The 115343-nt window shown below is 70.8% G+C and carries 93 protein-coding genes, 1 tRNA gene and 1 other RNA gene (2 of these 95 cut by a window edge); 32 read left to right on the forward strand and 63 right to left on the reverse strand.

Annotated elements, in window-relative coordinates:
* Positions 1-1752: the 5' portion of an immune inhibitor A domain-containing protein gene (locus ACFVXC_RS24200; RefSeq protein WP_389908370.1), read on the reverse strand. It extends 663 nt beyond the left edge of the window; only the first 1752 of its 2415 coding nucleotides appear in the window; it begins with the start codon at positions 1750-1752; its stop codon lies beyond the left edge, outside the window.
* A 476-nt stretch (positions 1753-2228) separates the two neighbouring features.
* Between ACFVXC_RS24200 and ACFVXC_RS24205 the strand changes: the two genes are divergently transcribed.
* A complete protein-coding gene (locus ACFVXC_RS24205; RefSeq protein ID WP_389908699.1) occupies positions 2229-2522 on the forward strand; it encodes a hypothetical protein in 294 nt (97 codons plus the stop codon).
* A 95-nt stretch (positions 2523-2617) separates the two neighbouring features.
* Here the strand turns inward: ACFVXC_RS24205 and ACFVXC_RS24210 are convergent, their stop codons facing one another.
* Together ACFVXC_RS24210 and ACFVXC_RS24215 are read right to left on the reverse strand one after the other, a co-directional pair.
* On the reverse strand, positions 2618-3310 hold the full coding sequence (locus tag ACFVXC_RS24210; RefSeq protein WP_389908373.1) for an RDD family protein: 693 nt from the start codon (positions 3308-3310) through the stop codon (positions 2618-2620).
* A gap of 181 nt (positions 3311-3491) precedes the next feature.
* Positions 3492-4973 carry an RDD family protein gene (locus ACFVXC_RS24215; protein ID WP_389908376.1) on the reverse strand — a complete coding sequence of 494 codons (1482 nt, stop codon included), beginning with the start codon at positions 4971-4973 and terminating at the stop codon, positions 3492-3494.
* A 221-nt stretch (positions 4974-5194) separates the two neighbouring features.
* Here ACFVXC_RS24215 and ACFVXC_RS24220 point away from each other — a divergent pair, with 221 nt between their 5' ends.
* The gene (locus ACFVXC_RS24220; protein ID WP_389908380.1) at positions 5195-5674 is read left to right on the forward strand and encodes an SsgA family sporulation/cell division regulator; all 480 of its coding nucleotides are present in this window, start codon (positions 5195-5197) and stop codon (positions 5672-5674) included.
* Between the two features lie 21 nt (positions 5675-5695).
* On the opposite strand, the gene ACFVXC_RS24225 is transcribed toward ACFVXC_RS24220, so the two are convergent.
* Entirely contained in the window at positions 5696-7084 is a 1389-nt protein-coding gene (locus ACFVXC_RS24225; protein WP_389908382.1) for an FAD-binding oxidoreductase, read from the reverse strand.
* Positions 7085-7182: 98 nt separating this feature from the next.
* Here ACFVXC_RS24225 and ACFVXC_RS24230 point away from each other — a divergent pair, with 98 nt between their 5' ends.
* Entirely contained in the window at positions 7183-8760 is a 1578-nt protein-coding gene (locus ACFVXC_RS24230; RefSeq protein WP_389908385.1) for a tetratricopeptide repeat protein, read from the forward strand.
* Between the two features lie 143 nt (positions 8761-8903).
* Here the strand turns inward: ACFVXC_RS24230 and ACFVXC_RS24235 are convergent, their stop codons facing one another.
* From ACFVXC_RS24235 to hppD, 4 genes are read right to left on the reverse strand one after another with little or no spacing between them, the layout of a single operon-like run.
* Positions 8904-9491: a nitrile hydratase subunit alpha gene (locus ACFVXC_RS24235; protein WP_389908388.1), complete on the reverse strand. Its 588-nt coding sequence runs from the start codon at positions 9489-9491 to the stop codon at positions 8904-8906.
* Complete coding sequence (locus ACFVXC_RS24240) at positions 9491-9790, reverse strand: SH3-like domain-containing protein (protein ID WP_389908391.1); 300 nt, start codon at positions 9788-9790, stop codon at positions 9491-9493. Before ACFVXC_RS24240 ends, ACFVXC_RS24235 begins: the two co-directional genes overlap by 1 nt.
* Positions 9783-10064, reverse strand: a complete 282-nt coding sequence (locus tag ACFVXC_RS24245; RefSeq protein ID WP_389908394.1) for a hypothetical protein — start codon at positions 10062-10064, stop codon at positions 9783-9785. The genes ACFVXC_RS24240 and ACFVXC_RS24245 overlap by 8 nt, the downstream gene beginning before the upstream one ends.
* Positions 10065-10106: 42 nt before the next feature.
* Positions 10107-11267: a 4-hydroxyphenylpyruvate dioxygenase gene (hppD, locus tag ACFVXC_RS24250; RefSeq protein ID WP_389908397.1), complete on the reverse strand. Its 1161-nt coding sequence runs from the start codon at positions 11265-11267 to the stop codon at positions 10107-10109.
* 133 nt (positions 11268-11400) lie between these two features.
* Here hppD and ACFVXC_RS24255 point away from each other — a divergent pair, with 133 nt between their 5' ends.
* The 5 genes from ACFVXC_RS24255 to ACFVXC_RS24275 all read left to right on the forward strand — a co-directional run bounded on the left by ACFVXC_RS24255 (position 11401) and on the right by ACFVXC_RS24275 (position 15847).
* A complete protein-coding gene (locus ACFVXC_RS24255) occupies positions 11401-11871 on the forward strand; it encodes an Lrp/AsnC family transcriptional regulator (RefSeq protein WP_389908400.1) in 471 nt (156 codons plus the stop codon).
* Between the two features lie 161 nt (positions 11872-12032).
* The gene (locus ACFVXC_RS24260) at positions 12033-12680 is read left to right on the forward strand and encodes an ABC transporter permease (protein WP_389908702.1); all 648 of its coding nucleotides are present in this window, start codon (positions 12033-12035) and stop codon (positions 12678-12680) included.
* Between the two features lie 76 nt (positions 12681-12756).
* Positions 12757-13965, forward strand: a complete 1209-nt coding sequence (locus ACFVXC_RS24265; RefSeq protein WP_389908704.1) for a betaine/proline/choline family ABC transporter ATP-binding protein — start codon at positions 12757-12759, stop codon at positions 13963-13965.
* Positions 13962-14876 carry an ABC transporter permease gene (locus ACFVXC_RS24270; protein ID WP_389908403.1) on the forward strand — a complete coding sequence of 305 codons (915 nt, stop codon included), beginning with the start codon at positions 13962-13964 and terminating at the stop codon, positions 14874-14876. The genes ACFVXC_RS24265 and ACFVXC_RS24270 overlap by 4 nt, the downstream gene beginning before the upstream one ends.
* Before the next feature lie 2 nt (positions 14877-14878).
* A complete protein-coding gene (locus ACFVXC_RS24275) occupies positions 14879-15847 on the forward strand; it encodes a glycine betaine ABC transporter substrate-binding protein (RefSeq protein ID WP_389908406.1) in 969 nt (322 codons plus the stop codon).
* 42 nt (positions 15848-15889) lie between these two features.
* Here the strand turns inward: ACFVXC_RS24275 and ACFVXC_RS24280 are convergent, their stop codons facing one another.
* The 8 genes from ACFVXC_RS24280 to ACFVXC_RS24315 all read right to left on the reverse strand — a co-directional run bounded on the left by ACFVXC_RS24280 (position 15890) and on the right by ACFVXC_RS24315 (position 23129).
* Entirely contained in the window at positions 15890-16696 is an 807-nt protein-coding gene (locus ACFVXC_RS24280) for a S16 family serine protease (RefSeq protein ID WP_389908409.1), read from the reverse strand.
* A 101-nt stretch (positions 16697-16797) separates the two neighbouring features.
* A complete protein-coding gene (locus ACFVXC_RS24285; protein ID WP_389908412.1) occupies positions 16798-17439 on the reverse strand; it encodes an IclR family transcriptional regulator in 642 nt (213 codons plus the stop codon).
* Positions 17440-17754: 315 nt separating this feature from the next.
* Positions 17755-19554, reverse strand: coding sequence for a DEAD/DEAH box helicase (locus ACFVXC_RS24290; RefSeq protein WP_389908415.1), 1800 nt, complete (start codon positions 19552-19554; stop codon positions 17755-17757).
* 182 nt (positions 19555-19736) lie between these two features.
* A complete protein-coding gene (locus ACFVXC_RS24295; protein ID WP_389908417.1) occupies positions 19737-20105 on the reverse strand; it encodes a type II toxin-antitoxin system death-on-curing family toxin in 369 nt (122 codons plus the stop codon).
* Positions 20105-20302, reverse strand: a complete 198-nt coding sequence (locus ACFVXC_RS24300) for a hypothetical protein (protein ID WP_389908420.1) — start codon at positions 20300-20302, stop codon at positions 20105-20107. Before ACFVXC_RS24300 ends, ACFVXC_RS24295 begins: the two co-directional genes overlap by 1 nt.
* Before the next feature lie 32 nt (positions 20303-20334).
* Positions 20335-21789: an MFS transporter gene (locus ACFVXC_RS24305; protein WP_389908423.1), complete on the reverse strand. Its 1455-nt coding sequence runs from the start codon at positions 21787-21789 to the stop codon at positions 20335-20337.
* Between the two features lie 198 nt (positions 21790-21987).
* Positions 21988-22260 carry a DUF397 domain-containing protein gene (locus ACFVXC_RS24310; protein ID WP_389908425.1) on the reverse strand — a complete coding sequence of 91 codons (273 nt, stop codon included), beginning with the start codon at positions 22258-22260 and terminating at the stop codon, positions 21988-21990.
* A complete protein-coding gene (locus ACFVXC_RS24315) occupies positions 22257-23129 on the reverse strand; it encodes a helix-turn-helix transcriptional regulator (protein WP_389908428.1) in 873 nt (290 codons plus the stop codon). The genes ACFVXC_RS24310 and ACFVXC_RS24315 overlap by 4 nt, the downstream gene beginning before the upstream one ends.
* A 155-nt stretch (positions 23130-23284) precedes the next feature.
* On the opposite strand from ACFVXC_RS24315, the gene ACFVXC_RS24320 reads away from it, so the two are divergent.
* Positions 23285-23716 (forward strand): ATP-binding protein, encoded by a 432-nt coding sequence (locus ACFVXC_RS24320; RefSeq protein WP_389908431.1) that lies wholly within the window; start codon positions 23285-23287, stop codon positions 23714-23716.
* A gap of 721 nt (positions 23717-24437) precedes the next feature.
* A tRNA-Cys gene (locus ACFVXC_RS24325) sits at positions 24438-24512 on the forward strand.
* Between the two features lie 31 nt (positions 24513-24543).
* Here ACFVXC_RS24325 and ACFVXC_RS24330 read toward each other — a convergent pair.
* From ACFVXC_RS24330 to ACFVXC_RS24390, 13 genes are all read right to left on the reverse strand, one after another.
* Positions 24544-25038: an AAA family ATPase gene (locus ACFVXC_RS24330; protein ID WP_389908706.1), complete on the reverse strand. Its 495-nt coding sequence runs from the start codon at positions 25036-25038 to the stop codon at positions 24544-24546.
* Positions 25039-25076: 38 nt separating this feature from the next.
* Positions 25077-27389 (reverse strand): xanthine dehydrogenase family protein molybdopterin-binding subunit, encoded by a 2313-nt coding sequence (locus ACFVXC_RS24335; RefSeq protein ID WP_389908434.1) that lies wholly within the window; start codon positions 27387-27389, stop codon positions 25077-25079.
* Positions 27386-29029, reverse strand: a complete 1644-nt coding sequence (locus tag ACFVXC_RS24340) for a 2Fe-2S iron-sulfur cluster-binding protein (RefSeq protein ID WP_389908437.1) — start codon at positions 29027-29029, stop codon at positions 27386-27388. Before ACFVXC_RS24340 ends, ACFVXC_RS24335 begins: the two co-directional genes overlap by 4 nt.
* Positions 29026-29928: an FAD binding domain-containing protein gene (locus ACFVXC_RS24345; RefSeq protein WP_389908440.1), complete on the reverse strand. Its 903-nt coding sequence runs from the start codon at positions 29926-29928 to the stop codon at positions 29026-29028. Before ACFVXC_RS24345 ends, ACFVXC_RS24340 begins: the two co-directional genes overlap by 4 nt.
* Positions 29929-30225: 297 nt before the next feature.
* Positions 30226-31848, reverse strand: a complete 1623-nt coding sequence (locus ACFVXC_RS24350; protein ID WP_389908443.1) for a beta-N-acetylhexosaminidase — start codon at positions 31846-31848, stop codon at positions 30226-30228.
* Positions 31849-31967: 119 nt separating this feature from the next.
* On the reverse strand, positions 31968-32276 hold the full coding sequence (locus tag ACFVXC_RS24355) for a DUF3039 domain-containing protein (protein WP_383275550.1): 309 nt from the start codon (positions 32274-32276) through the stop codon (positions 31968-31970).
* Between the two features lie 150 nt (positions 32277-32426).
* Positions 32427-32588: a hypothetical protein gene (locus ACFVXC_RS24360; protein WP_389908446.1), complete on the reverse strand. Its 162-nt coding sequence runs from the start codon at positions 32586-32588 to the stop codon at positions 32427-32429.
* Positions 32589-32591: 3 nt separating this feature from the next.
* Positions 32592-33140 (reverse strand): hypothetical protein, encoded by a 549-nt coding sequence (locus tag ACFVXC_RS24365; RefSeq protein ID WP_389908448.1) that lies wholly within the window; start codon positions 33138-33140, stop codon positions 32592-32594.
* A complete protein-coding gene (locus ACFVXC_RS24370) occupies positions 33137-33853 on the reverse strand; it encodes a hypothetical protein (RefSeq protein ID WP_389908450.1) in 717 nt (238 codons plus the stop codon). Before ACFVXC_RS24370 ends, ACFVXC_RS24365 begins: the two co-directional genes overlap by 4 nt.
* The gene (locus ACFVXC_RS24375; protein ID WP_389908452.1) at positions 33850-34431 is read right to left on the reverse strand and encodes a hypothetical protein; all 582 of its coding nucleotides are present in this window, start codon (positions 34429-34431) and stop codon (positions 33850-33852) included. The genes ACFVXC_RS24370 and ACFVXC_RS24375 overlap by 4 nt, the downstream gene beginning before the upstream one ends.
* Positions 34432-34443: 12 nt before the next feature.
* Complete coding sequence (locus ACFVXC_RS24380) at positions 34444-35757, reverse strand: putative T7SS-secreted protein (RefSeq protein ID WP_389908455.1); 1314 nt, start codon at positions 35755-35757, stop codon at positions 34444-34446.
* A complete protein-coding gene (locus ACFVXC_RS24385; protein WP_389908457.1) occupies positions 35754-36068 on the reverse strand; it encodes a hypothetical protein in 315 nt (104 codons plus the stop codon). Before ACFVXC_RS24385 ends, ACFVXC_RS24380 begins: the two co-directional genes overlap by 4 nt.
* 167 nt (positions 36069-36235) lie before the next feature.
* Complete coding sequence (locus ACFVXC_RS24390) at positions 36236-36844, reverse strand: YqgE/AlgH family protein (RefSeq protein ID WP_389908460.1); 609 nt, start codon at positions 36842-36844, stop codon at positions 36236-36238.
* Positions 36845-37089: 245 nt separating this feature from the next.
* Here ACFVXC_RS24390 and murA point away from each other — a divergent pair, with 245 nt between their 5' ends.
* Positions 37090-38433 (forward strand): UDP-N-acetylglucosamine 1-carboxyvinyltransferase, encoded by a 1344-nt coding sequence (gene murA, locus ACFVXC_RS24395; RefSeq protein WP_389908462.1) that lies wholly within the window; start codon positions 37090-37092, stop codon positions 38431-38433.
* A gap of 69 nt (positions 38434-38502) precedes the next feature.
* On the opposite strand, the gene ACFVXC_RS24400 is transcribed toward murA, so the two are convergent.
* The 6 genes from ACFVXC_RS24400 to ACFVXC_RS24425 form a co-directional block, all read right to left on the reverse strand.
* Positions 38503-38784, reverse strand: coding sequence for an HU family DNA-binding protein (locus ACFVXC_RS24400; RefSeq protein WP_016645140.1), 282 nt, complete (start codon positions 38782-38784; stop codon positions 38503-38505).
* Positions 38785-39081: 297 nt separating this feature from the next.
* Positions 39082-40515, reverse strand: a complete 1434-nt coding sequence (locus tag ACFVXC_RS24405; RefSeq protein ID WP_389908465.1) for an NAD-dependent malic enzyme — start codon at positions 40513-40515, stop codon at positions 39082-39084.
* Positions 40516-40875: 360 nt separating this feature from the next.
* Positions 40876-43242, reverse strand: coding sequence for a HelD family protein (locus ACFVXC_RS24410; protein WP_389908468.1), 2367 nt, complete (start codon positions 43240-43242; stop codon positions 40876-40878).
* Between the two features lie 82 nt (positions 43243-43324).
* On the reverse strand, positions 43325-44125 hold the full coding sequence (locus ACFVXC_RS24415; protein WP_389908471.1) for a zf-HC2 domain-containing protein: 801 nt from the start codon (positions 44123-44125) through the stop codon (positions 43325-43327).
* Positions 44122-44706: a sigma-70 family RNA polymerase sigma factor gene (locus tag ACFVXC_RS24420; RefSeq protein ID WP_190080178.1), complete on the reverse strand. Its 585-nt coding sequence runs from the start codon at positions 44704-44706 to the stop codon at positions 44122-44124. The genes ACFVXC_RS24415 and ACFVXC_RS24420 overlap by 4 nt, the downstream gene beginning before the upstream one ends.
* A gap of 278 nt (positions 44707-44984) precedes the next feature.
* Complete coding sequence (locus ACFVXC_RS24425) at positions 44985-45572, reverse strand: CGNR zinc finger domain-containing protein (protein ID WP_389908474.1); 588 nt, start codon at positions 45570-45572, stop codon at positions 44985-44987.
* A gap of 166 nt (positions 45573-45738) precedes the next feature.
* Here ACFVXC_RS24425 and ACFVXC_RS24430 point away from each other — a divergent pair, with 166 nt between their 5' ends.
* Positions 45739-46425, forward strand: coding sequence for a DUF1772 domain-containing protein (locus ACFVXC_RS24430; protein ID WP_389908477.1), 687 nt, complete (start codon positions 45739-45741; stop codon positions 46423-46425).
* Here the strand turns inward: ACFVXC_RS24430 and ACFVXC_RS24435 are convergent.
* The 3 genes from ACFVXC_RS24435 to ACFVXC_RS24445 all read right to left on the reverse strand — a co-directional run bounded on the left by ACFVXC_RS24435 (position 46377) and on the right by ACFVXC_RS24445 (position 50290).
* Positions 46377-47612 (reverse strand): uroporphyrinogen-III synthase, encoded by a 1236-nt coding sequence (locus ACFVXC_RS24435; protein WP_389908479.1) that lies wholly within the window; start codon positions 47610-47612, stop codon positions 46377-46379. The two genes, ACFVXC_RS24430 and ACFVXC_RS24435, sit on opposite strands and share 49 nt — an antisense overlap.
* 131 nt (positions 47613-47743) lie before the next feature.
* A complete protein-coding gene (locus ACFVXC_RS24440) occupies positions 47744-49141 on the reverse strand; it encodes a nitrate/nitrite transporter (RefSeq protein WP_389908483.1) in 1398 nt (465 codons plus the stop codon).
* 225 nt (positions 49142-49366) lie between these two features.
* Positions 49367-50290 carry a hypothetical protein gene (locus ACFVXC_RS24445; protein WP_389908486.1) on the reverse strand — a complete coding sequence of 308 codons (924 nt, stop codon included), beginning with the start codon at positions 50288-50290 and terminating at the stop codon, positions 49367-49369.
* Between the two features lie 284 nt (positions 50291-50574).
* Here ACFVXC_RS24445 and ACFVXC_RS24450 point away from each other — a divergent pair, with 284 nt between their 5' ends.
* The gene (locus tag ACFVXC_RS24450; RefSeq protein WP_389908488.1) at positions 50575-51105 is read left to right on the forward strand and encodes a MarR family winged helix-turn-helix transcriptional regulator; all 531 of its coding nucleotides are present in this window, start codon (positions 50575-50577) and stop codon (positions 51103-51105) included.
* A gap of 145 nt (positions 51106-51250) precedes the next feature.
* On the opposite strand, the gene ACFVXC_RS24455 is transcribed toward ACFVXC_RS24450, so the two are convergent.
* The 3 genes from ACFVXC_RS24455 to ACFVXC_RS24465 all read right to left on the reverse strand — a co-directional run bounded on the left by ACFVXC_RS24455 (position 51251) and on the right by ACFVXC_RS24465 (position 53756).
* Positions 51251-52279 carry a hypothetical protein gene (locus ACFVXC_RS24455; protein ID WP_389908491.1) on the reverse strand — a complete coding sequence of 343 codons (1029 nt, stop codon included), beginning with the start codon at positions 52277-52279 and terminating at the stop codon, positions 51251-51253.
* On the reverse strand, positions 52276-52941 hold the full coding sequence (locus ACFVXC_RS24460) for a hypothetical protein (protein WP_389908493.1): 666 nt from the start codon (positions 52939-52941) through the stop codon (positions 52276-52278). Before ACFVXC_RS24460 ends, ACFVXC_RS24455 begins: the two co-directional genes overlap by 4 nt.
* Before the next feature lie 272 nt (positions 52942-53213).
* Entirely contained in the window at positions 53214-53756 is a 543-nt protein-coding gene (locus ACFVXC_RS24465; protein ID WP_389908496.1) for a MarR family winged helix-turn-helix transcriptional regulator, read from the reverse strand.
* A gap of 162 nt (positions 53757-53918) precedes the next feature.
* On the opposite strand from ACFVXC_RS24465, the gene ACFVXC_RS24470 reads away from it, so the two are divergent.
* The 3 genes from ACFVXC_RS24470 to ACFVXC_RS24480 all read left to right on the forward strand — a co-directional run bounded on the left by ACFVXC_RS24470 (position 53919) and on the right by ACFVXC_RS24480 (position 57380).
* Positions 53919-54980: an EamA family transporter gene (locus tag ACFVXC_RS24470; RefSeq protein WP_389908499.1), complete on the forward strand. Its 1062-nt coding sequence runs from the start codon at positions 53919-53921 to the stop codon at positions 54978-54980.
* Between the two features lie 162 nt (positions 54981-55142).
* Positions 55143-55805 (forward strand): hypothetical protein, encoded by a 663-nt coding sequence (locus tag ACFVXC_RS24475; RefSeq protein WP_389908502.1) that lies wholly within the window; start codon positions 55143-55145, stop codon positions 55803-55805.
* A 54-nt stretch (positions 55806-55859) separates the two neighbouring features.
* Positions 55860-57380 carry a helix-turn-helix domain-containing protein gene (locus tag ACFVXC_RS24480; RefSeq protein WP_389908504.1) on the forward strand — a complete coding sequence of 507 codons (1521 nt, stop codon included), beginning with the start codon at positions 55860-55862 and terminating at the stop codon, positions 57378-57380.
* A gap of 48 nt (positions 57381-57428) precedes the next feature.
* Here ACFVXC_RS24480 and ACFVXC_RS24485 read toward each other — a convergent pair whose 3' ends face one another.
* The 4 genes from ACFVXC_RS24485 to ACFVXC_RS24500 form a co-directional block, all read right to left on the reverse strand.
* Positions 57429-58820 carry an acyltransferase gene (locus ACFVXC_RS24485; protein ID WP_389908507.1) on the reverse strand — a complete coding sequence of 464 codons (1392 nt, stop codon included), beginning with the start codon at positions 58818-58820 and terminating at the stop codon, positions 57429-57431.
* Complete coding sequence (locus ACFVXC_RS24490; RefSeq protein WP_389908510.1) at positions 58817-61123, reverse strand: glycosyltransferase; 2307 nt, start codon at positions 61121-61123, stop codon at positions 58817-58819. Before ACFVXC_RS24490 ends, ACFVXC_RS24485 begins: the two co-directional genes overlap by 4 nt.
* Positions 61120-61842 carry a hypothetical protein gene (locus ACFVXC_RS24495; RefSeq protein ID WP_389908513.1) on the reverse strand — a complete coding sequence of 241 codons (723 nt, stop codon included), beginning with the start codon at positions 61840-61842 and terminating at the stop codon, positions 61120-61122. The genes ACFVXC_RS24490 and ACFVXC_RS24495 overlap by 4 nt, the downstream gene beginning before the upstream one ends.
* Before the next feature lie 232 nt (positions 61843-62074).
* Positions 62075-63058 carry a LysR family transcriptional regulator gene (locus ACFVXC_RS24500; RefSeq protein WP_389908516.1) on the reverse strand — a complete coding sequence of 328 codons (984 nt, stop codon included), beginning with the start codon at positions 63056-63058 and terminating at the stop codon, positions 62075-62077.
* Between the two features lie 120 nt (positions 63059-63178).
* On the opposite strand from ACFVXC_RS24500, the gene ACFVXC_RS24505 reads away from it, so the two are divergent.
* A complete protein-coding gene (locus tag ACFVXC_RS24505) occupies positions 63179-64441 on the forward strand; it encodes an MFS transporter (RefSeq protein ID WP_389908519.1) in 1263 nt (420 codons plus the stop codon).
* Here the strand turns inward: ACFVXC_RS24505 and dacB are convergent.
* From dacB to ftsE, 6 genes are all read right to left on the reverse strand, one after another.
* Entirely contained in the window at positions 64365-65957 is a 1593-nt protein-coding gene (dacB, locus tag ACFVXC_RS24510) for a D-alanyl-D-alanine carboxypeptidase/D-alanyl-D-alanine-endopeptidase (RefSeq protein WP_389908522.1), read from the reverse strand. The genes ACFVXC_RS24505 and dacB overlap by 77 nt on opposite strands.
* 166 nt (positions 65958-66123) lie before the next feature.
* Positions 66124-66512, reverse strand: a transfer-messenger RNA (tmRNA) gene (ssrA, locus tag ACFVXC_RS24515).
* Positions 66513-66650: 138 nt separating this feature from the next.
* Positions 66651-67172, reverse strand: a complete 522-nt coding sequence (smpB, locus tag ACFVXC_RS24520) for an SsrA-binding protein SmpB (RefSeq protein WP_389908525.1) — start codon at positions 67170-67172, stop codon at positions 66651-66653.
* An 18-nt stretch (positions 67173-67190) separates the two neighbouring features.
* Positions 67191-68378, reverse strand: a complete 1188-nt coding sequence (locus ACFVXC_RS24525; RefSeq protein ID WP_389908528.1) for a S41 family peptidase — start codon at positions 68376-68378, stop codon at positions 67191-67193.
* Positions 68379-68456: 78 nt separating this feature from the next.
* The gene (gene ftsX / locus ACFVXC_RS24530) at positions 68457-69374 is read right to left on the reverse strand and encodes a permease-like cell division protein FtsX (protein WP_389908531.1); all 918 of its coding nucleotides are present in this window, start codon (positions 69372-69374) and stop codon (positions 68457-68459) included.
* 43 nt (positions 69375-69417) lie between these two features.
* Positions 69418-70107, reverse strand: coding sequence for a cell division ATP-binding protein FtsE (ftsE, locus tag ACFVXC_RS24535; protein ID WP_030788113.1), 690 nt, complete (start codon positions 70105-70107; stop codon positions 69418-69420).
* 239 nt (positions 70108-70346) lie between these two features.
* Between ftsE and ACFVXC_RS24540 the strand changes: the two genes are divergently transcribed.
* Positions 70347-70538 carry a hypothetical protein gene (locus ACFVXC_RS24540; protein ID WP_389908534.1) on the forward strand — a complete coding sequence of 64 codons (192 nt, stop codon included), beginning with the start codon at positions 70347-70349 and terminating at the stop codon, positions 70536-70538.
* A gap of 108 nt (positions 70539-70646) precedes the next feature.
* On the opposite strand, the gene ACFVXC_RS24545 is transcribed toward ACFVXC_RS24540, so the two are convergent.
* From ACFVXC_RS24545 to ACFVXC_RS24560, 4 genes are all read right to left on the reverse strand, one after another.
* Positions 70647-71324, reverse strand: a complete 678-nt coding sequence (locus ACFVXC_RS24545; RefSeq protein WP_389908537.1) for a hypothetical protein — start codon at positions 71322-71324, stop codon at positions 70647-70649.
* Between the two features lie 271 nt (positions 71325-71595).
* Entirely contained in the window at positions 71596-72702 is a 1107-nt protein-coding gene (gene prfB / locus ACFVXC_RS24550) for a peptide chain release factor 2 (RefSeq protein ID WP_249589604.1), read from the reverse strand.
* A gap of 432 nt (positions 72703-73134) precedes the next feature.
* Positions 73135-74370 carry a serine/threonine-protein kinase gene (locus ACFVXC_RS24555; protein ID WP_389908539.1) on the reverse strand — a complete coding sequence of 412 codons (1236 nt, stop codon included), beginning with the start codon at positions 74368-74370 and terminating at the stop codon, positions 73135-73137.
* Between the two features lie 205 nt (positions 74371-74575).
* Entirely contained in the window at positions 74576-76240 is a 1665-nt protein-coding gene (locus ACFVXC_RS24560; protein ID WP_389908542.1) for a protein kinase, read from the reverse strand.
* Positions 76241-76700: 460 nt separating this feature from the next.
* Here ACFVXC_RS24560 and ACFVXC_RS24565 point away from each other — a divergent pair, with 460 nt between their 5' ends.
* The 6 genes from ACFVXC_RS24565 (at position 76701) to ACFVXC_RS24590 (ending at position 87210) form a co-directional block, all read left to right on the forward strand.
* Positions 76701-79922 carry an FHA domain-containing protein gene (locus ACFVXC_RS24565; protein WP_389908545.1) on the forward strand — a complete coding sequence of 1074 codons (3222 nt, stop codon included), beginning with the start codon at positions 76701-76703 and terminating at the stop codon, positions 79920-79922.
* Positions 79923-80167: 245 nt separating this feature from the next.
* Entirely contained in the window at positions 80168-81565 is a 1398-nt protein-coding gene (locus ACFVXC_RS24570) for an ABC transporter substrate-binding protein (RefSeq protein WP_389908548.1), read from the forward strand.
* A gap of 4 nt (positions 81566-81569) precedes the next feature.
* Positions 81570-82919, forward strand: coding sequence for a carbohydrate ABC transporter permease (locus ACFVXC_RS24575; protein WP_389908551.1), 1350 nt, complete (start codon positions 81570-81572; stop codon positions 82917-82919).
* Positions 82916-83797, forward strand: coding sequence for a carbohydrate ABC transporter permease (locus ACFVXC_RS24580; RefSeq protein WP_389908553.1), 882 nt, complete (start codon positions 82916-82918; stop codon positions 83795-83797). Before ACFVXC_RS24575 ends, ACFVXC_RS24580 begins: the two co-directional genes overlap by 4 nt.
* Before the next feature lie 185 nt (positions 83798-83982).
* Positions 83983-86232, forward strand: coding sequence for a CDP-glycerol glycerophosphotransferase family protein (locus ACFVXC_RS24585; RefSeq protein WP_389908556.1), 2250 nt, complete (start codon positions 83983-83985; stop codon positions 86230-86232).
* A gap of 72 nt (positions 86233-86304) precedes the next feature.
* Positions 86305-87210, forward strand: a complete 906-nt coding sequence (locus ACFVXC_RS24590; protein WP_389908559.1) for a class I SAM-dependent methyltransferase — start codon at positions 86305-86307, stop codon at positions 87208-87210.
* A 58-nt stretch (positions 87211-87268) separates the two neighbouring features.
* Here ACFVXC_RS24590 and ACFVXC_RS24595 read toward each other — a convergent pair whose 3' ends face one another.
* The 7 genes from ACFVXC_RS24595 to ACFVXC_RS24625 all read right to left on the reverse strand — a co-directional run bounded on the left by ACFVXC_RS24595 (position 87269) and on the right by ACFVXC_RS24625 (position 99477).
* The gene (locus tag ACFVXC_RS24595) at positions 87269-88444 is read right to left on the reverse strand and encodes a glycosyltransferase (RefSeq protein ID WP_389908561.1); all 1176 of its coding nucleotides are present in this window, start codon (positions 88442-88444) and stop codon (positions 87269-87271) included.
* Positions 88441-91308, reverse strand: coding sequence for a CDP-glycerol glycerophosphotransferase family protein (locus ACFVXC_RS24600; RefSeq protein ID WP_389908563.1), 2868 nt, complete (start codon positions 91306-91308; stop codon positions 88441-88443). The genes ACFVXC_RS24595 and ACFVXC_RS24600 overlap by 4 nt, the downstream gene beginning before the upstream one ends.
* Positions 91305-94799 (reverse strand): CDP-glycerol glycerophosphotransferase family protein, encoded by a 3495-nt coding sequence (locus tag ACFVXC_RS24605; RefSeq protein ID WP_389908565.1) that lies wholly within the window; start codon positions 94797-94799, stop codon positions 91305-91307. Before ACFVXC_RS24605 ends, ACFVXC_RS24600 begins: the two co-directional genes overlap by 4 nt.
* A 206-nt stretch (positions 94800-95005) precedes the next feature.
* The gene (locus ACFVXC_RS24610) at positions 95006-95830 is read right to left on the reverse strand and encodes a TylF/MycF/NovP-related O-methyltransferase (protein WP_389908568.1); all 825 of its coding nucleotides are present in this window, start codon (positions 95828-95830) and stop codon (positions 95006-95008) included.
* A gap of 55 nt (positions 95831-95885) precedes the next feature.
* A complete protein-coding gene (locus tag ACFVXC_RS24615; RefSeq protein WP_389908570.1) occupies positions 95886-96656 on the reverse strand; it encodes a class I SAM-dependent methyltransferase in 771 nt (256 codons plus the stop codon).
* 50 nt (positions 96657-96706) lie between these two features.
* The gene (locus ACFVXC_RS24620) at positions 96707-97870 is read right to left on the reverse strand and encodes an acyltransferase family protein (RefSeq protein ID WP_389908573.1); all 1164 of its coding nucleotides are present in this window, start codon (positions 97868-97870) and stop codon (positions 96707-96709) included.
* Positions 97867-99477: a hypothetical protein gene (locus tag ACFVXC_RS24625; protein WP_389908576.1), complete on the reverse strand. Its 1611-nt coding sequence runs from the start codon at positions 99475-99477 to the stop codon at positions 97867-97869. The genes ACFVXC_RS24620 and ACFVXC_RS24625 overlap by 4 nt, the downstream gene beginning before the upstream one ends.
* Before the next feature lie 295 nt (positions 99478-99772).
* Between ACFVXC_RS24625 and ACFVXC_RS24630 the strand changes: the two genes are divergently transcribed.
* The gene (locus tag ACFVXC_RS24630; protein WP_389908578.1) at positions 99773-100780 is read left to right on the forward strand and encodes a hypothetical protein; all 1008 of its coding nucleotides are present in this window, start codon (positions 99773-99775) and stop codon (positions 100778-100780) included.
* Positions 100777-103629: a stealth conserved region 3 domain-containing protein gene (locus ACFVXC_RS24635; protein WP_389908581.1), complete on the forward strand. Its 2853-nt coding sequence runs from the start codon at positions 100777-100779 to the stop codon at positions 103627-103629. Before ACFVXC_RS24630 ends, ACFVXC_RS24635 begins: the two co-directional genes overlap by 4 nt.
* Before the next feature lie 21 nt (positions 103630-103650).
* Here ACFVXC_RS24635 and ACFVXC_RS24640 read toward each other — a convergent pair whose 3' ends face one another.
* Complete coding sequence (locus tag ACFVXC_RS24640) at positions 103651-105747, reverse strand: CDP-glycerol glycerophosphotransferase family protein (protein ID WP_389908584.1); 2097 nt, start codon at positions 105745-105747, stop codon at positions 103651-103653.
* 197 nt (positions 105748-105944) lie between these two features.
* Here ACFVXC_RS24640 and ACFVXC_RS24645 point away from each other — a divergent pair, with 197 nt between their 5' ends.
* The 6 genes from ACFVXC_RS24645 to ACFVXC_RS24670 form a co-directional block, all read left to right on the forward strand.
* On the forward strand, positions 105945-109619 hold the full coding sequence (locus ACFVXC_RS24645) for a CDP-glycerol glycerophosphotransferase family protein (RefSeq protein WP_389908587.1): 3675 nt from the start codon (positions 105945-105947) through the stop codon (positions 109617-109619).
* Complete coding sequence (locus ACFVXC_RS24650; RefSeq protein WP_389908590.1) at positions 109616-111199, forward strand: hypothetical protein; 1584 nt, start codon at positions 109616-109618, stop codon at positions 111197-111199. Before ACFVXC_RS24645 ends, ACFVXC_RS24650 begins: the two co-directional genes overlap by 4 nt.
* A 108-nt stretch (positions 111200-111307) precedes the next feature.
* Positions 111308-112948 (forward strand): glycosyltransferase family 2 protein, encoded by a 1641-nt coding sequence (locus ACFVXC_RS24655; protein WP_389908593.1) that lies wholly within the window; start codon positions 111308-111310, stop codon positions 112946-112948.
* Between the two features lie 93 nt (positions 112949-113041).
* Positions 113042-114001: a UDP-glucose 4-epimerase GalE gene (galE, locus tag ACFVXC_RS24660; RefSeq protein WP_389908595.1), complete on the forward strand. Its 960-nt coding sequence runs from the start codon at positions 113042-113044 to the stop codon at positions 113999-114001.
* A 180-nt stretch (positions 114002-114181) separates the two neighbouring features.
* On the forward strand, positions 114182-114964 hold the full coding sequence (locus ACFVXC_RS24665) for an ABC transporter ATP-binding protein (protein WP_389908597.1): 783 nt from the start codon (positions 114182-114184) through the stop codon (positions 114962-114964).
* Positions 114964-115343 carry the start of an FtsX-like permease family protein gene (locus tag ACFVXC_RS24670; protein ID WP_389908600.1) on the forward strand. 2173 nt of this gene lie beyond the right edge of the window, so the window shows 380 of its 2553 coding nt (coding positions 1-380); its start codon is at positions 114964-114966; its stop codon lies off the right edge, out of view. Before ACFVXC_RS24665 ends, ACFVXC_RS24670 begins: the two co-directional genes overlap by 1 nt.

Here is a 115343-nt window from a genome sequence, read left to right on the forward strand (position 1 = left end):
GCCGTCCGTCGAGTAACGGAAGCGGACGTCGATCTTCTTGCCGGCGTAAGCGTCGAGCGGGAACGCGAGCTTCTTGAACGCGCCCGAGGCACCGGTCAACGCGGGCTTGTCACCGGCGTCGCGCGGGATGGGCTTGCCGTCCGCGGTTCCGTCCACCGGCGTCCAGTTGGCGCCGCCGTCCGTCGAGACCTCGGTGTAGAGGTAGTCGTAGTTGGCCTCGATGTCCCACCAACCGTCCAGCGAGAGCTCGGCCTTGGACTTGCCGGTCAGGTCGACCGAGCGCGTCAGGGTGTTCTTGAGGTCGTCGCCCTGGTCGCTCCACCACTGCTTGGAGCCTTCGGTCGGCTTGGTCACCGTGGTGGTGACGGCCTTCTTCGGCAGGTCGACGACGAGCGCCTGGCGGTGGCGGGTGTTGTACTCCGAGACGCCCAGCTTGTGTTCGGAGGTCGTCGCGGCCTTCGCCTTGGCGTAGTCGAGCCAGCCCAGCTGGAACTTGTCCCAGGCGGTCATGTCGCCGGGCAGGTCACCGATGGCGTTCTTGCCGGTGCCGAGCCAGGATCCTGCCGACATCAGCGACCAGAAGCCGACCGAGTTCTCGCCCTTGCCCGTGGTGTCGTACAGGTCGGGCAGGCCCAGGTCGTGGCCGTACTCGTGGGCGAAGACGCCGAGTCCGCCGTTCTCCGGCTGCATCGTGTAGTCGCCGACCCAGATGCCCGAGTCGCCGATCTGCGTGCCGCCCGCCTTGTTGTCGCCAGGCCCAGTGTTGCCCGCGTCGTTGCCGTACGCGTACCAGCGGTGCGCCCAGAGGGCGTTGGTGCCCTCGGCGCCGCCGCCTGCCGACTCGTCCTCGCCCGCGTGCACGAGCTGGAAGTGGTCGATGTACCCGTCGGGCTCGTTGAAGTCGCCGTCGCCGTCGAAGTCGTAACGGTCCCAGAGGTCGTACTTGGCGAGGTCCGCCTTGATCTGGGCGTCCGTGCGGCCCTGGGCCTTCTGGTCCTTGGTCCAGGCGGTGACGCCGTCCTTCACCGCGTCCCAGACGTTGGGGCAGTTGGTGTCGCCGCAGTAGTTGGAGCCGTACCGCGCCTCGTTGTAGTCGACCTTGACCCAGTCGGAGACCTCGCCGTCGACCGAGTAACGGCCGGAGGAGGTCTTCTCGTAGTAAGTCTTCAGGGACTCCTTGGTCTTGCCCTTGGAGTCCTTGCCCTTCCCGAAGTACAGGTCCTGGAAGTGCTTCTGGTTGTAGTCCTTCTGCCAGGCCGTGCTGTTGTCCTTCGCACGGTCCGGCTCGGCTATCTTGTTGTGCGCCGGTCCCGCCTTGCCGCCGTACTTCTTGACCGGCGCCTCGGGTCCGTCCGGCCCGTCGGGGTCGTACATGGTGGTGTCGTCCACCTTGTCCCCGAACTCCACCAGGATCGTGAAGATCTTGTCGGTCTTCTCCCGGCCCAGCTCGACGTACTTCTTGTCGTCGAGCTTCACGACCTGGGAGCCGCCGCGCTTCTGCACCGTGGCGTCGCCCGCGACGACCTGCTGAAGCGCCGCCTTGCGCTGCTGCGCCTGCTGCTTACTGAAGGGCCCGTCGAGGTCGTGGTCGACCTGCGCCTTGGCCCTGCTCGGGTCCTGCCGGTCGATGGCGGGAGCCCCGGTGGACCCCGCGTCGTCGGCCGACGCGGTGGCTGCCGAGAACGTGGCGGCTGCCGCGGCCATCGCCACGGCAGCCGCGGTGGCTCTGAACGTCCGTCTTCTGACTGTCACTTGATGCTGTCCTCCCCCGCGTCCGCGCGAAGGCGGGCCGAGAGCCCCGGTCGGAGGAGGTCCGCGCGCGATACGCGTCACAAGTGACGACATTCGACCGGAGATACGGGAGAAAAGACAGACCTTGACTTGAACAGGCCAAGTGCACTATGCAGGCCTGGAGGTCCGCTATCCGAACGTGTGCGCCCGCCCGCAGGCTTGGTCAACAGGCGCGCCCCACCGTCCACTTGGTGGACGTCATGAACCCGTGCGCCCCCCGTGCTGCCGCACCGTGGGTTAGGTCACGCTTACTGCCCGTTCCCGTCGGGCATGCAGCGGATTAGAGTCATTCGTCGGTGCGCCACAGTGCGAGGCGGCACATATCAAGCCGCCGCAGCCGAGCACCCTTTGATTCGCGTTACAGCTTCATATTGGGCTCGACCACCCCCGCATCCGCTTCCCCGAGGACGGATTACGCCATGCCTCGTCCCATGTCGCTGCCTCGCCCGACCCCTGCTCAGGTCACCTATGGCACGCTGACCGTCATCTTCTCCACCCTCGCCATGCTGTTGCTCTCCCAGACGAGTTCGGGCGTCGGTGTCGCGGTGATAGCCGTCGCCGCGCTCGGCCTCGGATTGCTCGTTGCCATGACGGTTCCCCAACCGAAACCCGCCGCCTCACCGGCCGCGCAGGCCGCCCCCGCCCCGCTGGCCGCCGAGGGCCGCGTTCCGGTCCAGCGCTCCGCCACTTCCGTGCTCGCCGAGCCCGTACACGAGCCGGCGGGCCCGTGAGGATCACGAGCCCGCCGCTTCTGCCGCTTGTACCGCTTGTGCTGCCGCACCTGTTGCCGCACCTGTTGCCGCCGCGGTAGCCGTGCCCTCCGCCGTCAGCCGGTGCTGACCGCCACCGTCTTGGCCGCCTTGTCGTGCAGGCCCTGCTTGTAGGGCTTGTCGAAGAAACTCCAGCCGCCGCAGATCGCTGTCCAGATGCAGGCACAGCAGAAGGCGAACGGCAGCCAGAGCACGGCCGCGCGGACGAGCGCGGTCTGCAGGGTCGGGGTCGCTCCGTCATTGAGGTTCGCGACCCTCAGACCCAGCCATTTCTTGCCCAGGGTCTGGCCCGTCTTGGAGATCATGAAGGTGTCGTACGCGATGTAGAGCACGGCGGCGAGCAGCGACTGCCCGAAGCTCTTCCCGTACTGGACCTTGTCCGGGTCGACGTCGAGCTCGCTCGTGCCGAAGGCCCAGGAGAGCAACCAGACGATCACGCCGATGATGATCATGTCGAGGATGCGGGCGAGTACGCGCTTGCCGCTCGGCGCCAGGGGCGGCATACCGGCGAGGGGGTCACCGGCGCCGCCGTAGGGATCCCCGCCTCCGCTCCCGCCGTACGGCGGGGGTGGCGGGGGCGTGCCGTACGGGGAGCCGCCGCCGTCCTGCGGGGGCGTGCCGTACGGGGAGCCGCCGCCGTCCTGCGGGGGCGTGCCGTAAGGAGAGCCGCCGCCGTCCTGCGGGGGCTGCTTCCTGAAGGGGTCGTTGTCGTCGGGGGGCGGCGGGTATTGCGGCGGTTCGGTACTCATGGTGCGAGTCGACCGCGAGTGGGCCGGGGGCGCATCCGGCGAGCGGCTGTCCGGGTTAAAGGCGACTCTCTCCCCGACGCCGAGCCGAGGCCGACGCCGACGCCGCCCCGCCCCCGTCCTTCCGGCCGAGGCCCGACTCGGCGGAGCCGGTGATGGACGGCGCCCCGGGGCCCGGGGCGGGCTACCCCGCCACAAACGTTCCCGCGGCCTTGTCGTGCCAGCACTGGCGCCACGGCCTGTCGAACACGCACCACAGGACCCCGACGATCCCGATGACCAGGACCCCCGGCACCACATAGACGAGCCACCGCTTCAACGCGGCCCCGAACGACGGCGTCTCGTGCTCCTCCATGTCCCTCACCTGGAGGCCGAGGACCTTCTTCCCCAGCGTCCGACCCCACTTGGCCGTGGGCAGCACCTCATAGAGGACGCCGAAGAGGAGCAGCACGGCCAGGACCATCCCGAGGCACACCGCCGTGGTGCCGTCTAGCAGCCATACGGTGACCTTCTCGCCGGACATCTTCGCCGCGTCGATCTTGCTGTCGACGTGGTCGGCGGCCTTCGTGCCGAGCGGCAGCGCCGCGGCCCCGGTCACGGCCACGAGGAGGACCGTGTCGATGAGCCGCGCGGCGAACCGCTTGCCGAGCCCCGCGGGCCGCCCCGCCGCCTGGTTCCGCGCCATGGCGAGGAACGGGTCGTCGGCCACCGGCTTCCACGGCACGACGGGCTGCTGCTGCCCGTCCCCCTCGGCGAGCTGGTGCACCTGCTGCGCCCACGAGGGCGAGCCGCCGCCGGGCCCCGAGGTCATGGGCGAGACCGAGCCGGCCGGCGCACCGCCCTGCTGAGGAACGGACGGGTGAGCGGGGGCGGGTGCGGGTGCGGGGGCGGGTGCGGGCGTCGGCGCGGGCGCCGCGGCCTGGGGAGGTACGGAGGTCTGCGGCGGCGCGGGAGTCCGCTCCGCCGCACCGGACGGCTTCGGGCGCAGTGCCCGGATCGCCATGGTGCCTTCGGTGGCGGGTGAGGCCGCGGCGGGGCGCACCGGCCCGGCGGGCCTGCGGAACGTCACCGTGCCCTCCGCCGACGGCTGCTCCTGCTGGGGCGGCGTACCCGACCCGCCCGGCTTGATCGCGCGGATCTGCACGGTGCCGGGGCCGTTGGTCTCCGGGGAAGGAGAGGGAGAGGAGTTGGCGGAGGGGGTGTCCGCCGGGGTCGACGCACCCGGCACCCGAGGATCGCGCGGATCCCGCGGCTCCCCCGCCCCCGGAGCACTCGGCTGCTCGGGCCCGCCCCACGAGATCCGCTGTTCCTGCTCGCCGCCGAGCCCCGCCTGCCGGGCCGAGTCCGCCTGCCACGCGGAGGCGGGTTCGGGCCTGGCACCGTGCTGCGAGGCGTCGGCATCGGCAGCGCGGCCCGCCGCCAGGGGCTCTTCGTCGAAGAAGTGCGGACCGGTCTCCTCCGCGGGCATGGACGCGGGCGCGGGCATGGACGCGGGCGCCGATCCCGGAGGCGCGGGGAGCGACTCTCCGTCCGTCGGAGCGGGACGGCTTGTCCCGGGCACCCAGGCCGCGCCGTTCCAGTACCGGACATATCCGGGAATGGACGGATCGGGGTAGTAGCCTTCGCGGGGCCTGTCGTCGCCTGGGGCCGGAGTTGGGGCGCTCATGTCCGTCGTCCCGTATCTGCTCGGGGGTCTTTTTGAGGCTCCACATCTATCAGACCTGTGCGTCCCCCTGTGCGAGTCCTGCCCCACAGACCACTTTCCGGGCACAGTTCGACCTCGTACGGAGAAAGTTTCCGAAACCCGCGTAACGCTCCGCCCCCGCCGCGCTCTCTCCTTGCACGGACCCGCTCCAGGGCCCTGGACAAGGAAGGAACAGCACCGACATGCACACCGTGGTGGAACGCGAGCTTGAGCTCAAACTCGTCCTCTCGCCGGAACGCGCCATCCCCGTTCCGGCCCGCCTCACCTACCGCACCGAAGATCCCTACGCCGTCCACATCGCCTTCCACATCGGCTCCGATCATCCCGTGAACTGGACGTTCGCCCGCGAACTCCTGGTCGAGGGAGTCTTCAGGCCCTGCGGGCACGGCGACGTCCGGGTCTGGCCCACCAAGGTCGACGGGCGCAGTGTCGTTCTGATGGCGCTGAGTTCACCCGACGGTGACGCCCTCCTGGAGGCACCGGCCCCCGCCGTGTCCGCCTGGCTCGAGCGCACGCTGCGGGTGGTCCCTCCGGGCTCTGAGGCGGAGCGGCTCGGCATCGACGACGGCCTCGCCGAGCTGCTCACACCGACCACGGGCCGTGTCGACGAGCTGTGGCTGCGCGACCCCTGGCCCTCGGACGAGTCCACGGACGGTGAGTGAGCTGACGCGTGAGGACCGGGATCAGAACAGCTTGCCGGGGTTGAGGAGACAGAGCGGGTCGAAGGCGGCCTTGATGGAGCGCTGCACCTCCACGCCCACCGGGCCGATCTCGCGGGCGAGCCACTCCTTCTTGAGGACGCCCACGCCGTGCTCGCCGGTGATCGTGCCGCCGAGTTCCAGGCCCAGGGCCATGATCTCGTCGAAGGACTCGCGGGCGCGGCGGCCCTCGTCGAGGTCGGCCGCGTCGAAGCAGACGGTGGGGTGGGTGTTGCCGTCGCCCGCGTGCGCGCAGACCCCGATCGTGAGGCCGTACTTATCGGCGATGCGGTCGACGCCTTCGAGCATGTCGGCGAGCTTCGAGCGCGGCACGCACACGTCGTCGATCATCGTCGTGCCCTTGACGGCTTCGAGCGCGGTGAGCGACAACCGCCGCGCCTGGAGCAGTAGTTCGGACTCGGCCGCGTCCTCGGCAGGGACCACCTGAGTGGCACCCGCGGCCTCGCAGAGGGCGCCGACGGCCGCGAGGTCGGCGGCCGGGTCCGGGGTGTCGAAGGCGGCGAGCAGCAGCGCTTCGGTGGTCTCCGGGAGTCCCATGTTGGCCAGCGCGTTCACGGCCCTGATGGTCGTACGGTCCATCAGTTCAAGGAGTGAGGGGACGTGCCCCCCTTCCATGATCTTGCATACGGCGTCGCACGCGGCCTTGGCCGAACCGAACTCGGCGGCGAGCACGAGCTGTTGGGGCGGTTGCGGCTTCAGGGCGAGGGTCGCGCGGACGACGATGCCCAGGCTGCCCTCGGAGCCGACGAAGAGGCGTGTGAGGTCGTAACCGGCGACGCCCTTGGCCGTGCGCCGTCCGGTGCTCATGAGCCGCCCGTCGGCGAGAACGACGTCGAGCCCAAGGACGTACTCCGCCGTCACCCCGTACTTCACGCAGCACAGGCCGCCGGAGGCGGTGCCGATGTTCCCGCCGATGGTGCAGGTCTCCCAACTGGACGGGTCCGGCGGGTAGTAGAGACCGTGTTCGTTCACCGCGCGGGAGAGCGTGGCGTTGACGACGCCGGGTTCGACGACCGCGATCCGGTCGACGGGGCTGATCTCCAGGATGCGGTCCATCTTGACCAGGGACAGCACGATGCAGCCCTCGCTGGCGTTCGCGCCGCCCGAGAGGCCCGTGCGGGCGCCCTGCGGCACCACCGGGATCCGCAGCTCGGTCGCCGTGCGCATGACGTGCTGGACCTGCTCGACGGTGCGCGGCAGGACGACGACGGCCGGGGTGCCCGCGTCGCAGAAGCTCGCCATGTCGTTCGCGTAGGAGGACGTGATGTCGGGGTCCGTGAGGACGGCCTCGGCGGGAAGGCCGTCCTGGCCCTCGTGGCCCTCGATGAGGAGTTCGATGAGTGTGCGGCTCATGATCACAGCCTCGCACCCGGGGCCATCGGTGTGAACCCGTGTGCGACGCCGGTCCGCATGCCGGGATGTGCTCTTCGTATTGACGCACAGTGAGCGCCATGGAGATCGAGAGCCGGTCCGAGCCCGTGACCGAGAGGGACGGGAAGGACGAGAAGGACGAGAAGGATCAGCGGCCGTCACCCGCGTCCACGCCCGCCGTCCGGAGCGAGTCGCCACGCGGCTCGCGCCGCTCCCCTCTCGTGCGGCGGGCGCTGATCGGCTCCGTCGCCGGGTGCGTGGTGCTCGGCGGCGTACTGGTGCTGCGGCCCGACGGGGGCGGGGAGGCGGCGCCGCCCGCTCTCGGTCCGGCCGGGCGGGCGATGGCGGCGGCGGGTGCCGGGGCTCCGGCGGCGCTGCCCGACCTCACGGTCCTGATCGGGGAGCGCGAGGCGCACCTGCGCAAGAATCCCGGTGACGACGAGTCGTGGGCGGTGCTCGGGGCCGCCTACGTCGAGCGGGGTCAGCGGACCGCGGACTCCGCGTACTACCCCAGGGCCGAGCAGGCGTTGCGTACGTCCCTGAAGACGCGGCCGCAGGGGAACGCGCGGGCGCTGACGGGCATGGCGGTGCTCGCGAACGCGCGGCACGACTTCCGCGGGGCGAAGAAGTGGGCCCGGAGCGCGGTCGCCCTCGCGCCGAAGAGCTGGTCGGCGTATCCCTCGCTGATCGACGCGTACAGCGGCCTTGGCGACGCGAAGGGCGCGGACAAGGCCCTGGAATCACTTCAGGAGCTGAACTCGGACGCCACCTCCGTGATGGCGCGCTCCGGGCAGGTCTACCGGGACCGCGGCTGGCGCGAGAACGCGGCCGTGGCGCTGATGGACGCGGCGGCGCTGGCGGAGGGGCCCGCGCAGAAGGCGGCCTGCCTGTACCTGGAGGGCGAGCTCGCCTGGGAGCGGGGCGAGCCGTCGGAGGCCCTGCGCTACTACGACGCGGCACTGGCCTCGGACCCGGACCACCACCCCTCCCTCGCCGGGAAGGGCCGGGCGCTCGCGGCTCTCGGCCGTACGTCGGAGGCACTGCGTTCCTATCAGAACGCGCTGGCCAGGCAGCCCGCACCGGAGTACGCCCTGGCCCTTGGCGAGTTGTACGAGTCGCTGCGCCTGACGCCGGCCGCACGGGCGCAGTACGACGTGTTGCGGGCCCGGGTGAAGCAGGAGGGGGTCAACGGCGTCAACGACGAACGGATCCTCGGCCTCTTCGAGGCGGACCACGGGGACGCGGACGAGGCGGTGGACCGGCTGCGGGCGGAGTTCAAGCGCCATGGGAGTCCGGAGGTGGCGGACGCGTTGGGCTGGGCGCTGCACCGGGCCGGTGAGGACGAGGAGGCCCTGAAACTGGCGACGCGGGCCACGGACAAGGGGCCGCGGAGTGCGGTGTTCGCGTATCACCGGGGTGAGATCGAGCGGGAGCTGGGCAGGTACGGGGCCGCGCGGCGGCACATCGGTGAGGCGCTGCGCCTGAACCCCCACTTCTCCCCTCTCCTCGCCCCGGAGGCCAGGGACGCCATGGAGTCCCTGGGCGACCCTCCGGACGGCGGCCCGGACCAGATGTACGCCCCCGCACCCCCTCCGGCGGCAGCACCCCCGAGGCCCGCTGCCTCTGCCCCTACCCCTAGGCCAACCCAGCAGAGCTGACCCCACCTCTTCACCCAGGGGCCTGTCCCGGCGCTGCGCGCCGGATGCCTCCCACCCACCCACCCGATCACCCCGCATCACAGGGCTACGGGGACAGGAAACAGCCGCCCACCAACCGCAGACGGACGACACGCACACGTCCGCTACAGGCGCGCCGTGCCGATCAACGCGTTGCGGGTGATCAGGCCGGTGAGGGCAGGCTCCGTGAGGGAGTCAGCGGACGCAGGCCGCAGAGGCAGGACCATGTAGCGGGTCTCCGCGCTGGAGTCCCAGACCGTGATCCCCGTTTCGGGGGGCAGCACGAGGCCGAACTCCGCCAACACCGCCCTCGGTTCCCGCACCACCCGCGACCGATACGCCTCGCTCTTGTACCAGCTGGGAGAAGGCCCGAGCAGCCGCACCGGATAGCAGGAGCAGAGCGTGCAGACGACCACGTTGTGGGTGTGGTCGGTGTTCTCCACCACCCGCAGGCGCTGTGGCTGGACGCCGCCCGCCGCGTAACCCAGCTCCGCCACCGCGGACGTGCCGTCCGCGAGCAGGCGCTCCTTGAACTCCGGGTCCGTCCAGGCCCGTGCCACGATCCGCGCCCCGTTCAACGGGGACGACCCGGCGAGGAACGCGTCGAGGGCCTCGTCCAGAGCGGCCCCGGCAACGATCCCCCGCTCCTCCAACAGGGCTTCCAACTCCCGCACTTGGCGGGAGATCGTCGCATCCGAGTGCGTACCGGACATCAGTTGGCCCCCGATTCCAGTGCCGACTCCGGTTCCAAGTAGCTCTCCCACAGGTCAAGGACCACCCCGTGGTCCCCCTCGCCCCACAGCTCCCGCGCGGCGAACCGCACCGCGTACACCTGCTCCACCGGCGCGTCCCCCCGCCCCCGCGAGCTGACGTCCGCCAGCGCGTGCCGCCCCTCGGGTTCGAGCACCACGCCCCGCTTGCCCCGGGCATAGCGCGGCAGGCGGGTGTGGTGGGTCGGGTCGTGGTGGACGGTGCGGACGCGGGCGCCCGGAGCGAACCGGTCGTCAGACATCCAGCTCCCCCTCCGCCACCACGCCCTTGCGCACCAGCAGCACCCGGATCGCGTGGAACCACCGCTCGTAGTACGACGCCGCCAGGTACTCCCCCGGCGGCATCGTCTCCACCGCGTCCCTGAACTCGTCGAGGTTGTAGACGCCTTCACGCACCAGGGCGCTGTTGAGCGCGAACACCCGCGCCTCCCAGTCCGCGTGGAAGGGCTCCGTGTCGTCGGTGGTGTCGACGGGCCCGAAGCCCGTCATCCCGCCGACGTCATTGATCCTGGCCATGCCCGCACTCTAGCCAGCGACGGGCGCCGGGGTCCCAGGGTCCTAGAGGTTGCCCCGCTTCTCCTGCTCCCGCTCGATCGCCTGGAACAGGGCCTTGAAGTTGCCCTTGCCGAAGCCCATCGAGCCGTGCCGCTCGATCATCTCGAAGAAGACCGTCGGGCGGTCCTGGACCGGCTTGGTGAAGATCTGGAGCAGGTAGCCGTCCTCGTCGCGGTCGACCAGGATCTTCAGCTCGCGCAGGATGTCGACGGGGACGCGCGTCTCGCCCGCCCACTCCCCCAGCGTGTCGTAGTACGAGTCCGGCGTGTCGAGGAACTGGACGCCGGCCGCGCGCATGGTGCGTACGGACTCCACGATGTCGTTCGTGGCGAGCGCGATGTGCTGGACGCCCGCGCCGCCGTAGAACTCCAGGTACTCGTCGATCTGGGACTTCTTCTTGGCGATGGCCGGCTCGTTGATGGGGAACTTCACCTTGAGGGTGCCGTCCGCGACCACCTTCGACATCAGCGCGCTGTACTCCGTGGCGATGTCGTCGCCCACGAACTCCTTCATGTTCGTGAAGCCCATGACCTTGTTGTAGAAGGCGACCCACTCGTTCATCTTGCCGAGCTCGACGTTGCCGACGCAGTGGTCGATCGCCTGGAAGGTGCGCTTGGCGGGCGGCTCGACGATCGGGGACGCGGCGGAGTAGCCGGGCAGGTAGGGGCCTTCGTAGCCGGTGCGGTCGACGAGCGTGTGGCGGGTCTTGCCGTACGTCGCGATGGCGGCGAGGACGACCGTGCCGTTGTCGTCCTTGACCTCGTAGGGCTCGGTGATCCCGCGGGCACCGTGTTCGACGGCGTACTCGTACGCGGCGCGCGCGTCCGGCACCTCGATCGCGAGGTCGACGACGCCGTCGCCGTGCTCGGCGACATGGCCCTCGATGAAGTGGCCCCAGTCCGTCGAGGCCTTGATGACGGAGGTCAGGACGAAGCGGGCGCCGCCGTTCGTGAGCACGTACGACGCGGTCTCGCGGCTGCCCGTCTCCGGGCCCGAGTACGCCACGAGTTTCATGCCGAAGGCCGTGGAGTAGTAGTGCGCCGCCTGCTTGGCGTTGCCCACGGCGAAGACGACCGCGTCCATTCCCTTGACCGGGAAGGGATCGGCCTCGCGCGCGGTGTGGGGGGTGGTGGCCGTGTGCTGGGTGTTCGCGGTAGTCGCCATGTCCGCAGGCTCCCGCCGTATCGCAAGGTGCGCAATAGTTGGCGTATTCAGTGGGCAATCTGCCCAGTGGTGGGCCATCATCAGCGGGCTATCTGTACATGATGACCACCCGATGAGCGGAGAAGAACGCGCCATGACGATCGATCATCTGGACGGCAGGCTCATCGTGCTGCTCGCCCGCGAACCCCGCATCGGCGTCCTGGAGGCGTCGCGCCGGCTCGGCGTCGCGCGCGGGACCGTGCAGGCCCGGATGGACCGTCTTCAGTCGAACGGAGTCATCCGCGGCTTCGGCCCCGAGGTCGACCCCGCCGCCCTGGGCTACCCCGTCACCGCCTTCGCCACGCTGGAGATCAAACAGGGCCAGGGCGCCGACGTACGGGCGCATTTGGCCACCGTCGCCGAGGTCCTCGAACTGCACACCATCACCGGCCACGGAGACATGCTCTGCCGTCTGGTCGCCCGTTCGAACGCGGATCTCCAACGTGTGATCGACCGGGTCCTGGGTTTTGATGGCATCGTCCGGGCTTCCACGGCGATCGTCATGGAGAACCCTGTTCCGCTGCGGATCATCCCGCTGGTCGAACAGGCGTCAGAAGACACCTGACGCGGGTAGACAAGAGAACGAACGGCCGGGCAACAGCCGAAGAGAGACAGCGAACAGCCGAACGGACACAGCGCGGTACGCCCCCACGACGTACGCGGCACGCGGGCACCGGGAGATTCCCGGCGCCGTCTGAACCGCGCCTGGGCGAGGTGAGCAGTTCAGTGAACTTCTGGGACTACCTCGGCAACCGCCACCAGCAGTTGCTGACGGACGCGTACCAGCACGCCAGTGCGGTATTCCAGTGCATGGTCGTGGCGACCGTCATCGGCGTACTGATCGGCGTCCTCACGTACCGCAGCGACTGGGCGGGCAACCTGGCCACGACCGCGACCTCCACCATCCTGACCATCCCGTCGCTCGCCATGATCGGTCTGCTGATCCCCGTCGTCGGCCTCGGCGTCGCCCCGACGGTCATCGCACTGACCCTCTACGGCCTGCTCCCCATCGTGCGCAACGCCATCGTCGGCCTGCGCGGCGTCGACCCCTCCCTGGTCGACGCGGCGAAGGGCATCGGCATGTCGCGTGCCGCCCGCCTCGTCAGGGTCGAGCTGCCGCTCGCCTGGCCGCCGATCCTGACCGGCATCCGCGTCTCCACGCAGATGCTGATGGGCATCGCGGCCATCGCCGCGTACGCGTCGGGCCCCGGCCTCGGCAACGAGATCTTCCGCGGCATCGGCTCGCTCGGCAGCAAGAACGCGCTCAACCAGGTGCTCGCGGGCACGCTCGGCATCATCATCCTGGCGCTGCTCTTCGACGCCGCGTACGTACTGATCGGCCGCCTGACCATTTCGAGGGGTATCCGTGTCTGAGACCACCGCGACCAACACCGACGACGGGGCGACGGCCGCGGGTGCGGCGGCCCCGAACGACACCACGGGCGCGACGATCGAGCTCGAGAACCTCACCAAGCGGTACGCGGGCACCAGCGACCCCGCGGTGGACAGCGTCAGCATGGAGATCAAGGCGGGCGAGATCGTCATCCTCGTCGGCCCGTCGGGCTGCGGTAAGTCGACCACGCTGAAGATGATCAACCGGCTCATCGAGCCGACCAGCGGCCGCATCCGCATCGGCGGCGAGGACGTCACCGACATGGACCCGGTCAAGCTGCGCCGCAAGATCGGGTACGCGATCCAGTCGTCCGGGCTTTTCCCGCACATGACGGTCGCCCAGAACATCGCCCTCGTGCCGAAGATGATCGGCTGGGGGAAGTCGAAGATCAAGAATCGGGTCGAGGAGATGCTCGACCTCGTCGGGCTCGACCCGGCCGAGTTCCACGGCCGCTATCCGCGCCAGCTCTCCGGCGGTCAGCAGCAGCGCGTGGGGGTCGCGAGGGCGTTGGCCGCCGATCCGCCCGTCCTCCTGATGGACGAACCGTTCGGCGCGGTGGACCCGATCACCCGCGACCACCTCCAGGACGAACTGATCCGGCTCCAGCACGAGCTGCACAAGACGATCGTCTTCGTCACGCACGACTTCGACGAGGCCATCAAGCTCGGCGACCGCATCGCCGTGCTCAGGGAGCGCTCGCACATCGCGCAGTTCGACACCCCGGAAGCCATCCTCACCAACCCCGCCGACGACTTCGTCTCCGGTTTCGTGGGCGCGGGCGCGGCCCTCAAGCGGCTCAACCTCACTCGCGTACGCGATGTGGAGATCGCCGACTTCGCGACGGTGACCGTCGACGACCCGCTCCAGGACATCTTCGACAAGCTGCGCGACAGCGGCACGAACGAACTGCTGCTGCTCGACAAGCGCCGCCGCCCCTACAAGTGGCTGCGGCGCGGCGATCTGATGCGCGCCGAGGGTTCGCTGGCCCGCGCGGGCACCCTCGTCCACGACACGGTCACCCGCGACGCCACCCTGCGCGACGCCCTCGAAGCGGTCCTCACGGACAACGCGGGGCGGGTCGCGGTCACCGGGCGGCGCGGCGAGTTCACCGGGGTTGTGGACATGCAGACCCTTATGAACTCCGTCCACGAGATGCTGGAGGCCGACCGGCTCGACGCCGTGGAGCACCAGCACGAACTGCAGGAACAGCGTTCCCTGGTGACCCACCACGAGCAGGAGGGCGACGGAGGGGCGGCGCAGGCATGAGCGGCGCCCCCGGGAGCGACCCCCGGATCCCCGAGCACACGCCGTCGCCCGGCGGCGGGCCCGACCCGCGGCCCGACGGCGAGCACGAGGTCAAGGGCCACCCCTTCCGCGACACGGGCGAGGCTGCCGAGCAGGAGGCCCCGCCGCCGCCCTCGGCGTCGGCCACGGGCCGGGCGCGGCGGCGGATCGGGTGGCAGAAGCTGGCCGTCCTGCCCGCGTTCCTGATCGTGCTCCTGCTGCTCACCTGGTGGTGGTTCAGGCAGGCCGACCTGGACTCGATCTCCACGAACGCCCTGGCGGACGGCAACGTCTGGCTCAGGCTCCGCCAGCACATCCAGCTGACGGTGATCTCCACCTTCTTCGTGCTGATCATCGCGATCCCGCTCGGCATCCTGCTGACCCGCAAGAAGCTCCGCAAGGGGGCGCCCTTCGCGATGGCCCTGGCCAACATCGGCCAGGCGACACCGGCGATCGGCCTCCTCGCCCTCCTGGTGATCTGGATCGGCATCGGCGAGAAGGCGGCCCTGATCGGCATCATCATCTACGCCGTCCTGCCGGTCCTCTCCAACACGATCGCGGGCCTGAACGCCAACGACCCGACCCTGCTCGAAGCCGCGCGCGGCATCGGCATGTCGGCATGGGGAGTCCTCGGCAAGGTCGAACTCCCGCTGGCCGTACCGCTGATCCTGGCGGGTGTGCGCACCGCGCTCGTCCTGAACGTCGGCACGGCGACGCTCGCCACGTTCGGCGGTGGCGGCGGGCTCGGCGACCTCATCACCACCGGGATCACCAACCAGCGGATGCCGGTGCTCATGCTCGGCTCGATCCTGACGATCGCGCTCGCGCTGCTCGTGGACTGGCTGGCCTCGCTGGCCGAGCTGGTCCTGCGTCCGCGCGGACTGGAAGGATGAGGATGAGGATGACGTTGCGTACGGCGGCCGTCGGTGCCGTGGGCGGGGCCCTCCTGGTGAGCTGCGGCCTCACCAGCGGCAGCCCGATGGTGGACGACGTCAAGCCGGGCACGGTCGGCAAGGGGCTGCCCCTGAAGGGCGTCGACCTCACCGTCGCGTCCAAGGAGTTCACCGAGCAGCTGGTCCTCGGCGCGATCATGGGCATCGCCTTCGAGGCGGCCGGCGCGGATGTCCTCGACCGGACGGGCATCCAGGGTTCGATCGGCGCCCGCGAGGCCGTCAAGGGCGGTGACGCGGACGCCATGTACGAGTACACGGGCACCGCCTGGATCACGTACCTCGGCAACTCCGAGCCCATCGACGACCCCCGCAAGCAGTGGGAGGCGGTGCGCGAGGCGGACGCGAAGAACGGCGTCACCTGGCTGCCGCCCGCCGAGCTCAACAACACCTACGCGCTTGCCGTCAACAAGAAGAACGAGGCCAAGTACAAGCCGAAGACGCTCTCCGACGTGGCGTCCCTGTCGAAGTCGGACCCGAAGGCGGTCACGCTGTGCGTGGAGAGCGAGTTCTCCTCGCGGGAGGACGGGCTGCCCGGCATGCAGAAGGCGTACGGGATGAAGATCCCCAACTCCGGCATCACCAAGATGGACACCGGGATCATCTACACCCAGGTCTCCAAGGGGTCGTGCGTGTTCGGCGAGGTCTTCACCACAGACGGCCGCATCAAGGCGATGGACCTGTCGGTGATGGAGGACGACAAGCACTTCTTCCCCAACTACAACGCCGCCCCGGAGATCAACAGCAAGGCCCTGAAGGAGCATCCGGAGATCGAGAAGGTCCTGGACCCCATCACGAAGAAGCTGGACAACACGGTGGCCCAGGAGCTGAACTCCAAGGTGGATGTGGACGGCCAGGACCCGCATGAGGTGGCCAAGGAGTGGCTGGTGAAGGAGGGGTTCGTCAAGGAGTGACTCAACTGGGCTGGACCCTGGCCGGGTTGGGGCTTCGCCTGGTCAGCAGCTCGGAACCTTTCCGCCCCGCTCCAGGGAACGCAGCGCGTCAACCGTGCCCTTCAGTGTCGTGATCGGAATCAGCCGCAGCCCCTTCGGCAGCTCCGCCTTGGCGTCCGAGCACTCGTCCTCGGGGACCAGGAAGACCGTCGCCCCGTCCCGCTTCGCGGCCTGGGTCTTCATCGAGACACCGCCGACCGGGCCGACCTCGCCGTCGTCGGCGATCGTGCCGGTGCCCGCGATCTTCCGGCCGCCCGTCAGGTCCCCGCCGCTGCCGTTGCCGTCGATCAGGTCGATGATGCCGAGCGAGAGGAAGAGGCCCGCGCTCGGGCCTCCGACCTTGCCGAGGTCGACCTTCACCTTCACCTTGCCGGTGCCGTCCACGCCGTTCGCGTCGAGGTAGGAGAGCGCGGCCTTCGTGGCCGTGTCCTGCGACTTCTTCATGTCGCCGAGGTTGTGCTTCTCGACTTCCTTCACGTTGTTGCCCGTGGGGTACACCGAGTCCTTGGGCATCACGGCACGGTCCGTACGGAACCAGCCGTCCACCACGTCGCTCAGGCTCACGTCCATATCGGGCCCCGTGGCCACGATCGTCGTCATCCGCAGCTGCCCGCTCGTCTCGCGGGTGGGCGCGCCGGTGATCGAGATGACCCGCTTGCCCTCGCTCGTGCCGAGCACGTTCGCCGTCGACCCCGGCTGGGCCACGGCGAACGGCAGCGGCGCCAGGGCCGCGACCGCGAACAGGGCGACCACGGGGACGGCACAGACGGCGATGACCTTGGGGCGCGTGAGACGAGAGAGGGAGAACACGGGATCAATCTAACGTGCGGTCGGACGGACGAGCCCGTCCGGCGTCCGAGGACGAACTCGGCGGAGCCGGTGATCGACGGTATGCCACAGGGGCCTCCGCCTCACCTCAACGCGTCGGCCACTTCCCGTGCCGCGTCCACCACCCGCGGCCCCACCCGCTCCGGCACGGAGTCCGCCAGCATGACGACGCCGACGCTCCCCTCCACGCCGGTCACGCCGACCAGCGGCGCCGCGGCTCCGCTCGCGCCCGCCTCCAGTTCCCCGTGCGTGAGCGCGTACCCCGGATCGGTGGCGAGCCCCTGCCGTGCGGCGAGGATCGCCCGGCCCGCGGCGCCCCGGTCCAGGGGGTGCCGGAAGCCGGTGCGGTAGGCCACGTGGTAATCCGTCCAGGTGGGCTCGACGACGGCGACGGCGAGTGCCTCGGTGCCGTCGACGAGGGTCAGGTGCGCGGTCGCCCCTATGTCCTCGGCGAGGGAGCGCAGCGCGGGCAGCGCGGCCTCCCGCACCAGCGGATGCACCTGGCGGCCGAGCCGCAGCACCCCGAGTCCGACGCGGGCACGGCCGCCCAGGTCACGGCGGACCAGCGCGTGCTGCTCCAGCGTGGCCAGGAGGCGGTACACCACGGTGCGGTTCACACCGAGCTTGTTCGAAAGCTCGGTGACGGTGAGCCCGTGATCGGTGTCGGCCAACAGTTTGAGGACGCGCAGTCCTCGGTCGAGCGTCTGGGAAGTCTCCGCGGTCACGACGCCCACTCCTTAGGTGAGGGTCGACGGCCCCTTTACGCGGCGGTTGCGTCGCCGGTCCCGTGGGCGACGCGCGTCAGAGGCCGCCGGTCGGAACTCCGGCTGCGCTCCGCGGCGGCGCTGCCACGGGGCGTGTACGTTTCGGGGACATTAGCGAGGCCGTCCCGCTCAGCGGAAGACTCCGTCCAGAATCCGGTCACGAGAGGCGCTGTTAGGGGCGCAATGCCCCTATACGCGGTGCACGCCAGGCGGACGCATGCACGATTCCCGCACACGGAACGCACCCGTCCGCTCCAGGGAGTGGACCGGCCCGCCCTACTTCATGCGGGTGGCCCACTCCCCGACCTTCGCGATCCGCTGCCGCAACTGCCCGGCGGTGGCCTCCGCGCTGGGCGGGCCGCCGCACGTGCGGCGCAGCTCGGTGTGGATCACGCCGTGCGGCTTCCCGCTCTGGTGGGAGTACGCGCCGACCATCGTGTTGAGCTGCTTGCGCAGTTCGAGCATCTCCTTGTGGGAGACCACGGGCCGCCGCTCGGCGGGCAGTTCGAGCAGGTCGGCCTCGTCGTCGGGCCGCTTCTTGCTGTGCGCGATCTGCCGGGCCTGCCGCTTCTGCAGCAGCATCTGCACCTGGTCGGGTTCCAGGAGCCCGGGGATGCCCAGATAGTCCTGCTCCTCCTCGCTCCCGGGGTGCGCCTGCATCCCGAACTCGGCGCCGTCGAAGAGAACCCGGTCGAAGACGGCATCGGACTCAAGCGCCTCGAAGGAGAACTGCTCCTGCTCGCCGGTGTCCTCGTCCTCCTCCTTGTTCGCCTCGTCCATCTCCTTCTCGGACTCGGCGTAGGGGTCCTCTTCCCCCTCCTTCTTCGGCTTGTCGAGCACATGATCGCGCTCGACCTCCATCTCGTTGGCGTGGCCGAGGAGGTCGGGGACGGTGGGCAGGAAGACCGACGCGGTCTCGCCGCGCCGCCGGGAACGTACGAAACGGCCCACGGCCTGGGCGAAGAAGAGCGGCGTCGAGATGGTGGTCGCGTACACACCCACCGCGAGGCGGGGCACGTCGACGCCCTCGGAGACCATCCGGACCGCGACCATCCACCGGTCGTTGCTCGCGGTGAAGTCGTCGATCCGCTTCGAGGCGCCCGTGTCGTCGGAGAGGACGACGGTGGCCTTCTCCCCGGTGAGCTCGCGGATCAGCTTGGCGTAGGAGCGCGCGGAGTCCTGGTCGGAGGCGATGACGAGGCCACCGGCGTCCGGAATCGCCTTCCTGACCTCGGTCAGCCGCTGGTCGGCGGCCTTGAGGACGTTCGGCATCCACTCGCCGCGCGCGTCCAGGGCCGTCCGCCAGGCCTGCGAGATGGCGTCCTTGGTCATCGGCTCGCCGAGCCGCGCCGCGATCTCGTCACCGGCCTTCGTCCGCCACCGCATGTTGCCGGAGTAGGAGAGGAAGATGACGGGACGGACGACGCCGTCGCCGAGCGCGCTCCCGTATCCGTACGTGTAGTCGGCGGCGGACCGCCGGATGCCGTCGTTCCCCTCCTCGTACGCGACGAAGGGGATCGGGTTGGTGTCGGACCGGAAGGGCGTGCCGGTGAGCGCGAGGCGCCGGGTGGCGGGCTCGAAGGCTTCGAGGCAGGCCTCGCCCCACGACTTCGAGTCACCGGCGTGGTGGATCTCGTCGAGGATCACCAGGGTCTTGCGCTGCTCGACGCGGTTGCGGTGCAGCATGGGCCGCACGCCGACACCGGCGTACGTGATGGCGACGCCCTGGTACTCCTTGCTGAGCGGCCCCGCGCTGTACTCGGGATCCAGCTTGATCCCTATCTTGGCCGCGGCCTCCGCCCACTGCTTCTTCAGATGCTCGGTCGGCGCGACCACCGTCACCTGCTGCACGACGTGGTGGTGCAGCAGCCAGGAGGCGAGCGTCAGCGCGAACGTCGTCTTGCCTGCGCCGGGTGTCGCGACGGCGAGGAAGTCACGCGGCTGCTCCTGGAGATACCGCTCCATCGCCCCTTGCTGCCAGGCGCGCAGCTTGTTGGCGGTACCCCAGGGGGCGCGGCCGGGGAAGGCGGGAGAGAGGTGGTGGGAGGAGGCGGAGTTGGCGGCGGTGGTAGTCACGGTCTCCGGTTTGAAGAGGTAGGGGCCGCGCGCAGCGCGTCGAGCAGGGTGGCGGTGGGTGACGGGCGGGCAGCTCGGGTACGTACGACAACCGGGCCACCCTACCGGTGGCACGTCGGCGTCAACCCGTGGACGACGCCGGGGCACCCATGGGTGGGACTCAGGTCACAGGGCAGACCGAGTCAGCGTGCGAAGCGCGGCAACTGGGCAGCGATCTTCGGGACGTCCAGGGCGCCCTGGCAGACGTCAAGCACGAACCTCTCGGCCTCGTCCACGTCGAAGTCCGCGTCAAGGGGGTGCCCATTCATGTGCAGGAAGACCCAGGTCGCGTACCAGGCGATGCGCTTGTTGCCGTCGACAAGGGCACGGTTGCGGGCCAGCGACTCCATCAACGCCCCGGCCTTCTCCCATACGTCCGGGTAGGCGTCCTGCCCAAATACGCTCGACTGGGGGCGCGCCAGGGTCGAGTCAAGGAGACCGTAGTCGCGCACCTCGTCCGCCCCGAGCCGCTTAGCGAGGTTCAGCAACTCGGGCAGCGTGAGGTAGTGCATCAGGCGAGCCTGCGGTTCAGTTCCGTGCTCGCCTTCAGCACGTGGTCGGCGGCCTCGTTGAAGAGCCGCGCGTGTTCGTTTATGGCGGCGATCACCGCGTCGTGCGCGAACGCCTGCATGCTGCTCCCCTCTGCCGCCGCGCGCTCTCGCAGGGCGTCGAGCTCCTCGTCCGTAAATCGCAGGTTCAGTGCAGCCATACGTCAACGGTACCGCGCGGTACCACGTGGTGTCACCGCGATTCCGCCCGCAGCCGCGTCCCCACCCAAGCCCCCACCAGCGCGACCGCCGCCATCGGCAGGAACACGGCGACGAAGGCCCCGGGATGCGAGCCGCCCGCCCCGGTGGAGCCGTGCGCGTCCACCATGCCGCCGCCGAGTGCGGCGAAGGCGGCGCCGCCGGCGGCCAGGAGCAGGGCGTTGGACAGGCCGTCCGAAATCTGGAGGGCGGCGGAGTTGGCCCCCGCGTCCTTCGGCGGCGAGAGGCGAAGGAGCAGGACGCTGGTGGACCCGATGACCGTGCCCATGCCGAGGCAGCCGAAAGCCCAGGCCACCGCCACGATCCACACCGGGACGGCGTCGATCAGGACCGTGGGCGCGGTAGCGATGGCGGCGGCGACCAGGAGCATCCCGACGACCATGAGCCGGGTCCGGTACGGCTCCATGCCCGGCCGCGACTGTACGAACGACCCGAACGCCCAGGTCGCACCGCCCACGGCGAGCGAGAGCCCCGCCATGGTCGGCGAGAGCCCGCGCTGGGTGACGAGCATCAGCGGCACGAAGGACTCGGCGGCGATGAACGATCCGGCGGCGATGCCGCGAAGCAGCACCACGGAGGGCAGGCCGTGGGCGGCCCGGTACGTGCCGCGCGGCAGCAGACCGAGGACGGCCGGCACGAGGACGGCGGCGCCGAGGACAGCGGGCAGCAGCGAGAGCCAGCGCAGGTCCTGACCCGCGTACTGGAGGAGCCCGGCGCCCAGCGAGATCCCGAGCGCGAGCCGGATGCGGCGGCGGTCGAAGGGCCCGGCGGACGCGTCGGAGTCGACGGGCCCGGCGGCCCGGCGCCGGATCTGCGGCAGGGCGAGCGCGAGCGGCGCCGCGACGAGCACCGGGATCCCGAGGAAGACCCAGCGCCAGCCGAGCTGCTCGGTGACCGTCCCGGAGACAAGCGGCCCGACCACGGACGGCACCACCCAGCTGGCCGCGAACGCCGCCAGGATGGACGGACGCAGGTGCTCCGGGTAGGCCCGGCTGACGACGACGTACAGCGCGACGATGACGAGACCGCCGCCGAGACCCTGCACGGCACGGCCGAGGATGAACATCCACATGGTCTGGGCGGTTCCGGACAGGACCAGGCCCGCCGCGAAGCCGCCGATGCCGGTGGCCAGCGGGCCAAGCGGCCCGCGCCGGTCGGCCCACTGCCCGGAGAGCACCATGCCGAAGAGGCTCGTCGTGAAGTACGCGGAGAAACCGAAGGCGTAGAGCGAGACGCCGTTCAGCTCACGGGCGGCCACCGGCATCGCGGTACCGACGGCGGTCGCCTCGAAGGCGATGAGCAGGACCACGGAGACGATGCCGAGACTGAGCGCGCGGTAGGGGGCGCGCAGGATTCCGCCCTGGAGCTCGGACGGCGGGACTATGGGGGCGGCGGCGACTTCGGCGTCGCGTGGTTCCAGGGCGCTCATGCTGGCCAGCGTAAGGGGCGTGGGGGGCTTTGACCCCTGTCTGGGGTCGGTGGCCCTCTGGTCCCTTGGTCGTACGTCCCTGGCTCGCTCCGGGTCGGTCCGGGTCGGTCCGGGTCGGTCCGGGTCGCTCCGGGTCGGTCCGGGGCGCTCCGGGGCGCTCCGGGTCGGTCCGGCTCGCCCCGGGTCGCCCCGGGTCGGTCAGCTCCCGGACGCGTACGTCACGAAGTCGCCCCATGCGGCGGGGGCGAAGGCCAGTTGGGGGCCTTGGGGGTTCTTGGAGTCGCGGAGGTGGATGGTGGCGGGGGCAGTGGCTACCTCAACGCAGCTGTCACCCTCATTGCCGCTGCTGTAACTGCTCTTGTGCCACTCAAGGGCGATCTCGACGCAATCGTTGGGGTCACTACTGCTGCTGTAGCTGCTCTTGAACCAATTCAGCTCGGAAGTGTCCCCAGCCGAGGCCTTGCGGATCATGTCTCTCCCAGCACTTGCTCGATGAAGGCCAGCGACTCCCGTGGCGAGAGAGCCTCGGCCCGGATAATTCCATACCGCAGTTCGAGGATACGGAGCTGCTTTGGCTCCGTGACCGGGCGACTGTTGAACGCGCCCTCGGAACGCCCGACCGCCGTCCCGTCTCCGAACTTGAGTACCTCGATCAGACCGGCCGTTCCAGGGTGGCCCTCGTGGTCGGTCGGCATCACCTGGATCTCAATGTTTCGCAACTGACCTAGCTCCAAAAGCCGTTCGAGCTGCCGATGCAACACCATCCTCCCTCCGATCGGGCGTCGGAGCGTCACCTCTTCCTGCACGAAGCTGAGGTCCGGGGCCGGAGACCGGTCGAAGATGGACCGTCGAGCCATACGCGCCGCCAACGCCCGCTCCAACTCGCTTTCAGAGAGCGAAGGCCGCCACGTACCGAGGAGTGCCCGCGCGTACTCCTCCGCCTGCAAGAGCCCGTGGATGTTGTGATTGCTGTAGAGCGCAACCTCGACCGCCCTCTCCTCCAACTTCGCCAGCTCCCGCACCTTCTTCGGATAGCGGGCCTCCCGCATCTCCTTCTTCATCGCGGAGACAAGCCCACCCGCGTCAAGGACCTCGTCCACCTTGTCCAGATACTCGGGACGAGGAATCCGCGCCCCGCGTTCGATCTTCCGGATCAGGTCCTCCCCGTACCCGATGGCCTCCCCGAACTCGGCCACGCGAAGGCCCGCCGCTTCCCTCCGCAACTTGAGCTGGTGGCCCGTCATCTCGACCACCGCACTGATCTCGTCCTCCGGATCGACGTCCCAACCGGGCTCGTCCGCCCCGTCATTACGCCCCTCGCCGCCACGTTCCGTGTCCACCGCGCCACCTCCGACGTACCGTCCAAGCCCAACGCGCACTCGTACCCGGACGTCACCGGTACAGCCGGGACAAGCCAGGACAAACGCGGGACAAACGCGGTACGCACAGCCCGCGCCGCTGTTCACGGTACGCACGCACGGCCACGCTGAGTGACGTGAATCACGAAACCACCCGCACCCCGATCCCCGTACACCAGTTCACGATCCTGCTGTCCGCCACCCGCAGAGGTGCTCGCCTGGCCCGACTGCTCGCGGGCGAGCAACTCCGCGCCTGGGCACTGCCGTTCGAGGCAGCGGAGCAGATCGTCGCCGAACTGGCGAGCAACGCCGCGCTGCACGGTCATGTACCCGGCAGAAGCTTCCGTCTGGCGCTCACACTCACCGAGGCGGCCACGCTCCGTATCGAGGTGACGGACGCGAGGGCGGACCGCCGACCACCGGGAGCAGCCCAGCTTCCGCCTGTCTACGCCGAGTCAGGCCGAGGCCTGCTCCTGGTCGCCGCCCTGTCCGACCGCTGGGGCACGGAATCGGGCTCGACCTCCTGCAAAACAGTCTGGGCGGAAATCGACATGTCCACCCCTATTTGACCCCATCGGGGTTTCCTCGCCTTGGCGGCCCCGCACACGGTGGGGCGCGACATCAAGAACGTAAGAAACGAGGGAGAGAACCCCCAGCATCGCGATCTGGCCTCACGGCGATCGGCCCCGAGACCGGGCCACTGCCACGACTGTGCCGTGCGCTCCACTACGGCGGCGGCATAGGACGAACAGCAGGGTCAGAAGGGAGCCGCAAGTTCCACGCGGCGAAGGTCTTGATTAGCGTGGTTTCTCTGAGTGGGTGGCTGAGCGAGCCTCCATCCCGTGTGAGCCCGCTCGGGTCGGTGGGGGCTGACTTTCGTCGCCTAATGTTCGGACGTGGCCACGGGTTGGAAACCGGGGTTTACACGACGTGGCGGCGCCGGCCCCGAGGCCGGTGCGCATGGCCACCCCGAGGCTCAGCGGCCAACAACCAAAGGCGCAGCAACAGCAACGGCGGAGGTGACGGAGGGTTGCGGCCGTCCCTCGACATCGGCGTCCGTCTCCCGAGGTCGATAAGCGTTCGTTGCTAGAAAATCTCACTCGCATGGGCAGTGAGCTGGGGTTCCGCAGCGAGATGGTGGAACTTTTTTGCATTACCCGACCTCTGCCACCCACGGCCCGTGGTGTCGCGCCGTTCGTGAACGCGGTATGGCAGTCCCGTTGCGGCACCCGGAGATCCCTTGAGTTAACCCGCCGGTCACAGCTAGCTTCAAGGGGTCGAGTTCATCTCGGCCGTGTGCCCGAGTGGCTTAGGGGCTGGACTGCAAATCCAGTAACGCGGGTTCGATTCCCGCCACGGCCTCCATGGAACCACCTGAAAGAACCGCCCGAGGGGTTCAGACCCGTGCCTCGTCGAGCCCCGCGAGAATCGCGTCAACCGTCTCGTCGACCGTCAGGTCACTGCTGTCCAGCCAGAGCCCGAGCCGTGGCGTCGTCTCCCGCATCCCCGAGTCCAGGGCCTCCACGGTCCATGCCCCGTAACCGGTCTTGCCGCGACCGGCCTCCCGGGCGGCGACCGCGTCCGGGCGCGGGGCTAGGACGACCACGTGCACGGGGCGCGTACGCAGCAGATCCACGTACGTCTTCAACTCCTCGCCCAGGATGACGTCCTGGACCACCGCGACGAAGCCCGCGGCGGCGTACGCGTCCGCCGTCGACGCCGACAGGCCGTAGCGCAGACGGAGTTGCGCCGCGGCCTCGTCCGATGCGCCCGGCTCGTACTCCTGGCCGCCCGACACGATCATCCGGCGGAAGACATCGCCCCGCACGTGCGCCGCGCGCGGCAGCCGCTCGGCTAGGGCCTGCGCCACCGTGGACTTGCCTGCGGCCATGATGCCGGTGATGACGACGACCCCGGCCAGGGGCGCCGTCACGTCGCGACCGCCGCCTGGGGGCGGATCGGGAGGCGGTTCACGGGGCGGCCGGTGGCGGCCCGTACCGCCGACGCCACCGCCGCCGGGGTCGTCACCACCGGCACCGCGCTCGCCGCCTTCGCGCCGAAGGGCGCGACCACGTCCCGCTCCTCCACCAGCTTCACGATGCGGATGTCGGGGGTGTCCAGGGCGGTCGGGAGCGCGTACCCCGTCAGGTCGGGGTGGCGGACCAGGCCGCGCGGCGTACGGAGGTTCTCCGTCAGAGCCGCGCCGACCCCCTGGGTGACGCCCGCCTCGATACGTACCCTCAGCTGGGTCGGGTTCAGGATGCGGCCCACGTCCTGGGCGACCGCGAGCTCCACGACCCGTACCGAACCGATCTCCACGTCCACGTCCACGACCGCGCGGATCGCGCAGAAGGCCATCCCGACGAACGCGTCGCCCTGGCCCGCTTCGTCGAGGGGCTCGGTGGGGTGCGGGCGGCACTGGGCCGTCGCCCACAGTTCCTTGCCGTCCATCGCCTCCGTGACGGTCGTGCTGAGCACCCCGTCGTACGACGTGATCTTGCCGTCGGTGATCTGGAGCAGCTCCGTCGACATCCCGAACTTGTGGGCCAGGGGCTGGAGAAGCTGCGTGCGGACCATCTTCGCCGCGCGTTCCACCGCGCCGCCCGACACCCAGGTGTGGCGGCCGTGGCAGCTGGGGCCTGCGGGGGGCTGGTCCGTGTCGACCGGGGCCACGCGGACCTCGTCGATGCCGAGCGTCTCCTGGACGATCTGCCGGGCGAGCGTCGAGAAGCCCTGGCCCGTCTCGACCGCCGCGCAGATGACGGTCGCGATGCCGTCGTGGACCTTCACCGTGGCGGTGGAGACCTCGTCCGTGCCTTCGGCGCCCAGGAGCTGGACCATGCCGAGGCCGTAGCCGACGCCCCGGCGCACGGCCGCGGGCTCGCCCGCGCCCTCGGGTCCTCCTGGCAGCAGCCACTCGTCCTCGGGGGTGTCCTTGGGCAATTCGGGGAGGGGGAAGTCCCTTACGGCGGCAAGGAGTTCGGCCACCGGGGCCGGACACGTCACCGTCTGGCCGGTGGGCAGGATGTCGCCGGTGGCCATCGCGTTGCGCAGCCGCAGCTCCGCCGGGTCGATGCCCAACTTCTTGGCGATCTTGTCCATTTGGGCTTCGTACGCCGTGCACACCTGCATGGCGCCCTCGCCCCGGACATGCCCGGACGGCGGGTTGTTCGTGCGCACCGCCCAGCCCTCGATGAAGGCGTTCGGGACCACGTACGGACCGCAGGCGAAGGAGACGGCCGCGGCGAGCGCGTCCGACGACGTGTCCGCGTACGCGCCCGCGTCCAGCAGGACCTGCGCCTCCACCTTCACCAACCTGCCCTCGGCGTCCGCGTGATGGCGGTAGCGCAGCAGTGTCGGGTGGCGGTGGGCGTGGCCCAGGAAGGACTCCTCGCGGGTCGCCGTCAGCTTCACCGGGCAGCCCGTCGTGAGCGCGAGCAGGCCGAGCGGCAGGTGGAAGCTGGCATCCTCGCGGTCGGCGGTCGCGCCCGGGACGCCGGTCACGACGACCTTCACGATGTCCGGATCGATGCCGAAGCAGGACGCGGCCATGTCGCGGTCGGTGTGCGGGTCGGTGGAGGCGATGTACAGCTCCACGCCCCCGTCGGGACGGGGTACGGCCAGACCCGCCTCCGCGCCGATCGGCGCCGGGTCCTGGCGGCCGATGCGGTAGAGGCCCTCGACGACGAGTTCGCCCGCCGCCTCCGGGTCGCCGTGCCGCAGCGGGATGTGCCGGATCAAGTTGCCGTCGGGGTGCAGCGGTTCGGCCGCGAACGCCTTCTCCGGGTCGGTGACCGGATCCATGACTTCGTACTCGACGAAGATGGCGGCGGCGGCCATCCGCGCCGTGTCGGGGTGGTCGGCGGCCACGGCGGCGATGGGCTCGCCGTGGTGGCGTACGACATCGGATGCGAAGACCGGACGGTCCGCCGTCTTGCGGCCGTGCAGTGCCTCGCCCGGCACGTCCTCGTGGGTGACGACGGAGCGCACGCCCGGCATTTCGCGCGCCTGGGACGTGTCGATCGAGACGATGCGCGCGTGCGCGTGCGGCGAGCGCAGGACGGCCGCCCAGAGGAGCCCCTCCGCCCACAGGTCGGACGCGTAGGGGAACGTGCCCTCCGTCTTGGCGCGGGACTCGGCGGACGGCAGCGAGGCGCCGATGCCGTGCGGCAGCGGCTCGGGGCCCGGCTGCGTCTCCGCCGCGGTCGCGGTGTGCGCCGTCTCCGCGGCTTCGTTGCTCACGCCTGGCCTCCGTCCTGGCCGTAGGGTCCTTCGTACGTTCCGTCCTGCGCCGCCGGGTTGACCCCTCCGGCGCCGGGTCCCGCCTGGTGCGGAATGCGCGCCTCGCCCGGCTGGTCGCCCTGCCCGGACGGTTCGGCGGCGGACGCGGACGCCTCGCGCTCGGCGACCACTTCCTGCACGGCGTCGAGCACGCCGCGGTAGCCGGAGCAGCGGCACAGGTTGCCGCACAGGGCGCGGCGGGTCTCCAGGTCGGACGGGGCGGGGTTGCCTTCGAGCAGGTCGTGCACGGTCATCGCCATGCCCGGTACGCAGAAGCCGCACTGGACGGCACCGCAGGCGGCGAGCGCCCGCTGCACGTCGGAGGGTCTGCCGTCGACGGCGAGGCCCTCGACGGTACGCACCTCGCTTCCGGCGGCGGTGGCGGCGGGCACCAGGCAGGAGGCGACGAGACGGCCGTCCACCTGGACGTTGCAGGCCCCGCACTCGCCCTGCGAGCAGCCGTCCTTGGCGCCCGCGAGGCCGAGGCGCTCGCGCAGGACGTAGAGCAGGGACTCGCCGATCCAGGCGCCGGTGACGGGGCGGTCGGCGCCGTTGACGCGCAGGACGTAGGAGCAGAGGGGGTGTTCGTCGGCGGGGGCGGTGACGGGGGCCGCCGCTTCGGGGTCGGTCTCGGGGTCGGTCCCGAGATCGGTCTCGGGGTCGGCTCCGGGGTCGGCTCCGGGGTCGGCTTCTGCTTCGACCGCGGTCCCGGCTCCGGGCCCGACTTCGACGTCGGCTTCCGCCTCGGGCTCGGCTTCGACCGCGACCTCGGCTTCCGGCTCCGGGGCGGGCTCGGGCTCCGGCTCCGCGGGGACGTCGGGCACCTCGGGCGGCGCCTCGGGCACCGCCACATGCATCTCGGGAGCGACCGGCGCTTCGGGGACGAACGCCTCCGGGGGCACTACGGGCTCATGGGCCACGGCCACGGGCTCGTGATGCCGCGGCTCGACGTGTTGTGGGTGCTGGTGCTGCGGCTCGACGTGCGGGTACGGATGCGGCTCGGCATGCGGGTGCCGCACCGGCTCCGACCACGGCGCACCCACACCCGCGCCACCCGTCGCCCACGGCGCCGCCGCGCCACCCGGCAGCGTCGCGGGCGGCGTACCTCCCCACTGTGTAGCGAGCGAGGATGCGGTGAACTCGCCGGATTCGTCCGGAAGGTCACCATTGGCGACGGGAATCGACCACTGCCCCGTGACGTCGGCGGGCGCGGGGGCGGCGGGCGCGTGCCCCTCCGCCTCCTGGAAGCTCCACTGGCCTGTGGCCCGGGGGTCGTACGCGTGCTCCTGCGCCTGCACGTCGTGACCGGACGGCGCGGGCTCGGGCGCCCCGCCCGCGGCGGGCCACTGCACGTTCTGTACGCCGGTCACCTCGGGCGGCATGGCCCAGACGCCCGTGGCGGCCGGGTCCGTCGCGTCGGCCGTCGTCGGGGTGACCGTTATCTGCGGCGGCACGTAGCCGTGTCCTGGCGCGGCGAGCGGCGAGTGGTCGAAGGCGTCGAGGGCGCCTTCGGGCAGTTGCACGAAGGCCGTGGCGTCCGAGTCGTACTCGCCCTGCGGATGCGGCTGCCAGCCGCCATTGCCGTTCTGGTCGTCGCTCACGACAGCGCCCTCCCCAGTGCTCGTCGGGCCAGCGCGGCGACGGTGCGCCGCAGGTGCAGTACGGCGGCGGGCAGCGGCTGCGGTGAGCCGTCCTCCGCCGGAGGCTGGTCGGGGATACAGGCGGCGGCGACGTACTCACCGAAGGCGGTGAGCGCCTCCGGCACGATCGTCCGCTCGCCGTCCCAGTCGATCAGCGAGGCGACCCACTGCTCGGCCTCCAGGGGCCGCAGCGGCATCGGGGCGACGGCGCCGACCGCGCAGCGCACGCCGCGCCGCGCGGGGTCCAGGACGAGCGCGACGGACGCGGTGGCGCGGCCGGGCCCGGTGCGCCCTGTCGCCTTCAGGAAGACCTGCGGGGCGTGCAGGAGCGGCAGTCGTACGAAACCGATGAGTTCACCGGGGCGGAGCATGTCCATCCCCGCGAGGAGGTGCGACACGGGAACCTCGCGGCGCGCGCCGCCGGGGCCCGCGATGATGAGGACGGCTTCGAGGGCGGCGAGTACGGGCAGGGTGTCGCCGGTCGGGCCCGCCGTGGCGATGTTGCCGCCCAGGGTGCCCGCGTTGCGGATCTGCGGGGGTCCCGCGGCGCGCGCGGCGGCGGCGAGCGCCGGGATCAGGGCGGCGAAGTCGGGCCGCCCGACGCGTGCGTGCGTGAGTCCCGCGCCGAGCAGCGCGTGACCGTCCTGGTACTGCCAGCCGCGGATCTCCCTGATGCGGCCGAGGCCGACGAGCGCGGCGGGGCGCAGGAGGCCCGCGTTGACGGAGGCCATGAGGTCGGTGCCGCCGGCCACGGGCACGGCGGCGGGCATCGCGGCGAGTGCCTCCACGGCCTCGTCCAGCGTTCCAGGCAGCTTCGCCGTCTGCGCGGTCTGCGCCGCCTGCGGTGCGTGCGTGGTCAAAACCGGCTGCCCCTTCCCGATGTCCGGCGGCTTTCCCGCCGTTCCCACCGTTACGCCTGTTCCGCCGTACGGTACGTGTTCACAGCCCGGACGTGGCAACTCTGGCACATCTTCCCCGGCCCCCGGCGCGGGGGTCCGCTAGGAGTCATTCGTCCGCAGACCAGGAGGTTGTGCCGATTTCACACGCCCTCGCCGGTCGGCGGGAATTGCCACTCTTCGGTGATCCTTGTACGGCTTTCGTCCGGCTGCCCACGCTCCCAGCGCGGGCAGCCCGACACACCGGCTACGAGTTCCTCCTCACACGTTCGGGGGCGTCCCGTCGATCGGGCGTCCGAGCACACCCGGGCGCTGCTGCCACGGCAACGGGCCGCCCGGCGGGCGGTAGTCGACGCCGAGTGCGTCAAGTCGCGCGTAGTGCGGGACCATTCGCCGCTCGAAGTCCGCGAAGTCGCGCTCGGCGGATGTCGGCAGGTCGCTCCAGGCGACCTCGGCGAAGGCGGCGAGACGCGGGAACACCTGGTAGTCCACGCGTGCGTGGTACTCCATCACCTCGGTCCAGACGTTGGCCTGGGTGCCGAGCACGTGCCGGGCCTCTTCGGCGGTGAGCTGCGGCGGCAGCGGCTCGAAGCGGTAGACGTCCTCCAGGGTGCGGACGAAGCCGATGGGCGCGGGCTCGTCGGGGCCGCCGTCCTGCCGGTGGTCGAGGTACACCTGCTGCTCGGGGCACATGACGACGTCGTGCCCGGCCTTGGCCGCCGCGATGCCGCCCCCGTACCCGCGCCAGGAGGAGACGGTGGCGCCGTCCGCGAGGCCGCCTTCGAGGATTTCGTCCCAGCCGATGAGACGGCGCCCGCGCGCGGTCAGCCAGGTGTCGAAGTGCCGGATGAACCAGCTCTGCAGCCCGTCCTCGTCAGCGACCCCCAGCTCCTTGATGCGGGCCTGCGCGGTCGGCGAGGCCTTCCACTGGTCCTTGGGACACTCGTCTCCCCCGACATGGATGAAGGTGGAGGGGAAGAGTTCGAGCAGTTCCTCGAACACCCCCTCGTAGAAGCGGAGGGTGTTCTCGGTCGGGGCGAGAACGTTGGGGGTGACGCCCCAGGTGTCCCAGACGCCGAGTGACGCGGTGTCGACGACGTCGGTGTTGCCGAGCTCCGGGTAGGCGGCGATGGCGGCCTGCGAGTGCCCGGGAATGTCGATCTCGGGTACGACGGCGATGTGCCGCTCATGGGCGTACGCGACGATCTCGCGGATGTCGTCCTGCGTGTAGTAGCCGCCGTGCGGGGTGTCGTTCCACAACTCCGATGCGCGGTGCCCCCACTTCGAGCGCGGCCGCCACGACGCGACCTCCGTCAGCTTCGGGTGGCGCTTGATCTCGACGCGCCAGCCCTGGTCGTCGGAGAGGTGGAAGTGGAAGACGTTCAGCTTGTGGGCGGCGAGCAGGTCCAGATAGCGCAGGACGCCGTCCTTGGGCATGAAGTGCCTGGCCACGTCGAGCATCATGCCGCGCCACCGGAAGCGGGGGCTGTCCTCGATGAGGCACCCGGGGACGGTGTGCGGAACCCCGGCCCGCAGGGGGGCGCGACGGAAGGCGTCCGCCCCGATGAGCTGACGCAGGGTCTGCGCACCCCAGAAGACGCCGGGGGCCGCACCGCCGACGATCTCGATGCCGCCGGCCCCCACGGTGAGCCGGTACGCCTCGGGCGCGAGGGAGCCGTCGATCTCCAGCGAGACGCCACCGCCCTCACCCGGCGCCAGGGGCAGGCCGAGCGCGGCGCCGAGGGTGGAGCGCAGCCAGCGCTCGGTGGACTCGGTGCCGGGTGCCGCGCGGAGCACGGTGGAGGGGTCGAGGAGAAAGCCTTCGGTGTGCGGTCCTTCGGCGTGCGAGGGCGCCGGGATCAGTTCCTCAAAGGTCAAGGTCATGGGGCGAGGCTGCCATGCCGTTGCACATCGCAAAAGGGGCGTTGCGGTACACGCAACGCCCCGTCGCGAGGAGGGTCGTGGACCGGCGGGAAGGCGCCGGGCCGGGAAACTCCGGGAGGCTACTTCTTGCCGCCGCCCTTGCCGTCGTTACCGCCCTTGTCCTTGTCGCCACCGGCGCTCATGGACTCGTAGATCTCCTTGCACATGGGACAGACGGGGTACTTCTTCGGGTCACGACCCGGCACCCACACCTTGCCGCAGAGCGCGACGACGGGCGTACCGTCGAGCGCGCTCGCCATGATCTTGTCCTTCTGGACATAGTGCGCGAAGCGCTCGTGGTCGCCGTCACCGCTCGACACCTGCGGCGTCGGCTCAACGAGGGTCCCCGTACCTGCCCCGCGCTCGGGCTCGGGCTCAAGAGTGCTCATGGCATCCAAGGGTACCTACGCCGACCGCGTCCGGGCATCGCCCGGACGTGCGGGCGACGGAACTCTCACGCGGCCCGCCGCACCGGCCTGCGTCCCCTGGCCGAGCGATATCTCCTCGACGCGGGCGAAAACCATCTGGAACCCCGGACATCAGCCGACGAACTTGTACACCAGCGCGCCGAGGAAGACGAGGATCGCGGCCCCTTCCAGCCAGTCGGTGAAGGCGAATCCCTCACGCGTCGCCTCGTCGTTGCCCTTGCCCTCTTCCTTGCGCTCTTCCTTGCGCTCTTCCTTGCGCTCTTCCTCAGCCATGCCTCACACCCATCTCAACGAGTACGCGATCGCGTCGCACAGGTCACCCATGGGACCTTCCGTGCCGCTCAACGGCAAGGAGAACGCGAGGATCAAATAGCCCACGCCGCCGGGCATCCGCACATGGAAGTCCAGCGTCGCGTCCGTGACGGCGCGGACCGTGTCCCCCGCCGGGAGTTCGATGGTCGTGATCTGCGACCCCGATCCCCTGCGCCGGGTCAGCGTGCCCGCCAGGTCGGCGGCGTCCGGCGCGAGCCCGGGAGGTGTGGGCAGCAGAGAGACCAACAGCGAGGCGGGGTAGGCCGAGTCCTGGGGCGACTCGGTCTTGAGGAAGAACTCCAGGGCGCCCTGCGCGACCCCGGCCTCGGCGGTGTTGCGCAGGGTTGTCCAGATGCCGCGCCGGGTCTCGGCGGAGGCACCGCTGTCCGCCGCTTCACGGTCGACGAACGTCTTCAGCTGACCGCGCCACCGCTCCTGGGTCAGGTCGACGCGGAACCAGTCGCGGGGTACGAGTATCCGGTAGTCCTCCGGCGGCGCCACGGTCTCACTCACGCGTCCGCGTCCCGGTCCGGGATGATCAGCGGCTCGCCGTCCGCCTCGAACAGGCGGATGCTGCTCACGATGTTCCCGAACATCGTCGCGAACGGGTCCCATCCCGCCGGTGTCGGCGTGCTCATCTCCATCACCAGCGTGGTGTCGTTCGGCAACGGGACATAGACACGGATGAATGACGTCGGGAGGGTGAGGCCCTGCGGGTCCTCCGTCAGCTCGCCGGTCACCTTGTCATCGCGCGTGCCGACGCACGACACCGCGGGCCCGCACGGAAGCTGGATCTCGGTGACCTCACCCGCGTCCTCCCGGCGCAGACTGGATGCGATCGCCGCGATCGGGTCCCGGTCGTCGCCTTCCGGGCTGTCGGTCAGCGCGGCGTAAACGGTGGCGCTGCACGGGGCCTCGCCGACCGCGCTCACGCAGAGGCCGGCATATTCGGCACCGGATGCCAGCAGGTCGTCCATACCGAGCGCGACGACGACCGCGAGTTTGAGCCAGTCCTCGACCTCGGCACCGGGCAGCGCCTTCTGCGCGAGCTCCTCGAGCAGCCGGACCGCCTCGTCCTCGTCCTCCGTGTGGAGGGGGATGTCGTGGAAGATCTCCGGCATCACCCAGCGGACGTGGATGTCGTCGGCTTGGAAGCCTTGGGCATCAGGTGACACGGCCTGGGTCGGAATGAATTCCAGTCGGGACGGCACGGTGGGGGCGGTCACTTGGGTCCATCGCCTTCCAGAAGGGGCGGAACAGGGCTCTCGGGTGCGTCGGGGAAGAACTTCCGGGATGTGGCGTACATGCCGTAGTACGGGTACATGCTCGGGATGTCGGCGCCGCCTCGGCGGGCGATGACGACGATCTTGCGATAGAGACGGGCTCGGCAGCGCATATTGCGCAGCGTCGGACTCACGACGTCTGGGCGGCGCAGGCGGTAGGCCGCCACGATCGAGGCGAGGACGATCAGCGCGTCGATGCAGATGAAAGCGATCTGGAACGGCCTGGGCTTCTGCGACGCGACAAGATCCCAGAACGGCCAAGCACCGAACCCGAATACGAAGATCGGGAGAGCGAGGAGGCACCCGAGGGCGCTGCCCTTCTCCGCGTCCTGACGTCGCTGGAACAGCAGCCAATGCACAGCTCTGTCATCGAGGAAATCGAAGCGCACCGCCCGCCCGTACTGCTCGGCCGCCTCTCTTGCCGCAGGAACTGCGGCGATGACGGACGAGGGGACCATGTCATGGGCGGTCCCGGTGTCGTCGACAAACTTCCCGTATTCCAGAGCATGGTAGTCACTCATTACACGGTCTCCTTAGCCCGCGGGCGCCAGCGCGCCATGGAACGGCGCGGATGTCGGACTCGGGCTCGGGCTTGGCCTCGGCGAGGGCGACGGTGTGCTGGGCTCCGACGGCGAGTTCGGGGTCGGTTTCGGATGTGCGCCAGGTCCGTGATCCGGGGTGAGGGGCTTGGGCTCGCCACCGCCGTCGGGCTGGATCCGCGCCAACTTGAGGATTGAGTGCACCCCCAGGTTCGTCAGGGCGGCGCCCTTGATGAATCGCGTTACGTTTTCCGGATTCCAGCCCCCAGCGGGGATCTTAGACGCGAGGGCGCTTCCGCCGGGGATCTTCGAACCCCACTTCCCCAGCAGCTTGGACGCAAGGCCGGCTCCCTGGTTGATGCGCTTCACGGCGAAGCCGTTGGTGAACATGCCCCATGCACCCTTCCCCGCGGTGGCAAGCCGTGCGCCCTTGGCCGCCGCGGTGACCCCCTTCAACGCGCCGAGGCCCGGAATGACCCCCAGCACATCGATAGTGATCTTCATCGCGTCGAACTTTCCACCCCTGGCAAAGACGTCGTACAGCCGACCTGCCAGAGCCGTGGCGCTGAGCGAGGATGCCAGTACCACCAAGAACGCAGCGGCGAAGGGGCCCGTAAGGACGACCGCAGCGACCAACGCCACCACCGCCAGAACCGTCGCCGCAGCCGTGAACCAGTCCGCGTGATCCGCGATCCAGTTCATGAACCCACCGGGATCCCGGACGCCGTCATGGTGGATGACGTTCTTGATCTTCTTGGCCGCCGCGCTCGCGGCGTCGTCACGGATCTCCACCGCGTTCATGATCTTCTGCCGGTGCTGGGCCATCACCGTGGCGGCGTCGTCCCGCTTCTTCTGCTGCTTCGTGCGGTCGACACTGTCTTCCCGCGACGAGGGCACCGTCCCCTTGGTCTTCTCCAGCTCCTTCATGGCGGACTTCTGCTCCGTCTCCGCCGTACGGAACTCCTCAAGCGCCTTGTCCGCCATGCGCTGCGCGCGGTGCAGCTCGCTGGCGTACTCCTTCGACTCGCCCTCCCCGACCTTCGTGCCCAGGGCGATGGAAGCCTCGTCATAGCGGTCGTACGCCTTCTTCAGGCGCCCCGCCGTGTCGCCCGCGACCTCGTGGAAGGCGCGCCCGGCGTCACTGTCCCAACTCTCGACCGACGCAAGGGCCTTGATGTTCCGCGCCTGCTTGTCGATCTCCTCGGCCATTCCGCGCAGCTTCTTGCCCAGGCGTGCGACCTCGTACGGGTCGCCGGGTACGGGATCGGAGTCGTAGAGAGGAGTCCAGTCACTCGGCCGCCCGCTCACTTCTTTCCCTTCTTGTCACTCTTCTTGGCGTCCCGGAGCGCGTCGGCGAGCTCGTGGTCGATGTCCTCGTACGCCTTGGCCGCATCTGCCGTGATCTTGGCGAGGTTCTCGATGTCCTTGTTCAGCTTCTTGCGCGTCTTCTTCCAGGTGCTGGAGAAGTCGTCGAAGATGTCGCGCAGCTTGTCGCTGCCCAAGTCCTTCTCGTAGCCGTCGGAGGGGTCGCCGTTCTCCTTGAACTCACGGTGGATGCGGTAGAGCGACTCCGAGCATTCCTTGATGAGGTCGAGGTCGTATCTGGTTCTGTCCGACACGGAATCAGACCCCCCACGCGTGCGAACCCGCCGCGAAGGCAGGCAGCTTGGGCGGATTCTGGCGCTTCACGGTCAACCCCCGTATGCAGAACGACAAGTACGCGTCAGAACGCTATCCGCGTGACTCGTGGTTCCGCCACCGAGAGCCGTTCTGAGGCGCTGACCTGTCAGTTAAGCGATGGATCATCCGGATACGTCGCCACCATCGCCAACTCGCTGCGCTGCCGGCGAAGGACCGCGCGCCACAGTCGCTCGGGGTCCGGCGACGAGACGTCACCGGGCTCGGACTCGACCACATACCAGGCGCCCTCGGTGAGCTCGTCCTCCAGCTGGCCCGGGCCCCAGCCCGCGTACCCGGCGAAGATCCGCAGCGAGCCGAGCGCGGGGGCCAGGAGTTCGGGGGGTGTGTCCAGGTCGACCAGGCCGATCGCGCCGTGCACGCGGCGCCAGCCGATCGGCTCGCCTCTGGACGGGCGTGGCCGGGGCCTGGGGGACGCGCCCTCCTCGCCGGGGATCACCGCGACGCCCAGCGCCGAGTCGAGCGAGACGGGGCCGCCCTGGAAGACGACTCCCGGCGCCACGGCCAGATCGCCCCAGCCCTCCAGGATGTCCGCGACGTCCACCGGCGTGGGCCGGTTGAGGACCACGCCGAGCGAGCCCTCCTCGTCGTGGTCGAGGAGAAGCACCACCGCGCGGTCGAAGTTCGGGTCCGTCAGGGCAGGCGTGGCCACGAGCAGCCGCCCTGTGAGCGAGGACACCTCGGTCATGAACGACATGATCCCGCATCTTTGCCCCGCGGGGGGAGGCAATGCGCGTACGGGAGTGAATGCAGCTCAGGGGCGCACTGAAGCGGCCGGAGCGCACACTTTCGGCGGTGACCCGGAGTGTCCGGTTCCGAACGTTTCGTGTTGTCGCGAACTCCTGACGTGTTCCGGACGTCCTTGGCCTTACGGAAGGGGGGTACTCGCCCATTACGCTTGCCCTTTGGTCCCCCCGTCCATCCAATCGGAACGCGAGATTCATGACCGTCACCGACGATGTACTGCTTGTCCACGGCGGAACCCCGCTGGAGGGCGAGATCCGTGTCCGCGGCGCGAAGAACCTCGTGCCCAAGGCCATGGTCGCCGCGCTGCTCGGCAGCGCTCCGAGCAGGCTGCGCAATGTCCCCGACATCCGCGACGTCCGCGTCGTACGCGGACTCCTGCAGCTGCATGGCGTCACGGTCCGCCCCGGTGAGGAGCCGGGCGAGCTGGTCATGGACCCCTCGCACGTGGAGAGCGCCAACGTCGCGGACATCGACGCACACGCGGGCTCCTCGCGGATCCCGATCCTGTTCTGCGGGCCGCTCCTGCACCGCCTCGGTCACGCCTTCATTCCCGGCCTCGGCGGCTGCGACATCGGCGGCCGGCCCATCGACTTCCACTTCGAGGTGCTCCGCCAGTTCGGCGCCACCATCGAGAAGCGTGAGGGCGGCCAGTACCTGGAGGCCCCGCAGCGGCTCCGCGGCACGAAGATCCAGCTGCCGTACCCGTCCGTCGGCGCCACCGAGCAGGTGCTGCTCACGGCCGTGCTCGCCGAGGGCGTCACCGAGCTCTCCAACGCCGCCGTCGAACCCGAGATCGAAGACCTCATCTGCGTTCTGCAGAAAATGGGCGCGATCATCGCGATGGACACCGACAGGACCATAAGGGTCACCGGTGTCGACAGCCTGGGCGGCTACAACCACCACGCCCTCTCGGACCGCCTGGAGGCCGCCTCCTGGGCTTCCGCGGCCCTGGCGACCGAAGGCAACGTCTACGTCCGCGGCGCCCAGCAGCGCTCGATGATGACGTTTTTGAACACCTACCGGAAGGTGGGCGGTGCCTTCGAGATCGACGACGAGGGCATCCGCTTCTGGCACCCGGGCGGCTCGCTCAACGCGATCGCCCTGGAGACGGACGTACACCCCGGCTTCCAGACGGACTGGCAGCAGCCCCTGGTCGTGGCCCTGACGCAGGCCGCGGGCCTCTCCATCGTCCACGAGACGGTCTACGAGTCCCGTCTCGGCTTCACCTCCGCGCTCAACCAGATGGGCGCACACATCCAGCTCTACCGGGAGTGCCTGGGCGGCTCCGACTGCCGCTTCGGCCAGCGCAACTTCCTCCACTCGGCGGTCGTCAGCGGCCCCACGAAGCTCCAGGGCGCCGATCTGGTCATTCCCGACCTGCGCGGCGGCTTCTCGTATCTGATCGCGGCCCTGGCGGCGCAGGGCACGTCCCGTGTCCACGGCATCGACCTGATCAACCGCGGCTACGAGAACTTCATGGACAAGCTCGTGGAGCTCGGCGCGAAGGTGGAGCTGCCGGGCCGGGCGACGCTCGCCTGACGGCTCCTCACGCACGCAGAAGGGGCGGCCACCCAACCGGGTGGCCGCCCCTTCAATTGCTGCCTGAGGCTACTTGCCCTTGGCGGCTTCCTTGAGCTTGGAGCCCGCCGAAACCTTGACGCTGTAGCCGGCCGGGATGTTGATCGGCTCGCCGGTCTGCGGGTTCCGGGCGGTGCGAGCGGCACGGTGGGTGCGCTCGAAGGTCAGGAAGCCGGGGATGGTGACCTTCTCGTCGCCCTTGGCAACGATCTCGCCGACGGTCTCGGCGAACGCGGCCAGCACGGCGTCGGCGTCCTTGCGGGTCACCTCGGCACGGTCGGCCAGCGCGGCCACCAGCTCACTGCGGTTCATGTTTGTACTCCCGTGTTCTTCTTGCCGTTGAGGCGTGCCACGCGGCGGAGCCGCATGATGGGCACAGCGAAGCCGATGCTGCCAGGGTCCTCGGTCAGGCCCCGGACCCGGGTCCGTGTTCCGGACCCTCGCGCCCAGAAAGGCATCCTGCCCCCACCTGCGGCGGGAAAGCCAATCCGGCGCCCTTGGGGGGTCACACGAACAGCTTCACCGCCCCCTGGAAGGTGGCAGTCGGGGGCGCGCTTCCACGCCACCCTAGAGGGCCTTTGCGGGCCCCGGGTTCCGCGACGCGCCGTACTACTGGCCCGTGGCACCTGTCACAGTCACCCCGGCGGCCTTCGCCGCGCTGCGCACCGCATCGGCTACGGCGCCCGCGACCTTGTCGTTGAAGACGCTGGGGATGATGTAGTTCGGGTTGAGCTCGTCCTCGGCGACGACGTCCGCGAGGGCGCCCGCCGCCGCCAGCATCATCTCCGTGTTGACCGTGCGCGACTGGGCGTCGAGCAGGCCGCGGAAGACGCCGGGGAAGACCAGGACGTTGTTGATCTGGTTCGGGAAGTCCGAACGGCCGGTGGCCACGACTGCCGCCGTCTGGCGGGCGATCGCGGGGTCGACCTCGGGGTCCGGGTTCGCGAGCGCGAACACGATGGCGCCGTCGGCCATGGCCGCGACGTCGTCCCCGCCCAGGACGTTCGGAGCCGACACGCCGATGAAGACGTCGGCTCCGACGACCGCTTCCTTGAGGGTGCCGCGGGCGCCCTCGGGGTTGGTGTTGTCGGCGATCCAGCGCAGCGGCGAGTCCGGCGCGGCGTCCACGAGGTCCTCGCGGTCCGCGTGCACGACGCCGTGGATGTCGGCCACGACGGCGTGCTTGACGCCCGCCGCGATGAGCAGCTTGAGGATGGCCGTACCGGCGGCGCCGGCACCGGACATGACGACGCGTACGTCGCCGACGCCCTTGCCCACCACGCGAAGTGCGTTGGTCAGGGCGGCGAGCACGACGATCGCCGTGCCGTGCTGGTCGTCGTGGAAGACGGGGATGTCCAGGGCCTCGCGCAGGCGGGCCTCGATCTCGAAGCAGCGCGGCGCCGAGATGTCCTCGAGGTTGATGCCCGCGAAGCCGGGGGCGATCGCCTTCACGATCTCGACGATCGCGTCCGTGTCCTGGGTGTCCAGGCAGAGCGGCCACGCGTCGATGCCGGCGAAGCGCTTGAAGAGGGCCGCCTTGCCCTCCATGACCGGCAGCGCGGCCTTCGGGCCGATGTTGCCGAGCCCGAGAACGGCCGAACCGTCCGTTACGACCGCAACGGAGTTTCGCTTGATCGTGAGGCGGCGTGCGTCCTCGGGGTTCTCGGCGATCGCCATGCACACGCGGGCCACGCCCGGGGTGTAGATCATGGAGAGGTCGTCACGGTTGCGGATGGGGTGCTTGGACGCCATCTCGATCTTGCCGCCGAGGTGCATCAGGAACGTACGGTCGGAGACCTTGCCGACGGTGACGCCCTCGATGGTGCGCAGCTGGGCGACGATCTCGTCGCCGTGCGTCGTGGAGGTCGCCGCGATCGTGACGTCGATCCGGAGTGCCTCATGACCGGAAGCCGTGACGTCGAGGCCGGTCACCGAGCCTCCGTGGGACTCGACGGCCGTGGTGATCTGGGAGACCGCGGTGCCGCTCGCGGGCACCTCCAACCGGACCGTGTTCGAGTAGGAGACGCTGGGCGCCGTTGCCATGGCCGACTTCCTCTGCTTTCACCGTGTTGCTCTTGCCGTCCGATCGTCGCACCTACCACTGAGTACGTGGTAGCCGCCTCGGATTGCGAACTTTTCGTTCACCAGCTTTTCGGAAACTAGTTTCCACCATACGAGAAGTTGCGCGCGGTCGGTAGGGGGATCGGCAGGAGAAACGGAAAGAGGCCCTCGTCACGTCGTGACGAGGGCCTCTCCCTACGCTAATGACACCGACCCGCCATGCTCGCCTCGCGGCAAGTGGTCGCTCGAAGCGACGAAGGTTGGGCCCGGGGGCTTGGATCGGGCCGGTGCCACATCAACGGTAACAAACGATCCCCGCAAGGCAATTCCCGTACCGCAAAGTCATTCGCGGAGCAGGTCCGGCACCCCGTCCGCGTCCGGCTCGTCGCGCTCCCCGGAGAGGACCGTCAGCTGCTGAGTGGCCCTGGTCAGGGCCACGTAGAGGACGCGCAGGCCGGCCGGGGACTCGTCCGCGATCTCCGCCGGAGAGACGACGACCGTGGCGTCGTACTCCAGTCCCTTGGCCTCCAGGCTGCCCAGCGCCACCACCCGGCCGCCGAGCCCGGCGAGCCAGCGGGCCGCCTGCTCACGGCGGTTCATCGCCACGACGACACCGACCGTGCCGTCCACCTGTTCGAGCAGCCGCGCCGCCTCGTCGCGGACCGACGCGCCGAGGTCCTTGTCGCGTACGACGGCGAAACGGGGCTTCACCCCGGTGGACCGAACGGCTGACGGCGACTCGGCGCCCGGCATCGCGAGCGCGAGCACCTTGGCGGCCAGATCCGCGATCTCGGCGGGGTTGCGGTAGTTGACGGTGAGGGTGAAGCGGCGGCGCGGGCGGCTGCCCAGGGCCTCGTCACGGGCCGCGGCTGCCTCGTCCGGGTCGGACCAGGACGACTGGGCGGGGTCGCCGACGATCGTCCACGTGGCGTGCCGCCCTCTGCGGCCGACCATGCGCCACTGCATGGGCGTCAGGTCCTGGGCCTCGTCGACGATGACGTGGGCGTACTCGGTGCGCTCCGCCGCGAGCCGCTCGGCGCGCTCGCGCTGGGACTCCTCGCGCTGCGGCATCAGTTCGTCGAGCCCGGTGAGCAGGTCGAGGGGGTCGAGATCCTTCTTCTTACGGGGCCTGGGCGGCGTACCGAGGATCGAATGGAGCTCGTCGACGAGCGCCACGTCGTGCACGGACAGGGCGTCGCGCTTGAGGGAGCGTGCGACCTTGCGGACCTCGCCCGGGTTCAGGACGCGCCGCGACCAGCGGCCAAGACGCCGCTCGTCGCCCATCGCGGACAGGACGGCGCGCGGGGTGAGTTCGGGCCACCAGGCGTCGAGGAAGCGGATGAAGTCGTCCTCGGACGTGATGTCCTCGTCGAAGGAGGAGCGCAGCTCGGCGGCCAGCTCCGGGTCGCTGTGCCGGCCCGCGGAGCCGGACTGCGACCACAGGGCGTCGAGCAGGAGCTTGCGGGCGCGCGGGCGCAGCAGGTTGACGGGCGCCGTGCCGCTGAGCGCGTTGCGGCGGATGCGGCCCAGGGCGTCGGCCTCCAGCTCCAGACGGCGGCCGAAGGCGACCACACGCAGGCGCGTGGGGGTCTCAAGGGGGGTCTGGGGGCTCTCGTCGTCGTCATCGTCGCCGAACTCCCCGAAGGAGAGCTGGCCGCTCTGCGAGGCCGTCTTCGCGGCGGCACCCACGCCACTCTCCAGAGCACCCCGCGCGGCCTTCCGCAGCACGTGCAGCATCCGGTACGAGCCCTTGACGCGGGCCACCGCGGGCGAGTCGTAGACCGTGGCCTCCACCGTGCCCGTCGCGTCGTCGGCCAGCGCGCCGACCGCGCGGATCGCGACCTGCCCCTCCTCGCCGAGCGAGGGCAGCACGCCCTCCGTGTAGGCCACGAGGAGCGGGGTCGGGGAGACGATCAGGATGCCGCCCGCGTACCGGCGGCGGTCCTGGTAGAGGAGGTAGGCCGCGCGGTGCAGGGCCACGGCGGTCTTGCCGGTGCCCGGGCCGCCCTCGACGTACGTCACCGAGGCGGCGGCGGCACGGATCACCATGTCCTGCTCGGCCTGGATCGACGCCACGATGTCCCGCATCGTGTGACTGCGGGCCTGGCCGAGCGCCGCCATCAGGGCGCCGTCGCCGATGACGGGCAGCGTCCCGCCGTTCAGGGTGGCCGTCAGCTCGGGGCGCATCAGGTCGTCCTCGACGCCGAGGACCTTGCGGCCCTTGGAGCGGATGACCCGGCGGCGTACGACACGGCCGGGATCGACCGGCGTCGAGCGGTAGAAGGGCGCCGCGGCCGGGGCCCGCCAGTCGATGACGAGCGGGGAGTAGTCCGCATCCAGGACGCCGATGCGCCCGATGTGCAGGGTCTCGGCGATCTCGGCGGTGTTGTTCTCGCTCACCGCGTCCTCGGCGGGCTCGACCGACGTGTACGCGCCGTCCGGGCCCTTCTTGCCGTCCTTGCCAAGGAGCAGGTCGATCCGCCCGAAGAGGAAGTCCTCGAACTCGCTGTTGAGGCGGTTGAGATGCACCCCCGCGCGGAACACCTGGGCGTCCCGCTCGGCGAGCGCGCCCGGCGTGCCGACCTGGGAACGCTTGGCCGCGTCGGTCATGAGGAACTCGGCCTCGTGGATCTTCTCCTCGAGACGCCGGTAGACCTGGTCGAGATGTTCTTGTTCGACGCTGATCTCACGGTCGCGTACGTCGGCCACCGAGGCCCCTTTCCGGACGTGCAGCTGCTCTATTGAGCAGCCGTCTACCGTACGCGAAAGGGGGCCCCTATGTGCACTTCTCCTACGCGTCCACCTCCACCAGGCGATCACCGTCGAAGGTGGTCACCTCGAAGTGGTCGATCTCGTTGCGGTCCATGGCGGCGCCCCCGTGGACGTACAGGGGACCGCGCGACCACTTGTTCGGGCTGTCCTTGATGCCGTAACCCCACCTCGGGACGGACCAGGTGGTCACCGTCTCCTTCTCGCCGTCCTTGCCGACCGCGATCAGGGAGCACTTGAGCGGGCCCTTCACGTTCTTCAGCTCCAGGACCGCGTGCGTGCCCCAGGGCTTCTCCTCCGTGCCGACCGTGGCACTGACCTTGGTCTTCGGGTCCGTGGCCTTGATCTTGTCGGTCATGTGGTTGAAGAAGGCGTCCTCGGCGGGGCTCGTGGGGTGCGGCTCTCCCGCCACGTCGTGCGAACCGCCGTCGTCGCTCACCGCGAGGACCGTGAGCGGCCCGCCGATGATCAGCGCGGCGGCGGCGGCCACCAGATACATGCCGCGCCTGCGCTTCTGGGCGCGCTTCACGGAGACCTCGTCCACGAGCCGGTCCGCGAGGTGCGGGCTCGGCCTCGCGGCGAGCTGTTCACCGATCGCCGGTGCGCCCCGCGCCCCCGGGAAGTCGGCGAGCGCGGCCAGCATCGGCTCCATGCCGGAGAACTCCTCCAGCTGGTGCGCGCAAGTGGCGCAGCCCGCCAGATGCGCTTCGAAGGCCGTCGCCTCCGCGTCGTCCAGGATGCCGAGGGCGTAGGCGCCGACGGTCTCGTGCACGTCGCCCGCCCCCGCATGGCCCCGCGCGTCATGTCCGTAGGACTCGTTCATGCCGTCACCCCCCGCTCCTCGAGCGCCAGCTTCATCGAGCGAAGCGCGTAGAAGACCCGCGAACGCACCGTCCCACTGGGTATACCCAGCGTCTCGGCCGCCTCATTGACCGTACGCCCTTTGAAGTAGGTCTCGACAAGTACCTCCCGGTGTGCGGGAGTCAGGTCCTCAAGTGCGTCCGAGAGAGTCATCAGCCACAGCGCCTTATCGATCTCGTCCTCCGCGGGGATGACCTCCAGCGGCGACGGGTCGACCTCCTGCGGCCGGGCCTGCCGACTGCGGTGGCCGTCGATGACGATGCGCCGGGCGACCGTCACCAGCCAGGGGCGTACCGAACCGGTCGCACGATTGAGCTGACCGGCGTTCTTCCAGGCACGGATGAGCGTTTCCTGTACGACATCTTCGGCGCGCTGCCGGTCCCCCGCCACCAGGCGGAGCACATAGGCCAGAAGTGGACCCGCGTGCTCGCGGTACAGGGCACGCATCAACTCCTCGTCGGGTCCGTTGCGTCGGGGAACCAGGCGATGTCGGTGCGGGCGTTCCTGCGGGCGCTCATCGGCCACGGCGGAATCCTTGCGCACGTCTGCCTCCGGTGTCCGCTCTTCGCCGGGCTTCGCCCTGTCGGCTTTTCACCCTGGACTTACGTAGGCGGCAGGGGTTGCGTTCAACGGAGATCACACGAGTTTCCGGCGGCGTACGGCTGAGTGTGTGTCAGGCCCGCGCGGGCGCCGCCCTTCAGGCCCGCCCGCGCGGGCGGCACGTTTCAGGTCCGGGCGGGCGGCACGTTTCAGGTCCGGGCGAGCGCCACACTTCAGGCCCGCGCGAGCGCCACGCTTCAGGCCCAGGCGGGATCCACGCTTCAGGCCCGTGCGAGCGCCGCCCGGCGCCGGTGTCTGGCCACCCTCTCCCGGTTGCCGCACACCTCGCTGGAGCACCAGCGGCGGCGGCGCCCGCGTGACGTATCGAGGTACACGATGGGGCAGTTGTCGCCCTCGCACTGGCGCAGCAGGGCGCGCGCCGCGGGGTCGGTGAGCAGGTCGACGGCGTCACGGGCAACGGCGGCGAGCAGGGCGGCGCAGCCGGGGTCGCCGTCCAGGGCGCGGACCAGGCTGCCGTCGGGGCGCCGGACGGCGCGCGGGGCGGGCGGCGCGGCGGCGGCGAGGGCGTTGACACCGGCCAACGCGGCTTCCTCGTAACGCCCTTCGATTTCGGCGAGCATCAACTGCCCGATGTATCCCCGCAGTTCGCGGAAGGCGACAAGCCACACCGGGCCCGCACCCGGCACGGCCGTGCGATCCGGGATGAGCCCGGCGCCCGCGAGCCAGGCGAGCAGCCGGTCCACGGAGTCGAGCCGTTCCACGGGATGGTTCGTCGCCACGAGGTCCAGACAACTCCGCCCGGAGTCGAATCGCATCTCGTACGTGGCCGGGTCCATGCCCAGTGCCATGCGCCTGTCACCGCCTTGTGGGGTTACCGGTGAGTGCTCCCCCTACAGTGCCTCGCCTTGGGCGGGCGCGGAACCCCTGCCACCGCGCCCGGGGCGAGACGCCCGCTTATGGGGGTGCGCGGCACGGCCATGGTCCGGGGCGCGCGAGGCCGGTTGACTCTGCCCCATGACAGACAAACGCGTGGCGAACATCCGGGGACGGGAGCGGGGACGGGGACGGGGGCAGGAGCGGGGACGGGAGCGGGGGCAGGAGCGGGGACGGGAGCGGGGGCAGGAGCGGGGGCGGGCGCGTGGGCAGGGTGCCGCCGGGGTCGTGCTGGGGGCGGCGACCGTCGCGACGGGCCTGATCTCCGGGGCCTTCTACATCTTCGCCTGCGCCATCATGCCCGCCCTCGCGCGAAGCGGTGACCGCGTCTACATCGAGGTCATGCGGAACATCAACGACGTGATCCAGAACCCGGCCTTCTTCGCGAGTTTCCTCGGCTCGCTGGTCCTTCCCGCCCTCTGCGCCTGGCAGTTGCGCGGAACGCCTCCGGCCCGGTGGGTCATCGCGGCACTCGTCGTCTACGCCGTGGCCTTCGCCCTGACATCGGGCGTGAACGTGCCGCTGAACAACGACCTCGCCGACGCGGGCGACCCGGCGAGGATCGCCGATCCGGCCGCCGTGCGCGAGAGGTTCGAGGACACATGGGTGGCCTGGAACCTCGTACGGGCCGTGCTCTGCACCCTCGCGTTCGCGCTGCTCGCACGGGCGTTGGTCCTGCTGGGGCGGGTGCGGGGACGGGGCCGGGGCAGCGGGGCGCGTCAGTCCGCGTACTTGGACCCGGCGACCGGATCGAGCGCGAGCCGGTAACCGCGCTTGACCACCGTCTGGACGAGCTTCGGCGCGCCGAGTGCCGTACGCAGCCGGGCCATCGCGGTCTCCACGGCGTGCTCGTCGCTCCCCGCGCCCGGCAGCGCGCGAAGGAGTTCGGCGCGGGAGACCACCCACCCCGGTCGCCGCGCGAGCGCCCGAAGGAGCGACATGCCCGCGGGCGGAACGGGCCGCAGCTCGTCGTCGACCAGGACGGCGTGCCCGCGGATCTCGACGCGGCGCCCCGCGACGGGCAACGTACGGGCGCGGGCGGGCAGTTCCTTGCACAGGGTCTGGACGAGGGGGCCGAGCCGGAAGCGTTCGGGCTGCACCGTGTCGACGCCGCGTGCCTGGAGCGGCAGCGCGGTGACCGGGCCGACGCAGGCGCAGAGCACGTCGTGCTGGAGGGCGGCGAAGAGCTCGGTGGACATGCCACGGTCCTCGGCGCGGGCCAGGAAGGACGCGGCGGCGGGCGCGCTGGTGAAACTCAGCGCGTCGACGGCGCGCGCGACGGTGGCGTCGAGGAGCCGGTCGACGGGGGCGAGGTCCTCGGGCGGCATCCACCGGTAGACGGGCACGCCGACGACCTCCGCTCCCCCGGCACGCAGCGACTCGACGAAGCCGGGCAGCGGTTCGCCGTGCAGCTGGAGCGCGATGCGCCGCCCCTCGACGCCCTCCTCAAGCAGCCGGTCGAGCACCTCCGCCATGGACTCGGACGAGGGAGACCACTGCTCCGTGAGCCCGGCGGCACGGATGGCGCCCTTGACCTTGGGCCCGCGGGCGAGCAGCTCGGAGCCCTTCAGACACTGCAGAAGCGCTTCGCCGAAGCCCCACCCGTCGGCGGCCTCGACCCACCCCCGGAACCCGATCGCGGTGGTGGCGATCACCACGTCGGGCGCGTGGTCGATCAGCTTCTTGGTCGAGGAGAGGAGTTCGCTGTCGTCGGCGAGCGGGACGATGCGCAGTGCGGGCGCGTGCAGGACGGTGGCGCCCCGCCGCTGGAGCAGCGTGCCGAGCTCTTCGGCGCGCCGGGCGGCGGTGACGCCGACGGTGAACCCGGCGAGGGGCCCGTTGTCCCGTCCGTCGCGTCCGTCGCGTCCATCGCGTCCATCGCGTCCATCGCGTCCGTCGCGTCCGTCGCGTCCATCGGGACCGTTCTGGTGACCGTTCTGAGGGGTCGCGTGCATGGCAGCTGCTCTCGTCCCGCTAGTACCGCGTGGTGGGTGGCCCGGGGTTGAACGAGCCTGCCAACAGCCCGTGACAACCCCGGATCATCACGATGTCGTACGTGTTACACCAGGCTACGACCGCCCCCGCCTCACACTCGCGCGTACCTGAGCTGGGGCTCTGCGTCGGCCTCGGTGTCCGTGTCCGTGTCCGCGTCCGCCTCCGTGTCCGATGCCCGCCCGGAGTCCGCGGCGGCCGTCGGGCGGCGAAGGTATACGGCCCAGGTGAGGCAGAAGCAGGCGGCGTAGAAGACGAGGAAGGCGACGAAAGCGCCGGTGCCGGACCCCACGGTCTGGAAGGACTGCCGGAAGGCGAGATTGATGCCGAGCCCGCCGAGCGCCCCGACGGCGCCGATGAGCCCCATGGAGGCCCCGGAGAGCCGCCGCCCGTAAGCAGCGGCGGCTTCACCGTGGAGCCCCTTCTGCAGGGCCTTGGCGTGGAAGATGCCGGGGATCATCTTGTACGTCGACCCGTTGCCGAGGCCCGTGAGCACGAAGAGCACGACGAAGGCGGCGACGAAGAGGGCGAGCGACTCCCGCATGGAGGCGATGACGACGACGGCGGTGGCCGCGCCCATCCCGACGAAGTTCCACAGCGTGATGCGGGCCCCACCGAACCGGTCGGCGAGCCGCCCGCCCACGGGCCGGATCAGCGAGCCGAGCAGCGGCCCGATGAAGGTGACGGCGGCGGCCTGCAACGGCGTACGCCCGAACTGGGTCTGCAGGACGAGCCCGAAGGCGAAGCTGTACCCGATGAATGACCCGAAGGTCCCGACGTAAAGGAAGGCCATGATCCAGGTATGGGCGTCCCGGACGGCCCCCTTGGCCGCGCCGGTGTCGTTCTTCACGGTGGCGAGGTTGTCCATGAAGAGGGCGGCGCAGACGGCGGAGACGAGGATGCAGGGGATGTAGATCCCGAGAAGAACACGGGGTCCGCCACCGGCCCCGATGACCGCGAGCCCGGCGAGCTGCACGACGGGCACGCCGATGTTGCCGCCCCCCGCGTTGAGCCCGAGCGCCCATCCCTTCTTCTTCAAGGGGAAGAAGGAATTGATATTGGTCATGCTGGAGGCGAAGTTGCCGCCGCCGACGCCGGTGAGCAGAGCACACACCATGAAGGTGGTGTACGAGGTGCCCGGCTCCATGACGACGAAGGCCGCGACGGTCGGTACGAGGAGCGCGCCGGCCGCGATGACCGTCCAGTTGCGCCCGCCGAAGCGGGCGACGGCGAAGGTGTAGGGGACGCGGGCGATGGCGCCGACCAGGGTGGCCATGGACACCAGGAAGAACTTTCCGGCGGGGTCGATCCCGTACTCGGGCCCCATGAAGAGCACCATCACGGACCACAGGGTCCAGATGGAGAACCCGATGTGCTCCGAGAGGATCGAGAACACCAGATTCCGCCGGGCGACGCGCTCTCCGCCCTCCTCCTTCCAGAAGCTCTCGTCCTCCGGGTCCCACCGCTGGATCCACATGCCAGACCTCCGCATCTCCACAGCCGACGGCTGATGGCCCGAAGGTAGGGAGGGCGGGTTTCAGTCCTGTGGCACGCGGTGACCGGCGGGGAACTTCGCTCTCACCTGGGGGCGGGGCTGGCGGTGAGGGGCTCTCGCCCGGGGGTGGGGCGGGCGGTGAGCGGCTCTCGCTCGGGGGCGGGCGTGCAGGTCAGCCGGCTGACGGCAGACGGTAGACGGCAGACGGTAGACGGCAGACGGTCATCCCGCACCCACCCACGGGAGTACTTCGCTGCCGCCACCCTTGTCCCACTTCAGGGTCACTTCGTCATTGGCCTGGGTGAGGTCGGCCGAGATGTACTTCTTGTCGTCGCCGGTGCCGCACTTGAGGGCGATACGGAACCCGTCGCCGCCCTGCTCCTGCCCGAGCCCCATGCAGAGGCCGTCACCACCGGCGTCGATGTACGACACCGAGTGCTTGCCCTTGCCCTGCCCCGAGGTGAGCTTGTCGCCGATGGTGAGGGTCTTGGCGTCGGCGTTCTGCCACTGGCCTTGGTAGCCGGTGTCACCGGCGGGCCTGGTGTCGCCGGTCGGCTCGTCGAGGGGGTCCTCGGTGGTGGGGTCTTCGGAGGGCGGCTCTTCCGAGGCGGTGTCGGAGGCGGAGGCAGAGGCAGAGGGACTGGCCGAGGCACTCTTGTCGGCCTTGGGCTTCTGGTCGTCGTCGCTGTCGCCCCCGCGGGTGGCGAGGAAGATCCCGCCGCCGACGAGGGCGGCGACCACGACGACGGAGCCGACGATGAGGCCGAGCTTCTTCTTGGCGGGGGCGCCTGGACCGCCGGGCGGAGGGGGTGGCGGGTAGCCGGCGTATTGAGGGTCGGGCTGCCCGAAGGGTTGCTGGGGTTGCTGACCGTAGGGGCCGGGCTGGCCATAGGGCTGCTGCCCGTACGGACCCGGCTGAGGCTGACCGTACGGCGGCTGACCGTACGGCGGCTGCTGCGGGGGCGGCGACCCTGCGTACGGGTTCTGCCCGTCGGGCTGCTGAGGCTGGGGCGGCGGGCCGCCGTAAGGACCGGCGGGCGGTCCCGGCACGGGCGGCTGAGGCTCCTGCGGGGGACCGAATCCGCCCTGCGGCGGCGGGTCCTGCGGCGGCGGGTCCTGCGGCGGCGGGCCGGGAGGCTGGGTCATGTGGTTCGGATCCCCTCGCTGTCCGACTGACTCCTCGCAGAGCCCGGCGAAGACCCCCTGCCCCCGCCCACCCCAACATCCACTAAGCGGCACCGGAGGCACAACCCCCGTCTTCCCTCACCTCGAACCACAGCAACTTCCCCCCGGTACCGAGGAGCTGGACCCCGAGCGGCCACCCGCCCCACGCGTCCGCGCACTCCCGTACGAGAAAGGGCCCACGCCCGCTGTCGGACTCCGTCGGCACGGGCGGCGCGCCGAACGGGCCGGGCGGATAGCGTCGGATCATGAAACCGCCGACAGATACTGCCACCGACCAGGCCCCGGCCGATCCTGCCGCAACCGACGACATGCTGGCCACCCAGCCCGTCGGGTACTGGAGCGGCCTCGCCCATGAGGTCGTCACCCGGCATCTGCGTGATGCCATGGCCAGGACCGACGTCACACAGCCGCAGTACTGGGTGTTGAACCGTGTGAACGGCGGGCCCCTGGCGCCGAGCCGCGAGGAGATAGTCATCCAGCTGACGCCCCTCGCGGACGGGCCACATGAGATTGGGCGCGTCGTCGATCAGCTGATCCACCGTGGCTGGCTGCGAAGCGACGCCGAGCACCGTCTGCACCTCACCGATGCCGGGGAGGCCGCCAGGGTGCGGCTGCGCGAGCTGGTGACCGAACTGCGCGCCGTGGTCCACGAAGGCATCAGCGACGAGGAGTACGTAGCCGCACTCACGGTCCTGCGCAGGATGGTGGCCAACGTCGAGGACGCCGGAGCCTCCTCCTCGGCCGACGGCAGAAAAGTCCCAATGACACGCCGCTGAATGCCGCACTCACCGGGACTTTCCTGCAACCGCCCACACGGTCACCCCCGTCGGCAACAACAACTTGCCCTTGGGTGCCGCCCCCGGAGCAGGCGGGGCCGCACACGGCGTTCTGCTCGACCGCGCGGTAGCGCCCCGCGTGCATTCAGCGGTTGATGGACTGGATCTCCTCCACCGCGACTTGCTGATCCCCGCCGAACTCGCCGTCAGGTAGATCGCCGCCCTCGCCGGTCGTGCTCGTCCAGCTGATCTTCCAGGTGAGGGTGGCCTGGAGGTCGTACGTGTCGTCGCCGGAGGACCGCAGGTACTGCACGCCGCACGGCGGCAACGTGTCGGCGGGGGTGCCCTTGGCCCGGGGCTTGCCGATCTTGCCGTCCACGATGGGGCACTGTCCCGAAGCGGGGTAGGTCTCGGCGTCCTTGGTCCCTGGGGCGATCGAGAGGGACACGGGTTCAGCGGTCGTCGTCGCGGAGAGCCCCGAACCCGGGATGCTCGCGGTGACGGAGACCTTCTTGAACTTGGCCTTGTCCAGCCAGACCCAGGTGGGGAGATTGACCTTGGTCGTACCCTCGGGTGCCATCGCGATCTCGGTGCTGGGTACGGGCAGTTCGTCGTAGGCGTACTCGGCGAGGATCTTGGGCGAGACTGCGAGCGGTTCCTTGGGAGTGTCACCCGTGGGCACCCAGAAAGGCATCCTCTTGCAGGAGTTGGCCTCCGGGTCATCCTTGCGCTTTTCGTTGATGGCCGCCGCCCAGAACTGCCCGTCGCCCTGCTTGTCGAGGTTGTAGTTCTTGTAGGGGTTGCCTTCCTTGAAGTACGAGTCGAATGCACCGCCCACGAAGTCGCCGAGCCCAAACACCTTCACCTGCCGGAACGCCTTGACCGTGGCCTGGATCTGCTTCGGCGAGTACGCGGGCTCGTACCAGCAGGCCGGTGGATCCCAGTTGCTGTTGGCGGGTGTGAGCGAGCCCGTCTTGGCGGTCTCCTGAGCACCGTTGACCGTCGTCTGAATCTTCGTCTCGACGCTTAGGTTCTGGTCCTGGCGTCCGCCCTTGGCCTGCGGAGCAGCTGCTTCTCCCTGGTTACCACCACCGGCATAGGCGACGCTCGGCGCCATGGCGACGGCCAACGCGAGAAGAGGTACGTACCGACGGCTCAGCCTGCGCTGGTTCACGGCATGCAACGCTTCGCCGCCGCCGTGGTCAACACGGTTGCCGTCTGCCAGACACCATCCTCGTTCTTCTCCAGGCGGGTGTTGTAGAAGGAGTAATCCTGGTCGGACGCCGGGATCGACCTGTCGACCTTGCCGGTCTTGCGATCCTTGGGGTACGTCTTGGTGCCGTCCATGCAGTACGTCACCGCGGCAGCGCCACCCTTGAGGAACGTGACCTCGCGGTCGTAGTACCGGGTGGTCCCGACGAAGCTCTTGCCCTTCTTGTAGTAATCCTGGGCATAGTTGGCTGCCGACAGCAGCGCATCACCGGACGAATAGAACTTCAGCGCCGGGTGCTCCTTCGCGTCGACGGTGACCGCCTCAGTCAAAGAACTGATCCGCCGCGCATTGTCCGCGAGGATCGCGTCCTTCTTCGCGTCGCCGGTCTTACTGCCCTCAAAGACGTCCTTCACGTCCTTAGGCAGCTTGATCTCCGGACGCTCGATCCCGTCGTCGGACGCTGTCGGAGAGGGCGACTCTCTCTTCTCGTCCCCGGACCCCGCACCCGCGATCTTGTCGCTGTCCTTGGAGCCACCTTCATCGCTCCCTCCGCAGGCGGAGAGCGAAAGGACCGCGGCAACAGTCAGGACGGCCGTTGCGAGCAGGGTGGGTCGGCGGTTCACAGTCAGCTCCTGGTGGGGCGAGGGTTCTCTGGAGTGAACCAAGCTATCCATGAGCCGAAGGCGATGCCACGTGGACGTTCGTCACTGGTGAGACATACGCGGGCATAGCGACCGCGTGCCGCCCCCTGTGCCGCAAATCGATCGCAATGCGCAGCGAATTGATCACTTGCGGCAGTCCACGGCACCCAGGCCGCAGTCTTCACGTCCGCGAAACCCCGCTGCGCGCAACGCGCAACGCGCAACGCGCAACGCTCAGCGCTCAGCCCGCACCGCTACCCCAGATGCGTATCCCCCAGCGACACCAGCAACCTCCGCAACGCCCCATCCAGCGCCCGTCGGTCATCAGCCGACAGGGACTCCAGCATCCGCTCCTCGTTCGCCACGTGGTCGACCACCACGCGGTCGACCAGTTCGAGGCCCGCCCGCGTCAGACGTACCCGGATCGCCCGGCGGTCGGACGGGTCGGGGTGGCGTTCGATGAAGCCCTTGCGTTCCAGCTTGTCGAGGCGGTTGGTGATCGCGCCTGATGTGACCATCGCGGTCTTGATGAGGCCGCCCGCCGTCAGTTCGTGCGGGGCGCCCACCCGGCGCAGTGTGGCGAGCACGTCGAACTCCGGGAACTCCAGGCCGTGTTCGGCGAAGATCGGCTTCATTCCTTTGCTCAGCAGGTGGTTCGCCCGCGTGATGCGGCCCACCAGGGCCATCGCGTCGAGGCTCGCCGCCGCCATGTCCGGGCGTTCCCGGTGCCACTGAGCGCGCAGCTCGTCGATGGCGTCGGCCTCCGCACCGGCCTCCGCGTCAGTCTTCACGGTCACCGTCGACGCCTCAGGTTCAGCCACTGTCGTGCCCCTCTCTCAGCAGGCCGGAACCAGACAGGTCTCTCAATGTTGAGATACTTGACGTTCGCGGATCCCGGGTTCATATTTATCTCAACGTTGAGAATAACAGCGTTGAACGGAATCCGAGGGGGAGCAACCATGTCCGTCCGTGGACAGCGATCACAGCAGGCAGGCACCCAGGGCCGGCCCGCTCCAGCACCGAGGGCACACGCCCTCGCCACCGCAGGCCTCGCCACCGCAGGCCTCGCCCCCGCAGGCCTCGCCGCCATCGGTCCCGCCACCTGGGGCACCACCTACGTCACCACCACCGAACTCCTGCCCCCGGACCGACCCCTGCTCGCCGCGGCCCTGCGCGCGCTGCCCGCCGGGCTCATCCTGCTCGCCCTCACCCGGCGGCTGCCCAGCGGTGACTGGTGGTGGAAGGCCGCCGTCCTTGGGCTGCTCAACTTCGGGGCCTTCTTCCCTCTCCTGTTCTTCGGCGCGTACCACCTTCCCGGCGGCGTCGCCTCGACCATCAGCGCCGTCATGCCGCTGCTCGTCGCCGGCTTCGGAGTCGGTGTTCTGAAGGTGCGGCCCACCCGTCGTACGTTGGCCGCCGGGCTCGTCGGTCTCGTCGGCGTCGCGCTGCTCGTCCTGCGCGGCAGCGCCTCCTTCGACCTCGCGGGGATCGTGGCCATGCTGGCCGCCACCACGCTGATGGCCCTCGCCGTAGTACTGAGCAAGCGCTGGGGACGACCCGAGGGCGTCTCGCTGCTCGCCCTCACCGGGTGGCAACTCACCGTGGGTGGCGTGGTGTTGGCTCCCATCGCCCTCGGTTTCGAAGGGCTTCCCGGCCACTTCACCGGGGCCAACCTCGCCGGATACGCCTATCTCGGCATCATCGGCACCGCCGTCGCGTACGCCCTCTGGTTCCGCGGCATCGAGCGGCTCCCCGCCTCTTCCGTCTCGTTCCTGGGGCTGACCAATCCCGTCGTCGCCACCCTCGCCGGGCTGCTCCTCCTGGGGCAGACCCTCACTCTCTGGCAGGTCGGCGGTCTTGTGCTCGTGGTGGCGAGTGTCCTGGTCGGGCAGGGCCGTGGTCGTGGTCGTGCCCGCCGGACGATTCCGACGACCACGGCTACGACCACGGCTACGGCTACGGACGCGCACACGGGCGTGGCCGCGGCCCCGGCCACGCCCTCGGCCCCGCGGCGCCCGTGATCTTCCCTTCCCGGGTCCACGGCTAGTCCGGAGTCCCTGTTACCAGGTGCGGATCTCTTGTTACCGAGTGCGGACGGAACCCGGTGAACGAGGCCGGCATGGGGCTCATCTGAGGGGGTGTAGCCAACAGGCAGTTCAGATATCCCCTGGGAGAACCTAGTGATGACCACCCGCCGTGCTCGCCGTACCGCCCGTTCCGCCGCCCTGGCGGTCGTTGCCGCCGCTGCCGCGTTCTCGCTGACCGCCTGCGGCGGGAGCGGGGACGGCGCCGCGGGAACGGCGAAGAAGGACTCCGCGGCCTCGTACTCCACCGGCAACGGCGGTGTGGTCACGGTCAACGGATCCAAGACCGGCGCAGGCACGTACCAGGCCGACGACGTCGTGTCCGTGTCCGACTCCTCCAAGGCGGCCTCGACGTACCGCACCCAGAAGTTGGTGGACGGCAGCACGGCCAAGATCTACAAGCTCGGCGGCCAGCACTACCGCGCCGACATAGTCAGTGACGGTCAGGTCGTCGGCGGCCTGGAGGCGAACGGGGAAGACACCGGGGTCGACGCCAACGGCATGTTCGTGGTGCTCACACTGGACGGCAAGGTCCACTCCTGGATGGGCGGCGAACATCAGGGGCCGGGCACGTTCAAGGTCGCGGGCGGTTGGACGGTCAAGGTGACGAAGGTCGGCGAGCTCCACTACCGCGCCGAGATCCTCGGCAACGAGGGAGCGGTGGAAGGCACGCTGGAGGCGGACCAGCAGGATGACGGGGCCGTCGCCAACGGCGTGTACATCGTGCTCAGCGCCGGTGGCGAGATCAGCGCCCACGAGTAGACGCCTGTCCGGGTGTGCGGTGGAAACGACTGACCTGGATGGTGGAGGGCGAAGATGGCGTCTCTCGCGGAGCTGCTGCGGGAGCTCAAGGAGCGGTCAGGCCTCAGTTATAAAGTCCTTGCCGAGCGGCTTCACATGAGTACGTCCACATTGCACCGCTACTGCAACGGGGGTGCGCCGCCGCCCCAGTTCACTCCGGTGAAGCAGTTCGCCCGCCTCTGCGGGGCGACTCCGCAGGAGCTGGTGGAGGTCCACCGGCAGTGGGTCCTTGCGGACGCGGATCGGAGGCGGAAGGCGGAGCCCACCGCCTCCGGCGTACCGAAGCCGAAGCCCAACCCGAAGTCCAACCCTAAGCTCAATCCGAAGCCCACGCCCACACCGGCGCCAAAGCCAGGGCCAAGGCCAGGGACAGGGGCAGAGCCGGAATCGGAGCCGGAACAGGAACCGGAGACCGCGACGCCGTCCGGCCCGACCACCGTAACCGTCTCGTCCTCCTCACCACCCTCATCACCCTCATCCCCCTCGTCGCGCCCCTCACCCCCGTCCCGCAAGCGGCGGACCCTCGTCCTCGCCGCCGCCGTCGCCGCAGTCGTCGGCATCGGTTCCATCGCGCTCGCCATGAACCGCAGCGGTGACGGCGACGCGCACAAGCGGATGCCGAGGGAGTACGCCGGGCCCACCGCCCCGCCGGACCCGGGTGGCTCGCCGTACGACCGGACCGGCAAAAGCGCCGACAAGGACCGGCTTGAAGGCCAGGACCGGCCCGGCGCCAAGGGCCAACCCGATGGCAAGGCCAAGAAGAACGGCCCTTCCGCTTCACCGTCCGGGAACTCCGAGAACGACAGGAACGGCACGAACGGCACGAACGGCACGGACGGCAGGAACAAGAACGGCCGTCCGGACCCCGCCGCCCCCGCCGCCCCCGGCGGCATCGGCAAGGGCCCCGTACCCGACGGCGGGCGGGGCGACGATCCCGACGTACCCCTGGCGGCACGCGTCAACCCGTATCTCTACGAAGACTGCGAGCACCACTTCCTGGTGAACCGGAAGCCGGACCAGATGCCGGAGCCGCCCTCCGAGGGGGACGTGCCCGCCTGGGTGGGGGAACTCGGTGCCGTCTCGGCCCGCAACCAGTACGTCGCGTTCACCGTGCAGGGCACGGGCGACGAGACCGTCACCCTGCGGAACATGAACGTCCGTGTGCAGAGCAGCGGCGCTCCCCTCGCCTGGAACAACTTCCAGATGGGGACCCACTGCGGCGACAAGCTGTTCAACAAGGTCTTCACCGTCGACCTCGACGACGCGACACCGCGCGCCACGCCCAATCCGGGCCAGAGCCACTTCCCGTACAAGGTCAGCGAGAAGGACCCGCAGGTCTTCTACGTCGAGGCCAACTCTGAGCTGCACGACGTGCGTTGGTACCTGGAAATGGAGTGGTCCAGCGGCAAGCGGCACGACGTGCTGCGCATCGACGACCAGGGCAAGCCGTTCCGGACCAGCGGCCAAGAGGGACGCCCCTTGTACAGCTGGTCCGAGTCCGACGGGTGGGCGCCCGGGGGTCTGGACCACCACTGAGCCCCACCCGACATAATTCGAGATAACCCGACAGAACCCGGCAGCCCCTCAGCCCCGGTGCGCACCCCCTCGCGCGGGCGCCGCCGAGCGACGGGACTTGGCCCCGTTCGGCCACAACCTGGGGCTCCGCTGCGCCGCGAAGTCCTCGATCCAGCCCACAGCCATCACCATCAGACCGATCAACGGCCAGACAAGGACCGTCATCCACAGCATGTACGTGGTGTCCAGGGCCGAGCTCCACTGCTCGTCCTCCATGAACGGCAGGTCGTACGCCAGGTCGATGATCGGCACCGTGGCCATGATCAGGAGGTTGTGCCAGAGGTAGATCGTCACCGCTCGGTTGTTGGAGAGGGTGATGAGCTTGTCCCACCGCTTCAGGCGGCCCGGCAACTCCTGCCACGACGGGGAGTACTGGAAGAGGATGACGACGAAGCCGAAGGACCATGCCGCCTGGGCGAGCGGGATGTCGTTCAGGTCCCAGCCGTCCGGGCCCAGATGTCCCGATGCCCACCACAGGCCGAAGGCCATGATCAGGGCCGAGACGGAAACCGCCATGTAGCGCGGGATGCGGGCGAGGACGCCTTCCTGGTGGGCGAAGCCCAGGACCCAGCAGCTGCCGTACACCGCGAAGTCCGAGACCGCGTTGCCCGTCTCGCCGGGGATCGTCACGACGCCCGTGGCGAGCACCGCCGTCAGGGCCAGGGGCGCGAAGAGCGTCGCCCACGGGACCCGGCGGAACGCCCACAGGAGGAGCGGCGAGGCGATGACGAACCAGAGGTACGCGCGGATGTACCAGAGCGGGCCCGCCGCCTGGGCGGGCCAGGTGTCCTCCAGGAGGCCCGCCTTGTCCCCGATGTGCCAGGGGAAGGGCGGGGCGCCGACCGGGAACACGTAGTTGAGCATGCTGACCAGGCCCCAGGTGCCCCCGTGGTCCGGGTCCTTGCTCACGTTCCAGCCGCCGTAGAACAGCAGGAAGAGTGCCACCGCGCTGAACGCCCACATGGGCGGCAGGAGTCGGCGGACGCGCCCCCTGATCACTCCCCACGCGGGGCGCTTCAGGGAGCGCGCCATCAACGCGCCCGCCAGCGCGAACATCACGCCCATGGACGGGAAGACGATCGTCAGCCAGGCCCAGCCGAACAGGTGGTAGATGACGACGCGGACCAGGGCGAGCGAGCGCAGTACGTCGAAGTAGCGGTCGCGGCCCGGCTTCTTCGCCGGGGCGGGAGCCGCCTCGGAACCGGCCGTCCCGGAACCGACCGCCCCAGGACCGGCCGCCCCAGGACCGGCCGCCTCGGGACCAGCCGCCCCGGGACCAGCCGCCTCGGGACCAGCCGCCCCAGGACCGGCCGCCCCAGGACGCGCAGGGCCCACCGGCGTCACCGCAAGGCCGGGAGGCGGCGGTACCTGGGGCAGTGGTGGCTGCGTGGGATAGGTCATGCGACGGGCCTCCGATCAGGGCTGCCCGTCCGCTGCCGCGGAATCGAGGGCGGGGTTCCGAGCACTCCCGTGCGCCGGAGCTTCTGCCAGCGAAGGCGGCCTCCGGTCAGGGCGGTGATCCAGGACTGCAGCAGCACGACGTACATCAGCTGCCGGTAGAGGATCTGCTGGAGGGGCAGCGAGATCAGATGGGACATGCGCTCGCGGTCGAGCCGGAAGGCGTACGCCGCGCACACCGCCTGGACGGCGAGGACGCCGAGCCACGCGATGATCGTCTTCTGGGTGGGGCCGAAGACCAGGCCGTACAGGAGGAATACGTCGATCAGGGGAGCCAGGAGCGGCGCGAGGACCATGAAGAGGGAGACCAGCGGCATGCCGACCCGGCCGAAGCGGCCCGAGGGGCCCGACTCGATCACCGAGCGGCGGTGCTTCCAGATCGCCTGCATGGTGCCGTACGACCAGCGGTAGCGCTGCGACCAGAGCTGCTGCACCGTCTCCGGCGCCTCGGTCCACGCGCGCGCCTTCTCGGCGTACACGACCCGCCAGCCGTCCCGGTGCATCGCCATCGTGATGTCGGTGTCCTCGGCGAGCGTGTCGTCGCTCATGCCGCCGACCCGTTCGAGTGCCGAGCGCCGGAAGGCTCCCACGGCGCCGGGGATGGTCGGCATGCAGCCGAGCATGTCGTACATCCGGCGGTCGAGGTTGAAGCCCATCACGTACTCGATGTGCTGCCAGGCGCCGATCAGCGAGTCCCTGTTGCCGACCTTCGCGTTGCCCGCGACGGCGCCCACGCGCGGGTCGCCGAACGGCTGCACCAGCTCGCGCACGGTGGACTGCTCGAAGACCGTGTCGCCGTCCATCATCACGATGAGGTCGTAACGGGCGTTGGCTATGCCGCGGTTGAGCGCTGCGGGCTTGCCCGCGTTCTGCTGGCGCACGACGCGTACGTTCGGCAGGCGGAGCCCCTCGACGATCAGCGCGGTGCCGTCCGACGAGCCGTCGTCGATGACGATGATCTCGATGGGATGGTCGCTCGACATGAGCGAACGGACCGTGGCCTCGATGCACTTGGCCTCGTTGTAGGCGGGGACGAGGACCGACACCGGTTCGGTGACGTCGGGGCCCCAGCGGAAGCCGCGCCGCCGCACCTTGCGCGCGTGCACCGCGGAGAGCAGCAGCATCAGGCCGAAGCGGAGGAGAACCAGGGATCCGATGACGGCGAGGGCGACGACGAGTACGCCGGTGATCTTCTCCGACGCGCCGACCAGGAAGACCCAGGCCTTGCCCTTCCACAGCTCTATGCCGGAGACGGGCGCGTGCGCGCTGGGGGCGTCCAGTGCCTCGGTGAGGTTCGTGAAGTGGTAGCCCTCGTGCCGGAGGCCGGGCAGGAAGGTGTCGAGCGCGGCGACCGTCTGTGAGCGGTCGCCGCCGGAGTCGTGCATCAGGACGACGGCGCCGTCGCCGTTCTTGGGCGTGGCGCGGCGGATGATCTCGGCGACGCCGGGGCGCTTCCAGTCCTCGCTGTCGGTGTTGTTGACGACGGTGAGATAGCCGCGGCCGCCTATGTACTTCGTCACCGGCCAGGACTTGTCGTCCATGGCGTCGGAGAACGACGAGTACGGCGGGCGGAAGAGGGAGGTGCGGATGCCCGCGGCGCCCGCGAGTGCGAGCTGGTTCTGCGACAGCTCCCAGTCGATGCGGCTGTCGGACTGGTAGGAGAGGTCGGGGTGGTTGAACGTGTGCAGGCCGACCTCGTGGCCCTCGTCCACCATGCGCTCGACGAGGCCGGGGTAGCGCGAGGCCATCGTGCCGGTGACGAAGAAGACGCCGTGCGCGTGGTGCTTCTTCAGTACGTCGAGGACCTTGGGGGTCCACTCCGGGTCCGGGCCGTCGTCGAAGGTAAGGACGAGCCGGTGGCGCGGAACGCTCAGCGTCCTCTCGTGGCCGCCTCGGGTGTCGATGACCGGGCCGCCCTCCAGGATCTTCTCCGGGACCTTGCCGGTGCCCGCGGGCGGGCGGATGCGGTGGTCGGCGAGGATCTCGCTGTGCGTGTAGCCGCGCAGCATGAGCATCGCCATCAGGGCGACGAGGAGGAGCAGGGGCAGGAGGTAGCGCAGGGGGAGTCTGCGCCGCTTGGTGCCGCGGGCCGGTTGCGCACGGCGTCGGCCGCCACTGCCCCGGGGCTGGGCACGACCGCTACGGGGTTGGGCATGACCGCTACGAGGTTGGGCATGACCGCTCCGGTTCTGGGCGTAGCCGTTCCGGGAACCGGCGGACCGGCCCCTGTTGGTGCGGGAGTTCATCGCTGTGAGCCCTCCGAGGGCTGCTGGGCGGAGTTGAGCGGGGACTGAGGGACGTAGACGGCGGCCTGGACGCGCAGCGGGGACCGCTGTTCGTCGGCGGGCAGCATTACGGGGACTTCGCCGGCGCCTCCGCCCGCGTCGCCCGGGGGCTCCGTCGACGGGTCCGGGGGCGGCGTGGTGGGGTCGACGGTCGGGTCCGGGTCCGTGCCCGGCTTCGTGGGGTCGACGGTCGGGTCGGGGTCTCCGCCGCCGCCACCGCCGCCGCTCGTCGGGCCGGGGTCGGGTTTGCCGCCGCCCGTGGGGTCGGGGTCGGGCTTGCCGCCGCCCGCGTCGCCCCTCTTGCCGTCGTCCGTCGCGGAGGGGTCGGCCGAGCCGTCGCCGCCGGTCGCGGGGGCGGTGTCGCCGCTCTTCGACGCGCCGGGCGAGGGTGTCGTGCCGGATGATGCCGAGGGGTCGAGGGAGTCGGCCGGGCGGTTGGGTGTGTCCACCTTGCTCGCCGGCTTCTCGTCCTTGGGGTCGATCGGGATCCAGGGTGCGTCGGAGTTGCCCGAGAGCAGGGTGCCTACGATGATCACCGCGTACACGGCGCAGGCTATGCCGACGAGCACGCCTATGCGGCGGTATCTCCGGCTGCGGCGGCCCGTCTCGTCGACGAAGACCGGCCCGTCCGGCGCGTCCTGGCCACTCTCGGCGGACAGGTCCGCCAGCTGTCGCCCCACTCCGTCGATCTGAACGGTGACTTCGTTCGGATCATGGGTGTGTTCCGGTAGGGCATCTTCTCGCCAATTCTCCATGCGTACGCACAACCCCCACTTAACCTGGCTCGGGCGCGCGCGACTCCGGGCAACTTTTTGCCGTCGGACCAGGCCCCCACCCGATCCGAGCGCCCCCCTATCACACCGCGCCCGGACCATGAATGTAGCGCACAGCGGTGACAGTCGTACTAATCCATCAGTCCCGTCCCACCATGATGAGCGCATCCGTGGCCGGAACCCATCCGTCTTCGGGCCTGCGCAGCCACCCTTCTGCCTCGGAGAGCTCGGCAGCCGCCGCACGCAACGCGTCGACCCCCGGATGTACGAGCCCCCTTCTCCACACCAACGACACAGGCGACAGCGGCACCGGATCGATCAACGGCCGCAGGACCGACTCGGGCAGGACCGGAAAATCCACGGCTACGAGCACGGGGTTCCGGTTCTTCGCCATGACCCGCCCGAACTCCTCGGCGCCCACCGCCAGGGGCGCGGGCGGCGCCACCTCGATGCCGCGCCCCGCGAAGAGGCGGTGCGCCAGGTCGGTCCACTCCAACGTCCGCGGATTGCCCGCCCCCGCGTACACGCGCTCCCCCGCCAGCGCCCCGAGCGGCACCGCGTCGAGCTCGGCCAAGGGGTGGCCGAGCGGCAGGAGCACCGCCATCGGCTCGTACCGCACCGGCTGCTGAGCGAGCCGCGACCGCAGGGCCGGTTCGAGCCCGGCGTACCGCCCGAAGGAGACGTCGAGGCGCCCGGCGGCCATCTCGGCGGCGGCCCAGGTGAGGCCGCTCTCGAAACGGGCCATCAGCTCGCAGTCCGGGACGAGTTCGCGGGCCCGCTCCAGGACGCGCCCGCTGATGAGCCCCTCGCTGTTCAGGTCCACGAGCAGCGGGCGGGCCGCCGCGCCGCCGGAGCGGGCGCCCCGCGCGAAGGCGGCGGCCAGGTCGTCGTGCGCGTCGAGCACCCGTCGCGCGTACGGCAGCAGCCGCTCGCCATCGGCCGTCAGCGTGACCTGCCGCGTCGTCCGCACGAAGAGCTCGGCGCCCAACTCCCGCTCCAGGCGCCGCACATCACGGCTCAACGCCTGCTGGGCCACGTAGCGGCGGGCGGCGGCACGCGTGAAGTGCAGCTCTTCGGAGACGGCCATGAAGGCGCGCAGAAGGCGGGGTTCCAGGTCTGTCACGCCGAGAACCTACATCGGCGGCAGCGGCGGGGACGGGGACGGGGACTTACAACTGAAGTGCGTGAGCAGGGCCCCAGAAGGTGTTGGACCCCGCACCACCGCCCCGGTGAGGGTGATCCCATGCCGCCCGCCGAATCCCACGCGTCCCGCCGCCGCAACCCGTACGCCCGCCTCTTCCGCATACCCGGAGCCACCGCCTTCACCATCGGCAACCTCATCGCACGCCTCCCCATGGGGATGTTCAGCGTGAGCGCCGTCATCATGATCGCCGGGGCACGCGGTTCGTACGCGCTCGCCGGGGCCGTCACCGCGACGGGCCTCGCCACGACCGCCCTCGTGGCGCCCTGGACCGCCCGCCTCGTGGACCGGTACGGCCAGGCGCGGATCGCCGTCCCCGCCACCGCGCTCGCCGCACTCGGCTCGCTCTCCCTGCTCCTGTGCGTGCACTACGGAGCGCCCGGCTGGACCCTGTTCGCCTCGTACGCGGCGACGGCCACGACCCCCAACACCGGCGGCATGTCCCGGGCCCGCTGGGCCCACCTCCTCAAGGACGACGAGCGGGCCGTGCACACCGCCAACTCCTTCGAGCAGGCCGCGGACGAGCTGTGCTTCATGCTCGGCCCCGTCCTCGCGGCCTTCCTGTGCGGGGCGCTCTTCCCGGAGGCGGGCACCCTCATCGGAGTCGTACTGCTCCTGACCGGCGTCCTGCTCTTCGCCGCCCAGCGCACGACGGAACCACCGCCCCGGGGACGTACGGCCACGAAGGAGAAATCGCCCCTCCACGCGCGCGGGATGCCCACACTGCTCGCCGCCTTCCTCGCCACCGGCGCCGTCTTCGGCTCGATGGAGGTCGTGACGATCGCCTTCGCGGACACCCAGGGACACAAGGCCGCCGCCGGTGCGATCCTCGCGCTCCAGGCCGCGGGCTCCTGCGCGGCGGGCCTCCTCTACGGAACGCTCAAGCCGAGCGGCCCCCCGCACCGCCGCCACGTCCTGTGCGTCACCGCGATGGCGGCCCTGATGACACTGCCGCTCCTGGCCGCGACACTCACCGGCTCGCTCCTTGTGCTCGCCGGGGCTCTCCTTGTCGCCGGAATGGCTACGGCGCCGACGATGGTCACCGGTATGACCCTGGTCCAACAGCGAACCCCCGAGGGCCGGTTGAATGAGGGCATGACCCTCGCCGTCACCGGGATCCTCGGGGGCATCGCGTGCGGGGCCGCGGCAGGGGGCTGGGTGGTGGAGCACCTGAGCCCCGCCCAGGGCTACGCGGTCCCGGTCACCGCCGCGTGCTGCGCGCTGCTGCTCAGCATCGTGCGGGCTTGCGCCACGAGCACTCCAGATCCCCGCTCGGCTCGGTCCCGCGTCGCGAGCGCGGCATGACAGGAACGGCCTTGTCCTCGGTCGACTTGGCGAGCGTCACGACGATCGCGTCCTCCAGCGCCTTCACCGAAGAGGGCATGTAGTTGTTCAGGATGACGCTGAACACGAGCTCACGCCCGCCCGCGTCCTTCACGTACCCCGAAAGCGCGGACGCGGCGGTCAGCGACCCGGTCTTCGCCCGTACGTTCATGGCCGCCGGAGTTCCGCACATGCGCGTACGCAGCGTGCCGCCGACGAACTTGTCCGGGGCGCAGGCCACCGGAAGGGACTTGTACCAGTCGGCGTACCAGGGCTCGCCCCTGGCCGAGAGAAGAAGCTTGATCAACTGGTCGGCGGGGGCGTTGTCCTTGCGCGAGAGCCCGGAGCCGTCGACCTGGCGCACCTTGCCGGGGTCGACACCGGCGGTCTTCAGGTAGGAGCTGATGGCGGCGAGACCGTCCGTCCAGTTCCCCGGCCGTCCGGTCGCCTCGTACCCCATCGTCTTCGTGAGGTTCTCCGCGTGCATGTTGTTGGAGAGCTTCATGAAGGGGATCATCAGCTCCTTCAGCGGCATGGAGTCGTGCGACGCGAGCCGGCGCGCGCCCTCGGGAGTGGCGAGCCCGGCCTTCGTCGGCCCGTCCACCCGCACCCCGTGCGCCTTCAGCGCGTCCCGGAAGATCGCCGCCGCGTATCCGGTCGGCTCCCAGACGGTGATCCACTCCTTGGTGGCGTCACCCCCCACGGGGACGGTGCCGGTGACCGTGATGGTGTTGGTGCCGTGCTCGCGCTCGATGGTGAGCGTGTCATCGCCGCCGGCGGCGACGGTCCTGGCGCTGTTGTCGACGTCCACGTAATCGGTCTTCGGGGTCACCGTGACCTTGGGCCGGTCCCCGGCCTTCGCTCCGGGCGTGGCCTCGACGATGACCGTTCCGGTGTCGTAGTCGGTGTCCGGGGCGACGCTCAGTGCGGAGATCTGGGCCGCGTAGTACGCGAACTCGTCGTCGCCGGACCAGGTGTCGCCGATGCGCTTGTCGTCGAACCGGGTGTCGTCCGCGACCAGCCGCCCCGAGACCTTCCGGACCCCCGAGTCGGCGATCTTCGCGGCGAGTTGGTCGTAGTCCTTGGCCAGCGTCGTCGGGTCGCCGGTGCCACGCAGGTAGAGGTCACCGGAGAGGACGGGGCCGTGCCGCCTGCCGTCGGTGAGCACATCGGTGGTGAAGCGGTGGTCGGGCCCGAGCCGCTCCATGGCCGCCGTCGAGGTGAGCAGCTTGGTGTTGGACGCGGGCATCAGGCGTCCGCTGGGCAGGTGCTGGTAGAGCACGTCACCGGACGCGGCGTCGGCGACGACGACACTCGCCGCGCCGCCCTCCATCCGGGGATCGCCGAGGATGGTGTCGATGGCTTCGGGCAGGCCGCCGCGGTCGGAGTCGGCCCCGGCAGGCGAGCTGACGGAGAGGGTGGCCGCCGCGACACCGAGCACGGCGGGCCAGATCCAGTGGCGCATACGGGCGTTGACGCGTCTCACGGGTCTACTCATGACCCAGGAGCATCCCGGACACAGCCGCCCCGCGACAGACCCCACTCCGGACATCTGTGGGGCGGCAGATCAAGGCGTCCGGGTCGCCCGAGGGCTGCTGGAGGCTCCGATACACGGAAAAAGCCCCCTGGCCGACGGCCAGGAGGCTTTGACCTCAACATGGGAATTGTGGAGATGGCGGGAATCGAACCCGCGTCCAACGGTGCAAAAGGAGGGCTTCTCCGAGCGCAGTTCGCTACGATTTTCTCGGCCCCGGTGATCTCGCGAACAAGTCTCCGACGGGCCCAGTCACTGTTTGATTTCCCATCGAACCCCGTGACCGGGCTCGATGGTTTAGTCCCCTAGATTATGCCAGGATCCGGGTCGGGAACACTCCCGGGCTGACACCCATTAAGGGTCCTTCACTCACTGCTTATTAGGCAGCGAGGGCGAAGGACTGGGAATCGCTCTTAGAATTGGCGATTATTGGTTGCGACATATGGTTAACGAGATCATTGTCGCTTCCTCGGCTCGCTTCCCCTGCTTCGACATCCGCTGTCGAAACCGATCATCCCCATGTTTACCGCTATTGAGTTAGATACTGCATCAATGCGCGCCCCGGCTGTGCGGGGCAGTGCCCATCGTACGTGAACAACGCCCGACGGGGCCAGCCAATTCCCGCGTGCCCCGTTCGGGTCCACGCGGACCCGCGGGCTAGGCGCTGCGCTGACGCTTCTTGACCTCCGCGACCGCGCGGTTCGTCTCGCGCAGATCCTGCTTCTCCTTGAGCGTCTGGCGCTTGTCGTACTCCTTCTTGCCCTTGGCGAGCGCGATCTCGACCTTGACCCGGCTGTCCTTGAAGTACAGGGCCAGGGGCACGATCGTGTGACCCGTCTCCTGCGACTTGGACTCCAGCTTGTCGATCTCCGCCCGGTGCAGCAGCAGCTTGCGCTTCCGCGTGGCGGAGTGGTTGGTCCAGGTCCCTTGCACGTACTCCGGGACGTGGATGTTGTGCAGCCAGGCCTCGCCGCCGTCGATGTGCACGAAGCCGTCCACCAGGGAGGCCCGGCCCATCCGCAGCGACTTGACCTCGGTGCCCATCAAGACGAGGCCGCACTCGTACGTGTCGATGATGTGGTAGTCGTGCCGCGCCTTCTTGTTCTGCGCGACCATCTTCCGGGCAGGGGCCTTCTCAGCGGCCTTCGCGGCCTTGCGCTTTACCTTTTCCTTCGCCATAGTCCGACCATTTTCGCACTACGAGGGGGGTCCGAGGCCAGTCAATACTGTCTCGGCCCGTCTCTCGGCGCTGTCCTGGACCTCCAGGTCCGGGGTGATGCCACGGCCGTCGACCGCCTGCCCCGAAGGAGTGCGGTAGTGCCCGACCGTCAGCTCGGCGACCGAGCCGTCGGGCAGCCGGCTCGGCATCTGGACCGAGCCCTTGCCGAAGGTCCGTGAGCCCACCACGACCGCACGGCCGCGATCCTGCAGGGCGCCCGTGAGCAGCTCGGCCGCGCTCATCGTGCCGCCGTCGACCAGGGCCACCACGGGTCTGGTGGTGTCACCGCCACGCTCCGCGTGCAGGGCCTTCTGCCGACCGCGCACGTCGTACGTCGCCACCAGGCCCCCGTCGACGAGCCCCGAGGCCGCGGTGACCGCCTCCGACACCAGGCCCCCGGAGTTGCCCCGCAGGTCGAGCAGGATTCCGGCGCCCTTGGGAGCGTCGTGCACCGCGGAACGTACGCGCTTGCCCGCCCCCTTGGTGAAGGCCTCGACCTTGATCAGGACGGCGCCGCCCGCGAGCTGCGTGACCGTGACGGAGTCCGTGGAGAGGCGGGCCCGGTGCAGCGTCTCGCTCCACGCGCGCGTGCCCCGCTTCAGGCCGAGCCCGACCGGGCTGCCCGCGCGGGTACCGCGCAGCAGGGACACGACCTCGGTGACGGGAAGGCCTGCGACACGCTTGCCGTCGATGCTGCTGAGCTGGTCGCCCTCGCGGATGCCGGCCTGCTCGGCGGGGCCGCCGCGCTGGACCCGGGACACCTCGATGCGTCCGTCGGCCGCGCGCCTGGCCCAGAGGCCGACACCGGTGTACGCGCCGTCCAGGGACTGCTCGAACTCTTGATACTCCCCGGGGGAGTACACCGCCCCCCAGCGGTCGCCGCTGCGGCTGACGGCGTCCTTCGCGGCCTTCTCGCCGGACTTGCCGTCGGCCATCGCCTCCGCGGCGGCATCGGCCGCTTCGGAGGCGGCGTCGGTGGAGGAGGCGACGGAACGGGTGGAAGCGGAGGGATCAGGCGACTTCCGGCCTTCGTCGGCCACATCGTCCCAGGACCCGGTGGCGGCACCGGTGGCGAGCACACTCGCGAACACCAATGTCAGGGTCGCCCCGCGGCGGATACGGCGGGGCCGGGAGAGCCGGTCGCAGAACCGGTCGAGGCCTGACATGCCGGTGAGTCTAGGACAACGAAGGGCGCCGTACGGCCGGTTGAACCGCACAGCGCCCCGATGCTCCAGCGGGTCTTGTCACACCTTCAGGTACTTGCGCAACGCGAAGAACGCGGCGAGCGCGGGCATCAGCAGGCTGATGGCGAGCACCAGCGGCAGCTTGGCCAGGACCGCGTCCCACCCGATGAAGTTGATCAGGTTCAGCTTCTCGGAGAGCGCGAGGCCGTGGTCGATGATGAAGTACCGGCCCACGAGGAGCATTCCGCAGGCGACACCGCCACCGATCAGCCCGGCGACGGCGGCCTCCATGATGAACGGCATCTGGATGTAGAAGCTGGACGCACCGACGAGCCGCATGATCCCGGTTTCACGTCTCCGGCTGAACGCGGAGACACGCACCGTGTTGACGATCAGCATCAGCGCGACGACGAGCATCAGCGCCATCACCGCAAGAGCGGCCCAGTTCATGCCGTTGAGCAGCCCGAAGAGGTTCTCCAGGATGCCCTTCTGGTCCTGCACGGACTGCACGCCGTCACGCCCGGAGAAGGCGGTCGCGACCACCTGGTACTTCTCGGGGTCCTTCAGCTTGATGCGGTACGACTCCTGCATCTGGTCCGGCGTGAGGGAGCTGGACAGCGGCGAGTCGCCGAACTGCTCCTTGTAGTGCTTGTAGGCCTGGTCCGCCGATTCGTACTCGACCTTGTCCACGACGGGCATCTTCTTCAGGTCGACCTTGACCTGTTCCTTCTGCTCGTTCGTGACCGCGCCCTTGGCGCACTTGGGATCCTGCTCCGCGTCGGCCTTGTTGCAGAGGAAGATCGATACGTTGACCTTGTCGTACCAGAAGCCCTTCATCGTGCTCACCTGGTCACGCATGAGCAGCGAGCCGCCGAACAGGGCGAGCGAGAGGGCCACGGAGACGATGACCGCGAAGGTCATCGTGAGATTCCGGCGGAGACCGACGCCGATCTCCGACAGGACGAACTGGGCGCGCATGGCTCCCTTTCAGTGGATCAGTGCAGTGGATCAGTACGGGTCGTCAGTGCTGGTAGCCGTAAACGCCGCGCGACTGGTCGCGGACGAGACGGCCCTTCTCCAGCTCGATGACCCGCTTGCGCATCTGGTCCACGATCTGCTGGTCGTGGGTAGCCATGACGACGGTCGTGCCGGTCCGGTTGATCCGGTCGAGCAGCTTCATGATGCCGACCGATGTCTGCGGGTCGAGGTTGCCGGTCGGCTCGTCGGCGATCAGGAGCTTGGGGCGGTTGACGAAGGCTCGCGCGATCGCCACCCGCTGCTGCTCACCACCGGAGAGCTCGCCGGGCATCCGGTCCTCCTTGCCGCCGAGGCCGACGAGGTCGAGGACCTGGGGGACGGACTTGCGGATCTCGCCGCGGGACTTGCCGATGACTTCCTGCGCGAAGGCGACGTTCTCGCCGACGGTCTTGTTCGGAAGGAGACGGAAGTCCTGGAAGACGGTGCCCAACTGGCGCCGCATGTGCGGCACCTTGAAGTTGGAGAGGCGGGCGAGGTCCTTGCCGAGGACGTGCACCTGGCCGTGGCTGGTGCGCTCCTCACGCAGGACGAGACGCAGGAAGGTGGACTTTCCGGAGCCGGAAGAACCCACCAGGAAGACGAACTCGCCCTTTTCGATCTCCAGAGAGACATCCCGGAGGGCGGGCCGGGTCTGCTTGGGGTAGGCCTTGGAGACGTTGTCGAATCGGATCACGAATGCACCACGGGTCGCCGGGGGTAGGTGAGCGTGACCATACGCGAAGCGGGTACGGGAGCGCAGTCAGCGTCCTGAGTTGCGCGGATTGTCGCGGATATACCACGGAACGTAACAGCTGGAAACCGGCGAGGTCGGGCGGGCCGCGCCGAAACTCGTGGAAGCTGGCACAGTGGTAGGGGAACGGTTGAGTTCCCCCTAGCGTTGGGCAGGCTGTGACTGTGCGGGAGGAGGAGCGCATGACCTACGACAGGTTGGTGTGCGCGAACTGCGCGTCGCCCGTGAGCGAAGGCCGCTGCCCCGTGTGCCGGGCCAATCGCGAGCGCATGCAGCAAGAGGGGCCGTTCGGCGGCCTCAGCCCTGCGGCCCTGATAGGACTGCTCGTCGTGCTGATAGCGGCGGTGGCCCTGCTGGCGCACCAGACCGCTTAGAGCGCGCTCAGTACGCCACAGGCGCGCGCGTACAACAGGACACCAGAAGGGCCCGGAGCTGGCTGCTCCGGGCCCTTCTGTCATGTCATGTCGTGCCGGTGCCCTCTATCAGGCAGCGGCGCCGCGGTTGCCGACGAAGCGCGGCAGAACGCGGAAGCCGATGCCGCCGGCGATCATCGTCGCGGCACCGATCAGCAGGAACGTGGTCTCGGCGGCACCCGTCTCGGCGAGCTCACCCTTGTCGGCCTTGTCACCCTGCTCGACCGGGGCGGAGCCCGTGTCGTTCAGGCTGTCCTTGCCCTTGCCCTGCTCGACGGGGTTGTTGGCGCCGCCGTCGGGGTCGTTGTCGTTGCCGCCGTTGCCGCCACCACCGGTGCCGTTGCCGTTACCGGGGTCGCTGGGGCCCTCGGTGGGCGTACCCGGGTCCGAGGGGTCCGTCGGGTCGTCGGTGGGCGTACCCGGGTCCGTCGGGTCCTCGGTGGGCTCCGTGGGCTCCTCGGTGGGGTCGGTCGGATCGTCCGTGGGGTCCGTCGGGTCCGCGGTGGGCTCCGTCGGGATCTCCGTGGGCGGGACGGTGGGGTCGTCGGTCGGGTCGTCGTCCCCACCCAGGCCGACGTCGACTCCGATGCCGTTCTCGTCGGCGCTGGCGCTGGCGCCCACACCGCCGCCGAGGTCGACGCCTACGTCGAGGGCCGAGGCGGCACCCGCGGCGGTCAGCGAAGCACCGGCGGCGATCACCGCACCTGCCGCTATGCGTGCAACGCGGATCCGCGTCTTCTTGGTCATCTGGCTGCTACCCCCAGTAGCTGAATCGTCAGTGAGGCAGCGTCCGGGTCCGCGTTCGTCAGGAGCACTGAATCCGCCCCCCACAGATCACACGCGCCCCAGAGATACGCATGCCGCTCACTAGCCTTTCCAGTTTCCGGAGCAACGTCAAGGTCGTTGCGCGAGCGATGTCTGAAATAGCAGCAGTTGACCGGCGTACGGAGATGTGACTGTGACGTAAAAGGCAACTGCCGCCTCTTGGGCGGCAGTTGCCTTGTCGATAAAGCGGCGCTTACTTCTCCTGCTGCTTGCGCCAGCGAATTCCCGCTTCGAGGAAGCCGTCGATCTCGCCGTTGAAAACGGACTCCGGGTTGCCCACCTCGAACTCCGTGCGCAGGTCCTTGACCATCTGGTACGGGTGCAGGACGTACGAACGCATCTGGTTGCCCCAGGAGTTGCCGCCGTCCCCCTTGAGGGCGTTCATCTTCGCCTGCTCCTCCTGGCGGCGGCGCTCGAGGAGCTTGGCCTGGAGGACGTTCATCGCGCTCGCCTTGTTCTGGATCTGCGAGCGCTCGTTCTGACAGGAGACGACGATGCCGGTCGGCAGGTGCGTCAGGCGGACCGCGGAGTCGGTCGTGTTCACGCCCTGGCCGCCGGGGCCCGATGAGCGGTAGACGTCGATGCGCAGCTCGGACTCGTCGATCTCGATGTGGTCCGTCTGCTCGACGACCGGGAGGATCTCGACTCCGGCGAACGAGGTCTGGCGACGGCCCTGGTTGTCGAAGGGCGAGATGCGGACGAGGCGGTGGGTGCCCTGCTCGACCGAGAGCGTTCCGTAGGCGTACGGGACCTGGACGGCGAAGGTGGTCGACTTGATGCCGGCCTCTTCCGCGTACGAGGTTTCGTAGAGCTCCGTCTTGTAGCCGTGGCGCTCGGCCCAGCGCAGGTACATGCGCTGCAGCTTCTCGGCGAAGTCGGAGGCGTCCACGCCGCCGGCCTCCGCGCGGATGGTGACGAGGGCCTCACGGGCGTCGTACTCGCCGGAGAGGAGGGTGCGGACCTCCATCTCGTCCAGCGCCTTCTTGACGGCCGTGAGCTCGGTCTCGGCCTCGGCGCGGGTGTCCGGGTCGTCCTCCTCCTCGGCCATCTCGAAGAGCACGCTGAGGTCGTCGATGCGCCCGCGCAGGGCCTCGGCCTTCCGCACCTCCGCCTGGAGGTGGCTCAGCTTGCTGGTGATCTTCTGTGCCGCTTCCGGGTCGTCCCACAGGGACGGCGCGGCCGCCTGCTCCTCGAGCACAGCGATGTCTGCCCTCAGCTTGTCGAGGTCCAGGACGGCCTCGATCGACTCCATGGTCGAGGAGAGGGACTTGAGCTCTTCGGATACATCGACGACTGCCACGGGTCCAGCCTAACGGCTGGGGGCAAGCGGTCTGCCCTCGCGGCTGCGGGGGCGTGGTCGGCGCCCCCTCGGGAGCGCCGCCTCGCCCCTGCGGGGCGGCTTGTGCGGGGTGGCCGGGCGGGCTCGCCGTGCGGGCCGGGTTCTCTTCCGGCTCGGGCCTGCGTCCGCCTGCGGCCCGCTCGGGTTGGCCTGTCCCGCCGCTTCGCGACGGATGTCTCCCGCCCACCCGCCCGATTACCCCGGGTAATCGGGTGGGCGGGTGGGGAAAATCCGTCGCGGAGCGGCGGGGCGGGGGCTGTTCCGTCCGTGGGTGCCGGGTGGGGGCGGGCGGGGAGGTCCGGTCCGGCGTGGGGCGGTGGGCCGGGATTTGGCGGGTGGGCAGGGGGAGACGTCCGTCGCGGAGGGGGCGCAGGTCAGGAAGGGCCCGCAGGGTCACGGTGTCTCGGGGGCGGAGTTCTTCTGGTCCTGGGGGGTGGCGTCCGCGTCGTCACCGTTCGTGGCCGCCCAGGTGCCGATGCCTGCCGCGGCCACCAGAACCGCCCCCGCCACGCCGAGCGTGATCCTGCGGCGGCGGGCCGAGGCGCGGTGGCGGGCGGAGCCGGGCCGGGCAGCGCCGGACGCGCGAGGGGCGCGAGCCGTGCCACGGGCGCCCCCGGCGAGCTCGTCGGGGCCCGGCACGCGCATGGAGGTGTGCGTGTCGCGGTTCGAGTCGGGGGACGACCCGGGGACGAGGGGAACCGCTCCACGGCGTGGAGCGCCCGGGGCCGGCTCCGGCGCAGGCTCCTCCTCCGCCTCCTCCGCGAGCGGCTCCGTATCCGGTTCGTCCACGTCAAGGGGCGGCATCCCCGCCACCAGGGGCTGCAGCTCCCGCAGCCGCGCCGCCAGCTCGGAGGCGCGCAGGCGGGACGCCGGGGCCTTCGCGAGGCACTGGACCATCAGCTGCCAGAGCTCGTCGGGGATGCCGGGGAGCGGCACAACCGTTTCCGTGACGTGGCGGCGGAGCACCGCCCCGGGGTGGCCTCCACCGAACGGCGTGAACCCCGCGAGGAGTTCGTACAGGACGGTCGCGAGCGCGTAGATGTCGACGGCCGCGCGCGGGGGCAGGCCCTCGATGATCTCCGGGGCGAGGTAGTCCGGCGTACCGATGATCTTTGTCGCGCGGGTGCGGCGCGGGGAGTCGATCAGCTTCGCCACCCCGAAGTCCGTGAGGAGCGCGGGGTGCGAGCCGCCGGGACCCAGCGGGCCCTGCATGTCGAGCAGTACGTTCTCCGGCTTCACGTCACGGTGCACGATCCCCGCGGCGTGCGCCGCCGCGAGGCCGTCCGCGACGTCCGCCACGATCGCCACCGCAGCCTCCGGAGCGAGGCGCCGCTCACGGTCCAGGCGGGTACGCACGTCCGTGCCGCGGACCAGGTCCATGACCAGGGCGAGGTCGTTGCCGTCGACCACCAGGTCGTGGACGCCCACCACGCGCGCGTGGTCGAGGCTGAGGAGCGCCGTGCGCTCCTGGACGAAGCGGCCGACGAGCTCCTGGTCGGCCGCCAGGTCCTCGCGCAGCAGCTTGATGGCGACGGGACCCTCAGGTCCCTCGCCGAGCCACACCGTGCCGGCGCTGCCCCGACCAAGGATCTGGTGGGCGGTGTACCGGCTGCCGATCTTGCGTGCCAAGACTGCTCCTACGGATGCGTGTTGGCGACAAAGCTACGCGGCCTCGACGCCAACCTTCACTCCAGGAGCAGAAATCACCCTGCAGGTGTCGACAAATCCCCAGAGTCGGTCAGGGATTCACCCATCACTGACCCACCACTGGCCCGTCAGCGGCCACTACAGGCCCGTCAGCGGCCACCACAGGCCGCGGGGCCGCCGGTCGCAGCTAGTTGCCGCTCACTTTCCCCATCCAGCCGGAGACCGTGTCGTACCAGTCCGTCAGCTGCTCCCAGTAACCCTTCGTCGTGCCGATCCACTCCTGGAGCGGGCTCAGCTCCCAGACGAGCCAGCTCGCCACGAAGAGGATGATGAGCGTGAAGAGGCACCCCTTGAGGCAGCCGAGGCCCGGGATCTTCATCCGGTTCGGGTTCGAGCCGCGCTGCCTGGGCTCACGCGGCGGCCGTCCCGCGGGCGGCTGCTGGGGCGGCGTCTGCTGCGGCGGCGCGTACTGCTGCTGCTGGGGCTGGGGAGCGTACTGCTGTTGCTGTGGACGCTGCTGGCGCTGCTGCTGCGGCGCGTACTGCTGGGGGCGCTGCTGCGGCTGCTGCTGCGGGCGGGCCACCTGGCGCTGCGGGCGGCGGCGCAGCGGGTCGTCGTTCGGGTCCATGTACGCCTGGACCTGCGTCTGTTCGTTGCGGTCCCGGGCCGCCCGCATCTGGTTCTGCCAGGGATGCTGGTCGTCCGGGGCCCCGCCGGGCTGGTTCGGCGGCACCGGCGGCATGACGGCCGTCGGGTCGGCCGCGCCGCGGCTGCCGCTGCCGGTGGGGAGCACCGACGTCGGGTCGGCGTCCCCGGAACCGGGGCCGCCGGTGTTCTGCATGACGCTCGTCGGCGCGCTGGGGTCGTACGACCCCGCGTTGTTCGGGAGGACCTGGGTGGGGTCGGCCGCACCGGCGGTGCCCGGCACCGCGGCGGGCGACGGGTCGGGCATGAGGAGGGCGCCCACGCCCTCCGCGGCGGCGATCTGCGCGCTGGACGCGTGCACGCCCACGCCTTCCGCGACGGCCCGCAGGCCGCGCGCGAGGTTCTCGGCGCTGGGGCGGTGGTCGGGGTTCTTGCTGAGGCAGCGTTCTATGACCGTCCACAGCGGGTCGGGGACCGTGGAGGGGCGGCGCGGTTCGGCGCTCAGGTGCTGGTGCAGGACTTCGAGTGCCGAGCCGCCGCCGAAGGGCGGGCTGCCGGTGACGAGCTCGTACAGGAGGATGCCCGCGCCGTAGATGTCGACCGCGCTGGTCTGCGGGCGGCCCTCGGCGGACTCGGGCGCCACGTACGCGGGCGTGCCGACGAATTCGTGGGTGCGGGTCAGGCCCGGGGAGTCGGCGAGGCGCGCGATGCCGAAGTCGGTGAGCATCGGGTGCATCGAGCCGTCGGCGTCCTGCTTGAGCAGGACGTTCGCGGGCTTCAGGTCGCGGTGCACGACTCCGTCCGCGTGGCTCGCGGCGAGGGCGTCGGCGATCTGGGCGGTCATGAGGGCCGCGCCGACCGGCGAGAACGGGCCGTTCTCGCGGAGGTAGCGGTGCAGGTCAGGGCCTTCGACCAGGTCCATGACGAGGGCGAGGAGCTCCCCCTCGACGACCAGGTCGCGGGTCCGCACGATGTTCGGGTGCGTCAGCCTGAGCAGGACGGATCGCTCGCGCAGGAAGCGCATCACGATGTCCGCGTCGTTGGCGAGCTCCTCCTTGAGGACCTTGATCGCGACGGTCTCGCCGGGCTGGCCCGGGACTGCCGCCTCGGCACCCGCGGTCTCGCGCTGGCGGGCCCGCCAGACGGTGCCCGTGGCGCCGCGACCGAGCGGCTCCTCGAGCAGGTATTTGCTGCCTACCGGCCGCACGTCAGGCTCCCTGCTGATCTACTGATCTGACTGGTCTGTCCGTACCCGGCTACCCGCCGGAAGGTGTTCCGACCCACTCTAGTGCCGCCGAACGGGGCACCGGCCGGTCTCATTCCGACCCGGCCACGAGGTGGCCGGATAGCTGACCGGGCCGGTGACCGGATAGCTGTTCGGTGGAAAGACGCTCCACTGACGCCGTTGGTTGCCGATGGGCGTCGAATTGACCTTCGTCACGATGCGCCGACCGACGATCGCAACGGTCCAAGCAGGCACTTTTCCGAGCAGAGCCGACCAATCAAGATCACTTACGGGTGGCCGCCGGGCGTGTTGTCAGCGGCAGATGCGAAGATGCCTTCTTGTTACTGGCCGACGTGGCCGTGTGCGGTGGGGGGAATCACAGCGCGAGTACAGCGCGCGTCCCCGCGCCCGGCGGCAAGGGCAGAAGGGACCGCTGACGGCGATGCAGATCCGGCTGACCGTCCTCGGGCCGCGCAGCGGCCAGACCGCCGAGCCCCAAGACCGTCCTGCCGTGCCGCGCGGCGCCTGTGACGTGCTGGTCACCGCCCCCGCCGGCACCGCGCTCGCCACGGTCGCGTCCGGCCTCGCCGCGGTCGTGTCGGGCGGTGAGGGACCAGTCGTCCTGTACGCGGAGTCGGAGCGGCTCGACGCCCAGCGCTGCACCATCGGGGAGCCCCCGCTCATCGACGGAGCGGTGCTCTCACTCGGTTCCCCCGCCGAGCCCGGACCCGAACTCGCTTCAGCCGCCGCCCAGTTGCACGTGATCGCGGGACCGGACGCGGGCGGCGTGCACCTCCTGCACGGCGGCCAGATCCGCGTCGGCCGCTCGGGCGACGCGGACGTCCCGCTGGACGACCCGGACGTCTCCCGGCTGCACTGCGCGGTGACGCTCACCCCGGACGGCCAGGTCACCGTCACGGACCTGGGGTCCACGAACGGCACCACGGTGGACGGCCGCGAGATCACCGACCACCCGGTGCGCCTCTCCCCCGGCTCCCTGCTGCGGCTCGGCGAGTCCGCGCTGCGGCTCACCACCGGGGACGGGACGGGCGGCGCGCTGCCGACGGCGGCGGACGGCGAGGGGCACGTGCGGGTGCGGGTCGCCCCGAGCGGCCCCAGCGGCGACGACCTCCGCGGTGCGCTCCCCGGAGCGGGCCACGCGCCCTCCGGCGGCACCCATCACGCCTATGGCTCCGCGGGCTGGGGTTCCGCCGGCGACGACGGCCGGGTCGAAGCGCAGGGAACACCAGGGGCGTACGGCCGGACCTCCCTCACCGATGTGCCGCTCGTGCCCCAGCAGGGCGGCGCCCCGGACACCGAGAGCACCCGCGTCGGCACCCCCGCGCGCGGGACGACCGTGCCGCGCAACCTGCGCAAACGGAGCGGCCTCTCCGCCTGGGCCCGGCGGATCACGGGCGCCCGTGACGACGAGCCCGGACACACCGGCCCCGAAGACGACGCGTACGAAACGACGGAGGACGGCCCCTCCTCCTCCCCGCACTCCTCCCCGCAACCGGCGGGTCCCACCCCCGAGGATCTCGCGGTGGCCGCCGCCGCGCGGACCCCGGAGTCCTGGCCCGACCCCGCGGCCCTGCTGCTCACGGCGCTCGGTCCAGGACCCCGGCTCTGGGAGCGCGGGCCCGGCCACCCGGAAGCTCTCGCGGTCCGGCTCGGCACCGTCGACCGCACGGCCCCGGACGAGCGCGGCCTGCTGCCCGCCGTCCCCGTGACGGTCAGCCTGCGGGAGGCGGGCGCGCTCGGCCTCGCGGGACCTCGCGAGCGGCTCACGGGGCTCGCCCGTGCCGTCGTCTCCCAGCTCGCGGCGCTGCACTCCCCCGACGCCCTGGAGATCGTGCTGCTCAGCACGGACCGGGCACGGCCCACACCGGAGCGCGCCGCCGAGTGGTCCTGGCTCGGCTGGCTCCCGCATCTGCGGCCCACGCACGGCCAGGACTGTCGCCTCCTCCTCGCCTACGACCGCGAGCAGGCGGCGGCGCGTACGGGAGAGCTGCTGCGGCGCCTCGATGACTACGTGGCGGACAAGGCGTCCGCCATCGCGACCGACAGCAACAGCAACAGCTCAGCGGAAAACTCCCTGGCCGCCGGGTCCCGCACCGTCGTCGTGGTGGACGGCGATCCCGGGTCCGCCGGGCTGCGCGAAGCCGTGACACGGCTCGCGCGCGAAGGGGCCGGCGCCGGGATCCACGTCGTCTGCCTGGCGGAGACGCCCGCCGCGTCACCCGCATCGCCGGTGTCCGCCACGTACGAAGCCGCCTGTTCCGTGTCGCCCGCCTTCCGCGCCTGCGGTGCCGTCGCGCTGCTCAGCGGCGACGTGGCCACCGCCCTGCGGCTGCTGCGGACCGTGGACGGGCACCCGGCGGGGCACGGCACCGTCGCGGCGGTGGACGCCGTGTCGCAGGCCTGGGCCGAGCGGTTCGCCCGCGCCCTGGCGCCTTTCCGTACGGACGGGGCGCCCGGCGACGGGCATGCGCGCGTGTCCGCTCCGCTGCCTCAAATGGCCCGGCTGCTCGACGAGTTGGGGCTGGCACGGGCCACGCCCGCGTCCCTGATGGCGCGGTGGGCCGCTGCCGCCGATGACGCGGAGGCGTCGGGCGGGCGGGCCTGGACGGTGCTCGGGGCCGGACCGCGCGGGCCCGTGGTCGTGGACCTCGCCACCGAGGGCCCGCATGTGCTGGCCGAGGGCCCTTCGGGGAGCGGTCGTACGGAGCTGCTGCGGTCCATCGCCGCGTCCCTTGCCGCGGCGGAGCGCCCTGACCGCCTCGGCATGGTCCTCATCGACGGGCGGGACAGCACGGGGAGCGGGAACAGCGGGACGAACGGGGGGAACATACGGCTGGTCGAGGGCCTCGCGGTCTGTATGGACCTGCCGCACGTCACCACACATCTGGCCGCCAACGACCCGGTGCGGATGCGGGAGTTCGCCCAGTCCCTGGCCGCGGAGCTGAAGAGGCGGGCCGAGTTGCTCGGGCGGCTCGGGTTCGCCGAGTGGCATGCGCGGGTGCCTTCCGCCGACGGGAGCGTCAGCGGTGGCAGCGGCCCCGGCAGCGGCGGGGGCGATCTTGAGCCGCCGCCGAGTTCCACGATGCGGTTGCGGCCCGTCGCTGTCAGCAAGGGGGCCGAGCCCGGGCCTCCGCTGCCTCGGCTCGTCGTGCTCGTCGACGACTTCGACGCGCTGCTCTCTCCCGCGCTCGGGTCGCCGGGGCGGCCCGCGGCGGGGTCCGTCGTGCGGGCACTTGAGGCTGTCGCCAGGGACGGGGAACGGCTCGGGGTGCACCTCGTTGCCACTACGGCTCGCAGTGAGCGGATGTCCGAGACCGAGCTGGGGCGGCGGGCTGCCGTGCGGATCGCCCTGGACGCGGTTTCTCCCGGGGCGGAAGAGCCTGCTCCGGGGCGGGGGGAGCTCCGTACCGCCGAGGGGCGGGTGAGTGCCTTTCAGGCGGGGCGGGTTACTGGACGCATCCCTCGTACGTCCACGTTGCGGCCCACGGTTGTGCCACTGGAGTGGGAGCGGATGGGCGACCCTCCGGCCCGCCGCCCCGTCCGTGAACTCGGCAATGGGCCAACCGACCTGGCCCTCCTCGCCAGTGCGCTGGAGCGGGCCGCGCGCTCTGTGGCCGCGGATCAGGTTCCGTCCCTCCTGTAGCTCCGCGCCGCTGCCGGTGCCGGTCGCCTCTTCTCTCGGTGCCCGGCACCGTCGTGTTGCGCCCACCTGTTCCGCCGCGCGCAACGCCTGCCCGCAGCAGGAGCGTCCCGCAGCTCATGACGGCACGTCACAACGCCATCACGATCAGCTGGTTGGGCCTGTTCGTGCTCTTGCCGCTTCTCCCCACGCGGGCGTAGACAGGCCGCACGGACTCGCCAGGGACCAGGGAAGAGAACGGGGCAGTGATGCGCAGCACTCTTCGTACACGCAGGGCACCGCACCACCGGCGTACCACCGCCACATTCGCCGCCGCGGTCGTCGCGGGCGCGCTCGCACTCACCGTCACCTCGTGCGGTGGCGGCGACGACAACAACGACAAGGGCGGCGGGGACAAGGCCGGCGGCAAGGAGAGCGGCGCCGCGGCCCAACTGCCCAAGCTGGACGGGCAGACCGTCTCCGTCGCCGCCGTATGGGGCGGCGCGGAGCGGAAGGTCTTCCTCAAGGTTCTTGACGAGTTCGAGAAGCAGACCGGGGCCAAGGTCACCTTCGTACCCGCCCAGGATCCCATCATCAGCTTCCTGGAGTCGAAGGTCGCGGGCGGCTCGCCGCCGGATGTCGCGATGCTCCCGCAGGTCGGCGCGGTCAAGCAGGCCGTGGCCAACAAGTGGGCCAAGCCGGTGGGGCCCGCGGCGCAGAAGGAGATCGACAAGAACTACGCGAAGGGCTGGCAGGACCTCGGGACCGTCGACGGCAAGCAGTACGGCGTGTACTTCAAGGCCGCCAACAAGTCCCTGGTCTGGTACAACACGCAGGTCTTCGACAACGCGGGCGCCAAGCCCGCCAAGACCTGGGTCGACTTCATGAAGACGGCCCGGACCGTGTACGACTCCGGCGTACCGCCGATCTCGGTCGCGGGCGCCGACGGCTGGACCCTCACCGACTGGTTCGAGAACATCTACCTCTCGCAGGCGGGCCCGGAGAAGTACGACAAGCTCGCCAAGCACGAGATCAAGTGGACGGACCCGTCCGTGAAGAAGGCGCTGACCACGCTCGGCCAGGTCTTCGGGACGAAGGGCTTCGTCGCGGGCGGCGCCGACGGCGCGCTGCAGACCGAGTTCCCCGTCTCGGTCAAGCAGACCTTCACCGGCGGCGACCAGCCCAAGGCGGGCATGGTCTTCGAGGGCGACATGGTCTCGCTGCCGATCTCGGAGACGAAGGCCAAGGTCGGCACGGACGCCAAGGTGTTCCCGTTCCCGGCGGTCGGCAGCGAGTCACCGGCGGTCGTCGGCGGTGACGCCGCCGTGGCGCTGAAGGACAGCAAGGGCGCCCAGGCCCTTCTCACCTACCTCGCGTCTCCCGACTCGGCCAAGATCTGGGCCGAGGCGGGCGGTTTCGTGTCGCCGAACAAGAGCCTCGACATGGCGGCGTACCCGAACGACGTGCAGCGGAGCATCGCCAAGGCCCTCATCGCGGCGGGCGACGACATCCGCTTCGACATGTCCGACCAGGCCCCCCAGGCCTTCGGCGGCACCCCGGGCAAGGGTGAGTGGAAGGCGCTCCAGGACTTCCTGAAGAACCCGAAGGACGTCGAGGGCACGCAGAAGGCTCTGGAGACGGCCGCCGCCAAGGCCTACAAGGACTGACGCGATGGCGTCCGCGAACGCCGGGGGCACGCCGAGTGCGGCGCTGTCCCCGGCTCCCCATCCGCGCAAGAGCGTGACCGGAACGCACAGGGGCATGGCGGTGCTCTTCCTGCTGCCCGCCCTGGTGCTGCTCGGCGCGCTCGTCCTGTACCCCATCGGGTACTCCGTCTTCCGCAGCTTCTTCGACAAGTCGGGCGACTTCACGGCGTTCGGCAACTACAAGACCCTGTTCACGGACGACACCATCCTCACCGCGGTCAAGAACAACGCGATCTGGGTGGTCGTCGCCCCGACCCTGGCGACCGGACTCGGCCTGATCTTCGCCGTGCTCACCGAACGTATCCGCTGGGGCACGGCGTTCAAGCTGGTCATCTTCATGCCGATGGCGATCTCGATGCTCGCCGCAGGCATCATCTTCCGGCTCGTGTACGAGTCCGATCCCGACCGGGGTGTCGCCAACGCCGTCGTCGTGGGCGTGCACGACACGTTCGCCGAGTCGTCCTCCTTCCCGCAGGCGCATCCCAGTACGGAGTCGCCCCTGAAGCCGGCGGGCGGTGGCGCCTTCGTCACGCGCGAGCCGGTCAGCGCGGGCACTCCGGTGGCGCTGCCGCTGACCGGCGTGGCGCCGGGCAACATGCCGGACGGCGCCAAGTCCGCGGCGGCCGCGAAGCCGGACCCCGACAAGGTCACGGGCACGGCCTGGCAGGACTTCACGCGCGGCAAGGGCCGGGGCGAGATGAACGCCCCGGACAGGACCGAGTTCGGCTATGCCGGGATCAAGGTCGAGGCCGTCAAGGACGGCGCGGTGGTGGCTTCGACCGAGGCGGCGGGCGACGGCACGTTCGCGCTTCCCAAGGAGGCCGACGGGGCACAACTCCGGTTCCCGGCGTCGAACTTCCGCGAGCCGTACAACGGCGTGGACTGGCTCGGCCCCTCCCTCATCACGCCCGCGGTCATCGGCTCGTACCTGTGGATCTGGGTGGGCTTCGCGATGGTCCTGATCGCGGCCGGGCTCGCGAGCGTGCCGCGTGAACTCCTTGAGGCCGCCCGGGTGGACGGCGCCAACGAGTGGCAGGTGTTCCGCCGGATCACGGTGCCGATCCTGGCGCCGGTGCTCGCGGTGGTGGCGGTCACGCTCATGATCAACGTACTGAAGATCTTCGACCTGATCTTCATCATCCCGCCGAACTCGTCGAAGGACGACGCGAACGTCCTGGCCCTTCAGCTCTACAACTCGGCGTTCCTCGATGACGATTCGGGCGTGGCGAGCGCGATCGCCGTGCTGCTCTTCCTCCTCGTGATCCCGGTGATGCTCTTCAATGTGCGGCGACTGCGGCGGGAGCGACAGCGATGACCACCCAAGTCGAAGTGGTGAAGGCCAAGCAGTCGCTCGGCGGGCGGATCGCCTCCGTCCTGAGCGGCACCGCCGTACGCGTCTTCCTCGTCCTCGTCGGGCTCTTCTGGCTGGTGCCGACGGTCGGTCTGCTGCTCGGATCGCTGCGCAGCTCGGCCGACATGGCCGAGAGCGGCTGGTGGAAGGTGTTCAGCGCGCCGTCGCAGATGACGCTCGACAACTACACGAGCCTCCTCAAGGACGAGACGATCACCGACTCGATCCTTTCCAGCATCATGATCACCGTCCCCGCGACGCTGCTCGTCGTGGTCATCGGGTCCCTCGCCGGATACGCCTTCGCGTGGATGGAGTTCCCGGGGCGCGACTGGTGGTTCCTCGGTGTCGTGGGGCTGCTCGTGGTGCCCGTGCAGGTGGCGCTGCTTCCGGTGTCGAAGATCTTCGGTGCGATCGGCATCTTCGAGACGACGGTCGGTGTGGTCGTCTTCCACGTGGCCTTCGGCCTGCCGTTCGCGATCTTCCTCCTGCGGAACTTCTTCGCGGAGATCCCCCGCGAACTCCTGGAGGCCGCGCGCCTGGACGGGGCCGGTGAGCTGCGGCTCTTCTTCCGGGTCGTGATGCCGCTCGGCGCGCCGGCGATCGCCTCGCTCGGCATCTTCCAGTTCCTCTGGGTCTGGAACGACATGCTGATCGCGCTGATCTTCGCCGACTCCAAGAAGCCGCCGATCACGGTCGCGCTCCAGCAGCAGGTGCGGTCATTCGGCGACAACGTGCAGATCCTGGCGCCCGGCGCGTTCATCTCGATGGTGATCCCGCTCGCCGTGTTCTTCGCGTTCCAGCGGCAGTTCGTGTCCGGCGTGATGGCGGGCGCGGTGAAGTAGCCGGCCGTTCGACAGGACGCACGGCACAGGCGCATACGTTCGACGAGTGAGGCGGCCCACGACGGGGGCCGCCTCACTCATGTCCGTCCCCCGAACGCGGGTCCCCCGGATGCCGCGTCGGCGTAACCCGACCGGACGTCGGGACGTTGCCGGGCAGTACGCCCCCGCCGACCCATGGATGTGCCTTGCCCCGGTTCAGTGTCATCGTGCCCGTGTACAAGGTGCAGGCGTATCTGCACGCGTGCCTCGGATCCGTCCTCGGCCAGTCGTTCACGGACCTCGAACTGATCGTGGTCGACGACTGCTCGCCCGACGCGTGCGGCGCCCTCATCGACGAGTGCGCGGCCGGTGACACCCGGGTGAGGGCCGTGCATCTCAAGGAGAACGTGGGTCTGGGCAGGGCCCGCAACGCGGGCATGGAGCACGCCACCGGCGACTACCTGATCTTCCTCGACAGCGACGACACCCTCACCCCCGACTCCCTGCACGCGATCTCGGACCGCATCAAGGAGACGGACGAGCCGGACGTCCTGATCTACGACTACGCGCGCGTGTTCTGGTCGGGCGAGGCCGTGCGCAACCAGTTCTCTGGGCTCCTCAAGGAAGACGGCGACGTCCCCTTCCGGCTGAGCGAGCGGCCCGGCCTGCTGAGGCTCCTGATGGTCGCCTGGAACAAGGCCTACCGCCGCGACTTCATCGAGCGCGAGGGCTTCGTCTTCCCGCCCGGCCTCTACGAGGACACGCCCTGGACGTACCCGGTCCTGATGAAGGCGGGCACGATCGCCACCCTCGACCGGGTCTGCGTGCACTACCTCCAGCGCCGCCGCGGCAGCATCCTGCGCACCACGACGCGTCGGCACTTCGACATCTTCGACCAGTACGAGCGGGTCTTCACGTTCCTCGACCAGCACCCGGAGCTCTCGGCCGCCTGGCGGCCCCTCCTCTTCCGGCGGATGGTCGACCACCTCTCGACGGTCTTCACCAAGCGCGACCGCCTCCCGCGCGGCAGCCGCCCCGCGTTCCTGCGCAAGGCCCGCACCCACTACCGCCGCTACCGCGTCCCCGGCGCACGCCCGCGCGCCCGCACCCGGTTGCGGCACGGCCTCGTACGCCTGGGAACGCACCGCACGTACCGCACCCTGTGGACGGCGATGCGCCTGCGGACCAGGGCCCGGCGGTACGCGGCCACCGCGCGGCGCCGCTCCAAGGGCGCCGCGCTGCAACTGCACTACCGGATCCAGCTGCGCCTGCCGGTCCGCGCCGACCGTGCCGTCTTCTCCTCGTACTGGGGGCGCGGCTACGGCTGCAACCCCGGCGCCCTGGAGGCCGCGCTGCGCGAGCACGCCCCGCACATCCGCACCGCGTGGATCGCGGACCCGGTCCACCACCACACCCTGCCGACGGCGACGCGCGGGCTCCGCCCCGGCACGGCGGCCTACTGGACGGCGCTCGCGCGCTCCAAGTACCTCGTCAACAACGTGAACTTCGACCGCAGGATGGTCAAACGCCCCGGCCAGATCATGATCCAGACCCAGCACGGCACGCCCCTGAAGCTGATGGGGCTCGACCTCCAGGACCGCCCGGCCGCCGCCCGGGGCATGGACTTCGCCGCCCTCATGCGCAACGCCGACAAATGGGACTACCTCCTGTCGGCGAACCGGCACTCGACGCTGGTCTGGGAGCGCGTGTTCCCCGCCTCCTACACGACCCTGGAGTACGGCTACCCGCGCAACGACATCTACCAGCGGGCGAGCTCCGCCGACGTGGCCCGCCTCCGCGAGACCATCGGCATCCCCCGGGGCGCCGTCGCCATCCTGTACGCGCCCACCCACCGCGACTACCGCCACACGCAGCTGCGCTCCCTCGACCTGGAGCGCCTGCTGCACAACCTCGGCCCCCGTTTCGTCATCCTCACGCGCGCCCATCACTCGTACGGGGCGCCCATGGCTCCCTCGGCCGGCCGTCTGATCGACGTGTCGGACCACCCGAGCGTCGAGTCCCTCTGCCTGGCGTCGGACGCCCTGGTCACGGACTACTCGTCGCTGATGTTCGACTACGCCAACCTCGACCGCCCCGTCGTCCTGCACGCCGACGACTGGGAGGCGTACGAGGCGACCCGCGGCACCTATTTCGACGTGCGCCGGTTCCCGCCGGGCGCCGTCGCCCGCAGCGAGGACGAGCTCACCGACATCTTCGCCACCGGGCACTGGCGCGGCTCGCGCTCGGCTCAGCTGCGCGCGGCGTTCCGAGACCGCTTCTGCGTGTACGACGACGGGCGGGCGGCTGAACGAGTTGTGAGGCATGTGGTGCTCGGTGAGGCAGGGGGTCTACCGTCTGTGGCGCCACTGGCGGACCGGCACCCGGCGCCTGCCGCGGGGACGGCCGATGAGCCGTCGCCGCGGGCCGACGCCTCCCGGCCCACTCCACGCTGCTAGCCGCACCGTGCTTCCGGCGCCCCCACGCGTCCGCCGCACTGTCCTCCGCTCCCCCCACCTACGGGACCAGATATGCAGAACGCTTCAGCCACCACGCCCACGAACGGCACCGGCCGGCTGCCGAGGCCGCGCCAGCTCTCCGATGTGAAGGGCTGGTTCCATCCGGTCGACCAGGTGCTCTTCGACTGGATCATGAGCAGGCAGCTGGACCGGGGCGAGCGGGGCGATCTGCTCGAACTCGGCGCGTATCTGGGCAAGAGCGCCATCTTCATGGGCGCGTATCTGCGCGCGGACGAGACCTTCACGGTCTGCGACCTCTTCGACTCGCCCGCCCCCGACGAGGCCAACTCCGCCGAGATGGGCCGCTCGTACGCCACGCTCACGCGCCGCGCCTTCGAGGCCAACTACCGCTCCTTCCACGAGGGTCTGCCGCGGATCGTCCAGGAGCCGTCCTCGGGGATCACCGCGCACGTGGCGGCGGACAGCTGCCGCTTCGTGCACATCGACGCCTCGCATCTGTACGAACACGTCCACGCGGACATCGCCGCGGCCCGAGAGGTGCTCGGGCAGGACGGGATCGTCGTGCTCGACGACTTCCGGGCCGAGCACTGCCCGGGGGTGGCCGCGGCGACGTGGGGCGCGGTGGCGAACACGGGGCTCAAACCGCTCTGCATCACGGCCACGAAGTTCTACGGAACGTGGGGCGGCTACGACGCGATCCACGCCGATCTCGCCGCGTTCCTGAAGGGGCGCGACGACATGTGGCACGGCGCCGAGGAAGTCGCGGGCCTCCCGATGATCCGCATCAGCGGCAAGAAGGCGAAGCCGCCGGAGCAGCCGCCGTCCCGGCACGCGGGCGAGAGGGCCCCGGAGCGGCAGGGCGACCAGATCTCCGAGCCCGCCCCGGCGTCCGCCGGGACCGGGAGCAGGGCCAGGGGCCTGCTGTCATCACTGCTGACCCGCTCGGGACGTTCCTGAGGCCGGGCGAGGGGCGCGGGGAGCTGCGCGAGCGGCCCCCGCCGGCCCGCAGGAGTACTCAGCGTTCCAGGAGTTCGAACAGCGCCTCCCAGCGCTCAAGCACCCGCGCCTCCGAGAACCGCTGCACGTTCATCCGGGCCCGCTCCCCCATCGCGTCCCGCAGCCGTGGGTTTCCGGTGAGGCGCAGGATGCGGTCGGCCAGGGCCTCGATGTCGCCGGCGGGGGCGAGCAGCCCGTCCTCGCCGTGGCGGACGATCTCGCGTACGCCCGGCGCGCAGTCGAACGCCGCGCACGGCACCGCACTGGCCATGGCCTCCATCAGGGCAAGCGGAAACCCCTCGCCCCGCGAGGACTGCACGAAGAGGGAGCTCTCGGCAAGCACGCCCGGCACATCGCTGGTGCGGCCCCGCCACTCCACGGAACCGTCGAGGCCGAGCCGTGTGCACTGCCGCCTGAGGCCCGCCTCGTCCGCGCCCGCGCCGTAGATCCGCAGTGTCCAGTCGGGCCGCCGCGGAGCCACCAGGGCCCAGGTGTCGACGAGCATGTCGACGCCCTTCTGGTCGGCGAGCCTGCCGATGCTGCACACCACCTTGCCCTCGCGCCGCGAAGGCACCGCGGGGAGGTGGGCGAGCGCGTTGGGCATCGCGCCGACGTTGTGCATGCCGTCGGCGATCCAGTCGTCGGCGTCCTCCTGGGTGAGGGCGAGCCAGCGGTCCACGGACGGGTAGCTGCGCTTGACCGCGCGGTAGCGGTGACAGGCACGGGTGTAGGCGTACGACTCATGGCTCATGCCGATGACGCGCAGGCCCGCGGTGTCCGCCTCCCTGATCCACTCCATCGGCCAGACCTGCGTGACGATGGCGACCGCGCCGGGGCGCGCGGCACGGAAGAGTTCCGAGAGCCGGTGCACGACGCGGCGCTGGGCGGCGGCCCTGGCGGACTCGCGGCAGCGCGCCACCACGTTCAGGCGGCCCAGGCCGCGTGCCGGGCGCGGAGTCGCGGGATGCTCGCCGTACAGGCTGGTCACGGGGTAGCCGAGGTCGTCCGGGAGCGCCAGTTTCAGCTCGGCCTCGTGGACGCCGATGACGTGCACCCGGTGGCCGTTGCCCTGGAAGAGGCGGGCCATCTGGTGGGCCCATGCGGTGACGCCGCCGAGTTCGTCGACGGTGTTCGCGACGAGGAAGAGGTCGCGGCTCTTCGTCGCACCGGGCCCGCTCGCGATCGTGGTGGTCATGCGCCGTCCCTCTTCTCCGTGTTTCCGGACCGCTCGCCGTTTCCGGACCGCTCGCCGTTTCCGGACCGCTCGCCGTTTCCGAACCGCTCGCCGAAGAGCGCGTCCACCACACCGGCCGCGGCCCGCCCCTTGTCGTACGCTCCGAACCGCCCGGCGAACACCCGCCGGGCCTGTGCCCACGCGCCGTCGGCCTCCTTCAGCGTGGCGAGCACGCGAAGGAGCTCCTCCTGCGTCTCGACGACGGGCCCGCCCGCGTCGTCCCGCAGCGCGAAGTAACTGCCCCGCTCGGCCGCGTACGCGTCGAGGTCGGGCGCGAAGTGCACCAACGGCCGGTCCAGGAGCGCGAAGTCGAACATGATCGACGAGTAGTCGGTCACCAGGACGTCGGCGAGGCAGAGCAGCTCGCTCACGTCGTGGTGGGCCGAGACGTCCACGACCGTGCCGGGCGGGCACGCGGGGAGGCTCGCCGCTTCCATGTAGTGGGCGCGCACCAGGAGTACGTGGGTGTCGCCGAAGCGGTCCGCGAACCCGCGTACGTCCAGGGGCAGCCGCACCGGCTTGTTGCCCGACGGCAGGCCGCGGAACGTCGGCGCGTAGAGCACCACCGTCTTGTGGTCGGGGATGCCGAGGTCGGTGGCGACGGAGGGCCTCGGGAAGCGGCCCGAGGACTCGTCGCGGGCGCGCGCGGCGACCAGGCGGTCGTTGCGCGGGTAGCCGCAGCGCAGCAGCCGCTCGTCGGAGATGCCGTAGGCGCGGGCCAGGGTGTTCACGTCGTGCTCGGAGCGCACCAGGAAGTGGTCGAAGCGGTCGACGGCCTCCTGGAGCCGCTCGCGCTGCGGGGCGTTCTGCGTCTTCAGGCGCGCCTCGTCGAAGCCCATCCGCTTGTACGCGGAACCGTGCCAGGTCTGGAGGTAGGTGGTGTGGCGCGGCTTGGCGAGGGCGTGCGGGAAGCCCTGGTTGTCGATCCAGAACTCCGCGCGGCCGAGCGCCCACAGATAGCGCCAGGACCAGCGGCGTACGAGGCGGGCCGAGTCGGGGAAACCGTCGGACGAGGCGGCGTACGACCAGGTGCAGCGCACCCGAAGGCCCCGGTCGAGGATCTCCTGGTGGACGGCGCGGGGGCTGTCGCCGTAGCACTTGCCCGTGTGGCTCTCGAAGACCACCGAGCCCTTGCTGACGGGAAGGCGCCGCAGCACACGGCGGTAGACGCGCAGCTTGAACGCCTTGCCGCCGAGCCTCTCCCACCTCTTGCGCAGGGCACGCAGCCGGAGCCTCAGCTTGCGTGCGGGGCGGAAGTGCGTGGCGTAGTGCAGTGCCGCGCGCACGGTGCGGGCGGCGCGGTGGCGGGGTGCGAGGCGCAGCTCCAGCCTGTTCGCGCCGGTGACGGTGATCCCGTGGCCCGTGCCCACGGTCTCCTGCTCGGCGACGAGTTCGGTGGTCATGTCCTGGCCGCCCGCGGCGAGTCGAAGCCGGGGCTCCCAGACCCGGTCGCGGATGCCGAGGTCCCGCAGTGCGGCGGTGAGGTCCACCGTGGCCCGCCAGACGACGGCACCGCCGTCGTAGTGCGCCTCCTCCACGGGTACGCACAAGCCGCGCCGTTCCGTGTTCGTGCCGCGCACCCGCACGTCGAGCCAGGCGGTGAGCGGCGGCCGGTCGGGCACCAGGCCGCCGGGCAGTACGACCTTCCCTTCGAGGACCGCCTTGCCGCCCTCCACGGCGCACCTGGTGAGGCGGTTCAGGAGGCGGACGTCACCCGACCCGCGATGCTGGTGGCCGAGTTCGCTGACGTCGAGCACTTCTCGGACGCGAGGGTCGTCGAGTCCGTCCGCGCGCCAGTAGACCTTCCCCTCCCACTCGGTCAGCTCCGACACGACGGTGCCCGGCCGTCCGAGGGCGTAGGCGGCGGCGAGCACGCCGTCCGTGTCGCCGTCGGCGAGCAGCCGCACGCACACCCGCTCCACGGGTTCGAGGGCGTCCAGGGCGCGGGCGTCCGCCCGGGCTTCGAGGTGCGGGGCGAGTGCGGCCGTGGCCCGGCGCCGGTCCGCCGCGGTGAGCCGCGGGAACGTACGGGCGCAGGGCAGCACGTGGTCGGTGAGGAAGGCCCGTTCGCGCCGGTCGCACAGGTCGAGCCGGCCCAGGGTGATGAGGAGGCCCGCGACGCGGTCGTTGGCCTCGGCGAGTGCGGGGGTCTCGTGGGCGTGATCGGGCTCGGCGCGGTGGGTGGTGATGAGGTTCGGTACGAGGGTGATGCCGCGGGCCGCGAGGACCGCCTCGACGCCGAAGAGGACCTCACTGTGCGCGAGGTCCTCGACGTACCGCAGACGCGCCGCGTGCAGGAAGTCCCTGCGGACGCAGAACCCGGTGACCAGGGAGTCCCTGGCGACGAGTTCGGGGACGTCGGAGAGGTTCTCGACGCTCCTCGTCCGCGCGTGCAGTTGAGGATGCCAGGCCGGGCCCCGCTCCTTCTTGCCGCCGCCGGTGAGCCGGGTCCAGCGTCCGGCCACCAGGTCGGCGCCCGTGGTGCGCGCGGCGTCGAAGAGGTTGCGGCAGGCGTGCCGCTCCAGGAGTTCGCCCTCGCCGAGCACGATGACGTACCGCCCGCGTGCCGCGTCGAGCCCGAGGTTCCGTGCCGCGGCCACGGACATCGGGCGCCCGGTCCGGACCAGGCGCACCCGGTGCGGCTGATCGGCGGCGAGCGCCTGTGCCGTGTCGCGGGCGGGTCCGTCCGCCCCGGGGTCGACGACGACGGCCTCGACGTTGCGCATCGTCTGGTCGAGCACGGAGCGCACCGACTGTTCGAGCGCGTCGGTGTCCGGGCCCGCGACCACGACACAGCTGACGTCGTGCAGTTCCGGGGTGCTCATGCGCGCCCTCCCTCGATCATGGCGTCCGCGACTCCCGCGGCCGCGTTCCCGTCGTCCAGATCGCAGAAGACCTCGCGGAACCTGTCGTACGCGTCGGCGTACGCGGCGGTGGCGGCCTCGGGGTCGCGCAGCGCGGCGATCACCTCGTCGCTGGTGGCCAGGAGCGGTCCGGGCGCCTGGGCCGCGAAGTCGAAGCAGAAGCCGCGCAGGGTGTCGCGGTAGTGGTCGAGGTCGTAGGTGTGGAAGAGCATCGGGCGCCCGGTCTGCGCGAAGTCGAACATCAGGGACGAGTAGTCGGTCACCAGGACATCGCTGATCAGGAGCAGTTCGCTGACGTCCGGGTGGCGGGTGACGTCGCGTACGAAGTCCGAGCAGGGGACGGCGCCGCCGACGAGGTAGTGCCTGCGGACGAGGAGCACCTGGTCGTCGCCGATGGCGCGTTCGGCGGCTTCGAGGTCGAGCTGGAGGTCGAGGCCGTAGCGGCCCGCCCGCTTGGGCTGGTTCTCGCGCCAGGTGGGCGCGTACAGGACGACGCGTCTGCCCTCGGGGATGCCGAGCCGCTCGCGCACGGAGGCGGCGACCTTCGCGCGGTCGGCGGCGTGCAGCAGGTCGTTGCGCGGATAGCCGCGCTCCAGGACCTCGCCGGTGTAGCCGAAGGCGCCGCGCAGGACGGGTGTCGAGAAGCGGTTCGGCGAGACGAGCACGCTCCACTGGGCGGCGCGTCCCGGCAGGGTGTCCATGTACGCGCGGTCGCCGGACGAGCGGCCCGCGAGGTCGAGGCCGATGCGTTTGAGCGGGGTGCCGTGCCAGGTCTGCACGACGTACTGGCCCGCTGCCCGCTCGAACCATTCGGGCAGTTGGGTGTTGGTGACGAGGTAGCGGCAGCGGGCCAGGGCCTCGTACCACTCGGCGCTCCACAGGGCGACGGGCGTGGCGCTGCCGGGCAGCGCCACCTGCTGGTCGCGGACCACCCAGAGGTGTTCGAGGTCGGCGCCCTTGGCGACCAGGTGCTCGTGCACGGCGCGGGGCGAGTCCGAGTACTGCCGTCCGTCGAAGCTGCAGTACAGGACGGCGTCCCGCAGCGGCGCGCCGCGCCGCGCCGCGTACACCTCGCGCAGGCGGCGCTGGCGCGGGCCGCCCCGGTCGGTCATCGGGAGCGCGGAGCCCGAGCGCAGGTGCAGGCCGTCGTGGGCGTGGCGCTTCAGGCTGATGTCACGGCCCGACCGGGTGCGTACGAGCGGGAGTTCACCGCCCGTGCCCGGCGCCACGCACACCGGGGTGTACTGCTCGGGGTCGCTCTCGCCCGGCTCGCGCAGGAAGAGGTTCCAGCGTCCTTCGGCGAGTGGCAGGGTACCGCCGGGGCCCGGCAGGGCCTCGGGACGCAGCGCCGCGGTGAACCGGCCGCCCTCGATCCGCACCGGCGCCACGGCCTCGTCGCCGTGCCCGGCGTGGACGAGGACCAGCTCCCCCGCGCGGGCCGCCGTGTCGGGGTGGCTGCCCTCGATGAGCAGTTCGTCGTCCCAGGCCACGGCGTCGACGAGCGGGCGTACGGTCTGGTCGCGCAGCTCCAGGTCGCCCGACGCGTTGGCGAGGACGAGGAGTTCACGCCCCGGCAGCAGGCCGTAGTGCCCGGGCGGCACATCGGGGCAGGCGGCGAGCGGTGTGCGCTCGCCGCCCTCGCGGACGATCGCGACGCCCCAGGGGTCGGCCTTGCGCGGCAGCCCTGTGCGCGGGTCCTCACCGGCGTGGAAGAGGCCGAGCGGCACATCGGCGCTGAATTCGCGGCCGTTGACCAGGGCGGGGGCGTAGTGCGCCTCCTTGGTGTGCCAGTTCTCGATCCGCAGGGCGTCGACGGCCTGGGACTCCCCCGGCGCGAGCCTGCCGTGCAGCCGGACGACGCCGCCGCACCCCTCGTGCGCGACGAGCCGCGCCGCCACCCGCTCCGTGCGCAGCCGCAGCCGCCCCTTGCTGAGGGTGACGGCCACCCGCAGGAACTCCTCCAGATACCGCACGGGAAGCCGCGGCGCGGTGCTCGTGCGCACCGGTCCCGTGCGCGGCAGGAGCCCGCTGACCACGCCCATCTCCACCTTCCAGGTGGTGCCGCGCGCCTTGGTGACGGTCCTGCGGGGGTCGATGACCGTCTCGAACCCCGACCGGTCGTAGCTGTGCAGGCCCTGCTTGGAGCGGTACGTCGCCTCGCGCGCCCGCACCGTGCGCAGCTTCAGCGGAAGGACGCGCCGCCGCCCTGCCCGCAGCCAGGCGATCCTGGCGCGCGCCCCGATCCGCCCGGCCGGCAGGTTGGGGATGTAGGCGTAGCCCTTGAGCCGCAGCTTCCCCTGCTCGTCCCAGGCGGCGTGCGTGAGTTCCGCGGTGAGCGGCAGGTCGGAACGTTTCAGGGCGACGGTCTCGCGCGGCAGGCTGCCGATCCCGGGGAAGTCGGCCCGGCGTGCGCGCAGGCCGCGGACGCGGAAGGCGCCGGGGTGGGACTTCTCGAACGCCATGAAGGTGAGGAGTTCGGTGACCCGGCACTGGCGGACGAGCTGCCAGCGCACGCGCAGCGGGAGCGGCAGCGCGGCGACGACCGCGGGGTCGACGGTGTCGACGAAGGCGTTGGCCTGCTCCATGAAGGCGTCGTGGTACGTGGCGTCGCCGTGCGGCAGGGCCTCCATGAACAGCCACAGATCTCCGCAGAGCACCGTGGTGTCGTAGCGCCGCTTGGCGCGGGCGAAGACCTTCGCTCGCGGGGTGCCCGCGGCCTCCGCGGCCTTCGAGGCGAGGAAACCGCCGGCCGAGAGGACGGCGGCCGTGCGGTCGCGGACGGCGCGGGGCTTGGCGCGGCGGCTCGTGATGGAGCCGTCGCGGTCGCGCCAGAGGTAGACGGGCTCCTTCAGCACGTCGACGGAGTCGGCGAGGAAGTGGGCGGGGATCATGACGGGGGTGTCCTCGAACAGCACGCCCTCGGGGAAGACGAACGCGTGTCGGTCCCAGAACTCCCTGCGGAAGACCTTGTTGCAGGCGATGCGGTCGCCGAGCAGATCCCAGTCGCGGGTGACGTGCGTGCCGCTGCGGTCGCTCTCCATCACCTTGCGGAACATCGGCGACTGCTCGCTCCTGCCGCCGGAGCGCAGCCGGTGGACGTTGCCGGTGACGAAGTCGGATCCTGACTCCTCAAGGGCGGCGAGCATCCGCTCGTACGCGTCCCGCGGCACGACGTCGTCGCTGTCGACGAACGCCAGATACGTCCCGCGCGCCTCGCGCACCCCCGCGTTGCGGGCCGCGCCGAGCCCCGCGTTCTCCTGCTCGACGAGCCGGAATCTGCCGTCCCCGTCGGCGAACTCGCGGGCGATGCGCGCACTCCCGTCGGTGGAACCGTCGTTGACCATGACGACTTCGAGATCCGGCATGGTCTGCTCGGCCAGTGACCGTAGGCAGGGGCCGAGGAACTCCTCGACGTTGTAGACGGGGACGACGACGGCGAGTCGGGGTGTCATGCGCTGCGCACATTCCTTCCGGAGTACTGACGGGCACGGCTGCGCGTCCTGCGGGGGGCCACTCGGTTAACAACCACCGCCCTTCCGGGTCACCCGCGCAGGGCCATTCGAGTGATCACGCGAGGGGCCCCGCGCCCGGCAGCCCGGGGCTGCCGGACACAGGGCCCGCTCACATACCTGCCACATACAGTTGGCTGACTCCCGAGTCACGGCTTGACGGCGATGCGTCCCTCGTCCATGCGCAGGAGCAGCAGCCGTTCGCCGGTCTTCTCCATGAACTCGTCGACCGCCTGACGCGAGCCCTGCCAGTAGCCGTAGTCGTCGATGAGCAGGACCCCGCCGCTGACCAACCGCGGGTACAGCTCTTCGAGTTCGTGCTTGGTCGAGGCGTACCAGTCGGTGTCCAGACGCAGGATGGAGATCTGCTCGGGCGCCTCGCGCGGGACGGTCTCCTCGACCATTCCCCGCACGTAGTGCACGCGCTCCTTGGGGTAAGGCACCTTCTCGAAGCCGGACTTGACGTCGTCGAGCGAGGCGACGGCCCAGATCGGACGGTCCTTGCCCTGGAGCTTGAGCAGCTCCTCGGCGGACTTGCCGTCCAGGCGCAGGTCCTCCTCGGTGGGCGGGGTCATGCCCTCATACGTGTCGAAGAGGTACAGGTCGCGCTCGGTCTCCCCGGCGGCGAGCAGCGCCTTCGCGCAGGCCTGCATCGAACCGCCGCGCCACACACCGCATTCGACGATGTCGCCGGGGATGCCGTGGCGCACGACGTGCCGGGTCGCCAGGATGAAGGCGTTCAGACGTTCGGGAGAGGTCATCGTGTACGGCTTCACCGCACGGATGATGTCCTTCGCCTCGTCGTCGTAGTCGGCGGGGAGGTTCAGGGCCTTCGGCTTGGGCTTCGGCTTCGATGCCGGGGTGGGCTTGTGCGCCGGGGCCGCCGCCGAGCGCGGGGCCGGTACGGGCTTGCGCGTCAGCTGGTATCCGGTCAATTGCTTCAGTGCGCCATTCACAGCGCGTCGCCATGCCATGGAAGCGGACAGTACGCCCAACTCATCCTTCATGTCACATTTCGTCAACATAGGTTCATGTGGCGTCACTTGGTGCCGAAACGGACTGCGATGGCTGTACGGGCCGCTCCGGCTGCTCGTCCACCGAGCGCGGCGCCACCACCGTCTTCGGTCTGCCGCAGTGCGCGCGCCCCTCGATGGGCTCGGGCAGCGGTACGCCGTCGACCCCGCCGATCCTGTTCGCCCACCACGTGGTCGTGGACCGCACGAAGGCCATGGTGAGACTCGGGTAGTTCTCGGGCCGCTGGAAGACGCCCACGGAGTCGCCCCAGTAGGCGTGCTTGGCGTCGATGCTTCCGTAGGCGTGGCGGATGCCCTTCATGGGCGGGAAGTCCGTGTAGGCCTCGCGGAGTTCGAGCCTGCTGTACGCGGCCATGGCGCGGAACCCGTCGGGGTAGTAGCGCCAGCAGTCCTGCGCGTCGTGCACATGGCCGCGCGAGGGCGCCGTCACGAAGGCGACGCCCCGCGGCTTCAGGACGCGGGCGATCTCCAGCATCGTCGCCCAGAAGAAGGGGATGTGCTCGAACGCCTGCCCGGAGATGACGAAGTCGGCGCTGCGGGACTTCACGGGGATCCGGTACGGCTTCGTCATCACGGCGTCGACGTTGCGGCCGTCGAGCACGTCGACGCCCACGAACTCCGTGTCGCGCCCTTCGAGCAGGGCCTTGTGGGTGCGGGTCTGCCCGTCGGAGACCCGGGCGCCGAGATCGACCACCCGGTGGCGCCTCCCCGTGGGCATGTACCGCTCCACACAGAGTTCCATCTGTTCGTACGCGGACTGGTGCACGTCTCCTCCTACATCGGCCTCAACGGGGATCTTCTCTGCAATACCCGCGTTTAGCGCGTACCGACACAGCGGCGCCAGCTGCCCGGGGTGCGCCGGGCGCACCACTTCCGCGCCGGTTCCTCGACGTACGTGAACATCGCCCAGGACAGCGCGACCACGGTGACCGCGACGCCCAGGAGCGTGAAGACCGCGGAGTTCTCCGGCTGCGGGCGGCCCCAGGTGTCGAGGATCAGGCGGTTGACGGTCTGGTGCAGCAGATAGAAGGCGTACGACCAGAGCCCGAGCAGCACCATCGGGCGCGAGCAGAGCCAGCCGCGGCGCCCTGTCAGCTCGCGCTGGACGTAGGCGGCGATGAAGAGGACGGCGAAGAGCGCGGCGAACGGCCGCAGGGTCCACAGGAGTTGCGCGGCCACCTGCGGGCCGAACCAGGTCGTGCGGTGGCAGTACAGGACGGCGTACGCGGCGAGGCAGCCGAGCAGCACGGGCGGGTCGAGCCGGAAGCGGTACCCCCGGCGCAGGGCGAGCGCGCAGGCCATCCCGACGCCGAACTCGGGGAGGCGGCTCACCGGGTTGCGCATGATCCACTCGCTGGCGAAGGGCGAGAGGTGGACGGCCGTCCACCATTTGACCAGCCACATGGCGACGAGTCCGCCGCCCGCGATCAGGGCGAGGGTGCGGGTGCGCAGGCGCAGGGCGCCGCGGATCGCGAACGGGAAGAGCAGGTAGAAGAAGGCCTCGACGCTGAGTGTCCAGGCGACGCCGTTGCCGGGGAGCGTCGGCACGACACCGGGGAACCAGGTCTGCGCGAGGAAGAGCGAGGCGACGAAGCTGAAGTCGTCCGTCGGCACACCGCCCCAGAGGTAGAAGACCCAGACGCAGGGGATGGTCGCGACCAGGTGGGCGGGGAGGATGCGACCCGCCCTGCGCCAGTAGAAGAGGCGGGCGAGGGTGCCGGGGCGGTGCCCCCAGGTGAGCAGGAAGCCGGAGAGCACGAAGAAGAACCCCACGCCGTTCGCACCGAGCGTCGAGTACGGGAAGAGCAGCGGCGCGTGGGCCACGCCGCCCTGCGCGCTGAGCCCGGTGAAGTGGTGCACGAACACCGCGAAGGCGGCGATGAAGCGCATCCCGGTGAGGGAGTCGACCCGGGGTGCGGGCTCGGTGGCGGTGGGGAGCCCGGGGAGCGGGCGGGTCTGGCGCGGGAGAGCTGTCGTCATGCGGGGGACCCCTCTCCGGCGCGCAGGACCGGACCGCATCCCGCCGGGCGCATCCGGGCGACCATGTCGTCCAGGGCCGGGCGCACGCGTTCGCGCAGCGCGGCGATCCGGGCCGGGTCCTTCACCGCGTCGGCCCGGACGAAGTCGCCGCCGTCGCCCTCGATGTAGAGGGGGACGTAGCCCGCGGCTGCCAGGACGGGCGGGGTCAGGCCCGATCTGCGGGTCCAGGCGGCGTGTACGTGGAGCAGTTCGGGGCGCACCGCGTTCAGTACGTAGTCGCGCAGGGCGGCCTTGTCGGCGGCGGCGTACGCGTCGGCGACACGGCGGTCGGTCAGGCCCGCGACGTCCACGACGCGCAGCCGCGAGGTGAGCAGGGTGCCGCCCAGGTCGGGCAGGGCGACGGTGGCGTCGCGCAGGCCGAGATGACGGGCGTACGCGTTGAAGGTCTCGCCGTAGCGCTCGGCCACGAAGCACATGGACAGGGTCGGGCGGTGGACGAACTTGCGGTCCTGCGCGGCCTGTCCGGTGACCGAGAGCAGCAGGGATCCCGCGAGGGCGCAGCCGAGGAGGACGCGGGCACGAGGGTGCTCCGCCTGCCAGACGGCGACCGCGGCCAGGGCGAGCGCCATCGCGGCGAGCACCCACACCGGGGTCGCGAAGCGGTACAGCTTCATCCAGTCGCGGCCGAGCACGCCGTACGCGAGGAGGGTCAGGGCGAGGGGGACGAGCAGCGCCGTGAGGGCGCCGCGCGCCGGTCCTCCGCGGGCGAGCGCGATGCCGGCGCAGGCCGCGCCGATCAGGGCGAGCACCCAGCCGCCGTAGGTCAGCAGCTCGCCCACGGAGGACAGTTGGGCGAGCTGCGGGACCTGCTGGGACTTGGCGACCGCCGTGTTGGGGACCCAGAGCCCGAAGGCCGCGTGGCGCCACAGGAGGAAGGCCGCGTACGGCGACGCGAACGTGCCGCAGCTCAGGGCCACGGCCCGCGCGCCCCGCGCGACGCCGTCCCGGCGCAGGAACAGCAGCACGGTCAGCGGGTGGGCCGCCGCGAGTACCGCGCCGTCGGGACGGGTCAGCGCGGCGAGCAGCGCGAGGGCGCCCGCGCTCACGGCGACGGCGGGCCGCAGCAGGGTGTCGCGCACGGCGGCCCTGACGAGCAGCGCCCCGGTCGCCGCGGCGGTCAGGGCGTACAGCGGGTTCTCAAGTCCCGAGAAGGACCAGGCCACGTACGACAGGTTGGCGGCCAGGACGCCACCGGCAAGGAGCGTCACCGCCCAGGCCCGCCCCGGAAACACGGCCCGCGCCGCCGCGGCCACGCAGGCGAGCACGCCCGCCGTGCAGAGCAGCGCGAGGGCCTTGGGGTAGAGCACCAGGTCGCTGACCCCCAGGAGCGCGCCGTGGTCGAAGAGGCCGAGCCTGCGGCCGATGACGAGCAGGGCCAGCCAGGAGGGGTTGGAGTATCCCTCGACGGGGTCGGCGCCCGGCTGCTGCACGGGGCCCAGGCCCTCGTCGATGCTGCGGGCGTAGGCGAAGGTGATGGCCGCGTCGTCGACGATCCACTGGCCCAGCGAGCTCGCGCGCCAGGTGACCAGGAGGGTCGTGAGCGCCACGGCCGCGGGGTCGGCCCAGCGGCGGCACAGGGCGAGCGCGCGCGGCCCGGGAGCCGAAGAGGGGGCTTCGGCCCGTGGTGCGGATTCCGGTGGTGCGGATGGTTCCTTACGGCGCTGGAACTGCGCGGGAGAAATAACCATTAAGGGGCATAACACCACAACTCGCCCTCGGTTACGCCCACGTCCGCCAGCCGGGTGACCCGTACGCGGCCTCGCCCCGTACCGGAGCGAACAACGGGCACATCGGAGCGGACTACGGGCAAAGTGGCCCAATGCACCACATTGGGTTCACGCCATGACCCCGGCTCCGCCGCCCGCCGTGCGGCGGCTCCTCGCCACCGCGAGGACCACGCGCTTTCGCGCGGAACGCGCCGCGGCGGGCCGGGTCGGTGGCCGGTCCGGGGGCGGGGCGCAGGGGCTCCTCGCGCCCGTGCATCTGTCGATCCGGGACAGCCGTACGCTCAACCTCGCCGTCGCCGTCCGCCCCGACGAGCAGGTGGAGCGGGCCCGGCTGGTCCTCTCGCGCGGCCACCGCCGGTTCCGCGTCCCGCTCGCCTTCGAGCAGCACGCCCACGGGGGGCTGCTGCTCGCCGGTACCGCCACGTTGCGCGACGTACGCGACGCCCTCGTCGCGGCGAAGACCCCGGCCGGCCCACGTCTGGGCGAAGGCGTCTGGCGGCTCACGGTCGTCACCGCCGACGCCCGCGGACGCGAACTGCGGCGCGGCATCGGCATCGACGGGGACGGGGACGGGGACACCGAACTGCCGCCCACGCCCACCCTTCCGCACGCCCCCGACCCCCGCACCGGCACGCTCATCCGCGTCGTCCGGTGCCGCAGCGGGCGCGCGGTGCTGCAAGTGACCCGGTCCAAGCCTCGCGCGCAGCTCCTGCGATTCGTGCCCGGCGGCGACGGCATCACCGTGCACGGGCGGCTCGTCATGACGGGCGACCGGCGGCGGTGGCGGGCGAAGGCCGTGCGGCGGCGGGACGGCGTCACCGTGCCCGTGGGAGCGGTGTGGGACGGCGCCGAGTTCAGCTTCCGGCTGCCCCTCGGGGAGATGGCAGCGGCGAGCCCGGGCCAGTGGGTGTGGGACTTCCACGTGGAGGCGGAGAGCCGCGCCGCCGCCCCGCTCCCCCTCGGACGATGGCTCTCCGACGTGCGCGACCCCTCGGCCGCCTGCCCCACCCCCTTCCGTGTCTTCGCCCTGCCGGGCGGCGCCCTGGTCCGCGCCCACGCCCACTTCACCAAGTCCGGCGCCTTCGCCCTGACGTGCTGGGACATCTCGAAGGAGACCTCATGAAGATCACGTACCTCCTCGGCTGGGGCGACGAGATGGGCGGCACCGAGCTGGCCACCTACACCCAGGCCCAGCACCTCGCGGACCGGCACGACGTCGAGGTCATCTCCGTCTTCAGGACCCGCCCCGAGCCCTTCTTCCCCGAGGCCCGCAGCCTCCCCGTCCGCTATCTCGTCGACCGCACGGCGACCCCCGAGCGCCCGGTGCGTGCCTCGCGCCTCGACGAGGCCGCCTGCCGCACCCTGGCCGCGCTGCCCAGCGAACTGATCAAGCCTTCCTGGGAGCCGGCCTTCGACCGGCTCTCCGACGTCGAGATGGCCGCCGCCCTGACCACCCTGGACACCGACGTCCTGGTCACCACGACGCCCGCCCTGATGGCCGCCGCCGTCGGGCTCGTCCCGGCCGGTGTCGTCACCGTGCACCAGGAACACCGCCCGACCCAGCGCCGCGGCCCCTCCGGCGAACCCCTGCTCCTGCACGCGCCGCGCCTGGACGCCCTGGTCACCCTCACCGAGCGCACCCGCGACTGGATCGCGGAGTCCCTCGGCGCCACCGCCCCCGAGCTCGCGGTCATCCCGAACGCCGTGCCCGACGGCTTCCGGCCCCGCGCCGACGGCGAGAGCAAGGTCATCGTCATGGCCGCGCGGCTCACCGGCGAGAAGCGCGTCGACCACGCCGTGCGGGCCTTCGCCGAGATCGCCGACGCCTATCCGGACTGGACCCTGCGCGTCTTCGGCGGCGGCCACCGCGAGCAGCAACTGCGCCGCCTGGTCGACGGCTTCGGCCTGCAGGACCGCGTCGAACTCCTCGGACCCTGCCAGGACATGGCCGCCGAGTGGGCCAAGGCGGGGCTCACCCTGATGACCGCCGGGCACAACGAAGCCTTCCCGCTCGTGCTGCTCGAAGCGCTCGCCGCGGGTGTGCCCGTCGTCGCGTACGACGTCCTGACCGGGCCCGCCGAGATCGTCAGGCACCGCGTCGACGGGCTGCTCGTACCGCCCGGCGAGGTCCACGAACTGGCCGCCGCCATGAGCGAGTTGATGGGCGATCCCGAGACCCGCCGAAGCTACGCCCACGCCGCCCGCGAAGGCGTCTACGCCCGCTTCTCCGCCACCGACGTCACCGCGCGCTGGCAGGAGCTGTACTCGCGGCTCGTGGCCCGGCGCGACGCCCCCGAGCGGCTCGACGACCGCGCGGACCGGGTGGCGCTCGGTGTCGCGTCCGGCGGATGCGGCTTCCGCCCGACCACGCCGTACACCCTGGACGCCGCGCCCGGCGCCGAGGAGCGGGCCCGCGAGGACGAGATCATCGCCGCCGACACCAGCGGCATCCTCATCCGCTCGGTGGGCCGTCTCGCCGAGCGCCGTGACGACGTCCTCGCGCCCGACATGACCGACTGGAACCTCGAACTCACCGCCACCGCACTGGAGTCCGAGGACATTCCCTACGTCCTCGTCCGCACCTCGGGCACCACGCACACCCTCGCCGTGGCCGACGACGAACGCGACGGCGCGCTCAAGGCGCTCGCCGAGTCCCTGCACGGTCAGCCCGTGTACGCCGAGCTGGTCCATCCACGGGACGCCGCACCCGGAGTCGTGCTCGCCGAGCGCCTCGACGGCATCGGCGAGGTCGCGGGCGTCAAGATCTTCAAGCCGGTGACCACGACGACGCTCTCCCTGCGGCACGGTGCCGGACAGTCCTGCACGGTGGCGTTCTGGCCACGGGCCGCCGACGACGCGACCGACGGGGCCGGCCCAGCCGACGGAAGCGACGCCCGGCGCGCGCCCTTCGGCAGCACCCTCGCCGGGTCCCGGCTGCCCTCCCTCTCCCCCACCGCCACCCTGCGCGTCGCGGACCGCTCGTACCCGACCCTCGACGTCTTCTCCCAACTCCTCATCAGCGATATCGACTTCCCCATCGACGCCGTCTACACCTGGGTCGACGACTCCGACCCCCAGTGGCGCGCCCGCCGCGACGAGGCCCTCGGCGTCCCCGGCGACGAATCGTCGCCGGACCACGGCACCGTCCGCTTCCGCAACCGCGACGAGCTGCGCTACTCACTGCGCTCCCTGGCGGCGAACGCGCCCTGGATCCGGCACATCTACCTCGTCACGGCGGGCCAGACCCCGTCCTGGCTGAACGAGGCCCACCCGCGCATCACGGTCATCGACCACCGCGACCTGTTCGCCGACCCGGACGACACGCTCCCCACCTTCAACTCCCACTCCATCGAGAGCCAACTGCACCGCGTCGAGGGCCTGTCGGAGCACTTCCTCTACCTCAACGACGACATGTTCCTCGGCCGCCCCACCACCCCGGAGACCTTCTTCCTCAGCTCGGGCACATCGCGCTTCTTCTGGTCGTCGGCGTCCGTGCCCGCGCTGCCCGTCTCACCGGACGACGAGGGCTATCTGGCAGCGGCGAAGAACAACCGGGCCCTGCTCGAGCGGGAGTTCGGCAGGACGACGACGCACAGCTTCTTCCACGCGCCCTACGCCCTGCACCGCAGTGTCCTCGCGGAGCTCACCGAGCGCTTCCCGGACGAGCTCGGCGCCACCGCGCGCAGCCGCTTCCGCTCGAACAGTGACCTGGCCCTGGTGTCGTCCCTGCACCACCACTACGCCTACCTCACGGGACGCGCGGTACCGGCGGGCATCTCCTACGACTTCGTCGACATCGGAAGGCGCGCCGACCACGCACGCCTCGGCCAGCTGCTCCAGGGCCGCAACAAGACGGCCTTCTGCATCGGTGAGTCCCCGGACAGCGAGCTCGCCGACGAGGAGATGGCCCTTGCCATGCGCTCGTTCCTCGCGGCGTACTTCCCGGTGCGCTCGCCCTACGAGCGGGGCTGACCGGCCACGAGCGGGGCTGGCCTACTGCGACAGGAACAGCCGCCGGACCACGCGTTCGGCGGCGCCCCCGTCGTCGTACGGGCAGAACCGCGCCCGGAACGCCTTGCGCAGCCGCGCCGCCTCCGCCGTGTCCCACTCGCCGGCGCGGAAGAGCCCGGCGAGCTCGTCCTCGGTGGTGGCCACGGCCCCCGGCGTCTCGCCCGCGCGCCCCGACAGGAGGTCGAAGTAGGTGCCGCGGGCGAGGCGGTAGGCCTGCCAGTCGGGGGCGTACGTCACGATCGGGCGGTCCAGGCAGGCGTAGTCGAACATCAGCGACGAGTAGTCCGTGACGAGGGCGTCGGCGGCCAGGCAGAGGTCCTCCACGCGCGCGTGCCCGGTGACGTCGACGAGCTGCGGGTGGTGGCGCAGGCCCGCGTCGGCGCCGTAGAAGTAGTGGGCGCGCACGAGCACGACGTACGAGGGGCCGAGCGAGCCCACGAAGCGCTCCAGGTCGATGCGGGGCAGGAAGCCCTTCTGGTAGTCGCGGTGGGTGGGCGCGTAGAGCAGTACGGTGCGGCCGTCCGCGATCCCCAACTCCTCGCGGATCTTTCGGACTTCAGCGTCGCCCGCCGTGAAGTAGACGTCGTTGCGGGGATAGCCCGCCTCCAGGGCCTGGTACGCCGTCGAGGGGTAGACCCGCTCCCAGACCTCCGTGGAGTGCGGGTTCGCGGAGAGGCTGAGGTCCCACTGGTCGGTGTGGTCGAGGACCTTCTGGAAGCTGATGCCGTGCGTGCCCGCGGGGTAGCGGCGCTGGTCGAGGCCCATCTTCTTGAGCGGGGTTCCGTGGTGGGTCTGGAGGTAGACCTGGCCGGGGCGCTTGGTGAATCCGCCGGGGAAGCTGGAGTTGTTGATCAGGTACGTCGCTCTCGCCATCGCCTGCCAGTAGCGCCGCGAGCCCTCGACGACGTACTCGACCCCGGCGGGCACGCGGTGCTTGTGCCGGGACGAGACCACCCACACGCCCTTGATGTGCGGGGCGAGTTCGCGGGCCTTGGCGTGGATGGCGGCGGGGTTGCAGGAGATCCCGCGGTTCCAGTAGGCGCCGTAGACCGCGAGGTGGGGGTCGAGGGGGCGGCGCAGGTCGGTGCGGTAGGCCAGGCGCATGGCGCGGGCGCGGAGCTTCTTCTTCTGCTCCTTGAGCTTCCGGGTGACGCCCTTCCTGCGGGAGCGGCTCTTGCGCTGCGCTTCGTAGGCGGCGTACGAGGCGGTGGCGAGGGCCTTCTCCCCCGGTGTGGCCGCCGCCTCGACCGGCCCGTACGTCCGGTAGAGGCGGGCCGCCCCGCGGAAGAAGTCACGCCGGTCGCGCGGCGCGACGCGCCCGGCGTCGTCGAGTACCGCGAGCAGATGCGCCGCCGCGTGCGGGGCGAGCCGGGCGCGGTCGGCCGGGTCGGCGGCGGCGAGCAGTTCCTCGTACCGCCCGATGACGGCGAAGTGCGCCCGGCCCGGTGACGTCGCGAAGCTGCCGCCGCGCCGCTCGCGCCAGCGGACGCACGCCTTGTCGAGGACGGCGGCGCGTCCGCCCGCGGCCAGGGTCGCGCGCCGCACCGGCACCACGTCCTCGTACGCCCCGTCGCTGAACGTCAGTCGTCGCTCCTGCCAGAAGTCACGCCGGAAAACGCGGTTCCAGGCGGCGACGGTCACGGCCAGGGGGTCTCCCGTCAGGTCGTCGCCGCCCGCGCGCACGTTCTCCCACCAGTCGACGCGGTCGTGGCCGAAGAGCAGGACGTCCGGGGCCCCGGCCGCGTCGGGGGCCATGCCGAGAGCCTCGTCGATCGCCTCCAGGGCGCCCGGCAGGAGCAGGTCGTCGCCGTCGAGGAAGAGGAGGTAGTCGCCGGTGGCACGGTCCGCGCCGATGTTGCGGGCGGGGCCCGCGCCCGCGTGCGCCGGGATGCGCACGAGTCGCACGCGCGGGTCGCGCTCCGCGGACTCCGCGGCGATCGCGGCGGACGCGTCCGGCGACGCGTCGTCCACGACGATCAGCTCCAGATCGCGGTGGCTCTGGGCGAGCACGGAGTCCAGGCACTCCCGCAGATAGCCCTGGACGCGATGGGCGGGGACGACGACCGAGAAGCGCGACATGAACACCGAAGGTAGTCAACCGAACACGTCCTGTCGAAGACCTCGCCTCACTCATTGGGGTGAAGGAAGGCAAAGAAATTGACGAGAAGGGGCAAATGAGATGAATACGCCCGTATTCCCATGATTGCCCCCCACGCCACTCCCATGCCGCTCCCCTGCCACTGCCGTGCCCGGGAGCGTACGAAAGGCCGGTCGCCGTGCAGCCCCGTCTCAGCGTCGTCGTGCCCATCTACAACGTCGAAGAGTTCCTGGAAGAGTGCCTGGAGTCGATCGCCGGGCAGACCATGGCCGACCTGGAGGCCGTGCTCGTCGACGACGGCTCGACGGACGGCAGTCCGCGGATCGCACGTGAGTTCGCTGCGAAGGATCCACGGTTCGTCTATGTGCGCCAGCCGAACGCGGGGCTCAGCGCCGCCCGCAACACCGGGGTGCGGCACGCCACCCCGACCGCCGAGTACCTGACGTTCGTCGACAGCGACGACGTCGTGCCGCACGACGCGTACGCGCGGATGACCGCGAGCCTCGACTCGACGGGATCCGACTTCGCGAGCGGCAACGTCTGGCGCCTGAACGAACGCGGACGCCAGCAGGCCTGGCAGTACAAATGGCTGACCGAGCCGCGCTCGCGCACCCACATCAGCCGTGACCTGGAGCTGCTCGCCGACCGCGTCGCCTGGAACAAGGTCTTCCGCCGCGCCTTCTGGGACCGGCACGGCTTCACCTTCCCCGAGGGCAAGCTCTACGAGGACACGCCCGTCATGATCCCCGCGCACTTCCTCGCGGGCTCCGTGGACGTGCTCAGCGACCACGTCTACTACTGGCGGGTGCGCGAGGGCTCGATCACCCGGCGGCGCACGGACGTCAAGGGCGTGCGCGACCGGATCGCGGCGTGCGCGCACGTCAGCGCGTTCCTCGCCGAGCACGCGCCCGAGATGCGGGGGACGTACGACACCTCCTGCCTGCGCGACGACTTCGTGTACTTCCTCCAGGGTCTGCCGATGGGCGGGCCCGAGTACCGCGCGACCTTCATGAAGGGCGCGTCGGCGTTCCTGCGCCGCGCCGATCCGGAGGTGATCACGGGGCTCCCGGTGTCCTTGCGCGTGAAATGGCATCTCGTACGCGAAGGACGCACCGCCGATCTGATCGACCTCCTCACCTTCGAGCAGCGCAACGGGAGCGCCTTCCAGATCCGGGGGGCGGTGCGCCGCAGTGCCGCCTACCCGCGCGCGTCGGGCGGCCACATCCGGGTGCCGCAGGAGCTTGCCCGCATCGGGCGGGGCGAGCTGCCGGTCATCGCACGGGTGCGGGAGGCCGGCTGGGGTGCGGACGGGCTGCTTCGGATCAGCGGATACGCGTACGTGCGCAACCTGGAGGCGACGCGTCCCGGGCACTCCGTCAAGGCGGCCGTCCTCAAGTCGGCCCACAGCAGGGCCCGGTTGAGGAAGGTCGCCACCCGGACGGTCGCCGCCCCGCAGGCCACCGAGAACTCCCGGCAGCAGCTGCACTGCTACGACCTCTCCGGGTTCGAGCTGACCATCGACCCCGAGCAGCTGAAGACGGGCGGCAGGTGGCGGCCCGGCAACTGGCTGCTCGGCGTGGTCGTCGCGGGCCACGGTTCGGTGCGGCGGGCCGCGGTCCGCCCCCTGGACGGGTCGTCCGCCCAGTCCGTCCTGCGCGAACTGGGCGACGGGCTCCGCCTGGTCCTCGGCTACAGCAAGGGCCGCCTGGTGCTGAAGATCCAGGACTACGTGGCCCGGGTCGACGCCCATCACCAGGACGGCGACGAGATGGTCCTCAGCGGCCATCTGCCGAGCCATCTGCGCCCGACGGCCCTGCGCCTGACGCACAAGCACTCGTCTGCGGAGTTCGACTACCCCGTGGCGCTCTCGGGCGACGACCGCTTCGACGTGCGCGTGCGCCTCGCGGACCTGGAGGACATCGCACCGACCCCGCACCTGGCCCCCAAGGAGGTCGAGCCCCCGCACGGCGACCGCTGGCAGGCCAACCTGGTCCTGCCCGACGGCAAGCTCAAGTCCCTCGCCGCGGCCCTCGACCTGCCGCCGGGACGCTACGCCTCGCGCGCGAACGGCCGCGAGCTGTGCGCGTCGGCCAACGACCAGGGACAGCTCGTCGTCGAACTGACCCGGCAGCCGATCGCCGACCGGGTGGTGTGGAGCGAGGACGGCACGCTGACGATCGAGGGCACGGTGTCCGACGCGAACTGGGACACGGCGGAACTGGTGCTCCGGCACAGCGGCAGGGACGAGGAACTGACGGTCCCGGTGGAGCGCGCCGCGGGTCGCTTCCGGGGGGTGGTGGCGCCGGGGGGCGGGGTGCTGCGGGAGGGGCGGTGGTACGCGTTCCTGCGGGAGGTAGGAGGGGTGGGAGGGGTGCGAGGCGGGGGGCCGCGTGGAGGGAGTGCGGCCGGGGGCGAGGTCTTGGGTGCGGGCGGTGGCACGGCTGCGGGCGGTGGCGCGGCTGCGGGTGCGGGCGAGGTCTCGGGGGCGAGTGCGGGTGGTGGCGCGGGAAGGCCCGGCGTCGCGCGGGCCCACGCGTTGTCGGCCCCGCCCGCCGCGGGCGACCCGCACCGTGCCCACTCCGAGGACGGCATGCCCGTGCGGCTGCTCGCCTCCGTGTCCGCCGCCTTCCCGCTCCACCAGACCGTGGACGGGCGGGAGTTCACCGTCGACCGGCGGTTCGGCGACCGGCTGCTCCTGGAGTCCGGGTCCGTGCTCGCGCGGGGCGAGCGCGGGGCCTACCGTCGGCATCGGCTGCGCACCGCGCACTATCCGAGCCGGCGCGCCCAGCCCCTGCGGGACGCGGTGCTCTACTTCGACGGGGACTCCCCGCGCGCGGTCCACGAGGAGCTGGTGCGGCGCGGCGCGCAGGTCGAGCACCTGTGGGTGACGCAGGACCAGCAGACGCGGGTCCCCGCGGGGGCGAAGGGCGTGGAGGAGCACAGCGCCGCCTGGTACGAGGCGCTCGCCCGCTGCCGCCGCATCGTCACCGCCGGGCATCTGCCCGACTTCTTCGAGAGGCGGGACGGGCAGACCGTCGTACAGACCTGGAACGGCGCGCCCCTCAAACGCATCGGCACCGATCTCACCGACACCCTCTACGCCGACCACGGCCACCTCGACGTCCTGCCGAGGCTCTCCCGGCAGTGGGACGTGCTCGTGTCGCCGAACCGATTCTCAACTCCGCATCTGGGGCGTGCGCTTGCCTACGATGGCGAGGTCATGGAGGCGGGCTCCCCCCGCAACGACATCCTCTTCTCCGAGGACCGCGCCAAGGTCGCCGAGCGCGTGCGCCGCGATCTCGGCATCGACCCCGGCAAACGGATCGTCCTGTACGCGCCGACCTACCGGGACCACCTCGCCTACTCCCCCGGCCGCTTCCGCTACGAACCCGCGCTCGACTTCGCCGCCGCGCAGGACGTGCTCGGCGACGACCACGTCCTCCTCGTACGCAAGCACCCGCTGACGGCGGGCCGCCTGCCCGGGGCCCACGCACCCTTCGTACGCGATGTGTCGTCCCACCCCCGCGCCGCCGAACTCCTCCTGGTCTCGGACGTGTTGGTGACGGACTACTCGTCCCTCATGTTCGACTTCGCGCACACCGGCCGCCCGATGCTCTTCCACGCCTACGACCTGGAGCACTACCGCGACACGGTCCGCGGCTTCTACCTCGACTTCGAGACGCGGGCACCGGGCCCGCTGCTCGCCTCCACCGGCGAGGTGGTCGAGGCCCTTCGCGACCTCGACTCCCTCACGGCCCGGCACGCGGACGCGTACGCGGCGTTCCGCGAGGCCTACTGCGACCTGGACGACGGGCAGGCGTCGGCGCGGGTCGCGGAGAGGCTCATGCGATGACCATGGCCACGCGGGGGACCGCGCTCCGCACACGGCGCCAGGTCCACGGCTCGACGGCCCTGCACGGGCGCGCGCGGTGGCGGCCGAGCCCGTACCTCGTGTTCGGCGGCCTCTTCTGGATCGTCATGTCCCTCGCCTTCTGGCGGGTGCCGATGTGCTGCGACTTCGGGCAGCACGCGGCGGTGATCGAGCGGCTCAAGGCCGACCTCCTGCACCCGCGCCACCCGATGGCGGACCTGCCGGGCGCGGGCAGCCCGTACTACTCGCCGTACGCGGTGGCGCAGGGCGTCTTCGCACGGGCGACGGGGCTCGCGGGCTGGGAGGTCGTGAAGCTCGCGGGGCCGCTGAACCTCCTTGTGCTGCTCACGGGCCTCGGCCGGTTCGTGCGGGTCCTGACGCCACGTCAGTGGGCGCCTGTTCTCGCCCTGTTCGCCATGGTCGTGCTCTGGGGCACCCGGATGGCGTGGTGGAGCGGCTACCTCGGCCTGATGTCGATGACGGGGAACCTCGGGTATCCGTCGACGTTCGCGATCGGCCTGGCGTTCTGGGCGTGGGGCCTGGCGGGGTCGCTCGCGCGCTCGCCCCGGAGCGGCTGGGCGTACGCGGGTCTCGGCGCGCTGTGCGGGGTGATCCTGCTCGTCCACCCGATCTCGTCCGTGGCGGCGGTGATCGGGGTGGTCGCGTTCGCCGCGTCGGCCCGTCGCCCCCTGCTCCCCTCCGCGCTGTGGAAGTGGGCGGTGACCGCCGTGACGGCGGCGGTGACCGCGGCGAGCTGGCCCTACTACTCCGTGTTCTCCCTCGTCGGCGACGAGAGCGTCGACTGGATCCACCGCCAGCTCTACACCGAGCTGCCGGGGAGGTTCTGGCTCGCGCTGCTCGGCCTCCCGGCCCTCGCCCTGAGGTTCCGCAAGAACCGCCGCGACCCCCTGGTCCTGATGTTCGCCCTGGACTGCGCGGTCGTCGCGTACGGCTGGCTGAGCGGTCACTACACCTACGGCCGCATCCTGGGCCTGACCCTCGTCCCGCTCCAGTTCGCCCTCGCGATCGAACTGGCGGCGCCACGGCCCTGGCGCCGGTGGCGCACGGCCCTCGGGGTCGTCGCGGCCACCGGAGCGGCCATCGGCTTCTTCACGCTCCAGGCGGGGGCGGTCGTGCCGCGCGCCCTGGACCCGGTGGGCTTCGACCAGCCGCCGCGCTGGCCCGGCTACGGCTGGGCGGTGAGCCGGCTGCACGAGGGCGACGTCGTCCTCACCGACGGCTACTACCCCACCCGCTCCCTGCCCGCGTACGGCGCCAACCTCGTCGCCCCCGCCTGGCCGGACCCGTCACTGGCCGAGGACACGCGCAACCGCCGCCTCCAGGAGGTGCGGGAGTACCTCTCCCCCGACTCGACCCGCGCCGAGCGCACACGGACGGTCCGCCGCAACCACGTGCGCTGGCTGCTGCTCTCGCCCGACCAGAAGGTGCCCGAGGAGGCGGTGGTGGTGGCGTGGGGGCCGCGGACGGGGGAAGTGCTCGCGCGGGTGAGTGCCGGAAAGAGCACGGCCGAGCACAAGAGTGAGCAGAGAAAGACCCCCTAACCCCACCAACCCCACCAACCACACCAACCCCACTAATCTCGCCAGTCTCGCCAATCCTCACTAACCCCCCTAATCGGATAATTACCAGCAACCTCTAAAATTTCCCCCGTGGACCCCTCTCTGTCTCTCCAGCCCCCGTCGCCTCAGGTCTGCGTCGTCGTGATCGGCTACAACGACGCCGCGCACCTCGCGGACGCGGTGCGCTCGGCGCTCGCCCAGGGCCGCGCCGTCCGCGAGGTGATCGCCGTCGACGACTGCTCGACGGACGACAGCGGCGTGCTGCTCGCGGCGCTCGCGCAGGAGGATCCGCGCGTCAAGCCCATCCGCCGCGCCGTCAACAGCGGCGGCTGCGGCACTCCCCGCAACGACGGGATCGAGGCCACGACGTCCGCGTACGTGATGTTCCTCGACAGCGACGACATCCTGCCGCCCGGCGCGGTGGACGCCCTCCTCAAGGCCGCGGCGCGGCACGACGCCGAGGTGGTCACCGGCCTCTGCGTACGCCGTGAGCTGCCCTCCGGACGCGAGACGCCCTGGCAGCCCATGCTCTACAAGAAAGCCCGCCTCATCGCCCGCCCCGAGCTGCGCACCCGCCTGGTCCACGACACGCTCTGCGTCAACAAGCTCTACCGCACCGATTTCCTGCGGGGGCACGCGCTCCGCTTCCCCGAGGGCCACTTCACGTACGAGGACTTCGTCTTCACGGCCCGCGTCCTCGCGGCGGGCCCGCGCATCGCGCTGATCACGGACCACGTCTACGTATGGAACGTGCGCCGCACGGCGGCCAAACTGTCTATCTCCCTCGACCGCTCCGGCATCGGCAACTGGCGGGCCCGCATGGAGGCCCACCGCCAGTCGGTCGACATCCTGCGCGAGGCACGGAGCCCGACGGGCACGGCGGGCAAACGGCTCGCGCGGGCCTCCCGGGCGAAGTTCATCGACCACAGCCTGCGGATGTACGCGCGTGAGCTCACCGCCCGCGGCCCCGAGTACCGCCAGGAGTGGTGGACGGCCACGCGCGCGTACCTCGCCACCTTCGACACGGCCGACCTCGACGCGGCGCCCGCACCCGGCAGGGTCATCGCCCGCGTGATCCTGGCCTCCCCCGAGCCGCGCGACCTGCCCCGCCTCCAGGAGGTGGCGGCCCGCCCCGCGCGCCTCTCGCCCCCGTACGCGCGATCGCCCGACGGCACCACCCCCCTCTGGTCCCCCGACCTCCCCCAGGTCACCCTGGAACACCTCCTCGTCCGCCCCATCCGCCTCCTGCCCCTCGCGGTGGACGCCGAACTGCGCCCCCGCGCGCACGGCAGCCGCCTGACGCTGCGGCTGCACGAGCTGTACGGGCGGGTGGCCGAAGCGGGCCCGACCACGGTCGACGTGGAGCTCGCACCGAGGAACGGCGAGGGCCCGACGCTGCGCCGCACGGCGGCGTTCAACCCCTCCGAGGACGGTGACACCTGGCTGACGGACGTCGTCCTCGACCTGGGCTCGCTCGGCGGCGGCGTCTGGGACCTGCGGCTGCGCCTCCACTTCGGCGACGGTACGGCGCGCGAGACGACGGCGCGGGCGGTCGCGGGCCCGGGTCTGCTGCGGCGCACGGCGCTGCCCTCGCGCCGGGGTCTCCTCCTCGCCCAGCCGTACGCGACACAGGCCGGGAACCTCGCGGTGCGGCTCGCGCCGGGGATGCGGGGCGTGGCGGGGGTGGCGCGCAGGCGCCTGGCGCGGTGGACGGGCGGCGGCGGACGCTGACACGGCCCGTATACGGAGCTCTGCGAGACTGCACGACGAACACCGACGGCGGACACGCCACCACACCACACGACACGGGAAGGCTCACTGACGATGACCTGGCTGATCACCGGCGGGGCCGGCTACATCGGGGCTCACGTGGTCCACGCCATGACGGAGGCGGGCGAGCGGACCGTGGTCTACGACGACCTGTCCACGGGCATCGCCGAGCGCGTCCCCGACGGCGTACCGCTGGTGACGGGATCGACGCTGGACGCGGACCTGCTGTCCCGCACCCTGACCGAGCACGCCGTCACCGGTGTCGTGCACCTGGCCGGGAAGAAGCAGGTGGGCGAGTCGGTGGAGATGCCGCTGCACTACTACCACGAGAACGTGGAGGGCCTGCGGGTCCTGCTGTCGGCGGTGACCGAGGCCGGTGTCGCCTCCTTCGTCTTCTCCTCCTCGGCGGCGGTGTACGGCATGCCCGACGTGGACCTGGTGACGGAGGAGACCCCCTGCCTCCCGATGAGCCCGTACGGCGAGACGAAGCTGGCGGGCGAGTGGCTGGTCCGCGCCACCGGCCGGGCGCACGGCCTCTCGACGGCGTCCCTGCGGTACTTCAATGTGGCGGGCGCGGCCGGCCCGGACCTGGCCGACACGGGCGTCTTCAACCTGATCCCGATGACCTTCGAGAAGCTCACGGACGGCGAGGCCCCGCGCGTCTTCGGCGCGGACTACCCGACGCCGGACGGTACGTGCGTACGCGACTACATCCACGTGGCCGACCTCGCGGAGGCTCACGTGGCGACGGCCCGCAAGCTGGCCACGGCGCCGCGCGGCACCGACCTGACGCTCAACATCGGCCGCGGCGAGGGCGTCTCGGTCCTGGAGATGGCCACCCTGATCAACGAGGTCACGGGCTACGACCGCGCACCCACCGTGGCCCCCCGCCGCCCCGGCGACCCGCCCCGCGTCGTGGCATCGGCGGACCGCATCGCGACGGAACTGGGCTGGACGGCCACCCGGAACGTACACGAGATGGTGACATCGGCATGGGCAGCCTGGCGGGGGTAACCCTCGGTTGGTTGCAGAAAAATCCCGTCCCAGCCTCCCCCGCACCGGCGTTTCGTGGGACTTTCCCGCAATCCCTGGTGGACCCAGGTACACCATCGCTGCGGGAGCTTGCTCTCTCGTTCCGGTCGTTCGCGCTGGCTAGCGTTTGTGGTGGCAGTGGTGGTCGACGGGGGGAGCTCAGTGGTGTTCAGGCGGCAACGGGTCGTGGCGGGAAGCCTGGGAGGTGGGGCTCCGGGCGGGGCCGAGGCGCTCGGCCTCGACGGGGTGACGCGGACCTACCGGCGCGGTGGGCCCGCCGCACTCGCGCCCCTGCGGCTCACGCTCCCCCGCGGCAGGTTCCTCGCCGTGATGGGGCCCTCCGGATCCGGCAAGTCCACGCTGCTGCAGTGCGCGGCCGGGCTCGACCGGCCGAGCGCCGGGACCGTACGCATCGGGGGCGTGGACATCGGTTCCCTCAAGGAGGCCGCGCTCACGCGGCTGCGGCGCGAACGCGTCGGCTTCGTCTTCCAGGCGCACAACCTCGTGCCCTCGCTCAGCGTCGCCGAGAACGTAGCCCTGCCGCTGCTCCTGGGCGGCGAGCCCGACAACGGCCGCGTCGCGCTCGGCCTCGCCGAGGTCGGGCTCGGCGACCGCGGGGACGACCGCCCGACCGAACTCTCCGGCGGCCAGCAGCAGCGCGTGGCCATCGCCCGCGCCCTCGTCACCAGACCGGAAGTCGTCTTCGCCGACGAACCCACCGGCGCCCTCGACCCCGTCACCGCGCACGGCGTGCTCGCGCTGCTGCGTCAGTCCGTCGACCAGGACGGCCACACCGTGGTGATGGTGACCCACGACCCGGCGGCCGCGGCCTGGGCGGACGAGGCGCTCTTCCTCGCCGACGGCCACGTCGCCACCCGGCTCCTGAAGCCGGACAGCGACCAAGTGCACGACATCATGCGGAACTTGAAGGGGGCGGCAGCGTGATGGCGTCGGCACCGAACGTCACCCGGCTTCTCGCCTCACGCGCCGCCCGCACGCACCGCAAGGCCTGGGCGGCGGTCTTCGCCGCGCTGGCCCTGACCTCTCTCCTCCTCGGCTCCTTCGGCCTCGCGCTCGCCTCGGCCGGACTCGGGCACGCGCGCGTGGAGCGCTACGCGGGGGCCGACCTCGTCGTCACCGGCGACCAGAACACCCGCTTCACGGCGAAGCCTTGGGGCAGCGACCCGGAGACGGCGACAGCGGGCCTGACCGAACGCGTACGGGTCCCACGGGCAGCCCTTGAGGCCGTGCGCGACGTCTCCGGGGTCCGTTCGGCCATCGCCGACGAGGTCTTTCAGGTGGGCGTGGCGGGCGGCGTGCGCGA

Origin of the sequence: Streptomyces sp. NPDC058257, from assembly GCF_042881845.1 — a bacterium.
Lineage (GTDB): Bacteria > Actinomycetota > Actinomycetes > Streptomycetales > Streptomycetaceae > Streptomyces.

Coding starts and splice junctions, on each gene's coding strand:
- ACFVXC_RS24650 (WP_389908590.1), top strand. CDS start 109,616: ATGACCATGGCCACGCGGGGGACCGCGCTCCGCACACGGCGCCAGGTC.
- ACFVXC_RS24225 (WP_389908382.1), bottom strand. CDS start 7,084: ATGAGCCGCACACTCATCGAACTCCTCATCGAGGGCCACGAGGGCCAG.
- ACFVXC_RS24230 (WP_389908385.1), top strand. CDS start 7,183: ATGGAGATCGAGAGCCGGTCCGAGCCCGTGACCGAGAGGGACGGGAAG.
- ACFVXC_RS24525 (WP_389908528.1), bottom strand. CDS start 68,378: ATGTCAGGCCTCGACCGGTTCTGCGACCGGCTCTCCCGGCCCCGCCGT.
- ACFVXC_RS24310 (WP_389908425.1), bottom strand. CDS start 22,260: ATGATCCGCAAGGCCTCGGCTGGGGACACTTCCGAGCTGAATTGGTTC.
- ftsX (WP_389908531.1), bottom strand. CDS start 69,374: ATGCGCGCCCAGTTCGTCCTGTCGGAGATCGGCGTCGGTCTCCGCCGG.
- ACFVXC_RS24240 (WP_389908391.1), bottom strand. CDS start 9,790: ATGTCTGACGACCGGTTCGCTCCGGGCGCCCGCGTCCGCACCGTCCAC.
- ACFVXC_RS24415 (WP_389908471.1), bottom strand. CDS start 44,125: ATGAACGAGTCCTACGGACATGACGCGCGGGGCCATGCGGGGGCGGGC.
- ACFVXC_RS24245 (WP_389908394.1), bottom strand. CDS start 10,064: ATGGCCAGGATCAATGACGTCGGCGGGATGACGGGCTTCGGGCCCGTC.
- ACFVXC_RS24275 (WP_389908406.1), top strand. CDS start 14,879: ATGAGGATGACGTTGCGTACGGCGGCCGTCGGTGCCGTGGGCGGGGCC.
- ACFVXC_RS24475 (WP_389908502.1), top strand. CDS start 55,143: ATGACCACCCGCCGTGCTCGCCGTACCGCCCGTTCCGCCGCCCTGGCG.
- ACFVXC_RS24640 (WP_389908584.1), bottom strand. CDS start 105,747: ATGTCGCGCTTCTCGGTCGTCGTCCCCGCCCATCGCGTCCAGGGCTAT.
- ACFVXC_RS24220 (WP_389908380.1), top strand. CDS start 5,195: ATGCACACCGTGGTGGAACGCGAGCTTGAGCTCAAACTCGTCCTCTCG.
- ACFVXC_RS24595 (WP_389908561.1), bottom strand. CDS start 88,444: ATGACCACCACGATCGCGAGCGGGCCCGGTGCGACGAAGAGCCGCGAC.
- ACFVXC_RS24300 (WP_389908420.1), bottom strand. CDS start 20,302: ATGGCTGCACTGAACCTGCGATTTACGGACGAGGAGCTCGACGCCCTG.
- ACFVXC_RS24450 (WP_389908488.1), top strand. CDS start 50,575: ATGAAACCGCCGACAGATACTGCCACCGACCAGGCCCCGGCCGATCCT.
- ACFVXC_RS24430 (WP_389908477.1), top strand. CDS start 45,739: ATGACAGACAAACGCGTGGCGAACATCCGGGGACGGGAGCGGGGACGG.
- ACFVXC_RS24575 (WP_389908551.1), top strand. CDS start 81,570: ATGGCGTCCGCGAACGCCGGGGGCACGCCGAGTGCGGCGCTGTCCCCG.
- hppD (WP_389908397.1), bottom strand. CDS start 11,267: ATGGCGACTACCGCGAACACCCAGCACACGGCCACCACCCCCCACACC.
- dacB (WP_389908522.1), bottom strand. CDS start 65,957: ATGAGTAGACCCGTGAGACGCGTCAACGCCCGTATGCGCCACTGGATC.
- ACFVXC_RS24600 (WP_389908563.1), bottom strand. CDS start 91,308: ATGAGCACCCCGGAACTGCACGACGTCAGCTGTGTCGTGGTCGCGGGC.
- ACFVXC_RS24330 (WP_389908706.1), bottom strand. CDS start 25,038: ATGGCCGCAGGCAAGTCCACGGTGGCGCAGGCCCTAGCCGAGCGGCTG.
- ACFVXC_RS24635 (WP_389908581.1), top strand. CDS start 100,777: ATGAAGATCACGTACCTCCTCGGCTGGGGCGACGAGATGGGCGGCACC.
- ACFVXC_RS24505 (WP_389908519.1), top strand. CDS start 63,179: ATGCCGCCCGCCGAATCCCACGCGTCCCGCCGCCGCAACCCGTACGCC.
- ACFVXC_RS24305 (WP_389908423.1), bottom strand. CDS start 21,789: ATGAGCGCCCTGGAACCACGCGACGCCGAAGTCGCCGCCGCCCCCATA.
- ACFVXC_RS24630 (WP_389908578.1), top strand. CDS start 99,773: ATGACCCCGGCTCCGCCGCCCGCCGTGCGGCGGCTCCTCGCCACCGCG.
- ACFVXC_RS24435 (WP_389908479.1), bottom strand. CDS start 47,612: ATGCACGCGACCCCTCAGAACGGTCACCAGAACGGTCCCGATGGACGC.
- ACFVXC_RS24405 (WP_389908465.1), bottom strand. CDS start 40,515: ATGGCAACGGCGCCCAGCGTCTCCTACTCGAACACGGTCCGGTTGGAG.
- ACFVXC_RS24295 (WP_389908417.1), bottom strand. CDS start 20,105: ATGCACTACCTCACGCTGCCCGAGTTGCTGAACCTCGCTAAGCGGCTC.
- ACFVXC_RS24590 (WP_389908559.1), top strand. CDS start 86,305: ATGCAGAACGCTTCAGCCACCACGCCCACGAACGGCACCGGCCGGCTG.
- ACFVXC_RS24545 (WP_389908537.1), bottom strand. CDS start 71,324: ATGACCAAGAAGACGCGGATCCGCGTTGCACGCATAGCGGCAGGTGCG.
- ACFVXC_RS24270 (WP_389908403.1), top strand. CDS start 13,962: ATGAGCGGCGCCCCCGGGAGCGACCCCCGGATCCCCGAGCACACGCCG.
- ACFVXC_RS24350 (WP_389908443.1), bottom strand. CDS start 31,848: ATGACCTTGACCTTTGAGGAACTGATCCCGGCGCCCTCGCACGCCGAA.
- ACFVXC_RS24355 (WP_383275550.1), bottom strand. CDS start 32,276: ATGAGCACTCTTGAGCCCGAGCCCGAGCGCGGGGCAGGTACGGGGACC.
- ACFVXC_RS24605 (WP_389908565.1), bottom strand. CDS start 94,799: ATGACACCCCGACTCGCCGTCGTCGTCCCCGTCTACAACGTCGAGGAG.
- ACFVXC_RS24425 (WP_389908474.1), bottom strand. CDS start 45,572: ATGGCACTGGGCATGGACCCGGCCACGTACGAGATGCGATTCGACTCC.
- ACFVXC_RS24620 (WP_389908573.1), bottom strand. CDS start 97,870: ATGACGACAGCTCTCCCGCGCCAGACCCGCCCGCTCCCCGGGCTCCCC.
- ACFVXC_RS24490 (WP_389908510.1), bottom strand. CDS start 61,123: ATGAACTCCCGCACCAACAGGGGCCGGTCCGCCGGTTCCCGGAACGGC.
- ACFVXC_RS24470 (WP_389908499.1), top strand. CDS start 53,919: ATGTCCGTCCGTGGACAGCGATCACAGCAGGCAGGCACCCAGGGCCGG.
- ACFVXC_RS24480 (WP_389908504.1), top strand. CDS start 55,860: ATGGCGTCTCTCGCGGAGCTGCTGCGGGAGCTCAAGGAGCGGTCAGGC.
- ACFVXC_RS24235 (WP_389908388.1), bottom strand. CDS start 9,491: ATGTCCGGTACGCACTCGGATGCGACGATCTCCCGCCAAGTGCGGGAG.
- ACFVXC_RS24580 (WP_389908553.1), top strand. CDS start 82,916: ATGACCACCCAAGTCGAAGTGGTGAAGGCCAAGCAGTCGCTCGGCGGG.
- murA (WP_389908462.1), top strand. CDS start 37,090: ATGACCGTCACCGACGATGTACTGCTTGTCCACGGCGGAACCCCGCTG.
- ACFVXC_RS24610 (WP_389908568.1), bottom strand. CDS start 95,830: ATGGCATGGCGACGCGCTGTGAATGGCGCACTGAAGCAATTGACCGGA.
- ACFVXC_RS24540 (WP_389908534.1), top strand. CDS start 70,347: ATGACCTACGACAGGTTGGTGTGCGCGAACTGCGCGTCGCCCGTGAGC.
- ACFVXC_RS24400 (WP_016645140.1), bottom strand. CDS start 38,784: ATGAACCGCAGTGAGCTGGTGGCCGCGCTGGCCGACCGTGCCGAGGTG.
- ACFVXC_RS24255 (WP_389908400.1), top strand. CDS start 11,401: ATGACGATCGATCATCTGGACGGCAGGCTCATCGTGCTGCTCGCCCGC.
- ACFVXC_RS24570 (WP_389908548.1), top strand. CDS start 80,168: ATGCGCAGCACTCTTCGTACACGCAGGGCACCGCACCACCGGCGTACC.
- ACFVXC_RS24375 (WP_389908452.1), bottom strand. CDS start 34,431: ATGAGTGACTACCATGCTCTGGAATACGGGAAGTTTGTCGACGACACC.
- ACFVXC_RS24445 (WP_389908486.1), bottom strand. CDS start 50,290: ATGACCCAGCCTCCCGGCCCGCCGCCGCAGGACCCGCCGCCGCAGGAC.
- ACFVXC_RS24210 (WP_389908373.1), bottom strand. CDS start 3,310: ATGAGTACCGAACCGCCGCAATACCCGCCGCCCCCCGACGACAACGAC.
- ACFVXC_RS24390 (WP_389908460.1), bottom strand. CDS start 36,844: ATGTCGTTCATGACCGAGGTGTCCTCGCTCACAGGGCGGCTGCTCGTG.
- ACFVXC_RS24565 (WP_389908545.1), top strand. CDS start 76,701: ATGCAGATCCGGCTGACCGTCCTCGGGCCGCGCAGCGGCCAGACCGCC.
- smpB (WP_389908525.1), bottom strand. CDS start 67,172: ATGGCGAAGGAAAAGGTAAAGCGCAAGGCCGCGAAGGCCGCTGAGAAG.
- galE (WP_389908595.1), top strand. CDS start 113,042: ATGACCTGGCTGATCACCGGCGGGGCCGGCTACATCGGGGCTCACGTG.
- ACFVXC_RS24485 (WP_389908507.1), bottom strand. CDS start 58,820: ATGACCTATCCCACGCAGCCACCACTGCCCCAGGTACCGCCGCCTCCC.
- ACFVXC_RS24215 (WP_389908376.1), bottom strand. CDS start 4,973: ATGAGCGCCCCAACTCCGGCCCCAGGCGACGACAGGCCCCGCGAAGGC.
- ACFVXC_RS24440 (WP_389908483.1), bottom strand. CDS start 49,141: ATGCGGAGGTCTGGCATGTGGATCCAGCGGTGGGACCCGGAGGACGAG.
- ACFVXC_RS24360 (WP_389908446.1), bottom strand. CDS start 32,588: ATGGCTGAGGAAGAGCGCAAGGAAGAGCGCAAGGAAGAGCGCAAGGAA.